This is a genomic window from Methylobacterium gnaphalii (assembly GCF_007992215.1).
In the GTDB taxonomy this organism is placed as follows: domain Bacteria; phylum Pseudomonadota; class Alphaproteobacteria; order Rhizobiales; family Beijerinckiaceae; genus Methylobacterium; species Methylobacterium gnaphalii.
Window position 1 is genome coordinate 1 of record NZ_BJZV01000016.1, and the last position, 112,879, is coordinate 112,879.

The 112,879-nt window shown below is 65.3% G+C and carries 112 protein-coding genes, 1 tRNA gene and 1 pseudogene (1 of these 114 cut by a window edge); 64 read left to right on the forward strand and 50 right to left on the reverse strand.

The genetic code is table 11. The annotated features are described in order from the left end of the window. Positions 1-253 precede the first annotated feature (253 nt). The gene (locus MGN01_RS14710; protein WP_147047580.1) at positions 254-811 is read right to left on the reverse strand and encodes a dihydrofolate reductase family protein; all 558 of its coding nucleotides are present in this window, start codon (positions 809-811) and stop codon (positions 254-256) included. Between the two features lie 1,091 nt (positions 812-1,902). Between MGN01_RS14710 and MGN01_RS14715 the strand changes: the two genes are divergently transcribed. The 4 genes from MGN01_RS14715 (at position 1,903) to MGN01_RS14735 (ending at position 6,718) form a co-directional block, all read left to right on the forward strand. Then, the gene (locus tag MGN01_RS14715) at positions 1,903-2,367 is read left to right on the forward strand and encodes a low affinity iron permease family protein (protein ID WP_147047581.1); all 465 of its coding nucleotides are present in this window, start codon (positions 1,903-1,905) and stop codon (positions 2,365-2,367) included. 383 nt (positions 2,368-2,750) lie between these two features. Next, on the forward strand, positions 2,751-2,978 hold the full coding sequence (locus MGN01_RS14720) for a hypothetical protein (protein ID WP_147047582.1): 228 nt from the start codon (positions 2,751-2,753) through the stop codon (positions 2,976-2,978). A 600-nt stretch (positions 2,979-3,578) separates the two neighbouring features. Beyond that, positions 3,579-4,139: an SRPBCC domain-containing protein gene (locus MGN01_RS14730; RefSeq protein ID WP_147047584.1), complete on the forward strand. Its 561-nt coding sequence runs from the start codon at positions 3,579-3,581 to the stop codon at positions 4,137-4,139. Positions 4,140-5,026: 887 nt separating this feature from the next. Next, complete coding sequence (locus tag MGN01_RS14735; protein ID WP_147047585.1) at positions 5,027-6,718, forward strand: methyl-accepting chemotaxis protein; 1,692 nt, start codon at positions 5,027-5,029, stop codon at positions 6,716-6,718. A gap of 454 nt (positions 6,719-7,172) precedes the next feature. Here MGN01_RS14735 and MGN01_RS14740 read toward each other — a convergent pair whose 3' ends face one another. The 6 genes from MGN01_RS14740 to MGN01_RS14765 form a co-directional block, all read right to left on the reverse strand. Beyond that, positions 7,173-7,580 carry an SDR family NAD(P)-dependent oxidoreductase gene (locus MGN01_RS14740; protein ID WP_147047586.1) on the reverse strand — a complete coding sequence of 136 codons (408 nt, stop codon included), beginning with the start codon at positions 7,578-7,580 and terminating at the stop codon, positions 7,173-7,175. Between the two features lie 495 nt (positions 7,581-8,075). Continuing rightward, a complete protein-coding gene (gene hpxZ / locus MGN01_RS14745; RefSeq protein ID WP_147047587.1) occupies positions 8,076-8,459 on the reverse strand; it encodes an oxalurate catabolism protein HpxZ in 384 nt (127 codons plus the stop codon). A gap of 13 nt (positions 8,460-8,472) precedes the next feature. After that, positions 8,473-9,870: an AtzE family amidohydrolase gene (locus MGN01_RS14750; RefSeq protein ID WP_373319220.1), complete on the reverse strand. Its 1,398-nt coding sequence runs from the start codon at positions 9,868-9,870 to the stop codon at positions 8,473-8,475. 5 nt (positions 9,871-9,875) lie between these two features. Then, positions 9,876-10,031: a DUF4089 domain-containing protein gene (locus MGN01_RS14755; protein ID WP_306437193.1), complete on the reverse strand. Its 156-nt coding sequence runs from the start codon at positions 10,029-10,031 to the stop codon at positions 9,876-9,878. 150 nt (positions 10,032-10,181) lie between these two features. Beyond that, complete coding sequence (locus tag MGN01_RS14760) at positions 10,182-10,850, reverse strand: cysteine hydrolase family protein (RefSeq protein WP_147047590.1); 669 nt, start codon at positions 10,848-10,850, stop codon at positions 10,182-10,184. A 129-nt stretch (positions 10,851-10,979) separates the two neighbouring features. Then, positions 10,980-11,717 carry a GntR family transcriptional regulator gene (locus tag MGN01_RS14765; protein WP_238258510.1) on the reverse strand — a complete coding sequence of 246 codons (738 nt, stop codon included), beginning with the start codon at positions 11,715-11,717 and terminating at the stop codon, positions 10,980-10,982. Positions 11,718-12,183: 466 nt separating this feature from the next. Here MGN01_RS14765 and MGN01_RS14770 point away from each other — a divergent pair, with 466 nt between their 5' ends. The 6 genes from MGN01_RS14770 (at position 12,184) to MGN01_RS14795 (ending at position 19,457) form a co-directional block, all read left to right on the forward strand. Further along, a complete protein-coding gene (locus MGN01_RS14770) occupies positions 12,184-13,182 on the forward strand; it encodes a hypothetical protein (RefSeq protein ID WP_147047591.1) in 999 nt (332 codons plus the stop codon). A gap of 75 nt (positions 13,183-13,257) precedes the next feature. Beyond that, the gene (locus MGN01_RS14775; protein ID WP_147047592.1) at positions 13,258-14,622 is read left to right on the forward strand and encodes an 8-oxoguanine deaminase; all 1,365 of its coding nucleotides are present in this window, start codon (positions 13,258-13,260) and stop codon (positions 14,620-14,622) included. Next, positions 14,623-16,245, forward strand: a complete 1,623-nt coding sequence (locus tag MGN01_RS14780; RefSeq protein ID WP_147047593.1) for an ABC transporter ATP-binding protein — start codon at positions 14,623-14,625, stop codon at positions 16,243-16,245. It begins immediately after the preceding gene. A gap of 12 nt (positions 16,246-16,257) precedes the next feature. After that, positions 16,258-17,349 carry an ABC transporter permease gene (locus tag MGN01_RS14785; protein WP_147047594.1) on the forward strand — a complete coding sequence of 364 codons (1,092 nt, stop codon included), beginning with the start codon at positions 16,258-16,260 and terminating at the stop codon, positions 17,347-17,349. A 36-nt stretch (positions 17,350-17,385) separates the two neighbouring features. Continuing rightward, the gene (locus MGN01_RS14790; RefSeq protein ID WP_147047595.1) at positions 17,386-18,312 is read left to right on the forward strand and encodes an ABC transporter permease; all 927 of its coding nucleotides are present in this window, start codon (positions 17,386-17,388) and stop codon (positions 18,310-18,312) included. A gap of 59 nt (positions 18,313-18,371) precedes the next feature. Further along, positions 18,372-19,457, forward strand: a complete 1,086-nt coding sequence (locus tag MGN01_RS14795; RefSeq protein ID WP_147047596.1) for a BMP family ABC transporter substrate-binding protein — start codon at positions 18,372-18,374, stop codon at positions 19,455-19,457. Between the two features lie 744 nt (positions 19,458-20,201). On the opposite strand, the gene uraD is transcribed toward MGN01_RS14795, so the two are convergent. Then, positions 20,202-21,086 carry a 2-oxo-4-hydroxy-4-carboxy-5-ureidoimidazoline decarboxylase gene (gene uraD / locus MGN01_RS14810; protein WP_147047599.1) on the reverse strand — a complete coding sequence of 295 codons (885 nt, stop codon included), beginning with the start codon at positions 21,084-21,086 and terminating at the stop codon, positions 20,202-20,204. A gap of 321 nt (positions 21,087-21,407) precedes the next feature. Between uraD and MGN01_RS14815 the strand changes: the two genes are divergently transcribed. The 14 genes from MGN01_RS14815 (at position 21,408) to atzF (ending at position 37,175) form a co-directional block, all read left to right on the forward strand. Continuing rightward, on the forward strand, positions 21,408-22,823 hold the full coding sequence (locus tag MGN01_RS14815; protein ID WP_147047600.1) for a nucleobase:cation symporter-2 family protein: 1,416 nt from the start codon (positions 21,408-21,410) through the stop codon (positions 22,821-22,823). A gap of 60 nt (positions 22,824-22,883) precedes the next feature. Then, positions 22,884-23,723: a factor-independent urate hydroxylase gene (gene pucL / locus MGN01_RS14820; RefSeq protein WP_147047601.1), complete on the forward strand. Its 840-nt coding sequence runs from the start codon at positions 22,884-22,886 to the stop codon at positions 23,721-23,723. 194 nt (positions 23,724-23,917) lie between these two features. After that, positions 23,918-24,832 (forward strand): LysR family transcriptional regulator, encoded by a 915-nt coding sequence (locus tag MGN01_RS14825; protein WP_238258509.1) that lies wholly within the window; start codon positions 23,918-23,920, stop codon positions 24,830-24,832. A gap of 62 nt (positions 24,833-24,894) precedes the next feature. Then, positions 24,895-26,259 (forward strand): cytosine deaminase, encoded by a 1,365-nt coding sequence (locus MGN01_RS14830; RefSeq protein ID WP_147047603.1) that lies wholly within the window; start codon positions 24,895-24,897, stop codon positions 26,257-26,259. A 281-nt stretch (positions 26,260-26,540) separates the two neighbouring features. Continuing rightward, positions 26,541-26,801 carry a hypothetical protein gene (locus MGN01_RS14835; RefSeq protein ID WP_147047604.1) on the forward strand — a complete coding sequence of 87 codons (261 nt, stop codon included), beginning with the start codon at positions 26,541-26,543 and terminating at the stop codon, positions 26,799-26,801. 340 nt (positions 26,802-27,141) lie between these two features. After that, entirely contained in the window at positions 27,142-28,248 is a 1,107-nt protein-coding gene (locus tag MGN01_RS14840) for a BMP family ABC transporter substrate-binding protein (protein ID WP_147047605.1), read from the forward strand. Positions 28,249-28,315: 67 nt separating this feature from the next. Beyond that, entirely contained in the window at positions 28,316-29,479 is a 1,164-nt protein-coding gene (locus MGN01_RS14845) for an ABC transporter permease (protein WP_147047606.1), read from the forward strand. Then, positions 29,476-30,399 carry an ABC transporter permease gene (locus MGN01_RS14850; RefSeq protein ID WP_147047607.1) on the forward strand — a complete coding sequence of 308 codons (924 nt, stop codon included), beginning with the start codon at positions 29,476-29,478 and terminating at the stop codon, positions 30,397-30,399. Before MGN01_RS14845 ends, MGN01_RS14850 begins: the two co-directional genes overlap by 4 nt. 10 nt (positions 30,400-30,409) lie before the next feature. Next, the gene (locus MGN01_RS14855) at positions 30,410-31,438 is read left to right on the forward strand and encodes a formamidase (protein ID WP_147047608.1); all 1,029 of its coding nucleotides are present in this window, start codon (positions 30,410-30,412) and stop codon (positions 31,436-31,438) included. Then, positions 31,435-32,151 (forward strand): biuret amidohydrolase, encoded by a 717-nt coding sequence (biuH, locus tag MGN01_RS14860; protein WP_170245996.1) that lies wholly within the window; start codon positions 31,435-31,437, stop codon positions 32,149-32,151. The genes MGN01_RS14855 and biuH overlap by 4 nt, the downstream gene beginning before the upstream one ends. A gap of 67 nt (positions 32,152-32,218) precedes the next feature. After that, entirely contained in the window at positions 32,219-33,712 is a 1,494-nt protein-coding gene (locus tag MGN01_RS14865) for an ABC transporter ATP-binding protein (RefSeq protein WP_147047691.1), read from the forward strand. A gap of 162 nt (positions 33,713-33,874) precedes the next feature. Further along, positions 33,875-34,093, forward strand: coding sequence for a hypothetical protein (locus MGN01_RS14870; protein WP_147047609.1), 219 nt, complete (start codon positions 33,875-33,877; stop codon positions 34,091-34,093). 136 nt (positions 34,094-34,229) lie between these two features. Further along, positions 34,230-35,198, forward strand: a complete 969-nt coding sequence (locus MGN01_RS14875; RefSeq protein WP_147047610.1) for a LysR family transcriptional regulator — start codon at positions 34,230-34,232, stop codon at positions 35,196-35,198. A 174-nt stretch (positions 35,199-35,372) separates the two neighbouring features. Then, complete coding sequence (gene atzF / locus MGN01_RS14880) at positions 35,373-37,175, forward strand: allophanate hydrolase (protein ID WP_147047611.1); 1,803 nt, start codon at positions 35,373-35,375, stop codon at positions 37,173-37,175. A gap of 34 nt (positions 37,176-37,209) precedes the next feature. Here the strand turns inward: atzF and MGN01_RS14885 are convergent, their stop codons facing one another. Next, positions 37,210-39,018 (reverse strand): adenine deaminase, encoded by a 1,809-nt coding sequence (locus tag MGN01_RS14885; RefSeq protein WP_147047612.1) that lies wholly within the window; start codon positions 39,016-39,018, stop codon positions 37,210-37,212. A gap of 110 nt (positions 39,019-39,128) precedes the next feature. On the opposite strand from MGN01_RS14885, the gene MGN01_RS14890 reads away from it, so the two are divergent. The 8 genes from MGN01_RS14890 (at position 39,129) to MGN01_RS14925 (ending at position 48,318) form a co-directional block, all read left to right on the forward strand. After that, the gene (locus tag MGN01_RS14890; RefSeq protein ID WP_147047613.1) at positions 39,129-39,854 is read left to right on the forward strand and encodes an aspartate/glutamate racemase family protein; all 726 of its coding nucleotides are present in this window, start codon (positions 39,129-39,131) and stop codon (positions 39,852-39,854) included. A 173-nt stretch (positions 39,855-40,027) separates the two neighbouring features. After that, entirely contained in the window at positions 40,028-41,143 is a 1,116-nt protein-coding gene (gene atzD / locus MGN01_RS14895; RefSeq protein WP_147047614.1) for a cyanuric acid amidohydrolase, read from the forward strand. A gap of 7 nt (positions 41,144-41,150) precedes the next feature. Further along, on the forward strand, positions 41,151-42,578 hold the full coding sequence (gene hydA, locus MGN01_RS14900) for a dihydropyrimidinase (RefSeq protein ID WP_147047615.1): 1,428 nt from the start codon (positions 41,151-41,153) through the stop codon (positions 42,576-42,578). A 49-nt stretch (positions 42,579-42,627) separates the two neighbouring features. After that, the gene (locus MGN01_RS14905; protein WP_147047616.1) at positions 42,628-43,614 is read left to right on the forward strand and encodes an ABC transporter ATP-binding protein; all 987 of its coding nucleotides are present in this window, start codon (positions 42,628-42,630) and stop codon (positions 43,612-43,614) included. 41 nt (positions 43,615-43,655) lie between these two features. Further along, complete coding sequence (locus tag MGN01_RS14910; RefSeq protein WP_147047617.1) at positions 43,656-44,930, forward strand: ABC transporter substrate-binding protein; 1,275 nt, start codon at positions 43,656-43,658, stop codon at positions 44,928-44,930. Between the two features lie 16 nt (positions 44,931-44,946). Continuing rightward, positions 44,947-45,891 carry an ABC transporter permease gene (locus MGN01_RS14915; RefSeq protein WP_238258215.1) on the forward strand — a complete coding sequence of 315 codons (945 nt, stop codon included), beginning with the start codon at positions 44,947-44,949 and terminating at the stop codon, positions 45,889-45,891. 1 nt (position 45,892) lies between these two features. Beyond that, entirely contained in the window at positions 45,893-46,780 is an 888-nt protein-coding gene (locus MGN01_RS14920; protein WP_147047618.1) for an ABC transporter permease, read from the forward strand. A 95-nt stretch (positions 46,781-46,875) separates the two neighbouring features. After that, positions 46,876-48,318: an acetamidase/formamidase family protein gene (locus MGN01_RS14925; protein WP_147047619.1), complete on the forward strand. Its 1,443-nt coding sequence runs from the start codon at positions 46,876-46,878 to the stop codon at positions 48,316-48,318. 26 nt (positions 48,319-48,344) lie between these two features. Here MGN01_RS14925 and MGN01_RS14930 read toward each other — a convergent pair whose 3' ends face one another. From MGN01_RS14930 to MGN01_RS14955, 6 genes are all read right to left on the reverse strand, one after another. Next, the gene (locus tag MGN01_RS14930; protein WP_147047620.1) at positions 48,345-51,104 is read right to left on the reverse strand and encodes a molybdopterin-dependent oxidoreductase; all 2,760 of its coding nucleotides are present in this window, start codon (positions 51,102-51,104) and stop codon (positions 48,345-48,347) included. Continuing rightward, on the reverse strand, positions 51,101-51,928 hold the full coding sequence (locus tag MGN01_RS14935; protein ID WP_147047621.1) for an FAD binding domain-containing protein: 828 nt from the start codon (positions 51,926-51,928) through the stop codon (positions 51,101-51,103). The genes MGN01_RS14930 and MGN01_RS14935 overlap by 4 nt, the downstream gene beginning before the upstream one ends. Before the next feature lie 116 nt (positions 51,929-52,044). Then, positions 52,045-52,962, reverse strand: a complete 918-nt coding sequence (locus MGN01_RS14940; RefSeq protein WP_147047622.1) for an ABC transporter permease — start codon at positions 52,960-52,962, stop codon at positions 52,045-52,047. 7 nt (positions 52,963-52,969) lie between these two features. Then, complete coding sequence (locus MGN01_RS14945; RefSeq protein WP_147047623.1) at positions 52,970-54,049, reverse strand: ABC transporter permease; 1,080 nt, start codon at positions 54,047-54,049, stop codon at positions 52,970-52,972. Further along, on the reverse strand, positions 54,046-55,668 hold the full coding sequence (locus tag MGN01_RS14950; protein ID WP_147047624.1) for an ABC transporter ATP-binding protein: 1,623 nt from the start codon (positions 55,666-55,668) through the stop codon (positions 54,046-54,048). Before MGN01_RS14950 ends, MGN01_RS14945 begins: the two co-directional genes overlap by 4 nt. Next, the gene (locus MGN01_RS14955; RefSeq protein WP_147047625.1) at positions 55,665-56,660 is read right to left on the reverse strand and encodes a BMP family protein; all 996 of its coding nucleotides are present in this window, start codon (positions 56,658-56,660) and stop codon (positions 55,665-55,667) included. The genes MGN01_RS14950 and MGN01_RS14955 overlap by 4 nt, the downstream gene beginning before the upstream one ends. Before the next feature lie 256 nt (positions 56,661-56,916). Here MGN01_RS14955 and MGN01_RS14960 point away from each other — a divergent pair, with 256 nt between their 5' ends. From MGN01_RS14960 to MGN01_RS23610, 8 genes are all read left to right on the forward strand, one after another. Then, a complete protein-coding gene (locus MGN01_RS14960) occupies positions 56,917-57,723 on the forward strand; it encodes a cysteine hydrolase family protein (protein ID WP_147047626.1) in 807 nt (268 codons plus the stop codon). Next, the gene (locus tag MGN01_RS14965; RefSeq protein ID WP_147047627.1) at positions 57,720-58,976 is read left to right on the forward strand and encodes an amidase; all 1,257 of its coding nucleotides are present in this window, start codon (positions 57,720-57,722) and stop codon (positions 58,974-58,976) included. The genes MGN01_RS14960 and MGN01_RS14965 overlap by 4 nt, the downstream gene beginning before the upstream one ends. Next, positions 58,973-59,800 (forward strand): bifunctional allantoicase/(S)-ureidoglycine aminohydrolase, encoded by an 828-nt coding sequence (locus MGN01_RS14970; RefSeq protein WP_147047628.1) that lies wholly within the window; start codon positions 58,973-58,975, stop codon positions 59,798-59,800. Before MGN01_RS14965 ends, MGN01_RS14970 begins: the two co-directional genes overlap by 4 nt. Before the next feature lie 4 nt (positions 59,801-59,804). After that, positions 59,805-60,311, forward strand: a complete 507-nt coding sequence (locus tag MGN01_RS14975) for an ureidoglycolate lyase (protein WP_147047693.1) — start codon at positions 59,805-59,807, stop codon at positions 60,309-60,311. Between the two features lie 300 nt (positions 60,312-60,611). Further along, complete coding sequence (locus MGN01_RS14980; RefSeq protein ID WP_147047629.1) at positions 60,612-61,073, forward strand: nucleoside deaminase; 462 nt, start codon at positions 60,612-60,614, stop codon at positions 61,071-61,073. Positions 61,074-61,774: 701 nt separating this feature from the next. Further along, positions 61,775-61,987: a hypervirulence associated TUDOR domain-containing protein gene (locus MGN01_RS14985; protein ID WP_147047630.1), complete on the forward strand. Its 213-nt coding sequence runs from the start codon at positions 61,775-61,777 to the stop codon at positions 61,985-61,987. A gap of 63 nt (positions 61,988-62,050) precedes the next feature. Then, the gene (locus MGN01_RS14990) at positions 62,051-62,380 is read left to right on the forward strand and encodes a CsbD family protein (RefSeq protein ID WP_147047631.1); all 330 of its coding nucleotides are present in this window, start codon (positions 62,051-62,053) and stop codon (positions 62,378-62,380) included. A gap of 226 nt (positions 62,381-62,606) precedes the next feature. Further along, positions 62,607-62,771 (forward strand): hypothetical protein, encoded by a 165-nt coding sequence (locus tag MGN01_RS23610; protein WP_170245998.1) that lies wholly within the window; start codon positions 62,607-62,609, stop codon positions 62,769-62,771. Between the two features lie 53 nt (positions 62,772-62,824). Here the strand turns inward: MGN01_RS23610 and MGN01_RS14995 are convergent, their stop codons facing one another. Together MGN01_RS14995 and MGN01_RS24150 are read right to left on the reverse strand one after the other, a co-directional pair. Beyond that, the gene (locus MGN01_RS14995) at positions 62,825-64,795 is read right to left on the reverse strand and encodes a hybrid sensor histidine kinase/response regulator (protein ID WP_147047632.1); all 1,971 of its coding nucleotides are present in this window, start codon (positions 64,793-64,795) and stop codon (positions 62,825-62,827) included. A gap of 544 nt (positions 64,796-65,339) precedes the next feature. Continuing rightward, positions 65,340-65,639 (reverse strand): hypothetical protein, encoded by a 300-nt coding sequence (locus tag MGN01_RS24150; protein WP_147047633.1) that lies wholly within the window; start codon positions 65,637-65,639, stop codon positions 65,340-65,342. A 123-nt stretch (positions 65,640-65,762) separates the two neighbouring features. On the opposite strand from MGN01_RS24150, the gene MGN01_RS15005 reads away from it, so the two are divergent. Together MGN01_RS15005 and MGN01_RS15010 are read left to right on the forward strand one after the other, a co-directional pair. Then, complete coding sequence (locus tag MGN01_RS15005) at positions 65,763-66,122, forward strand: Ros/MucR family transcriptional regulator (protein ID WP_238258221.1); 360 nt, start codon at positions 65,763-65,765, stop codon at positions 66,120-66,122. Positions 66,123-66,408: 286 nt separating this feature from the next. Then, positions 66,409-66,681, forward strand: coding sequence for a hypothetical protein (locus MGN01_RS15010; protein WP_147047635.1), 273 nt, complete (start codon positions 66,409-66,411; stop codon positions 66,679-66,681). Positions 66,682-66,750: 69 nt separating this feature from the next. Here MGN01_RS15010 and MGN01_RS15015 read toward each other — a convergent pair whose 3' ends face one another. Together MGN01_RS15015 and MGN01_RS23615 are read right to left on the reverse strand one after the other, a co-directional pair. Continuing rightward, on the reverse strand, positions 66,751-67,044 hold the full coding sequence (locus MGN01_RS15015; protein ID WP_147047636.1) for a hypothetical protein: 294 nt from the start codon (positions 67,042-67,044) through the stop codon (positions 66,751-66,753). A gap of 162 nt (positions 67,045-67,206) precedes the next feature. After that, a complete protein-coding gene (locus tag MGN01_RS23615; RefSeq protein WP_170246000.1) occupies positions 67,207-67,344 on the reverse strand; it encodes a hypothetical protein in 138 nt (45 codons plus the stop codon). A gap of 382 nt (positions 67,345-67,726) precedes the next feature. Between MGN01_RS23615 and MGN01_RS15020 the strand changes: the two genes are divergently transcribed. Next, positions 67,727-68,098 (forward strand): helix-turn-helix domain-containing protein, encoded by a 372-nt coding sequence (locus MGN01_RS15020; RefSeq protein WP_147047637.1) that lies wholly within the window; start codon positions 67,727-67,729, stop codon positions 68,096-68,098. Positions 68,099-68,759: 661 nt separating this feature from the next. On the opposite strand, the gene MGN01_RS24405 is transcribed toward MGN01_RS15020, so the two are convergent. Next, positions 68,760-68,885 carry a hypothetical protein gene (locus tag MGN01_RS24405; RefSeq protein ID WP_280178546.1) on the reverse strand — a complete coding sequence of 42 codons (126 nt, stop codon included), beginning with the start codon at positions 68,883-68,885 and terminating at the stop codon, positions 68,760-68,762. Positions 68,886-69,104: 219 nt separating this feature from the next. On the opposite strand from MGN01_RS24405, the gene MGN01_RS15025 reads away from it, so the two are divergent. Both MGN01_RS15025 and MGN01_RS15030 read left to right on the forward strand, forming a co-directional pair. Then, on the forward strand, positions 69,105-69,635 hold the full coding sequence (locus MGN01_RS15025; protein WP_147047638.1) for a DNA-binding protein: 531 nt from the start codon (positions 69,105-69,107) through the stop codon (positions 69,633-69,635). A 183-nt stretch (positions 69,636-69,818) separates the two neighbouring features. Beyond that, positions 69,819-70,073 (forward strand): hypothetical protein, encoded by a 255-nt coding sequence (locus MGN01_RS15030; protein WP_147047639.1) that lies wholly within the window; start codon positions 69,819-69,821, stop codon positions 70,071-70,073. Between the two features lie 258 nt (positions 70,074-70,331). Here MGN01_RS15030 and MGN01_RS15035 read toward each other — a convergent pair whose 3' ends face one another. The 7 genes from MGN01_RS15035 to MGN01_RS15065 all read right to left on the reverse strand — a co-directional run bounded on the left by MGN01_RS15035 (position 70,332) and on the right by MGN01_RS15065 (position 75,818). After that, entirely contained in the window at positions 70,332-70,601 is a 270-nt protein-coding gene (locus MGN01_RS15035) for a hypothetical protein (protein ID WP_147047640.1), read from the reverse strand. A 255-nt stretch (positions 70,602-70,856) separates the two neighbouring features. Beyond that, a tRNA-Leu gene (locus MGN01_RS15040) sits at positions 70,857-70,943 on the reverse strand. A 48-nt stretch (positions 70,944-70,991) separates the two neighbouring features. Further along, a complete protein-coding gene (locus tag MGN01_RS15045) occupies positions 70,992-72,182 on the reverse strand; it encodes an FAD-dependent oxidoreductase (RefSeq protein WP_147047641.1) in 1,191 nt (396 codons plus the stop codon). A gap of 13 nt (positions 72,183-72,195) precedes the next feature. Further along, positions 72,196-72,465 (reverse strand): zinc-finger domain-containing protein, encoded by a 270-nt coding sequence (locus MGN01_RS15050; protein WP_147047642.1) that lies wholly within the window; start codon positions 72,463-72,465, stop codon positions 72,196-72,198. 102 nt (positions 72,466-72,567) lie between these two features. Beyond that, complete coding sequence (locus MGN01_RS15055; RefSeq protein ID WP_147047643.1) at positions 72,568-73,170, reverse strand: hypothetical protein; 603 nt, start codon at positions 73,168-73,170, stop codon at positions 72,568-72,570. Between the two features lie 158 nt (positions 73,171-73,328). Next, complete coding sequence (locus MGN01_RS15060; protein WP_147047644.1) at positions 73,329-74,489, reverse strand: dimethylmenaquinone methyltransferase; 1,161 nt, start codon at positions 74,487-74,489, stop codon at positions 73,329-73,331. A gap of 270 nt (positions 74,490-74,759) precedes the next feature. Next, positions 74,760-75,818: a GlxA family transcriptional regulator gene (locus MGN01_RS15065; protein ID WP_147047645.1), complete on the reverse strand. Its 1,059-nt coding sequence runs from the start codon at positions 75,816-75,818 to the stop codon at positions 74,760-74,762. Positions 75,819-75,868: 50 nt separating this feature from the next. Here MGN01_RS15065 and MGN01_RS15070 point away from each other — a divergent pair, with 50 nt between their 5' ends. Beyond that, positions 75,869-76,591 carry a DJ-1/PfpI family protein gene (locus tag MGN01_RS15070; RefSeq protein ID WP_147047646.1) on the forward strand — a complete coding sequence of 241 codons (723 nt, stop codon included), beginning with the start codon at positions 75,869-75,871 and terminating at the stop codon, positions 76,589-76,591. A 79-nt stretch (positions 76,592-76,670) separates the two neighbouring features. On the opposite strand, the gene MGN01_RS15075 is transcribed toward MGN01_RS15070, so the two are convergent. The 11 genes from MGN01_RS15075 to mdcA form a co-directional block, all read right to left on the reverse strand. Next, positions 76,671-78,239, reverse strand: a complete 1,569-nt coding sequence (locus tag MGN01_RS15075) for a sodium:solute symporter family transporter (RefSeq protein WP_147047647.1) — start codon at positions 78,237-78,239, stop codon at positions 76,671-76,673. A 10-nt stretch (positions 78,240-78,249) separates the two neighbouring features. Further along, positions 78,250-78,546: a DUF485 domain-containing protein gene (locus tag MGN01_RS15080; protein WP_147047648.1), complete on the reverse strand. Its 297-nt coding sequence runs from the start codon at positions 78,544-78,546 to the stop codon at positions 78,250-78,252. A 48-nt stretch (positions 78,547-78,594) separates the two neighbouring features. Continuing rightward, positions 78,595-79,674 (reverse strand): carbon-nitrogen hydrolase family protein, encoded by a 1,080-nt coding sequence (locus tag MGN01_RS15085; RefSeq protein ID WP_147047649.1) that lies wholly within the window; start codon positions 79,672-79,674, stop codon positions 78,595-78,597. Between the two features lie 101 nt (positions 79,675-79,775). After that, on the reverse strand, positions 79,776-80,693 hold the full coding sequence (locus MGN01_RS15090; protein ID WP_147047650.1) for a LysR family transcriptional regulator: 918 nt from the start codon (positions 80,691-80,693) through the stop codon (positions 79,776-79,778). A 214-nt stretch (positions 80,694-80,907) separates the two neighbouring features. Beyond that, positions 80,908-81,780, reverse strand: a complete 873-nt coding sequence (locus tag MGN01_RS15095; RefSeq protein WP_147047651.1) for an ACP S-malonyltransferase — start codon at positions 81,778-81,780, stop codon at positions 80,908-80,910. Between the two features lie 38 nt (positions 81,781-81,818). Then, positions 81,819-82,736, reverse strand: a complete 918-nt coding sequence (gene mdcB, locus MGN01_RS15100; RefSeq protein ID WP_147047652.1) for a triphosphoribosyl-dephospho-CoA synthase MdcB — start codon at positions 82,734-82,736, stop codon at positions 81,819-81,821. Then, positions 82,733-83,410, reverse strand: coding sequence for a malonate decarboxylase holo-[acyl-carrier-protein] synthase (gene mdcG, locus MGN01_RS15105; RefSeq protein WP_147047653.1), 678 nt, complete (start codon positions 83,408-83,410; stop codon positions 82,733-82,735). The genes mdcB and mdcG overlap by 4 nt, the downstream gene beginning before the upstream one ends. Position 83,411: 1 nt before the next feature. Then, on the reverse strand, positions 83,412-84,128 hold the full coding sequence (mdcE, locus tag MGN01_RS15110; RefSeq protein ID WP_147047654.1) for a biotin-independent malonate decarboxylase subunit gamma: 717 nt from the start codon (positions 84,126-84,128) through the stop codon (positions 83,412-83,414). Then, positions 84,115-85,032 carry a biotin-independent malonate decarboxylase subunit beta gene (locus MGN01_RS15115; protein WP_147047655.1) on the reverse strand — a complete coding sequence of 306 codons (918 nt, stop codon included), beginning with the start codon at positions 85,030-85,032 and terminating at the stop codon, positions 84,115-84,117. Before MGN01_RS15115 ends, mdcE begins: the two co-directional genes overlap by 14 nt. Then, entirely contained in the window at positions 85,029-85,343 is a 315-nt protein-coding gene (gene mdcC / locus MGN01_RS15120) for a malonate decarboxylase acyl carrier protein (RefSeq protein ID WP_147047656.1), read from the reverse strand. The genes MGN01_RS15115 and mdcC overlap by 4 nt, the downstream gene beginning before the upstream one ends. A gap of 90 nt (positions 85,344-85,433) precedes the next feature. Continuing rightward, positions 85,434-87,080: a malonate decarboxylase subunit alpha gene (mdcA, locus tag MGN01_RS15125; RefSeq protein WP_147047657.1), complete on the reverse strand. Its 1,647-nt coding sequence runs from the start codon at positions 87,078-87,080 to the stop codon at positions 85,434-85,436. Between the two features lie 229 nt (positions 87,081-87,309). Here mdcA and madL point away from each other — a divergent pair, with 229 nt between their 5' ends. The 3 genes from madL (at position 87,310) to MGN01_RS15140 (ending at position 89,399) form a co-directional block, all read left to right on the forward strand. Beyond that, positions 87,310-87,786, forward strand: coding sequence for a malonate transporter subunit MadL (madL, locus tag MGN01_RS15130; RefSeq protein WP_147047658.1), 477 nt, complete (start codon positions 87,310-87,312; stop codon positions 87,784-87,786). 5 nt (positions 87,787-87,791) lie between these two features. Beyond that, on the forward strand, positions 87,792-88,559 hold the full coding sequence (madM, locus tag MGN01_RS15135) for a malonate transporter subunit MadM (RefSeq protein WP_147047659.1): 768 nt from the start codon (positions 87,792-87,794) through the stop codon (positions 88,557-88,559). A 582-nt stretch (positions 88,560-89,141) separates the two neighbouring features. Further along, the gene (locus MGN01_RS15140) at positions 89,142-89,399 is read left to right on the forward strand and encodes a hypothetical protein (RefSeq protein ID WP_238258223.1); all 258 of its coding nucleotides are present in this window, start codon (positions 89,142-89,144) and stop codon (positions 89,397-89,399) included. Between the two features lie 145 nt (positions 89,400-89,544). Here the strand turns inward: MGN01_RS15140 and MGN01_RS15145 are convergent, their stop codons facing one another. From MGN01_RS15145 to MGN01_RS15190, 10 genes and pseudogenes are all read right to left on the reverse strand, one after another. Then, positions 89,545-90,108 carry a HupE/UreJ family protein gene (locus tag MGN01_RS15145; protein ID WP_147047661.1) on the reverse strand — a complete coding sequence of 188 codons (564 nt, stop codon included), beginning with the start codon at positions 90,106-90,108 and terminating at the stop codon, positions 89,545-89,547. Between the two features lie 65 nt (positions 90,109-90,173). Further along, the gene (gene ureG / locus MGN01_RS15150) at positions 90,174-90,788 is read right to left on the reverse strand and encodes an urease accessory protein UreG (RefSeq protein ID WP_147047662.1); all 615 of its coding nucleotides are present in this window, start codon (positions 90,786-90,788) and stop codon (positions 90,174-90,176) included. Positions 90,789-90,796: 8 nt separating this feature from the next. After that, entirely contained in the window at positions 90,797-91,465 is a 669-nt protein-coding gene (locus tag MGN01_RS15155; RefSeq protein WP_238258225.1) for an urease accessory protein UreF, read from the reverse strand. After that, a complete protein-coding gene (locus MGN01_RS15160) occupies positions 91,458-91,958 on the reverse strand; it encodes an urease accessory protein UreE (protein ID WP_147047664.1) in 501 nt (166 codons plus the stop codon). The genes MGN01_RS15155 and MGN01_RS15160 overlap by 8 nt, the downstream gene beginning before the upstream one ends. Further along, positions 91,958-93,685, reverse strand: a complete 1,728-nt coding sequence (gene ureC / locus MGN01_RS15165; RefSeq protein ID WP_147047665.1) for an urease subunit alpha — start codon at positions 93,683-93,685, stop codon at positions 91,958-91,960. The genes MGN01_RS15160 and ureC overlap by 1 nt, the downstream gene beginning before the upstream one ends. A 2-nt stretch (positions 93,686-93,687) precedes the next feature. Beyond that, positions 93,688-94,308, reverse strand: coding sequence for an urease subunit gamma (locus tag MGN01_RS15170; RefSeq protein WP_147047666.1), 621 nt, complete (start codon positions 94,306-94,308; stop codon positions 93,688-93,690). A 72-nt stretch (positions 94,309-94,380) separates the two neighbouring features. Next, the gene (locus tag MGN01_RS15175; protein WP_147047667.1) at positions 94,381-95,226 is read right to left on the reverse strand and encodes an urease accessory protein UreD; all 846 of its coding nucleotides are present in this window, start codon (positions 95,224-95,226) and stop codon (positions 94,381-94,383) included. A 10-nt stretch (positions 95,227-95,236) separates the two neighbouring features. Next, positions 95,237-95,596: pseudogene (locus MGN01_RS15180) on the reverse strand (arginase family protein); the annotation flags it as partial. Between the two features lie 304 nt (positions 95,597-95,900). Then, complete coding sequence (locus MGN01_RS15185; RefSeq protein ID WP_147047669.1) at positions 95,901-96,275, reverse strand: VOC family protein; 375 nt, start codon at positions 96,273-96,275, stop codon at positions 95,901-95,903. 65 nt (positions 96,276-96,340) lie between these two features. Beyond that, positions 96,341-96,553 carry a dodecin gene (locus MGN01_RS15190; RefSeq protein WP_147047670.1) on the reverse strand — a complete coding sequence of 71 codons (213 nt, stop codon included), beginning with the start codon at positions 96,551-96,553 and terminating at the stop codon, positions 96,341-96,343. A 928-nt stretch (positions 96,554-97,481) separates the two neighbouring features. Here MGN01_RS15190 and MGN01_RS15195 point away from each other — a divergent pair. The 13 genes from MGN01_RS15195 (at position 97,482) to MGN01_RS15255 (ending at position 110,381) form a co-directional block, all read left to right on the forward strand. Continuing rightward, on the forward strand, positions 97,482-99,134 hold the full coding sequence (locus MGN01_RS15195) for an HlyD family secretion protein (protein ID WP_238258227.1): 1,653 nt from the start codon (positions 97,482-97,484) through the stop codon (positions 99,132-99,134). 8 nt (positions 99,135-99,142) lie between these two features. Continuing rightward, positions 99,143-100,348, forward strand: coding sequence for a hypothetical protein (locus MGN01_RS15200; RefSeq protein WP_147047672.1), 1,206 nt, complete (start codon positions 99,143-99,145; stop codon positions 100,346-100,348). Continuing rightward, positions 100,345-102,300 (forward strand): glycosyltransferase family 2 protein, encoded by a 1,956-nt coding sequence (locus tag MGN01_RS15205; RefSeq protein WP_147047673.1) that lies wholly within the window; start codon positions 100,345-100,347, stop codon positions 102,298-102,300. The genes MGN01_RS15200 and MGN01_RS15205 overlap by 4 nt, the downstream gene beginning before the upstream one ends. Before the next feature lie 817 nt (positions 102,301-103,117). Beyond that, on the forward strand, positions 103,118-103,378 hold the full coding sequence (locus tag MGN01_RS15210; RefSeq protein WP_147047674.1) for a GlsB/YeaQ/YmgE family stress response membrane protein: 261 nt from the start codon (positions 103,118-103,120) through the stop codon (positions 103,376-103,378). 47 nt (positions 103,379-103,425) lie between these two features. Further along, positions 103,426-104,412, forward strand: coding sequence for a PhnA-like protein (locus MGN01_RS15215; RefSeq protein WP_147047675.1), 987 nt, complete (start codon positions 103,426-103,428; stop codon positions 104,410-104,412). A gap of 95 nt (positions 104,413-104,507) precedes the next feature. After that, positions 104,508-105,089 (forward strand): hypothetical protein, encoded by a 582-nt coding sequence (locus tag MGN01_RS15220; protein WP_147047676.1) that lies wholly within the window; start codon positions 104,508-104,510, stop codon positions 105,087-105,089. A gap of 73 nt (positions 105,090-105,162) precedes the next feature. Continuing rightward, positions 105,163-106,134 (forward strand): alpha/beta fold hydrolase, encoded by a 972-nt coding sequence (locus tag MGN01_RS15225; RefSeq protein ID WP_147047677.1) that lies wholly within the window; start codon positions 105,163-105,165, stop codon positions 106,132-106,134. A gap of 11 nt (positions 106,135-106,145) precedes the next feature. After that, on the forward strand, positions 106,146-106,820 hold the full coding sequence (locus MGN01_RS15230; RefSeq protein ID WP_147047678.1) for an HAD family hydrolase: 675 nt from the start codon (positions 106,146-106,148) through the stop codon (positions 106,818-106,820). Between the two features lie 47 nt (positions 106,821-106,867). After that, complete coding sequence (locus tag MGN01_RS15235) at positions 106,868-107,917, forward strand: fatty acid desaturase (RefSeq protein WP_147047694.1); 1,050 nt, start codon at positions 106,868-106,870, stop codon at positions 107,915-107,917. 64 nt (positions 107,918-107,981) lie between these two features. Continuing rightward, a complete protein-coding gene (locus tag MGN01_RS24585) occupies positions 107,982-108,128 on the forward strand; it encodes a hypothetical protein (protein ID WP_373319198.1) in 147 nt (48 codons plus the stop codon). A 245-nt stretch (positions 108,129-108,373) separates the two neighbouring features. Further along, positions 108,374-109,072 carry a YoaK family protein gene (locus MGN01_RS15240; RefSeq protein ID WP_147047679.1) on the forward strand — a complete coding sequence of 233 codons (699 nt, stop codon included), beginning with the start codon at positions 108,374-108,376 and terminating at the stop codon, positions 109,070-109,072. Positions 109,073-109,558: 486 nt separating this feature from the next. Next, a complete protein-coding gene (locus tag MGN01_RS15245; protein WP_147047680.1) occupies positions 109,559-109,762 on the forward strand; it encodes a hypothetical protein in 204 nt (67 codons plus the stop codon). A gap of 424 nt (positions 109,763-110,186) precedes the next feature. Continuing rightward, positions 110,187-110,381, forward strand: coding sequence for a CsbD family protein (locus tag MGN01_RS15255; protein WP_147047682.1), 195 nt, complete (start codon positions 110,187-110,189; stop codon positions 110,379-110,381). A gap of 101 nt (positions 110,382-110,482) precedes the next feature. Here MGN01_RS15255 and MGN01_RS15260 read toward each other — a convergent pair whose 3' ends face one another. Then, complete coding sequence (locus MGN01_RS15260; RefSeq protein WP_147047683.1) at positions 110,483-110,872, reverse strand: hypothetical protein; 390 nt, start codon at positions 110,870-110,872, stop codon at positions 110,483-110,485. Between the two features lie 271 nt (positions 110,873-111,143). On the opposite strand from MGN01_RS15260, the gene MGN01_RS15265 reads away from it, so the two are divergent. Beyond that, positions 111,144-111,494: a transposase gene (locus MGN01_RS15265; protein ID WP_147047684.1), complete on the forward strand. Its 351-nt coding sequence runs from the start codon at positions 111,144-111,146 to the stop codon at positions 111,492-111,494. Next, positions 111,494-112,291, forward strand: a complete 798-nt coding sequence (locus tag MGN01_RS15270) for an IS3 family transposase (RefSeq protein ID WP_147047685.1) — start codon at positions 111,494-111,496, stop codon at positions 112,289-112,291. Before MGN01_RS15265 ends, MGN01_RS15270 begins: the two co-directional genes overlap by 1 nt. Before the next feature lie 184 nt (positions 112,292-112,475). Here MGN01_RS15270 and MGN01_RS15275 read toward each other — a convergent pair whose 3' ends face one another. Then, on the reverse strand, positions 112,476-112,879 hold the 3' portion of the coding sequence (locus MGN01_RS15275; RefSeq protein ID WP_170246004.1) for a site-specific integrase. The gene runs 742 nt beyond the window's last position; 404 of the gene's 1,146 nt are visible here — the last part of the coding sequence; its start codon lies off the right edge, out of view; it ends in the stop codon at positions 112,476-112,478.

Sequence of the window (112,879 nt, forward strand, 5' to 3'; positions counted from 1 at the left end):
TGAGGAAAAGTGGCGGGGCAACGAGCAGCGCTTCAACGATATGCAGCGCCAGGTCGACGATCAGAAGCGGGCGTTCGGCGACACCTTCAGCCTGCGCGATGCCCTTCAGCAGATGCAGAAGCGGATCGACGCCCTGGAGGGAAATCGTCCGGGACGATAGCGCCGACTGGACCATGAGAGCCCCTGCGTGGCGGCGATAAGGCTTCCTATCGGCGTGGAAGCGCTCGAGGTGAGCCTAAGAGGCCGCTCTGGATTAGCGGGCGCGCCGGTAATGCATGGCGACGGCGCCGTTGTGGAGCGGCGATGCCGAGATCAGCTCGAGCCGTCGCGTGCTGGGCAGGCCGCCTTGGTAGAGGGTTGGCCCGTGGCCGGCGATCCTGGGGTGGACGAGGAATTTGTACTCGTCGATCAGATCAAGCCGGTCCAGCTCGGTCGCGAGTTTGCCGCTACCCAAAAGCACGCCGTCCGGGGTTGCGTCCTTGAGCCTCTGCACACCTGTGCGCAGGTCGCCGGCAATGTGGTGGCTGTTGCTCCACGGGAAGGCCTTCCGCGTCAACGACACCACGTACTTCGGCTTGGCCTCCAGCTTGACCGCCCACTCGTGAATCGCAGGCGGCGCCTCCTCGTCGCCGCGGGCGACCGCCGGCCAGTGGTTCTCCATCATTTCGTAGGTGACGCGACCCCACAGCATCGCCCCGCTCTCGTCCATAAGGCGGGTGAAGAAGGCGTGCGTCTCGTCGTCGGCAATTCCCTCCTGGTGGTCGGCGCAGCCGTCCAGGGTCACGTTGATGCTAAAGGTCAATAATCCCATGCAGCGAGGCTAAACCATCCAACGGAGAACAGGTAGGCCAATTGCTCGCCGTTTCTTTTGAACTTCCGCAATGGCTCGCTACCAGACGGTACGAAGCGTCAGATTTTGCCTCCTAGCGCGGCTGAAGAAGCGCACGGTGCCGGCGCTGTCGACGATCGTCCTGAGCGACCGGCCAGAGATCCCGCACGCCATCCTCAAGGCGGGTCCGCGGGGGGCTGGCAGCCGCCGGCATCCTCATCGCCCTGGTGCTCGGTTTCGTCATCGACCAGTTCACCGAGGCTGGCGTGTTCACGGGGACGTTCGGCTGATGCGGTGTTTCATTCTGCTTCTCGCGATTCAGGGTGGCGAGAGCTGCCCGATCGTGGCCAACCGCGATCTGATGGCAACCGTGAGCCCGCGCGTCGGCGAGAGCTGCCCCAGGGCGAGGTCCCTCATCATCTTCAATGGTTCGACGCCGGGTCGCTGTGTGGTCGAGACGCTCGCCGAGGTCATGAGCAAGCCGTGCATTGCTGGAGGTAACCGACCCGACTAACGCCACAAAGACCGATTTCATTGAGGGCGCGGCTTGTGCCGCCCTCCCTAAGCACTTGGCCCGCCCGGCGCGAACCGGAGCGGGTTTTTTCGTGACGTGCTGCGCCGAAGCGACACCGGCCTCTTTCTGCCGCTGCTACGGATCCGGCGCGGCGAAGCCTCAACCCGATCGGCCTAGCCGCGAGCCCTAAACTCAGCCCGCCCGGTTCGCCGCGGCGGGCTTTTTCGTGCGCCTGCGCCGTTGGAACGCTTCTTTGCGGCAAGATGTTACGTGCCGCACCTAGGAGATCACTATGCTCACCGGCACTGCTCTATGGCTCATCGGGATTCCGATCCCGGTCATTCTTCTGATTTGGTTCTTTTTCCTTAGAGGACGATGATGCACCGAAGCCCAACCGGTTCGCCTGGCGGGCTTTTTCGGTAAACAGCCAGCCCACGTCTGCCGCTCCGGCATCGCTGGCAGGATAGCGCCGTTCCGGCTAAGCCGCCATCTCGATCAATCCGCAGGCCGCTTAGGGGGAGCGGTGCAGCCTCATTCTGGTTGCCGAGGTTTTCTCAGCATGCCCTCCAGCAAAGTCTTTACCGCGTTTGCCTCCGGCGTAGCGCGCGCCGCCGGCAAACCCAGCGCGTTCGCGCTGTGTATCATTATCGTTGCCATCTGGGCGGCGAGCGGACCGCTGTTCCACTACTCGGATACCTGGCAGTTGATCATCAATACCGGCACGACGATCGTGACGTTCCTGATGGTGTTCCTGATTCAAAATACGCAGAACCGGGATGGCGCCGCGATCCAGGCTAAGCTCGACGAGCTAATCCGCACGAGTGCCGCGCAGAACCGCTACATTGGCATCGAGGGCCTAACCGAAGAGGAACTGGACGACCTGCGCTCAGGCTGCGCTAAACGAGCCGCATCTGGCATCATCGATGAGGCCCGTGAGGCTGCCGATCGCGCGTTGGACGAGGCCGGCGACAAGGCGCGGGCGGCCGCCAAGCGCGCAGCCGGACTAGCGAGCTACCCCAGCTAATCGTGTCAGTGCAGCGGCGGCACGATCTGCTCCGCGTCTCTTTTCCAAGCCAGGACCTGATTGCCGACGCGGAGAGCGGCTTCGTGGGTTGGCTCGATCGGCCGGGAGGCGTCCACGCGTGCACCTTCCTCGCAATAGACGGCCTAGGACTAGGGATGCGGTGCTTGGTGAGCCGTTTAACGGTGTCCGATTCGCCCGATCAGCGACGAGCGGTTGATTTTCTGGAATGGTTCCCTGCGCGCGTTCGTTCTGGCGCCCTATCCCAAGGTTCTCGTAGACGAAAGAGGCCGCCGAGACTGAACGGTTTCGGCGGTCGTTGCGTTAGGTGCCCCCGGGGCGATCTCGACGCGCCTGTTGGCCATTAGCGAAGAGGAGACAGGAGCATGTCGAGCTTGCTCGAGTACGAGGAGGGAGACAGCGATCGTGCCGAGTTCCGTCGCGGTTTCGCGCATGGTGCCCAGGCTTTGTTCGATGTCGTCGGCAGTCAGTTGTCGCAGGGTGACGCGGATACGCTCCGTCGTTGGCTAAACAGGGACATACGAGAATGGACCCTCACCGGCGAGGAGCTGGGAAGGCCACCGCAGGCCCCTGAACTCCTGCCGCCGTCATGAGGGGCCGCGTCCGAGCAGATGGGGGGCTGGCCACCGAGGCGCAACGCAAGGCATGCGCGCGCGCGGCTCGAAAGCAACTCGAGAGGGCTCTGAGCCGCCGCTGCGCCGAAGAGCGCGCAGCTTTTTGGAAGGCTGTTGGGATCCACCACACCTCGCAGCTGGCACACCCGAAAGTCCTGGCTAAGCAACGAACGCGGGTCCCGTCACTGGGCCAGGTCGTGTGCTCTTGAAATCGCATAAAGTCGGACCTTACCAAAATCTAGGAACCGTTTTTCTCCGCTTCGACGATCGTCGTTTAATTAAATGGCGAAGAATTACGATGACCAGAAGCGCTTCAGTCAAAGTCGTCCATGGTCGATATGGCCCATCTTTTGGGTTCGCGCTTTCACGTTTTATTGTCTTTAGTTATTACAGGTTCGTTCCTGGCATCTTTTGTATTAGTTACATGATCAGTTCCGACCGCGACCAGCTTTGCGAAGGCGAGTTTTAGAGCCGCTGCCGATCATCCCGGATCATATGCATCGCATCCAGCGGCGGTGAGATTGTTGCGACGTTCGTCAGGGGAGTCCTCGCGTTCGGCCTTCCCCGCCTGCAAGGTCCATGGTGGTAGGAAAGCAAAAGCAGAAGGGGCAAAATCGTGGAGCACGACAGGAGGGGCATGACTTACGGGTGGATTGTGCCATCCGGCAGATCGCAGCGCCTAGCGAAGTGGTCTACAGGGCCCTGACCACGCGAAATGCTGTGCAGAGTTGGCTGCCTCCAGCGGGAGCATGCGGCGTGATCCATGATTTCGAACCGCATCCCAACGGACTGTTTCGGATGACGCTCATATTCGAAACTCCTGATGAGAACGGCGCGCGAAAGTCGTCATCAAATACTGATGTCATCAACGGCGAGTTTCTAGAGCTTGTACCGAACGAGGTCGTGCGGCAGCGCTGCACATTCGTGTCCGACGATCCTGCTTTTGCCGGAGCAATGGTGATGACTTGGCATCTGACATCCATCGGCGGAGAGACAGAGGTGCGCGTTTCTGCTGAGAACGTTCCACCTGGGATCGACCATCGTAACCATCAACGCGGAATGAATTCTTCGCTGGCAAACCTCGCAAGCTATGTCGAACAGCGGGGTTCACTTCAGGTCGCGGCTGGCGCAGATATCTAATGCTCCGCGCTTAGGTGTCATGGCCGTGCTCATCTTGCATACTTAGAAGACTGATCACGGTCTTGATTTATGACTTCATGCAGATCTATTGCGATTGGTCTGCAACAGGTTAGGTCGGTGCGGTTGGCCCGGCCCCGTGCGGGCGGGTCCTTCCGGCCTCAGAGCCTGCCCTCGTCCGCCAGCGGGGCGGGCTCTGTTGCGTCCGGAGCGCCCGGTGCGCCGGTGCACGGATTGACCGCCTCTGCCATTTCTCTCGCGGTTGCGACACTAGCCGCGCCGCGCTCGTCCCTACGGAGTTGCAGCAAGATCATGTCGAGAAGCACCCGCGCTTCCAAAGACCCTCCCGAGCCGATGGCCTCTCGGGCGCGTTCGCAATGTTGCAGAGCCTCGACGATCTGAGTTCTGTCTTGGGGAATGAACTTGGACACTTGCGGCGCTCAGGTTCCGCGCACTCTACGCGCTGCCGGTTCGTACAATCCACGGGTCGCATAAAAAGAGCCACGTATGCTGCAGATTGTAGAAAGATTGGTGAAGCGTATCTTTCCGTGAAGTCACAGCCGCGTGGTCGACTAGCCGCAAGCCGTCCCGCGCCTCTTCTATTTTCGCTCGCTGATCATCTCCGTCGCCAGCACAGACTGCTAGCCCGCCCGGCGAAAGCTCGTGGATCTCCACCCGACGAAGGCGCCATCCTATCCGCGAGGAGCGTTTCGAACTGAGACTGGGCAAAGCAGCGAGCCGGAGAATGGTGTCGCAATGTCCAGCTCGCCGGCCTCATCGCAAAAATATTCGCGGTTAACGGGATTAAAATGAGGGTTGCATAGGGGTGCCGCTTCGGCTCCGAGCTTCACCCGGCATGTGCCTGCTCGGTCTCAACCAAGAGCACGAGCATGCGACTGCACCTCTCCATCAAAACCGTTCTGGCTTCCGCGTTTTCCCTTCTTGCCGTCGTCAGTGCCGGGCAAGGAGCACTCTCGGTCGCGAAGGTGAGCGCTATTCGGCAGGGCGTGAACGAGATCGACACCAACTGGCTGCCCTCGGTCGTTGCCATCAATAATATCAAGTCTGCGGCGGAAGAGGTGCGCATCAAGCAGTTGCACCTCGTAGCATTCTCGAATTCGCCTACCCAACGTGCCGAGAACGAGGCCCAATTCGCGACTGCTTTGGGCTCGATCGCAAAGGCGCGCAAAGTCTACGAGCCGATGATCGCCAATTCTGAGGAACGGGCCCTCTACGACGAATTCAAGACGCTATGGACACGCTTCGAGGAAATCGCGCGTAAAGCTTCGCAGTTGGTCGCCTCCAGCCGACAGGCCGACGCGTTAACGCTGATGAGCAACTCGACCAACGCAAACCTCTATGACGAAGTACGGCGGTCTCTCATCCGGGATGCCGACTTCAACGAGCGCAGCGCCAAGATGGAGGTTGCTGCGGCCGGGATGGCCGCCGACTCTGCGGTACTGGCCGCTTACGTGTCAGTAGCGATCGCGGTGCTAATGGCGCTGGCGGCCATGGTCTTCAGTTGGCTTCGGGTGACCCGACCGATCCAAGAGATGACCAGCGCTATGAAGACGTTGGCCGGCGGTGATGCCACTGCGGAGATTCCTGGTACGGAGCGGGATGACGAGATCGGCTCCATGGCATCAGCTGTGCAGGTCTTTAAAGAGAATCTCCTACGGACTCGCGCTTTGGAGGACGAAACGGCGCAGGCTCGGTTGGCTGCCGAAGAGCAGAGAAAAGCAGGCATGCGCCAAATGGCGAGCAGCTTCGAAAGCGCTGTAGGCAGAATCATCGGGCTTGTCTCTTCTTCGGCCACCGAGTTGCAGGCCACGGCGCAGACGATGACCGCGACCGCGAGCCAGACGGCGAGCCAGTCCAGCTCAGTCGCGGCTGCCGCCGAGGAAGCTGCCTCCAACGTCAACACCGTCGCGGCCGCTGCGGAAGAGCTAGGCGCCTCCGTCGGGGAGATCGGCCGTCAGGTCGGCGGCTCAGCCGATCTCGCCCGCTCGGCGGTGGCGGAGGCCAGTCAGACCAGTGCGCTCGTCAAGGAGCTAAGCTCGGCCGCCACGCGGATCGGCGATGTCGTGACCCTGATCAGCGGCATCGCCGGCCAGACCAATCTTCTGGCTCTGAATGCCACGATTGAGGCGGCCCGCGCCGGCGAGGCCGGCCGCGGCTTCGCGGTCGTCGCCTCCGAAGTGAAGGAGCTGGCGAGCCAGACCGCCCGCGCCACCGAAGAGATCAGCAGTCAGATTACCCAGATCCAGGGCTCGACCAACCAGGCCGTGACGGCGATCGGCTCGATATCCGCGCGGATCGAGGAGATCAGCGGCGTCGCCACCTCCATCGCCGCCGCCGTCGAAGAGCAGGGTGCGGCGACCCAGGAGATCGTCCGCAACGTCGCGCAGGCGGCGGCGGGAACCGGCGAGGTCACTGCGAACATCGTCGGTGTCGCTGGGGCTGCTGAGGAAACGGGAGCATCCGCCTCTCAGGTTCTCGGCGCAGCGTCCGAGTTATCGCAGCAGGCGGAACATCTCTCGGCTGAGGTCGATCGCTTCTTGGCTACGGTGCGCGCAGCTTGAGGCTGCGGCGACAGGTCATTGAAAGAACCGCCGCAAAGAACCTAAGCAGCCGCTCGCTGCTGGGTTCGTCGACACATGAGGAGAACGTCAGCCCGCCCGGTTCCCGCCGTCGACGACCCGCGATCAGTTTCCGCAGTGGTCCCGGCGTTAACGCCTACCCATGCGGGAACAGCGGCGCGGTTACCGAGCGCGAGGATCTCCCAATAAGGGCGCCTAGGGCACGCCGTTCCCCTGCAAACCGAAGCTGCGGACGAGGATAAGCGCAATCGGGTCCCATAACTTCGCCGCGATGGCGAGCCTGCATAATACCGAGCCGGGGCCGTATGCGGCCATTTGAGGCGAGCCGGCCCCTCCAAGCCCGAACTGGATCCGCAGCGATCAAGCCGTGCTCACGGCGGCGGGAACGGTTGCGCGGCTGCTCGCGCCGGCAACCACTCCACACCGATTAGCAAGATCAGTATTGCGAAACGCCCCCGTCGACATCCAACTCGACGCCGGTGATGTACGCGCTGTCATCCGATGCCAGGAAAACGGCGGCCCTGCCGAGATCTTCAGGCGAGCCGAGGCGGCTCAGGGGAATGGTGTCGATCAGCCCCACGCGCTCTTCCGGCGGAATCACGCTCGCCAGGCCGGGGGTCAGGGTATGTCCCGGGCTCAGCACGTTGATGCGGAAGCGCCGCTCCTTGGTGTCGAGCATCCAGCCGCGTGCGAGGTTCCGAACCGCAGCTTTGGTCGACGAGTAGACGGACATATTGGGGATGCCGATCGAGCCCGCGATCGAGCCGGTGAAGATGATGGACGCACCGTCGCGCAGAATGGGGAGCGCCTTCTGGAAGCCGAAAAGCAGCCCCTTCTTAACCACCCGTGTCTGGCCCTACCGGGATGCTTCGTCCGCTGATCCAGCAGCGCTCGAGCAGTTCGCTCAGCTCGAGGAATGCAAGTGGGCCCCCACGACGCTCTCGACTTTTGCCCAGCTTGACGGCCGCAGACAGCCTCCCGGCCAGCGCGCAAATGGTCCAACTAAACGTCCAACACTACGTCCAACATATTCTAGAGCGCCCGCAAAATAGCTTTGTGATATCAGAGTATTAGGATAGTTGTAGATTTCATCTGGCGGACACCCCTTCCGCCAGGCTCTAGGCAAGTTCTCGGGTTCGGCTAGCGCGATCACGCGCACCGCGTCATGCGGGGCCGGTCCTGGTTGTCGTCGGGCCTCCGTTGTCCGATCCGGTCACGGGCTCGGCCATCGACAGGAACCACGATGCGTTCAGGCCTTCCACCCGGAGGCAGCTGGCTTCGAGCCTCGAACCGCCTTCGTCGTGTCGGCAACTCGTACCATTTGAACCCCGGACGCTTCCTATTCGCCCTCGATCACGCTGACGTGGGCTGCGACGACCCGCCAGCCTTCGGGAAAGCGAACCCAGGTCTGGCTCTGGCGTCCCACTTTGCCAGGCGCATTGGTTCGCCGGAACAGGGTCATCGCGACGGCGTAGTCACGGCCGTAGGTCGTGATCACCGTGTCCGATAGGCTGCGATCGAGGCCTTGGGGCGAACGCGAGCGCCGAAAGGCGCGGATCGCGTCCATGCCGTAGAGGTTTTCACCCACGCCGTATCGGATCGTACGGGGATCGTCGTGAAAGAGCGCTTCGAGCGTCGCGACGTCGTTGCCGACGAGGGCCGCTTCGTAGCGCGCGAATGCCGCTTCGACCTCGGCTTTCGTCTCGGCATCGTCGATCTGCATCGGTTTCTTCCTCTCAGGCGAACGCCGCGACGGGCGCTCGCACGTGACCTTCCTTCTCGAGATATCGCGCGATGCGCAGCACCACATCCTCGCGCCAGGGCGCGCCGATGATCTGCACGCCGAGGGGAAGCCCATCGTCGAGCCATACGGGGACGGCGGCGACCGGCAAGCCGATAAACGAGATCGGCTGCGTGAAGACGCCGATATTCGCACGAACGGGCAGTTCCACGCCGTCGAGCACGAAGGTCTTTTGACCGAGCCTGGGCGCCCGGCACGGTGTGGATGGAGCAAGGATGACGTCGACGTCGCGGAACAGGTCGAGGACGGCCGTGCGGTAGTGACGGCGGAAGCGCTGCGCGCGCTCCAGGTAAGGCGCAGGGATCATCGCACCGGCGATGAGCCTGTCGCGGACGGCCGGATCGAAATCTTCGGCACGGCTGCGCAAGCGATCGAGGTGCAGGGTGGCGCCTTCCGCGGCCGTGATCAGGTAGGCCGCCGCACGGGCACGGGCGGCTTCCGGGATATCGACCGTTCGATCGCATCCGAGCGCGTGGCCGAGGTGCTGGACGGCAGCAAAAGCCTCTGCATCGCCGCCACGAGCGAAGTAGCCACCGGCAACGCCGACACGAAGATCCCCGATTCCTGCGTCGAGCGTTGGGCGCACGGCCTCGATCCCGCGATCGGTCTCCACGGGATCGGCTGGATCAGGCCCCTGCATCGCGTCGTAGGCAAGCGCGAGATCCGTGACCGAGCGGGCGATCGGGCCGAGATGGTCGAGGCTTCCGACGAAGGGGAAGCTGCCGGCCCTGCTGAGCCGGCCATAGGTCGGCTTCAGGCCGAAGCAGCCGCAGAAGGCCGATGGGACGCGGATCGAGCCGTTCGTATCGGAGCCGAGCGTCAGCGGGACGAGACCTGCCGCAACCGCGCCTCCCGAGCCGCCGGACGACCCGCCGGACATATGCTCAAGATCATGCGGGTTTCGTGTCGGCCCGTCGTGGATGTTCTCGCCGGTGAAGTCGTAGGCGAATTCGCCCATGTTCAGGGCGCCGACGAGGATCGCTCCCGCTGCTTCGAGCCGCGCGATCAAGGTCGCGTCGCGCTCGGCCGGGACTCGGTCGCGATTGATTTTCGCGCCAGCCCTGGTCGGCAACCCGGCGACGTCGAAGAGGTTCTTCACCGCGAAAGGTACACCGGCCAGGGGGCCGATGGCTTGGCCGCGCTGCCGAGCGGCATCGACGGCATCGGCGCGCGCGAGAGCGCGGTCTGACAGCACGTCGGTGAAGCTGTTCACGCGGCCGTCGATCCGCGCGATCCGTTCGAGCGTCGAGGCGACGACGCTGCGAGCACTGACGGACTTCGTCGAGACAGCGGATGCGATCTCTGCGGCGGAGGCTGTGCTCAGATCTTCCACGCGCGTCACGCCTCGAAAACCGGTGCAGCCTCGGCTTCGTCGGCCAGAAGGAAGCTGGCGACGAGCTCTGCCGCCGCGTGCAGGACTTTCAGGTTCGCAACGATTGCCGGCGCCCAGTCCGGATCGATCGCGAGATCGAGGATGCCCAGCCCTGCGCTCAAATAGGCATCCGGATCGAATGCCGGTTTCGTGTCGCGTGCCGCCATTGTCGCCCCGATCGATCCACTGGCTTGCGTGAGAGAACGGTGATGGCGTGGCCCCGTGCAACGGCCACGCCACACCCCGTTGGCGAGTGCGAGCGTCTCAGCGCGTCATGGGGTGGTCATCGACGCGATCGCGCGGCCGGAATCGGTTACCCATCCGAAGATGCCGCCTTGCGCCTTGATCATCGCGAGCCCGACGTCGTGGAATTCCGGGATGTACGAGCCGCAGGCATCCGAGACGACGACGCAGCGATAGCCACGGTCATTGGCCTCCCGCACCGTCGTATGCACACACACCTCGGTCGTGACGCCGCAGACGAACAGCGTCGTGATCCCGCGGGCCTGCAATGCGTCGCCGAGCCCGGTCGCGTAGAAGGCGCCCTTCCCCGGCTTGTCGATGACCAGCTCGCCCTCCCGCGGCTGCAGTCTGGGGATGATGTCGTGGCCTGGTTCCCCGCGGATCAGGATGCGCCCCATCGGGCCGGGCGCGCCGATGCGTGCAGTCGGCTCTCCGCGCTCGAGCTTGGCAGGGGGCGCATCGGAGAGATCGGGTTTGTGGCCCTCGCGGGTATGAATGACGAAAAGGCCTGAAGCGCGTGCCGCCTCGAGAAGATCCTGCGCTGGTCGGATGGCCTTGGCGAGCAGAGACACGTCGTTACCGAGCGTTTCGCCGAAGCCTCCCGGTTCGAGGAAGTCGCGCTGCATGTCGATGATGACGAGCGCAGTCGCCCCGATCTCGAAGGAGAGGAGTGACGGTTCAGCGTCGACGATGGGCATGATGATGAGCGCGAGACTGCATTTCCAGGCGCTCAATCATGTATGCACAACACGCCGTTGGCGTGCCCAAACCATACACATCGCTGCACGAATGTGCGGCGCTTGACGCTCCCCTATGCAAAAGCGGCCTCAGCGGCGGGAGCGGATCGGGTCGGCCGGCCGATCGGCGCGCCCATTCGAAGCGCGGCCAGTTGGAGCCTGGTTGCGCGCAGCCTTCCTTCCGACGGCGGCCTCGGCATCGACGGCCTCGAAGACGTCCTCGACGATGCTCATGTGAACGAGCATCGCCGCGTTGGCCGCGGCGGCGTCGCGGGCGAGGATCGCCCGGACGACGAGATCATGCTCCGAATGCGATCGCACAAGGCGGCCCGGCGCCAGAAACTGCATGCGCCTGTAGGGCGTGAGCCGTCGGCGGAGGTTTCGCGCGATCTCTTCGACGACGCTGTTATGGGAGCCTTCGTAGAGAAGGCTGTGAAATTCCTGGTTTCCGGCGATGTAGGTGTCCAGGTCGTCGGCTTTAGCCGCGTGTCCCATGCGCTCATGCAGATCGCGCAACCGGCCGCGTTCGGCCGGGCTCATGCTGAGCGTCGACAGGCGGGCGCAGGTCGCCTCGATCTCGCCCATGGCGATGAACAGCATGTCGAGTTCATCCGGCGTGATCATCCGGACGGTGGCACCATATCGCGGGCGCAGGTCGATCAGCCCAGTCCCGTTCAGGAGCCGCAACGCGTCGCGTACCGGTGTCCGCGATACGCCGAAACGCTTGGCGAGCAGTTCTTCTTCGAGATGGGTGCCGGGGGAGAGTTCACCCGACAGAATGGCGTTGGCGATCTCGTCAGAGAGGTTCTCGGCGCGAGTTTGAGACACGGATCCTCGGTCTTTTTCGAGTACGCTCGGAACGGGCGTTCTCTTTGGCGCGGGGCGATCGAAGGCGGCGGTTGTCGATGACGAGCAGCACATGCCACCTGCCATGCATACAGCAATCGCGGTGGCTCGGCACCGTGCAAACCGCCGGCCAAGCTTGAGCGCGCGATCTCATTTTTCAATCGCCACGGGCGATATTCGGCATCACAGCCACAGGAACAGCATGTCGATTGAATCCACGGCATAGTTGTGCCGAGTCTTCGGCGACGCCCTGTAGATCAAATCGGTAAGAGAGAAGAACGAAGCCCGTGCTTCGACCTCACCGTCTAGTGACCGCTTGACAGCAACTGGCGCGCCGACAGACCTGTTGCTGAATTGTTACGGCGGACGTTCCCGATTTGCACGGTCCGCGGCATGGCACATCGGTTGCTGCCCTCATCTCGTGTTTCGCGAATGAGGAGAACAGAAAATGTTCGCGCGGGGGCTTTGGGCGACGGTGCTGTCGCTCGGTATGGTTGGATACGGCGCAGCGGCGGATCTCGATATCAAAAAGGAAAGGGCGCCGGAGACGCGGGAGGTCAAGGAAACCCCGTTCTTCCTCTTTGCCGATACGCAGGTCAGCTTTCGCTACCAGTTTCCGGCTGCTGAGCCGGGCGTGCAGGTGTCGAAGCCCGATGGAAGCGTCGCGACCCGCGGCATTCCGAAATACATCACCAACATCTCGCATGCCGATGCCTGGGCCTACGGCACGAACTTCTTCTCGCTCGATATCCTGCGATCGGCCAACCAGGATCCGGCTGGTACGACGAACGCCCCCGGCGGGTTTGCCCAGTACGATTACGGTGCGACGGAAGCCTATGGCCTCTATCGCGGCACTTTGAGCCTGAACGCCCTGACGAATACCAAGGCCTTCACGATCCCGGGGATCGTGAAGGACGTTTCGCTCGCCTTCGGCTTCGATGCGAACTCGAAGAACACCGCCTTCGGCCCGAAGAAGCGCGACGTCGTCGGCGGCCTGACCTTCTCGGTCGACGTGCCGGCGGGCTTCCTGAACATCTCGACGCACGCCTACAAGGAGTGGAATCGCAACGGCTTCAACCTGCAGCCGAACCGCGATGTCAGCTTCGACACGGTTCCCGAATTCGAGATCGTCTATAACTTCCCGCTGAGCTTCTTCCCGAACGTCCCGCTCTCGATCGCCGGCTTCAACAACATCGTCCTGCCCAAGGGCCGCGGAGTCTCGGATCCCAGCGCCTTCGCCACCAATCCGAAGACCGGCCTCGAATTCCTGTCGCGCACCAACCTCGTGCTCGACGTGGGCAAGCTGGTCTGGAACCAGCCCAACAGGCTCGATGCCTTCATCGGCTTCCAGTACTGGCTGAACAAGTTCGGCAACCAGGAGACGCCAACCTTCAAAGGCACCGAGGAGAAGAGCTTTCTCGCCGGCTTCGCGGTCCACATCTTCTGAGCCGCGACGATCCTCGAATCCCAATACGATATGAGACCCGCGTTGTACCGGGCTGGACACGCGTCAGGAGATCGGATGAGCGAACACAACGCGAAGGGAAGCCGTCTCTGGATCAAGACGCCGCTGGCCATCCTCGCCGAGGGGGCCGGCGGCGGGGTCGTCGTCGAGGGAAGCCGCATCGTTGAACGCGTTGCGGCCAGCGCCAAGCCGTCCAGTTCGGTCGACGAGACCTTCGATGCCTCCCGTCACGTCGTCATCCCTGGTCTCGTCAACACCCATCACCACTTCTTCCAGACACTGACCCGCGCCCATCCGTTGGCGATCAACAAGCCGCTGTTTCCGTGGCTGAAATCCCTCTACTCGGTCTGGCATAGGTTGACCCCGGAGGCCTTCCGCCTCGCCTCACGGCTCGCCTATGCGGAGTTGCTGCTCTCGGGCTGCACCACGGCCGGAGACCATCACTACCTCTTCCCCAAGGGGCTCGAATCCTCGGTCGACATTCAGGTCGAGGAGGCCAAGGCCCTTGGAATCCGAGCCTTCGTGACCCGTGGCTCGATGAGCCTGTCCGAGCGCGATGGCGGCCTGCCGCCGGACACGCTGGTGCAGGACGACGACACCGTGTTGTCCGACAGCGAGCGTGTGCTCTCGCTGTTCCATGATCCCTCACCCGGCGCGATGGTTCAGATCGGGCTCGCGCCCTGCTCGCCGTTCAACGTCACCAAGCGGCTGATGCGGGAAAGCGCGGCATTGGCCGACCGCTACGATTGCCGCCTCCATACCCATCTCGGCGAGACGCTCGACGAGGACGCCTATTGCCTGGAAGCCTTCGGCCAGCGTCCGGTCGACTATCTCGAGGAAGTCGGCTGGATGAACGCGCGGGCCTGGCTCGCGCACGGCATTCACTTCAACGACGAGGAGGTGGTCCGGCTCGGCAAGGCGGGCGTGGGTGTCTGCCATTGCCCGACCTCGAACATGACGCTGGCCTCCGGCTGCTGCCGAACCTGCGAACTCGAAGCCGCCGGCTCGCCCGTGGGCCTCGGTGTCGACGGCTCGGCGTCGAACGACAACTCGAACCTGATGGAGGGCGTGCGCCACGCTCTGATGCTCAACCGGCTGACCTACGGCGCGGAGAAGGTCACGCATCTCGACGCCCTGCGCTGGGCGACGGAGGGGTCCGCCGCCTGCCTCGGCCGCTCCGATATCGGCCGGATCGAGGAGGGCCGCGAGGCGGATCTGGCGCTGTTCACGCTGGACGAGCTGCGTTTTTCTGGCGGGCACGACCCGCTCGCCACCCTGGTGCTTTGCGGTGCCTACCGGGCCGACCGAGTGATGGTCGCCGGGCAATGGCGGGTCATCGACGGGCATCCCATCGGACTGGACACTCGCCGGCTTCGCGAGGAGCATTCCCGGCTGGCGCTCAGCCTGTTCGGAACCTCCTGAATGGACGCTGCCCCGTCGCCCGCCATCGGGATCCCGCGGAACGAGGGGCCGACCCCGCTCTTCGGCGCCTACGGTATCGTCAAGCGCTTCGGCAGCTTCACGGCCAATGACGGCGTCGACCTGGAGATCCGCGCCGGCGAGATTCACGCGCTGCTGGGCGAGAACGGGGCTGGCAAGTCGACCCTGATGAAGATGCTCTACGGCCTGCTGGAGCCGACGGAGGGCGTCATCACCCACAAGGGCGACATCGTGCAGCTTCCGAACCCCGAGGCCGCCCGCCGGCTCGGGATCGGCATGGTGTTTCAGCATTTCTCGCTGTGCGAGAACCTGACCGTCGCCGAGAACATCGCGCTCGTCATGCCGAAGGCGCTCTCCGGCAAGGCGCTCGCGGCGCGGATCGCGAGGCTCGGCGCGGACTATGGACTGCATCTCGATCCGAGCCGGCCGGTCTGGTCGCTCTCGGCGGGCGAGCGCCAGCGCATCGAAATCGTGCGCTGCCTCCTCCAGGATCCGAGCCTCCTGATTCTCGACGAGCCGACCTCCGTCCTGACGCCCGGCGAGGCGGAGGTGCTGTTCACGGTGCTGGAGCGCCTCCGCGAGGAGGGCCGCGCGCTGCTCTACATCTCACACCGCCTCGACGAGGTCCGGCGGCTCTGTGCGCGCGCGACGATCCTGCGCGCCGGCAAGGTGGTGGGCGCCTGCAATCCGCGCGAGGAGACCGCCCGCTCGCTCGCCGCGATGATGGTTGGGACGGCGGTGCGGGAGGTGACGCACCGGAAGCGCGGTACGCCAGGCCGGGAGCGTCTGCGTGTCGATCGCCTCAGCCTCCCTGCCCCTGGTCTGCACGCGACCTCGCTGCGCGATGTGACGTTGAGCGTGGCGGGCGGCGAGATCCTCGGAATCGCCGGGATCGCCGGCAACGGGCAGGCCGAACTCTTCGCTGCCCTATCGGGCGAGATCCGCGCGCCGTCTCCTGAGGCCGTGCGGATCGATGGACAGCCAGTCGGCTCCCTCGGCATCAACGCACGGCGTAGGCTCGGAGCAGGCTTCGTCCCGGAGGAGCGCAACGGCCATGCCGCAGCGCCCCTGATGAGCCTCTCCGAGAACGTCCTTCTGTCGCGCTATGCAACGGTGCCGCTCACCCGGTTCGGCTGTCTCAAGCTCGGTTCCGCTCGCGATCTCGCCAGACGCGTGATCGACGCTTTCGACGTTCGCAAGGCCGGCCCCGACCCGGCGGCCGGCACGCTTTCGGGTGGCAACCTCCAAAAGTTCGTCGTCGGGCGCGAGATTCTGGCGGAGCCGGGTGTCCTGGTCATCAACCAGCCTAGCTGGGGCGTCGATGCGGCTGCCGCCGCGCATATTCGACAGGCAGTCATCGATCTCGCCGCACGTGGCGCCGCCATTCTCGTGATCAGCCAGGATCTCGTCGAGCTGTTCGAGATGGCCGGAAAGCTCTCGGTCCTGAACGATGGAACTCTCTCGCCGGCAGTGCCCTCGGCCGAGACCAGCCGGGAGGCGGTTGGCCTGCTGATGGGCGGTGCGAGCGATCACGGCTCGGCTGGGGGCAGCCTTCCGCCGGTCCATGAGATGGCACCGGTCCCCTTGCCGGCCCACGCGCACTGAGCGATCGCCACCATGCGCCTCGACCTCGTCCCCCGCACCCGCCGTTCCTCGCTCCTCAACCTTCTGTCTCCAGCCCTCGCCTTCGTTGCGGCCGTGCTGATCGGCGGCATCGCCGTGGCGGCGCTCGGCGTCTCGCCGGTGCAGGCCTTCGTCACCTACTTCGTCATGCCGCTGAGCGAGATCTGGTCTCTGCAGGAGATCGCCTTGAAGGCCGCTCCCCTCGCGCTGATCGCGACGGGGCTGGCCTTCTGCTACCGCGCCAATCTCTGGAATATCGGCGCCGAGGGCCAGTTCGTCGTTGGCGGCCTCGCGGGTGGCTGGGTCGGCATCGCCACGCATGGCGCGGAGGGGATGGCGATCTGGATCCTGCCCGTCATGCTGATCGCCGGCACAATGGCCGGCGCCGCCTACGCCCTGATCCCGGCGGTGCTGAAGGTGCGTTTGGGGGTCTCCGAGATCCTGACGAGTCTGATGCTGGTCTACGTTGCCCAGCTGCTGCTCGACTATATGGTCCGCGGCCCGTTGCGCGATCCGGCGGGCTTCAACTTCCCGCAAAGCGTCGGCTTCGATCCCGCTGCCCGCCTGCCCTACCTGATGGAGGGCGAAACGCTGCATATGGGCGTGTTGATCGCGCTGCTCGCCGTGGTGCTCGCGACGATCGTCCTGTCGCGCACCCTGTTCGGTTTCGAGGTGCGCCTCGTCGGCGCCAGCCCGCGCGCGGCCCGTTTCGCCGGCTTCTCCGATGCCCGGCTGACACTCGCGGCCTTCGCGATATCCGGTGGTGCGGCGGGTCTTGCCGGCATCGCCGAGGTCGCCGGCAGGATCGGTCAGCTCCAGCCCGAGATCTCGCCGGGCTACGGCTTCACGGCGATCATCGTGACCTTCCTCGGGCGGCTCTCGCCGCCGGGCATCCTGCTCGCGGCCATCGTCATCGCGCTGACGACAATCGGTGGCGAGGGCGCGCAGATCGATCTGCGGCTGCCGCTCGACCTGACCCGCGCCTTCCAGGGGCTCCTGCTCGGCCTGGTGCTCGGGGCCGACGTGATTGCCCGCTACCATGTGCGGATCGTACCGGGCGGTCCGTCGAGCCGTGCCGTTCCCTGAACGCGACCGCGTGAACAGCCCGCGCCGGAGCCCCTCATGACCCTCGACATCCTCCAGATGGTGCTCGTGACGGTGCTGGCGGCGGCAACGCCCCTGATCCTCGCCGGCATCGGCGAACTCTTGGTCGAGCGATCGGGCGTGCTGAATCTCGGTGTCGAGGGAATGATGATCTTCGGGGCGGCCGTCGGCTTTGCCGTGGCGATGCAGACCGGCTCGACCCTGCTCGGCGCCCTTGGCGGGGCGGGCGCCGGCCTGCTGCTCTCGGCTCTGTTCGGCATCCTGACGGTGGGGCTCGCCGCAAACCAGGTCGCCTCCGGCCTGTCGCTGACCATCCTCGGCCTCGGCCTCTCGGGGCTGGTCGGGGCGAGCTATGTCGGCATGAAGCGCGATCCGGCGCCCCACCTGTCCATTCCCGGGCTGACCGACCTGCCGGGAATCGGCAAGCTGCTCTTTGGCCAGGACGCCTTCGTCTACCTTGCCGTCGGTCTGGTTGCTGCAGTCTGGTGGTTTCTCTGGCGGACGCGAACCGGCCTGATCCTGCGCGCCATCGGTGACGACCACGTGGCGACGCACGCGCTCGGATTGCAGGTCCGCAAGGTCCGCTTCCTCTCCGTGCTGTTCGGCGGCGCCTGCGCTGGGCTCGGCGGTGCCTATCTCTCGCTCGCCTACACGCCGTTTTGGGCGCCCGGGATGACCGCGGGGCGCGGCTGGATTGCGCTGGCGCTCGTGGTCTTCGCGTCCTGGAAGCCGGTGCGGGTCGCGGCCGGCGCGCTGCTTTTTGGCGGCGCGACGGTGCTGCAACTCCACGCCCAGGCCGCGGGCCTCGGCCTGCCGGGTCAGCTCCTTTCGGCCGTGCCCTATCTGGCGACGATCCTGGCCCTCGTCTTGCTCTCCCTCGGGCAGCGCCACGGCGGCTCACTCGCCCCCGCTGCTCTCGGACGGGTGTTTACGCCGAGCCGATGAGCGCAGGCGGCCCGGCACGGGTGCCGCCGCGCGCATAAGGGATCGAAAAGGACATAACGATGCGGGGCAGTTTCAAGAAGTTCGGGGGCGCCCTGTTCGGCGCTGCCCTGGCAATCGGCCAGATGCCGATTACGCCGGCGATCGCGGCCGACAAGCTGAAGGTTGGCTTCGTCTATGTCGGGCCGGTGGCCGATTTCGGCTATTCCTACCAGCATGACCTCAGCCGCAAGGCGCTGCAGGAGGCGCTGCCCGGCCAGGTCGAGACCACCTTCCTCGAGAATGTGCCCGAGGCCGACAGCGAACGCTCCATCGAGAAACTCGCCCGCTCGGGCGCCGGCCTGATCTTCACCACTTCCTTCGGCTTCATGGAGCCGACCCTGAAGGTCGCCAAGAAATTCCCGAAGGTGAAGTTCGAGCACGCCACCGGCTACAAGCGCTCGGACAACGTTTCGACCTACTCGGCCCGCTTCTACGAAGGCCGCTATGTCTGCGGGAAGATCGCCGGCAAGCTCTCGAAGTCCGGCACGGTCGGCTATATCGCCTCCTTCCCGATCCCTGAAGTCGTGAGCGGCATCAACGCGTTCATGCTCGGGGCGCAGTCGGTCAACCCGAACATCAAGATCAAGGTCGTCTGGGTGAATACCTGGTTCGATCCGGGCAAGGAGGCCGAGGCCGCCAAGGCACTCCTGGCGCAGGGCGCCGATATCCTGACCCAGCACACCGACTCCGCGGCTCCGCTGCAGGAGGCCGAAAAGCAGGGCAAGCTCGCCTTCGGACAATCCTCCGACCAGTACCGCTTCGCGCCCAAGGCCCAGCTCACCTCGATCACGGACGACTGGAACGGCTACGTGATCTCCGAGGCCAAAGCCGTCCTCGACGGCACCTGGAAGAGCCATGACACCTGGGGCGGCATCAAGGATGGCATGGTCGTGCTGGCGCCCTTCACCAACATGCCCGACGATGTGAAGGCGATGGCCGAGGAGACCAAGAAGGCGATCGCCGATGGCAAGCTCCACCCCTTCCAGGGACCGGTCTACAAGCAGGACGGCTCGATTGCCGTGAAGGAGGGCGAGAACGCCTCCGATCCGATGATCCTCGGCATGAACTGGTACGTGAAGGGCATCGACGACAAGCTGACCCAATAGGCAGCAGGCCAGCCACCGATGAAAGGAAACCCCGCCGGATCGTCTCCGGCGGGGTTTTTCTTTCACGGTTGTTCGGGTGCCGTTCGATCAGGGGCGCGTGGCGGGCGGCTGGTCCGGCGCCGCGACCGTGCCGGCTGGAGACGGCGGCACGGGTTCGCCGACGCCGCGTGGGGCGGGAATGGCGTCACCGCTGCGGATCGCTTCACGCTCGTTACGCGCCCCGGCGATCCCTTCCGTTCCACCCGGGGCCGTTGCGGGCTCGCTGCCGGCAGGGGCACCGGTCGACTGGGCAAAGGCTGGCAAAGTCGAAGCCATCATCCCGCACGCAAGCATTGCGGCGGATATCATCCTACGCATGATCAAGAACCTTCCATGAGTGCCTAAAATACAGGCAAGTATCTGTGATACTTATGGAAAATCGATCAGCGCCCCGAAATGTTCCCTAATGGCGATGCCGCTTGTGCCGGCGCGCGGCGTGTCGGCGAAGGCCGCCGGGCGCTGTCACCCGGGGCTGTCCCGCAGGCGGAAGCAGGCTCGCCTGAGCCCGCGCGCCCGAGGTCGTGCCGAGCATGCCTCCGCTGAGGACGGCTGCAGCCAGCAACAAGGCCGCGAGCGGAAGGCCGAAGACGATCGACGGGCTTGGGATGCGCATAGGATGGACTTCTCTCTGCTGATCCAAAAAGGGCGCGAGGTTCGCCCCGCATCAGCAACCGCCGTGCCGTAGACGTCAGAACCTCAGGCGTCTCAACTTCCCCGATAGGTCTGGTAGCTCCACGGGGTTGCCACCAACGGCACGTGGAAGTGACCCTCAGGATCGCTGACGCCGAAGCGCAGGGGCACGACATCGAGGAAGGGCGGCTCCGGCAGATCGAGTCCCAGGCGGCGGTAGTGGTCGCCGAGCGCGAAACGCAGCTCGTAGGTCGCGATCGGAACAGGCCGGCCTCCGATCAGCGGCGCATCGGTGCGGCCATCGCTGTTCGTCACGGCTTTGGCGATCAGCATCGTCTCGGTCGGCGAGATGATCTCGTGCAGTTCCAATTCGACTCCGGCGGCAGGTTTTCCGCGGGTAGTGTCGAGGACATGCGTCGAGATCCGGCCGGTCGTCTTGAGGGAGCCCTCCCCTTCGACCAGCGCGTTCAGCCGGATCGCGGCGATCCGCATGACCTCCACCTCGGCCGCTCGCCGCTCGATCTCCGGAGACGAGGCCAGCCGCTTCTCGAAATTCCGGAGGAGCGATGCGCGGCCGTGTCGCTTCACGCAGAGGATGAAGGGGATGCGGAAGGTCTCGCGGTAGCGGGCGTTCATCGCCTCGAAGCGCGCATATTCGGCATCCGACAGCCGATCGAGGCCCGCTGAAGCCTGCTCCGCGACGGAATCGGCAGCGATGCGTCCGGCCCGCGCTGCACGGCCGGCGAGTTCGGGATGTCCGGTCAGGAGAGCGAGGCGGTGCGCCTCGTCGGCAGCCTCGACGGCGGCGCGCATGGCTGCGAACAGCGCCTCGACGCTCGCGAACGGACGGCGCTGCGCGGCGGCCTCCGCGACCCAGGGAGCATGCTCGAAGATCGCGCCGAGTGCCGCGACGAACTCCGAGTCCGATGCCTCGTTCAAGGCGGAGAGCGTCAGGGGCATGATGGGTCCAACGGCGTCCGGAGGCGAGGTTGCGCTGGCCGAGCCGTAGCAGACAACGGGCCAGCGAATGCACTCGAACTGCGGACTTTGACCCTCATCGACACGGTGCGCGGCGATTGAGCAAACGGGAGCGTAGCCGGCAGCATCCACGGCCTGCGCTCGCGGCGATGCCTGATTCAGAGCGGTCTGCGTTCGACGTTTGTGAGCGGACGGCCCGTCCTTGGCGGCATTGAGGGCCGATGGAGCGCTGGCATGTGCCTTGCGCGAGCCGATGCACCCGCCCGCGCCAGGGAGGGCTACGCTCGATAGGGCAACGACCACATGAGCAGTGCCAGCAACCTCGCGCTCGACGGCGGCCTTGCCGAAGGGCGCGACCCGGCTTCGTCGACCCCCACTGCTGCGGCACCCATCAGCCGGGTTCCTCCGGTCGCGCTGGGGCTGCTTGGGCTCCAGCACGTGCTCGTGATGTATGCCGGCGCCGTCGCCGTCCCGCTGATCGTCGGGCGAGCACTGAAGCTGCCTCCCGAACAGGTCGCGATGCTGGTGAGCGCCGACCTCTTCGCGGGAGGGCTTGCAACGCTCGTTCAAAGCTGGGGATTGCCGGGAATCGGAATCCGCATGCCGGTGATGATGGGCGTCACCTTCGCCGCCGTCACCCCGATGGTCGCGATGGGGACGAATCCGGAGATCGGGCTGACGGGCATCTACGGCGCGGTGATGGCGGCTGGTCTGTTCGCCTTTCTCGTCGCCCCGCTCGTCGGCCGCCTGCTTCCTCTGTTCCCGCCCGTGGTCACCGGCACCATCATCCTCGTGATCGGCATCTCGCTGATGCGTGTCGGCGTGAACTGGGCAGCGGGAGGCGTGGGGAATCCGAATTACGGCGCACTGATCTATCTTGGCATAGCAGCCTTCGTGCTCTGCCTGATCCTGGCGATCACGCGCTACACGACCGGCTTTATCAACTCAGCCTCCGTGCTGATCGGCATCGTTGTCGGAACGGTCTTGGCGGCACTGCTCGGTCTTGTCGATGCGAGCCATGTTGCGACGGCGGCCTGGTTCGACATCGTGCGCCCCTTCGCCTTCGGTTTTCCGACCTTCGATCTCGTCTCGATCGTCACGCTCTGCATCGTGATGATCGTGGTGATGATCGAATCGACCGGCATGTTCCTCGCTCTCGCGGAGATCTGCGCCGATCCGGTCGACGAGCAGCGATTGACCCGCGGTCTGCGCGGCGATGGGCTCGGCACCCTGATCGGAGGCCTGTTCAACACCTTCCCCTACACGTCGTTCTCGCAGAACGTCGGCCTCGTCGGCGTGACCGGAGTCAGGACGCGCTACGTCGCCGTGATCGGCGGCGTCATCATGCTGGGGCTGGGCCTCATCCCGAAGCTCGCAGCCCTGGTCGAAGCCGTTCCGCAATGCGTGCTCGGCGGAGCCGGGCTGGTGATGTTCGGCATGGTCGGCGCGACCGGGGCACGCATCCTCGGCTCGGTCGATTTTGCGAAAAACCGCAACAACCTGTTCATCGTGGCCGTCTCGGTGGGCTTCGGGATGATCCCGCTCGTCGCGCCTACCTTCTTCAAGCAGATGCCGCATGCGCTGCATCCGCTGCTCGAATCCGGCATCCTCCTGTGTGCGATCTCGGCCGTGGTGCTGAACCTGTTCTTCAATGGCCTCACAAGCAGCACGGATCCGCGCGAGGCCGCGAAGGTTCAGGCAGTCTCTTCCGGGCACTGACCCGACCAGCGCTTCATGGCCTCATCGCACTTTCGAACAATCCGACCATCGGAGCCGACAATGCCCCTCACCGCTTCGAGATACGGCAAGGGCCGCGTCCGCGTGATGCGGCTCACCCGCGATGGGAACCATCACACGCCCCGCGAGATGAATCTCTCAGTGCTGATGAAGGGCGCGTTCGACGAGGCCTGGACCAGCGCGAACAACAAGGCCTGCGTCGCCACTGACAGCGTGAAGAACATCTGCAACGTTGTCGCCGCCCAGAACCTCTCCCTCGACAAGGAGCAGTTCGCCGAAGCGATCGCCGAAACCTTTCTCAGGACCTATCCGCAGATCGAAGAGCTCGAGATCGAGGGAAAGGAGACCCGCTGGCTCAGGCAATCCATCGCGGGCAGCCCGCATGGACACGTCTTCACGCTCGACGGGAACGGCTTCGGCTACGTCAAGCTCGTCGCGAGCCGAGGGAGGGCCATCCTTCAATCGGGTCTGCGCGGCTTCACCTTCATGAAGACGACCCAATCCGGCTGGGTCGATTTCGTGGATGACCAGTATCGCACGCTGCCGGATGCGAGCGACCGGATCGCCGCGACGGCGATGGATGCGACCTGGACCTGGACGTCCTCTCCGGAGGACTACGCGGCAACCAACGAAAGCGTTCTGGGGACGCTGATCGAGGTGTTTGGAACGACGTATTCCTACAGCGTTCAGGACAGCATGTACCGGATGGGCGAGGCCGTGCTCGCGGCAATCCCCGAAATCGCCGACATCCGATTCGCGATGCCGAACAAGCATTACATTCCGATCAACCTGGCACCATTCGGCCTCGATAATCCGGGAACGGTGTTCCTGCCGACCGACGAGCCGCACGGCCAGATCGAAGCGACGATCTCGCGCGGCTGATCCGTTCCTCCTGATGCTGGCCTCTGAAGGGTCTGTCGGCGCGGTTGAGCGGGCCGATGAGACCTCCTGAGATCGTTCTCTCGCCGATACGGGCGGGAGCGCTTTCTGCTGGAGAAAAATCAGGCCCGGGCGGTCCCGGCACTGCAACTGGCAAGGTCCCTGCGTGTCTGTGTATACACCGGGGAAGCAGGCCGTTGGGTCCGACACTTCATCATCGTCTCCTGACCTATCTCGACGAGGTCGCGCGCAGCGGTTCGATCCGAAGCGCCGCGAGCCGCCTCAATGTCGCTTCGAGTGCGATCAACCGGCAGATCCTCGCCCTTGAGGAGCAGATGGGGACGCCGCTCTTCGAGCGGCTGCATCGGGGGCTGCGTCTGACCGCTGCCGGCGAGATCCTGATCCGGCACGTGCGCGACACGCTGAGAGAGCACGATCGCATGCTGGCGCAGGTCACCTCGCTCAAGGGCCTGTCCCGCGGCGAGGTGACGATCGCGACGATGGCGAGCCTCGCGGCCGGGGTGCTCGCCGGCGTGATCCGCGAGTTTCGTGAGACGAGCCCGGGGATCGTGGTGAAGGTTCGCGTCCTGCCGGGAAGCGACATCGTCGACGCGCTGCTCGCCGGCGAGGTGGATCTCGCGCTCGGCTACAAGCTGCCGGCAAACCCTCGCCTTCACTGCATCGCGGAATTCGAGCACCGGCTCGGAGCCGTCACCGCGCCCGATCATCCCCTGAGCGGCCGCTACCACGTGCGCCTGGGCGATTGCCTGTCCTATCCGCTCGTCGTCGCGGATCACTCGCTGACCCTGCGTGGCGTGATCGAATCGCTGACGCCCGACAGGATGAGCTTCGAGCCGGTCGTCGAGACCAATTCGATCGAGCTGATGAAACGGCTCGCCCAGACGCCGCCGCATGTGACGTTCCTGAACCTGGCGGATGTCGGCGAGGAGATGCGCCGCGGCGTTCTCGCCTTCACGCCGCTCTCCGATGCCCGCGCGATCACGCAGACGGCCTCGCTCGTCCAACGGTCGCGCACGGCGCTCGACGGCGCGGCGCATCTTCTCGCGACCCGCATCGAGGCGGCCTTCGAACGGCATAGCGCCGTCGATTGAGCGCGAGGCGGCCGCGCTGCTTCACGGCCCCCCCTTCCCGACCGACCTACCGAAAGTCGACCATGACCAAACCTGATATCACGCTGCCCGATACACGGGCTTTCGTCCTGCGCAACGCGCGTGTCCCGTCGGTCTTCCTGACGGATGGCGTGACGGCGGGAGCCACGCGCGATGCGGACGGTTCGCCGCTCCTCGACATCGTGGTGGAAGACGGCCGTTTCACCGGCTTGCGGCCGGCTGGCCAGGGCCCGTCCGAGCTTCCTGCCTTCGACCTCGCCGGGCGGCAGGCCTGGCCGCGCCTCGTCGATGTCCATGCCCATCTCGACAAGGGGCATACGGTCGCTCGTACGGCCAACCCGGATGGTGACTTCCTGGGCGCACGTGCGGCGACCACGGAAGACCGGCTGCGCTACTGGGACGGGGAGGATATTCGCCGGCGCCTGGCCTTCAGTCTGGCCTGCGCCGAGGCACATGGTGTCGGGGCGATCCGCACGCATCTCGACAGCCACGAGGAGACGGCTCAGCGCGATCAGGCCGCAACATCCTGGGCGGTCTTTCGCGAGATGCGCGATGCCTGGGCGGGGCGGGTCACGCTGCAGGGCGTGGGGCTGGTTGCCATCGAGGCCTATGGCGATGATTACGGGCGACGTCTCGCCGACATCGTCGCCGAATCTGGGGGCTTGCTCGGGGGCGGCCTGCGCCCGACGGCCATTCTGCAAGGCTCGGCCCTGTCCGAGATGAACGACCTTCTCGACCGCCTGTTCGGTCTCGCCAGGGAGCGCGACCTCGACGTCGACCTCCATGTCGACGAGATCGACGATCCCGTCGCGGCCTCGCTTGACGTGATTGCACGCGCCACGGTGCGGAACGGCTACGAGGGGCGCGTCACCTGCGGGCATTGCTGCAGCCTCGCCCTGCAACCGGCCGATCAGGCCGCGGCAACGATCGCGCGTGTCGCGAAGGCGGGCATCAGCATCGTCACGCTCCCCACGGTGAACATGTACCTCCAGGATCGCCAATGGGAGCGCACGCCGCGCTGGCGCGGTGTCGCGCCGGTCAAGGAGCTTGCGGCCGCCGGTGTCCCCTTCGCGATTGCCGGCGACAATTGCCGGGATGGCTTCTACGCCTATGGCGATCACGACATGCTCGACACCTTCCGGGCCGGCGTCCGCATCCTGCATCTCGACCATCCGTTGCAGCAGGCGCCGAGCCATGTCGGCCCGATCCCGGCTGCAATCATGGGGCTGGAGCATACGGGCCAGATCCGGGAAGGCGGATCGGCCGACCTGATCCTGCTGCCGGCCCGCAGCCTCAACGAGGTCGTCGCGCGCCCGCACGCCGACAGAATCGTGCTGAGGGCGGGCCGCCGGATCACGACAAAGGTGCCGCGTTACGAGGAGCTTACCGGGGAAATGTCGCCCTGGTAGCGCGCTGACGCGTGCGGAAGAGCACGCTTCGCGAAAGAAACGTGCCACGTGGCGTGCTTTGTCGAAAAACGCGCCACGATCTCATAACCCCTTGTTTCATTTCATGTATTGTTCGAGCATGCTGCAGCACTCGATCACGACGGCGCTCGCCTGCACGAAGTATGTGCATGGAAACAATGCAGTTTCTGTTGCTTAGAGTGGCACCGCTGCACAAATTTCGGGAACTCGGCCAACGTTAGCCGCTTTGTTGGTGGCTTCGATCCGGACCTGGAAAGACGATCATGACCACTCGCATTCTCGCTGGCGCCGTACTCGGCCTGCTCGTGTCCACCACGGCCTTCGCTCAGAGCTATACGGCGCCTGCCGGCATCCCTACCGCAACCGCCCCCGGCGGCCTCGAAGGTCGTGGCGGCAACTTCTACGCGACCGGTTCCAACTATGGCGTCCGCGGCGATGCCGCCCGCGGCTACTCGGCGGATGACGCACTTTCGACCGGCTCGATCCGCAACACCCGCGGCAGCCGTTCGGGCGCTTCGCGCTAAGCGATCCGATCACCGGTCCTGGCTGGATAAGAGGCCCGGAAGCTTCGGCTCCGGGCTTCTTTCATGTCCGCAGCTCCGGGGCTGTGCATACACGGATGTCGTTCGATCGCGCAGAATCACGATGCCCTGCCGCCTCTTCCTTTGGCGTCGAGCGCGCGGATGTGCTGCTGCTTCAGCGTGCATACACAGACGTATTTTTAGGCCGAACGGGCTGTACCCACAGGTCCACAGAGCGCAATTCGCCTGTGTCAAATGCCGAAATTCTCGGCTTCGTCGTGTGATAGGCCAAGCCTAGACTTCGCTCCCGTCAATCGATCGGGTTGAGACGGAGCATATCACAGTGGCGGATCGGTCGCTTTCGCGCAGACACCTCCTCGGAGGCGCAGCCGCACTTGCCGCGAGCGGGCTTCCGCTCCGCAGCGCCCGGGCAGCTGGATCGCTGACCGTGGGTGTCATCTATGTCGGCCCGAAGGACGACTACGGATACAACCAGGCGCATGCCGAGGCGGCCAAGGCCCTCAAGGCCATGAGCGGCGTCGAAGTCACCGAAGAAGAGCGTGTGCCCGAGACCAACGCCGTCGAGAAGACCATGGAGAGCATGATCAATCTCGACGGGGCGACGCTGCTGCTTCCGACGTCGTTCGGCTATTACAACCCCTACCTTCTGTCCGAGGCCAAGAAGAACCCGAAGATCCAGTTCCGCCATTGCGGTGGGTTGTGGACCGACAAGGACCCGAAGAACGCAGGTTCCTATTTCGGCTATATTGCCCAGGGTCAGTATCTGAACGGCATCACCGCCGCATATGCCTCGAAATCGAAAAAGATCGGCTTCGTCGCTGCTAAGCCGATCCCGCAGGTTCTCAACAACATCAACGCGTTCCTGCTTGGGGCGCAAAGTGTCGATCCGAACATCACCTGCCAGGTCATCTTCACGGGTGAATGGTCGCTGGCAGTGAAGGAGGCAGAGGCTACCAACGCGCTCATCGACGGCGGCGCCGATGTCGTGACCTGCCACGTCGACAGCCCGAAGGTCGTGGTCGAGACGGCAGCCCGTCGTGGCGCCTTCGTCTGCGGTTACCATGTCGATCAGTCGCCGCTGGCACCGCAGAAATATCTCACCGGCGCCGAATGGAACTGGCTGCCGATCTACAAGAGCTTTGCCGAGGCGATGCTGGCCGGCAAGGTTCCGGAGCACTTCGTACGTGGCGGCCTGTCGGACGGCTACGTCAAGATGAGCCCTTATGGACCCGGCGTCAGCGACGCTGCCCGCAAGAACGCCGACGCGGTGAAGGCCGAGATGCTCAAGGGCGGCTTCCAGATCATCAAGGGGCCGCTCAAGGACAATGCGGGCAAGGAGATCCTCCCCTCCGGAAAGGCCTATGCAGAGAAGGCGGTGGAACTCGAGAGCACGAATTACCTCGTCTCCGGTGTGAAGGGTTCGGTCTGAGAGAGGCGGTTGGCACAGTTTCTGCCGCCGATCCGAAATCGGACGTGAGCCCTGAAGGGAGATAGACGTGGTTGCCGATGCCGCTCCATCGCAGCTGGCTGCCGCACCGTCGCGCGCGCCGGTGGGCCTCCAGATTCGAGCCTGGCTGGCCCGCCGCGCGGAATCCATCGCGATTCCCGTCGCGGCGGCCTTAGCTGGCTTTGCGCTGTTCGGGCTATTCCTGGCCTGCCTCGGCAAGTCCCCGTTCCAGCTCATCGACATCGTCTATCGAGGCGGCTTCGGGTCGTCCTTTGCCCTGGGCAACAGTCTCCAGCGGGCTGCACCCCTGCTCTTCGCAGCGCTCTGCGTCGCGTTGCCGGCGAGGCTCGGTCTCGTCGTCATCGGTGGTGAGGGTGCGATCATTCTCGGGGGTATCGCTGCAGCCGCTGCAGCACAGCCCCTCGCCTCTCTGCCAGCCGCGCTCGCCATTCCCCTGATGGCCTGTGCGGCGGCGGTCGTCGGAGCCGTCTGGATCGGCGCCGTCGGCTGGCTCCAGGCCTATCGGGGCGTCAACGCGACGATCTCCAGCCTGCTTCTGTCCTACATCGCGATCGCCATCTCGAACCATCTGATCGAGGGGCCGCTGCGCGATCCGACCAGCCTCAACAAGCCCTCGACGCTGCCGATCGGCGATGCCTTCATGCTGTCGCCGATGCCCTGGATTGGTGTGCATTGGGGGCTCGGCTGCGGGGTCGTCGCCTGTATCGTCGCCTACGTGCTGATGGACCGCACGACGCTCGGCTTCGCCGCGCGGATCGCCGGCGGCAATGTGCGGGCCGCGCAGATTCAGGGATTGCCGGTCGGCCGTCTCATCGTCGGCTTCACGGCCCTGGGCGGGGCCTTCGCCGCGCTTGCCGGCTTCTTCGAGGTGGTTGCCGTACAGGGCACCGCCAACGGCACCCTGGCGGCCGGCTACGGCTATACCGGCATCCTCGTCGCGTTCCTGGGCCGCCAGAACCCCCTCGCGATCGTGCCCGTGGCCGTCCTCCTCGGCGGGATCGAGGCGAGCTCCGGCTTGATCCAACGACGGATGCAGCTGCCGGACGCGACGGTGCTGGTGTTCGAGGGCCTGCTCTTCCTCGTCGTGCTTCTGAGCGAGACGCTTTACGGCCGCTTCAAGATCTTCAGCCCGCATCTGTGGGCTGAGAAGCGCGAGACGGCATCCGCGTCTGCGGTATCGGTGGCGGCATGAGCGACGGTCTCGGTATCTGGACAGTGCTGCTCGCGGTGGTCGGCGGCGCGATCCGCGTTTCGACCCCCTTTCTCTTCGTCAGCCTGGGTGAGACCATCACCGAGCGATCGGGCCGGATCAACCTCGGGCTCGAAGGCACTCTCGTCTTCGGGGCGATGTCAGCCTATGCGACCGCCGTGATGTCGGGCTCGCCCTGGGCCGGCGTTGCGGTGGCCGGCCTTGCCGGTGGCGCCTTCGGTCTCCTGCACGGCTATGTCTGCCAGCTGCCCCGCGTGAACGACGTCGCCATCGGCATCGCGCTGATGCTGTTCGGTTCCGGCCTCGCCTTCTTCCTCGGCAAGCCCTTTATCCAGCCCTCGGCGCCCCCGCTCCCGGCGATCCCGTTCGGCTTCTGGTCGGATCTGCCGCAGGTCCAGGCCGCCCTTCGCGTCAACGTCCTGTTCCTCGTAGGCGCGGCGCTGTCTGTCTTCCTGTGGTGGGCATTCCGGAACACCAAGGCTGGTCTGATCGTCCGCGTCGCCGGCGACAGCGCGGATGCGGCCCGCGCCATGGGCTACGACGTCGACCGCATTCGCCTCTACGCCACGGGCGCCGGTGGTGTGCTCGCGGGGATCGGGGGCGCCTATCTCTCGCTCTACTATCCGGGCTCCTGGAACGAGGGCATCTCCTCTGGACAGGGCCTGATGGCGGTGGCGCTCGTGATCTTCGCCCGCTGGAACCCCCTCGCCTGCTTCGGCGCGGCTTTGCTCTTCGGCGGCGCCGGCGCCCTCGGGCCTGCGCTGCAATCGGTCGGCGTCTCGCAGGGGTACTACCTCTACTACGCGGCGCCCTACGTTCTCACCCTCGCCCTTCTGATCTTAACGTCGTCGCCCAATCGGGCGCTCGCCGGAGCGCCGGGCGAATTGTCCCTTTCGAAATGAGGAGCCCGGAATGAACGGCCTCGGAGGTCTCAACAAATCGCCGAACGGCGTCGTCATCGGCCTCGTTCAGCTGCAACTGCCGACCGTCGTGACGAAGGCCGATCTCGAGGCGCAGACGGCTCGGATCGTCTCGCTCGTGGCCAAGGCGCGCGCCAATCTCGGCACGATGGACCTCGTCGTCTTCCCCGAATACGCGCTGCACGGCCTGTCGATGGACACCAATCCGGAGATCATGTGCCGCCTCGATGGTCCCGAAGTCGCGGCGTTCAAGAAGGCCTGCATCGACAACAAGATCTGGGGCTGCTTCTCCATCATGGAGTACAATCCCAACGGCTATCCCTACAATTCCGGCATCATCATCGACGACCAGGGTGAGCTGAAGCTCTACTATCGCAAGATGCACCCCTGGGTGCCGGTCGAGCCATGGGAGCCCGGCAATCTCGGCATTCCGGTGATCGAGGGCCCGAAGGGGGCCAAGATCGCCCTCATCATCTGCCACGACGGCATGTTCCCGGAGATGGCGCGCGAATGCGCCTACAAGGGCGCCGAGATCATGATCCGCACGGCCGGATACACCGCGCCGATCCGCCAGTCCTGGCGCTTCACCAACCAGTCGAACGCCTTCTGCAACCTGATGGTGACCGCCAATGTCTGCATGTGCGGCTCGGACGGCAGCTTCGACTCCATGGGCGAAGGCATGATCGTCAACTTCGACGGCACGGTCACCGCCCATGGCACGACCGGACGCGTCGACGAGATCATCACCGCCGAGGTTCGGCCCGACCTCGTGCGCGAGGCGCGCATCCATTGGGGTGTCGAGAACAACATCTATCAGTTCGGCCACCGCGGCTACACGGCGGTGAAGGGCGGCGCCGGGGACTGCCCCTACACCTACATGCAGGATCTCGCGGCCGGCCAATACAAGCTGCCCTGGGAAGCCGAGGTGAAGGTCGTCGACGGCACGAGCTGCGGCTTTCCCGCGCCGACGCGCTCCTTCGGTGAAGCCAAGGCGGCGGATACGCGCGAGGCTGCAGAGTGAGCCTCGCGGCCTTCCCCGAGGCCGTGCCGGCGAGCGGTACCTTCGCCGAGGCACAGCCCTATCCCTGGCCCTATGACGGTGACTTGCGCCCCGACAACACGGCTCTGGTCATCATCGACATGCAGACCGATTTCTGCGGCGTCGGCGGTTATGTCGACGCCATGGGCTACGACATTGCCCTGACACGGGCGCCGATCGGACCGATCGGCCAGCTGCTCGCGGCGGCACGCAAGCACGGCTACCACGTCATCCATACCCGTGAGGGCCACCGCCCCGATCTCGCCGACCTTCCCGCCAACAAGCAGTGGCGCTCGCGCCGGATCGGCGCTGGCATCGGTGATCCCGGCCCCTGCGGACGCGTTCTCGTGCGCGGCGAGCCGGGCTGGGAGATCATCCCGGAACTGGCGCCGCTGCCGGGCGAGCCGGTCATCGACAAGCCCGGCAAGGGCTCCTTCTGCGCGACCGATCTGGAGTTGATCCTGAACCAGCGGGGCATCCGCAACCTGATCCTCACGGGGATCACCACGGATGTCTGCGTTCACACCACGATGCGCGAGGCCAATGATCGCGGCTTCGAATGCGTGATCATCTCGGACGGTACGGCTGCGACCGATCCCGGCAACCACGAGGCCGCGCTCAAGATGGTGACGATGCAGGGCGGCGTCTTCGGGGCAGTCGCCTGCTCCGACGCGCTCCTTCGGGTCATGGAGTGAACTCGTGGTGTTGATCCCGGCGCCTCCGCAGATTCCCGACGGTGCCATCGGCGTCGAGACCATCGGCATGACCAAGCGCTTCGGCGCTTTCACGGCGCTCGAAGACGTTTCCATGACGATCGCCGCGGGTGGATTTCACGCGCTGCTCGGCGAGAACGGCGCGGGCAAGTCCACGCTGGTGAAATGCGTGATGGGCTTCTACGCGCCGACGTCTGGCCATGTGCTGGTCGGTGGCCGTGAAGCCGAGATCACCAATCCGAAGGGCGCGCAGGCGCGTGGGCTCGGCATGGTCTACCAGCATTTCACGCTGGTGCCGTCGCTGACGGGAGCCGAGAACCTCGTCATCGCCCGTTCCGACGCGCCGGCGGTGATCAACTGGGCCTCCGAACGCGCCGCGCTGTCGGATTTCATGAGCGGCATGCCGTTCAAGCTGAACCTCGACCGGCCGGTCGCGGAACTCGCTGCGGGCGAGAAGCAGAAGCTCGAAATCGTCAAGCAGCTCTACCTGAAGGCGCGCTTCCTTATTCTCGACGAGCCCACCTCCGTGCTGACGCCAGCCGAGGCCGAGGAGGTGCTCGGGCTGCTGCGCGCCATGACCGATCGTGGCGACCTCACCGTGCTGATGATCAGTCACAAGTTTCGCGAGGTCGAAGCCTTCGCCCGCACGTTGAGCGTTCTGCGGCGGGGCAGGCTCGTCGGTGGCGGTGCCGTGGGTGAGCTCTCGCGCGACGATATGGCGTCCATGATGATCGGCGAACGCGCGATCCGCACGGTTGCCGCCCGCATCGGCGAACCGGATCCATCGAACGAGATCCTCAGGATCGAGGGCGTCACCGCGCGGGACGTTTCGGGTCTGCGCGAGATCGCGATCGAGGATCTGCGCGTGCGCGCCCGGGAGATCGTCGGGATCGCCGGTGTTTCGGGCAACGGCCAGAAGGAGCTCGCCGACGTGCTCGGCGGCCAGATCCGGGCCACAGGCGGCCGCGTGATCGTCGAGGGCGAGGTCTATTCGGGCAAGCGTGCCGAAAGCCGAGCCCACCGCGTGCGCTTCATCCCCGAGGAGCCTCTGCGCAACGCGTGTGCGCCGCGCATGTCGGTTGCCGAGAATCTCGCCTTCCGCGCCTTCGACAGGCGCGGCGACGATCCGGACAAGCCGCCAACACTCTGGCTGAACAAGGGTGCGATGGGCCGCCGCGCCAAGGATCTGATCGCGCGGTTCAAGGTGAAGACCGCCTCGTCCGAGGCTCCGATCGCGACCCTGTCCGGCGGCAATGTCCAGCGGGCCGTGCTGGCGCGCGAGCTCACTGATCCGGTCGACCTGCTGATCGTGGTCAATCCTTGCTTTGGGCTCGACTTTGCTGCGGTTTCGGAGATCCGAAACCGGATCGTCGCCGCGAGGAATGCTGGCGCCGCCGTTCTGCTGATCAGCGAAGATCTCGACGAGATCCTGGAGCTCTCGGATCGGATCGTGGTGATGTCGGAGGGGCGTCTCGTCTACGAGACGCCAGGAGCATCTGCCGAAGTTGGTGTCATCGGACAACACATGGCAGGGCATCACTAGAGCCGGTACCTGCGTCTCTCCTGTCGGACGGGCGCCAGCTTTTCGAGTTTCTCGAACGATTCCTTCGATCTTATTCGGGTTTTCGCGAGGGCCGATCGGGACGATCTTAGCTTCATCAGATGGCGGCAACGGGCCGTCACCACCGTTCCGATGGAGCCGATCATGTCCCGCCTTCTTGCCGCTTCCGCTCTCGTCTTGACCCTCGCTGCCGGTTCGGCCCAGGCGCAGAGCTACACCGCTCCGGCCGGCATCCCCGCTGCCGCGGCTCCGGGCAATTCCGACGCCGTCCGTGGCTGGAGCCGCAACGCGTCCGGCACCTTCGACGGCCTGACCACGGGCTCGGTCTCGCAGCAGCGTCAGGGCCGGTCCTCGAACCGTTGATCCCAGCCGATCATTGCAGACCGTTTCAGAGCCGGCCCCGAAACTGGGGCCGGCTTCGTTGTGTCAGGCCACCGGCTTCAGCCTTGCTTCCAGATTCCTCGACGTGCTCTGCCGCGCGTCGTTCGAGGAATTCGGCATGCAGGGCCCCGGGACACCGACATTCGATCAGTTGCGCGTCTTCCTGACCGTCGTCGAAACCGGGAGCTTTGCCGCAGCCGGTCGCCGTCTCAACCGCGCGACCTCGGTGATCAGCTATGCGATCGCGAATCTCGAGCTTCAGCTCGGCCTTCCGTTGTTCGATCGGAACTCGACGAGAAAACCGCAACTGACGGAAGCCGGGCGAGCCGTTCTCGGAGAAGCGCGAACGGTGGCACACAGCCTCGATGCGCTGCGCGCCAAGGTCGGCGGGATGCTGGGAGGCCTCGAATCCGAAGTCAGCCTCGTCGTCAGCGTCCTGCTGTCCGGCGCCAGGCTCGTCGACGTGCTGACCGCCTTCGAGCATGAATTCCCCAGCGTCGCGCTGCGGTTGAACGTCGAAGCCTTGGGCGCCATCCAGCAACACGTGGTCAGCAAGGCTGCGATGATCGGGATCAGCGTCGAACTCTGGGACGACGGCAGCAGCCCGCTCGAACATACCGCTATCGGGCATGTCGAGATGCTGCCTGTTGCGGCCCCCTCGCATCCCCTCGCCTCCGCCTCCGGGGTCAAGCCGGGCCTGGCCAGGGAGCATATCCAGCTCGTCATCGCGGATCGCTCGCCGCTGTCGAAGGGCCAGGAGTTCGGCGTGGTCGCCACGCGAACCTGGCGCCTTTCGGATCTCAGCTCGAAGCACACGCTGCTTCTCGCGGGAATCGGGTGGGGCAGCATGCCTGCGCACATGGTCGAGGCCGATCTCGCTGCCGGCCGCCTCGTCGAACTGCATGTTCCCGAAGCTACGCATCGCACGCTCCCACTCACGGCGATCTACCGAACCGACACGCCGCCCGGCCCGGCCGGACGTTGGCTGATCAACCGCTTCGTCGAACAGGTGGACGGGGGCAGTCTCGGCCAGACCATCGACGGAGCGAAGCCTTCGAGACGGCCTGCAGTGGCTGTAGCTGGATGATCGAGCGAGGCCGGTGTCTCTTCTCGTGACGCCGATGGAGATGGTCACCGTTCACGCTGGCAGCCCGCTTGCTCTGAAACAGGTGGAACATGCAGCCAGCCGGAAAGCTGCCGGTTCAGAGTGCCATTCGTGTATACAAAACGGGCACATCTGTCTCTCGAGGAGCACAACGCTTTGCGTGATACGTTACCTGCAGTCCTGACGCTCGCGAGTCTGCGAGAGGCTTACAGGGCTGGAACTCTGACGCCTGTCGACGTGATGGCGATCGTCGCCGATCGCATGGCGACATCGCAGGATCCGGCGATTTTCATCACCAGCGTTGCTCGGGACGAGTTGATCGCGGCCGCGCGCAGCCTGATGGAGAGGCATCCCCAGCCGAACTCGCTCCCGCTCTGGGGCGTGCCCTTCGCCGTGAAGGACAACATCGACGTTGCTGGCTTGCCGACCACGGCAGCCTGTCCCGCCTTTGCATACACAGCGTCCATCAATGCTCATGTCGTGGCCAAGCTCAAGGCAGCCGGCGCGCTGGTGACGGGGAAGACCAATCTCGATCAGTTCGCGACCGGCCTGAACGGGACGCGTTCGCCCTATGGTGAGCCGCGCAGCGTCTTCGATGCGGTCTACATTTCCGGAGGGTCCAGCTCGGGATCGGCCGTTGCCGTCGGTGCCGGGCTCGCGGCCTTCGCCCTCGGTACCGACACCGCCGGTTCGGGCCGGGTGCCGGCAGCCTTCAACAATCTCGTCGGCATCAAGCCGACACCGGGATTGCTCAGCACCAGCGGTCTGGTTCCGGCCTGCCGCAGCGTGGATTGCATCACCGTCTTCGCGACCAGCGTTGCGGACGGACTCGCCGTCCGCCATGTCGCGGAAGGGTTCGATGCGGCCGATGGCTATTCCAGACGGATCGGCAGCGTCCCGCTCCCGGCCAAGCCGCGCTTCGGCATTCTCTCCTCGGCCGACCGCGAGTTCTTCGGTGATGATGAAACCGAGCGCCTCTACGATGCCGCTGTCGCGCGGCTGGAGGCACTGGGGGCGCAACCGGTCGTCTTCGACTACGCGCCGTTCCGTGAGATCGCGGAGCTGCTCTACGGAGGTCCTTGGGTTGCCGAACGCCGCGCGGCCGTCGGATCGTTCATCGACACGAATGCCGACGATTTCGATCCGAGCGTGCGCGGCATCATTGAATCCGCGAGCCGGTTCAGCGCGGTCGATGCCTTCAACGGACAATACGCCTTCGAGGCGCTGAAGCGCCGCACGGAGGCCACCTGGGCCAACGTCGATCTTCTGCTGCTCCCGACCGCGCCAACGACCTATACCGTCGCGCAGATGAAGGCCGATCCGATCACGCTGAACAGCCGGCTCGGCCTCTATACCAACTTCACGAACCTGCTCGGCCTGGCGGCCATCGCCGTTCCGGCCGGTTTCCGCACCGACGGGCTGCCGGCGGGTGTGACGCTGATCGGCCCGGGCGGCAGCGACGATGCGCTGGCGCCGCTCGCGGACGCCTTACATCGCGGCGCGGAGTGCGGGATGGGCGTGGCGCGCACCGCCAGACTTCCCGAGGGGCCGCTTGCCGGCCCGGATTCCGGGGATCGGATCCCGGTGGCGGTGGTTGGAGCGCATCTATCCGGCTTTCCCTTGAACGGTCAGCTCCTCGATCTCGGAGGGCAGCTGATGCGATCCACCCGTACGGCGGCTGAGTACCGGCTCTACGTTCTGCCGGATACCGATCCTGCAAAGCCGGGCCTGCAGCGTGATCCAGGCTTTTCGGGACCTGGTATCGAAGTCGAGATCTGGTCTTTGCCCACGGCCGCATTCGGGCGTTTCGTCGCCGGCATTCCCGCCCCGCTCGGCATCGGTCGCGTCCGGCTCGCGGACGGAACCGATGTGGCGGGCTTCCTCGGCGAGGCCTACGCGCTGGCCGGTGCGGAAGAGATCACGCAGCACGGCGGCTGGCGGAGCTATTGCGCTGCCTAGCCGTGCACTGCCTCCTCACGTTGCGCTCCATTCATCACGCGGCCTCGAACAAGGGCACCTGTCGCATCTCCGGAACGAGCACCAAGCCCTTGTCGGTGATGCGAATTTGCGGGATGACCGAGAGCGGAATCAGGTTGAAGCCCATATAGGGGATCGCGCAGCCGGCGCGCTCCCAGGCGGCCTTGAGCGCTCTCACCTCCGTGGAAACCTCTCCGACCCGCTTGTCCGAGATCAGCCCAGCCACGGGGAGCGGAACCAGGGCGACCACCTTCCCGTCCTCGACGACGCTGACACCCCCTTGCGTCTCGGCGACGGCCTCGAGGGCCAGCCGCATGTCGGCCTCCGTCAGGCCGGCGACGATGACATTGTGGGAGTCATGCCCGACGCTGCTCGCCACCGCCCCCCGCTTGAGCCCGAAAGCGCTCAGGAGACCATGGGCGACGCGGCCACCGAGTACGTGGCGTTCGATCACGGCTACATGGCAGAGACCGTGCGCCGCGAGCGTTCCAGCCCAATCGGCGCCAGGAACGAGCGCGATGCGCTCATGGGTGAGCTCAATGCCGGGCAGCGTGGTGCGGATCGCGTTGACCGTGCACGCCTTCGCCGGCAGCGGTGGGATCAGCGCCGGCAGCGGATCCGGCAGATGCATCGTCTGGTAGGCGGCCTGCGGATAGCGGTAGGGCCGCGACAGCGCCTGTTCGAGCCTCGCTGTCGGCTTGCGGTCCTCAACGACCAGCTCGCCCCCGTACCAAGTCGACTGAGGAACGAGGTCGTCGTCGAGCAGAACGAGATCTGCCCGCCTCCCTCCCCCGAGGCCGCCGATCTCGGCGTCGAGCCCGAAGCGAGTCGCTGGATGCAGCGATCCCATCGACCAGGCCGCCGGTTTCGGAATGCCCATGCGGACGGCTTCGCGTACGACCCAGTCGAGCCCGAAATTCAGCAGGTCGTCGGCGTCGCGGTCGTCGGTGCAGACGCAGATGCGTTTCCACACGGCCTCGTAATCGATCACCGTGCCGATGGCCTTGGGCAGCGAGTGCCACGGCGTCGTCGGTGGTCCGCCGCGCAGAAAGATCCAGACGCCGGCCTCCAGCAGGTCGTCGGCAATATCAGCGTCGATGGCTTCGTGGGTGTCCGTGATGCCGCTTGCGGCATAGGGCGCCACGAATTCGCGGCCGTAGATATGGCCCGAGACTGGGCGGCCACGCTCGAGGGACGCGGCGATGATCGCATGCGCCCGCCGGTCGCCCATCGCGACGGCAACGAAGTCCATTTTCTCCCCGAGCCCGAGGGCCTCGGGCCAGGCGTCGAACAGAGCGGCAATCTTCTCAGGCGTGAGATCGCCGCCGGCCGTCTCGATATCGGGCGTCGTCGCCGGCACGGTGCTCGGCACGGTCAGATAGATGTTGAGCGGCGCAGCACGCGCATCCTCCAGCATCCATTCGACGCCGTTCCGGTCGAGCACATTGGCGATCTCGTGGCTGTCGCACATGATCGTCGTCGTGCCGTTGACGAGGGCAGCCTCGGCATAGGCGCAGGCCGTGATCATGCTGCTCTCGATGTGGAGATGCGGATCGACGAGTCCCGGTGCGATCAGCCCCCCTCTCGCATCGTATCGAAGGGCTACGCCCTTGTAGGACCCCGCTGGCTTGACCGCGGCGATCCTCCCGCCGGTCACCCAGACCTCGCGATCGGCGAGAATGCGCTCGGAATAGGTCGAGAGCACCCGCGCTCCGGTGATGACCAGGTCGGCATCCGCCCTGCCGCCAGCGACGTCGGCCAGGCGGCGCGTCATGCGGCTCAGGGGCTCGACGGAAAAGCGGTTCAGGGGCGTTTGATCGGTCATCGGACTCTGCTGTCGACGTGGCGGGGGATGCGGGCACGCATCATGCCACGGCGACGGTCGATCCGGCTTTCACATCGTATCGATGCGGGTGCCGATGCACGAAGGGGTCCATGCGCATTCTCCTGATCAACCCGAATACGAGCCACGGCGTGACCGATCTGCTGGCGGGCCAAGTCCGGCGGATCGCGGGATCTGCGGTCGACATCGTGCCGGTGACGGCGCGCTTTGGTGCGCGCTACATCGCCGGCCGAGCCGCCCTCGCCATCGCCGGTCACGCGGCGCTGGATGCCCTGGCCGAGCACGTCCAGGGCTGCGACGCGGTCTACCTCGCCTGTTTCGGTGATCCGGGCCTCGCCGCACTGCAGGACGTGTCGCCCGTGCCGGTGGTCGGCATGGCCGAAGCCGCGTGCCGAAGCGCTGCGGACAAGGGCCGCTTCGGCATCGTCACCGGTGGTGCGGTCTGGGAGCCGATCCTGCGAGAGTTCGTCACGACGCTGGGCCTCGCCAATAGTCTGGGGGGCATTCGCACCATCGACCGGACGGGCGGCGAGATCGCCTCCGATCCGCAGGGTTCGCTTGACGCGATCGTTTCGGCCTGCTGCGCCTGCGCCGGCGACGATGGCGCCGGGACCGTCATCCTCGGAGGGGCCGCCTTGGCGGGGATCTCCAGCCGCATTCAATCGCGTGTCCCGGTTCCGCTGCTCTGCTCAGTCGAGGCGGGAATGCAGGCAACCTTGGTTGCTGCGGTGGCTGGCAGGCTGTCCTCCGCGAGAGCGCCGATGTCCGAAACGGTCGGCCTCTCCACTGCTCTTGCGAGGCTGCTTGCTCATGAATGAGGCAGCCGATGCATGGGGGTTTTGTGACGCGCTGACGCCCAGGTCATCCGGTGACGCCAAGGCATCGCAGCGCTCGAAAACGAGTACTCGCCGCGCTCGCAGGAGCGGCCTAATCCACTCCCGTCGCCGCACGTCATTCGCGCGGCGCCAGCATCCGAACAGTCGAGCGGCCCATGCCTGAATGCCTCGTTTTCCGCATCCCGACACGCCACCCGGCGGATGTCTCCGGCCTCGTAGAGCTGATCGATTCCGGAAAGGTGAAGGCCGACGAGATCGTGGCTGTGTTCGGCAAGACCGAGGGCAATGGCTGCGTCAACGACTTCTCCCGTCCTCTGGCGGTGATGGCGCTGGAGACCCTGTTGGCAGCGCGCCTCGGCTGCACGCCGCATGAGATCGGTACCCGCGTCGCCCTCGTCATGTCCGGCGGTACCGAAGGCGGCCTCTCGCCCCACTTCCTCGTCGTCGCCCGCCGCGAGACGGACGAGGGATCGGTCCACAAGGGTCCCGGTTCGCTTGCCGTCGGCACGGCCTTCACCGCGCCGTTCCGGCCGGAGGAGATCGGCCGGATGGCACAGGTGCGCGCGACGGCATCCGCGGTCCGGCAGGCCATGGAGGTAGCCGGCATCACCGATCCCGCCGATGTCCACTTTGCCCAGGTGAAGTGTCCGCTCCTGATCAGCGAGCGGATTGCGGATGCGGAAGCGCGCGGACAGACGGTGGTCACCCACGACACCTATGCCTCGATGGGCTTTTCCAGAGGGGCATCCGCCCTCGGGATCGGGCTCGCGCTCGGCGAATTGACCGAGGACCAGCTCTCCGACGCCGTGATCTGCCGGCAGTCGGAGCTGTTCTCGGGGCGCGCTAGCACCTCGGCGGGGATCGAGCTCATGCGCAACGAGGTGATCGTGCTCGGCAATGCGCCGAGCTGGCACGGGCCGCTGCGCATCGCCCATCGCGTCATGCGCGACGGGATCGACCTCGATGCGATCCGCGGCGCGCTCGGCGACCTCGGCCTCAGCGCCGCGGGGCAGCTCGCGCCGAGCCAGGCGGAGCGCGTTGTGGCCCTGCTCGCGAAGGCCGAACCTTCCGGCAATGGGTTGATCCGCGGCAGGCGTCACATCATGAACGATGACAGCGACATCAACGCCACGCGTCACGCCCGTGCCCTGGTCGGCGGCGTTGCGGCCGCTGCGATCGGCCGAACCGACCTCTTCGTGTCGGGCGGTGCCGAACACCAGGGGCCCGATGGCGGTGGTCCAGTCGCGATCATTGCGGACATGAGAGCGTAGCCCTCGAATGCCAGAGTACGATCTCGCAATCCGTGGCGGCACGGTCGTCACGGCAACCGACACCATCCGAGCCGATATCGGCGTTCGCGACGGTCGCATCGCAGCAGTCGCCGATCGGCTCGCCGATGCCGCGCGCACCATCGATGCCAGCGGCCTGCTGGTGCTTCCCGGCGGCATCGACAGTCACGTTCATATCGCCCAGCCATCCGGCCCCGGCATCGTGATGGCGGACGATTTCGCCTCAGCGACGCGGGCCGCGGCCGCGGGCGGAAATACCTGCGTGATGCCCTTCGCACTGCAGCCACGTGGTCAATCGCTGCGGGAGACGGCCCTCGCCTATCGCGCCCTCGCGGAGGGGCAGTGCCACATCGACGTGGCGATCCATCTGATCGTCAGCGACCCCACGCCGGCCGTTCTCGGCCAGGAGCTCCCGGCGATGATCGGCGCGGGCTTCACCTCGTTCAAGGTCTTCATGACCTACGACGATCTGGTCCTGAACGACCGCCAGATCCTTGACGTGTTCGACGTCGCCCGCCGCGAGGGCGCCCGCGTGATGGTCCATGCCGAGGGCTATGACGCGATCCGCTACATGACCGAGCGCATGGAGCGCTCGGGCCAGACAGGGCCCTATGGCCACGCCTTGTCCCGTCCGCAGACGGTCGAACGGGAGGCTGCGCATCGCGCGATCAGCCATGCCGAGCTCGTCGACCTGCCGATCGTGATCGTACACGTCTCCGGTGGCGAGGCGATGGAGCAGATCGCCTGGGCGCAGGAGCGCGGCATGAAAATCCATGCCGAGACCTGCCCCCAATACCTCACGCTGACCGCCGAAGACATGAAGGGGCTCGGGCAGGACGACCCGCTGGCAGGCTCGAAATACGTCTGCTCGCCGCCCGTCCGCGACACCGCAAGCCAGGAGCAGATCTGGTCGGGCATCCAGCGCGGCGTTTTCGATGTGGTCTCCTCGGATCATTGCCCGTTCCGCTACGACGAGACCGGAAAGCGCAATCCCAAGGGGCGAACCTCGTTCCGCTGGATTCCGAACGGCATCCCCGGCATCGAGACGCGCCTGCCGATCCTGTTCTCCGAGGGTGTCTCGAAGGGGCGGATCTCCTTGAACCGGTTCGTGGCGTTGAGTGCGACGAACCACGCGAAGCTCTACGGGCTCTATCCGCGCAAGGGCTCGATCGGGCCGGGTTTCGACGCGGACCTGACCTTGTGGGACCCGAACCGGCGCGAGGTCATCCGCCAGGAGATCCTGCACCACGGCGCCGATTATACGCCCTGGGAGGGTTTCGCGGTGACAGGCTGGCCCGTCATGACGATCGCAGGCGGGTCCGTGATCGTCGAGGATGGGCGCATTCTCGAGGAGCCGGGGCGCGGCCGCGTACTCGACCGCGAGATCGACCGCACGAAGCTGAGCCCGCGCCTCTAGAACGCAGCTTGTGTATACAACATGGCCCGCCGCTTGCAGGTGGCGGGACATGAATGTCGAGCTGATCCGCCTGACCAAACGCTACGGCGAAACCACCGCCGTCGATGCCATCGATCTGAAAGTGCCCTCGGGTGCCTATTGCTGCCTGCTAGGGCCCTCGGGCTGCGGCAAGACCACGACCCTGCGCATGATCGGCGGGCACGAGACCGTGACCGGCGGCGAAGTGGTGATCGGCCCGCGGGCAGTCGGCAACGCGCCGCCGGCGGCCCGCGGCACCGCCATGATGTTCCAGAGCTATGCGCTCTTTCCCCACCTCAATTGCCGCGACAACGTCGCCTTCAGTCTGAAGATGCGCGGCCTGCCGAAAGCCGAGCGCCACGCCAGGGCGTCGCAGATGCTCGACCTCGTCCAGATGGGGCACCTCGCCGAGCGCCTGCCGGCCCAGCTCTCCGGCGGCCAGCAGCAACGCGTGGCGCTCGCCCGCGCCCTCGTGACTGGCCCGAAGGTCCTGCTGCTCGACGAGCCGCTCTCGGCGCTGGACCCGTTCCTCCGGGTCAAGGTGCGGGCCGAGCTGAAGCGCATCCAGGCCGAGCTCGGCCTCACCTTCATCCACGTCACCCACAGCCAGGAGGAGGCCATGGCGCTCTCCGATTTGGTGGTGGTGATGAACGGGGGGCGCATCGAGCAGGCGGCCGATCCACGAAGCGTCTTCGAGAAGCCCGCCACCGGCTTCGTCGCCCGCTTCATCGGCGGCCACAACGTCATCCGGCTGCCGGGATCCGAGATCGCCGTGCGGGCGGACCGGATGCGGCTCGGCTCGGAGGCCGGTCCCGAGGCCGTGCCCGCTCGCGTCGTTTCGGTCGAGTACCAGGGCACGAGCGTTCATGTCGGCCTTGCCCCCGAACGAACCGATGACGGCGCCGGCCCGCTCACGGCGATCATCGCCGACGAGGCCTTTGCGCTGAGGCCGCTCGCTTTGGGCGATGCCATCGCGGTGGGCTGGGATGCCACCGCCGCACACCGTCTGCACGGCTGATAGCCGGACAGCTCTTCGTACTTCCCATGAGGACGACAACGATGACCGATTTCCACAAGCCGACTCGGCGTGCCCTGTTGAAAGGCGCAGGTGCCGCGGGTTTCGCCCTTGGATCTGGCGCGGTCACCGGCTTCCCCGCCGTGATCTCGGCCGAGCCCGTCACTCTTCGCTATCTCGGCACGGCGGTGAACCAGTCGGCCGACATCGTGAAGAAAGTGAAGGAAGATCTCGGCATCAACCTCGAATACATCCCCGTGATCACGGACGAGGTGACGAAGCGCGTCGTTACGCAGCCGAATTCCTTCGACATCCTCGATACCGAGTTCTTTAGCCTGAAGAAGATCATTCCCTCGGGCAACATCGTCGGCATGGATGCCAAACGCATCAAGAACGCCGATAAGATCACCAGCGTTTTCACGAAGGGCGAAGTCGACGGCAAGAAGATCGGCGATCAGGGCACTGCGCCGAAGAAGGTGTTTTATCTCGAAGGGCAGTCGAGCAAGAGCTTCGCCAGCTCGCCGACCGAGTGGATCACGCTGATCCCCGTGACCTACAACGCCGATACGCTCGGCATCCGTCCGGACCTGATCAAGCGGCCGATCTCAAGCTGGAAGGAGCTCCTGAACTCCGAGTTCAAGGGCAAGGCCTCGATCCTGAACATCCCCTCGATCGGCATCATGGATGCGGCAATGGTGGTGGAGTCGATGGGTGACTACACCTACGGCGACAAGGGCAACATGACGAAGGCCGAGATCGACCGCACCATCAAGGTCCTGATCGAGGCTAAGCGCGCCGGTCAGTTCCGCGCCTTCTGGCAGGACTTCAACGAATCCGTGAACCTGATGGCCTCGGGCGAGACGGTAATCCAGTCGATGTGGTCGCCCGCCGTCACCAAGGTCCGCACGCAGGGCGTGGCTTGCGTTTACCAGCCCCTCAAGGAGGGCTACCGTGCCTGGGCGACGGGCTTCGGCCTGCCGAAGACGCTCACCGGCAAGAAGCTCGACGCGACCTACGACTTCATCAACTGGTTCCTGTCCGGCTGGGCCGGCGCCTATCTCAACCGCCAGGGTTACTATTCGGCCGTGCTGGACACCGCCAAGACCCACATGGAGCCCTACGAGTGGGCCTACTGGATGGAGGGTAAGGCTGCCGAGAAGGACATCCGCGGCCCCGATGGATCCGTGCTGGAGAAGGCCGGGACCGTGCGTGACGGCGGCTCGTTCGAGGCCCGCATGGGCTCCGTCGCCTGCTGGAACGCGGTGATGGACGAGAACACCTATATGGTCCGCAAGTGGAACGAGTTCATCGCGGCGTGAGCCTGGAGCCTCGCTCGTGACAGAACTCGTGTTACCGACATCCGCGGCGGCCTCGAACGAGGCCGCCGAAAAGAAGCCGGCAACGGCTTCCCGTCGCCGCAACGGCCTCGCCTATTGGCAGGCGGCGCCGATGGCCTTCGTCTTCCTGGTCTTCCTCGTCGTGCCGCTCGTGCTGACCGTCGTCGTCAGCTTCTGGCAGTACAATGAATACGAAATCATCCCGGCTTTCACGCTGCAGAATTATGCGGATGTCTTCGAGGGCTGCCTCTCACTCAGCGAGCCCTGCACCACGGTGCGGACCTATCTCTCGACACTGAAGTTCTGCCTGCTCGCCTGGCTCTTCACCCTCGGAATCGGCTTCACGGTGGCCTATTTCCTGGCCTTCCAGATCCGCAGCCGAACCACGCAGATGGTGCTGTTCCTGATCTGCACGATCCCGTTCTGGACCTCGAACGTGATCCGCATGATCTCGTGGATGCCCCTGCTCGGACGCAACGGCCTCGTCAACGAGACCCTGCAGCGGATGGGACTGATCTCGAAGCCGATCGAGGGTCTGCTCTATTCGGACTTCTCGGTCGTTCTCGCCTGCGTGCATCTCTACACGGTCTTTATGATCGTCCCGATCTTCAACAGCATGGCACGCATCGACCGTTCGCTGATCGAGGCAGCCTACGATGCCGGGGCGACGGGATGGCAGACCTTGCGCAACGTCGTCATCCCGCTCTGCAAGCCCGGCATCGCCATCGGCTCTATCTTCGTGATCACGCTGGTGATGGGCGATTTCGTTACCGTCGGCGTGATGGGAGGCCAGCAGATCGCCTCCGTCGGCAAGGTCATCCAGGTGCAGATGTCCTACCTGCAATTCCCGATGGCGGCGGCGAACGCCGTCGTGCTGCTCGGCGCCGTGATGCTGATGATCCTCGCTCTCGGCCGGGTCATCGATCTCAGGAAGGAACTGTGAGGTGAGCGACCGTCCGCGCGGCATCGGCTTCTATGGCCTGGCCCTGTTCTTCGCCCTGTTCGTCCTGTTCCTCTACGGGCCGACCCTGACGATCCTCGTGCTCAGTTTCCAGGGGCCGGAGGGCGGTCTCACCTTTCCGATGAACGGCGTCTCGACGCATTGGTTCGCCAAGCTCTGGGAAGGCGCCGGGGTCGTCGACATCTGGGCGGCTCTGGCGCGTTCGCTGCGCCTCGGGCTCGCGGTGATGCTGCTCACCGTCGTGATCGCGTTCTTCGCCGGGCTTGCATTCCGCAAGCATTTCCGTGGCGAGGGTGGGCTGTTCGTGCTCGCGATCGCGAGCCTGATTGTGCCATCGATCGTGGTGTCGCTCGGGATCGGACTGGAATTCCGGCTGATCGATGAGGCAATCAATGCCATGGCTTCGGCGACCGGCTGGGAATGGCTGCAGGACCACGGCACGCTGATGGGGCTATCGACCTCGGCACTCGGTGCACATCTGACGTGGACGCTTCCCTTCGGCCTCCTGATCATGTTCGCGGTCTTCAACCGCTTCGATCCGGCCTACGAGGAGGCCGCCCGCGATCTCGGCGCGAGCGGCGCCCAGACGCTCCGCCATGCCGTGGTGCCGATCCTGGCGCCCTCGCTGGTTGGCGTCGCCCTTTTCGGCTTTACTCTGTCCTTCGACGAGCTGGCGCGAACCAGCCAGGCCATCGGTGGCCGTAACACCCTGCCGCTCGAACTCCAGGGCCTGACCACCACGGTGACGACGCCCGAGATCTACGCGCTGGGCACGCTCACCACCGGGATGTCGCTGGTTGTGATCGCCTCGGCCCTGTGCGCCGTCCTCTGGCTTCAGCGCCGGCGTGCCCGGAGAGGATTGCTCGCCTGACCGGCGGGCTGGCGCGATGTCACCGCACACACGGCCCAAGCTTGGCCGTTAGATTGCATACTTGATCTGGTCAGCCTCAACTCCGGAGCGATCAGATGTGTCTTGGTGACGACCCGACCTGTGCCGCCTTCGCGGAGCATCGCCTCCGATATCGTCGTGACATGGAGCCGGAGCGCCGGGCGTTCCTGAAGAGCAGCTTCGTCGCCACGGGCGGCATGGCCGCCATGGCGGCCGGCGGTCTCTCGCTGGTCAGCCCGGCTTTGGCCGAGGCAAGCCATTCGAAGCTCAAGCACACCGCTCACTACCATCTGCCCGCCAATGCGGAGACCGTGCACTGGGGCTATTTCTCCAAGAGCCTCAAGCCACAGGTCGAGATTGCCTCCGGCGATTTCGTGACCATCGAGACCCTGACCCATCAGGCGAGCGACGATGCCGAACGCATGATCGACGGCGACCCCGGTGCAGAGAGCGTCTATCTCTGGACGAAGGACAAGATGGGCGTGAGCCCGCGCGGCGCAGGCCCGATGGATGCCAAGCTTGGCCCCGGCGGTGGCCTCGGCGTGCATATCTGCACGGGGCCGGTGGCCATTCGCGGGGCCGAGCCAGGTGACGTGCTCGAGGTGCGCATCCTCGACGTGGCGCCACGCCCCAGCGCGAACCCGAAATTCAAGGGCCTCGCCTTCGGCAGCAACGCGGCGGCCTGGTGGGGCTACCACTACAAGGACCTCATCACCGGCGACAAACCGCGCGAGGTGGTGACCATCTACGAGGTCGATGCCACCGGTAACCGCGACTGGGCCCGCGCCGTCTACAGCTTTCGCTGGCCCGGCGTGACCGATCCGTTCGGCGTCTCGCATCCGACGATCGACTATCCTGGCTTGCCGGTCGACCACTCGAAGACGAAGCGCAATTTCGAGGTCCTGAAGGGCATCCGCGTGCCGATCCGCCCGCATTTCGGCACGATGGGCCTCGCGCCGGCCGAGTCCGACAAAGTGAACTCGATCCCGCCCAGCTATACCGGCGGCAACATCGACAACTGGCGCATCGGCAAGGGCGCGACGATGTACTATCCGGTGGCGGTGCCGGGCGCGATGTTCTCGGTGGGCGATCCTCATGCGAGCCAGGGTGATTCCGAACTCTGCGGTACGGCGATCGAGTGCTCGCTCACCGGCACCTTCCAGTTCATCCTCCACAAGAAGGCCGATCTCGCCGGCACCTCGCTGGAGGCGCTCGACTTCCCGATGATCGAGACCAGCGAGGACTGGGTGCTGTCGGGCTTCAGCTACCCCAACTACCTCAAGGATCTCGGCCCCGAGGCGCAGAGTGCGATCTTCGAGAAATCCTCCATCGACCTCGCCATGCGCGACGCCTTCCGCAAGATGCGCCAGTTCCTGATGCACGCGAAGGGACTGACGGAGGACGAGGCGATCTCGCTGATGTCGATCGCCGTCGACTTCGGCATCACCCAGGTCGTCGACGGCAACTGGGGCGTCCACGCCATCGTCAAGAAGGCGATCTTCGCCGAACGGCCGGTGTGATCGTCCTTCGGCTGCAGGGCGCCCCCTCAGCGCTCTGCGGCCGCTGCCATCATCGCCTTGTAGATCCGATCGGGCGCGAAGGGCGTCGATGTCAGCCGTGCGCCCGTCGCGTCGCGGATCGCGTTGCCGAGCGCGGCGGCGACGGGGTTATAGGGCGCCTCGCTCATCGACTTCGCCCCAAGCGGACCCACGCTGTCATAGGTGTCGGCGAACAGTACCTCGGTGCGCGGGACATCGGCGCAGGTCGGGATGTGATAGCTGCGGAACGTCCGGGTGGTGGCGCGGCCCTCGTCGTCGAAACGATAATCCTCGTAGAGGGCCGCCCCCAACGCCTGTGCGATACCGCCCTCCACCTGCCCTCGGCACTGCATCGGGTTGATGACGACGCCGGCATCGGCGGCCTGCACGCTCTTGAGGATACGCAGCTGTCCGGTTTCCGGGTGAACGGCGACGCGGAACGCCTGGACGTTGAAGGCCACCGAGCGCGGGCTGCCATCCGATTCTGCTTTTACCTCGAGCAGCGGGCCGTCCGCGAGCGCGGTCAGCGGAATCGCTCCCCGCGGCGTCTCGACGGCCTGGCGTGTCAATCGGCATTCGGATGGCTCGACGCCCATGCGTGATGCGGCTGTCGAGCGGATCGCCTCTGCCAGGGCCAGCGACGCGCGCAGATTGGCCTGGCCCGCCACGACGGTGCCGGTGCTGCCATAGGCGCCCGTGTCATGCGCCACGGCATCGGTGTCGGCCTGCCGCAACCGGATGCGGTCAGGCGTCGTACCCAGCACCTGGGCCGCGATCTGGGTATGAACGGTGCTGGTGCCGTTGCCGAATTCCGCCGTCCCGATCGCGAGCCCGTAACCGCCATCCAGTTCGAGCCGGATCGCGGCATGCGCGAAGTGACCGCGCGGTGGGATCGTATCGATCATGGCCAGCGCCATCCCAGAGCCGATCAACCATTCGGGTCCGGGCGGTGGCGAGCCGGGATCGTCCGCGAGCGCGGCCTGGGCGAGGCCGAGGCACTGGTCGAGCCCATAGGAGCCGTAGAGGACGTCGTGCGGCTCCAGGCTGGTAGAAACCATCGGATTGCCGGGTCTGACCGCATTGAGCCTGCGAAACGCGAAAGGATCGATCCCGAGCATCCGGCTCAACTCATCCATCGCAGATTCGATGGCGAAGATCGTCTGGCTGAGCCCGTATCCGCGGAACGCGCCGGCGGGCAGCGTATGCGTGTAGACCGCATAGCCTTCGACCCGCTTGTTCGGGACGTTGTAGACGGAGAGGCACTCGTTGCAGCCGTGGTGCAGGACGCCGCCGGCATGGTTGCCGTAGGCCCCGGTATTGGAGACCACCTTCAGCGAGATTGCCGTCAGCCGGCCATCGGCGGTGGCGCCGAGCTTCACGCGGACCTGCATCGGATGGCGTGTCGTGGCAGCGGTGAATTGCTCCTCCCGCGTCATCTCGTATTTGACCGGCCGCCCTGTCTTGAGGACGGCGAGGGCGACGATGTCTTCGGTGAGCATCTCCTGCTTGCCGCCGAAGCCGCCGCCGACCCGCGCGCAATGAACGCGCACCTTCTCGCGTTCGAGCCCGAACAGCCTGCAGAGCGCATCCCGCGTCAGGAACGGCACCTGCGAGGAGGTCCGCAGGACGAGCCGCCCGTCCTCATCGAGCCAACCGAGCGCGCCATGCGTTTCCAGATGCGCGTGCTGGACACGCTGGGACACGAAGTCCTGCTCGTAGACTGCCGCCGCTTCCGCAAAGCCGGCCTCGACATCGCCAATGGCGCCATGCGCCTCCGCGGCAAGATTGGGGTGGGCCAGTAGCGGCGGCGCGTCCTCGCCGGGCTCGGGCGGTGTCCGATCGGCCGGATCGTGGACGAGTGGCGCGTCGGTGCGCATCGCCACTTGCGGGTCGAACACGGCCGGACGCGTCTCGTAGGTGACCCGAAGCGCCCGCAGCCCAGCCTCGGCCGCAGCCTCACTCTCGGCGACGACCGCCGCGACGCGCTGGCCGACGAAGCGCAGGATCGGATCGAGCAGCAGGGTATCGGCCGCGTCGTCTCGGGGATTTTCGTGCCGGCCCGTCGAGAACCGGCGTCCGGGCGCATCCTCATGGGTCAGCACCGCGACGACGCCGGGCAGCGCCAAGGCCGCCCCGCGCTCAATGCCCACGATCCGCGCATGCGCGTAAGGAGAGCGCAGCACCTTCATGTGCAGGGTGCCGGGCATGGCAAGATCGAAGGTATAGGGCGTCCGGCCGGAGACCACGCCGGTGCTGGCAGGCGCCGGCAGGTTGCTGCCGACCGGGCCTTTGCCGTTGCCTCCCGACACCTCGACATGACCGATTCCGGCCACGGCATCCCAGATCGCGCGGTACCCGGTGCATCGGCAGAGGTTGCCCTTGAGCGCCGTGCCGAGATCCTGCCGCTGCGCCTGGTTCAGTGCCGCCGCCGTCATGATCATGCCGGGCGTGCAGAAGCCGCATTGAAAGCCCTGCGCGGCAAGGAAGGCCTCCTGCATCGGGTGGAACTGCTCGGGTGGCCCCGACGATATCTCGCAAGGACCGGCAAGACCTTCGATCGTGGTGACGATCCGACCCTCCGCCTTGAAAGCAGGCAGCAGGCAGGAATGGATCGGCTCCCCGTCGAGATGCACGGTGCAGGCGCCGCAATCGCCGGCATCGCAGCCCTTCTTGACTCCGAACCAGCCGAGGTCCCGCAGCAGCGTGCGAAGGCACTGGCCCGGGGCATGATGCGCCTCCTGGAGCTGACCATTGACGGTGAGCTTCATCGGGCGGTCCCTTCCTCGAATTCCCGGCGGATTTCCTCCGCGAGCAGCCCCGTCACGTGCTGGCGCCAATCCGGCGAGCCATGGGGATCGTCGTACCAGCCGACCCCTTGGGTTCCGTCTGCAATGGCCTGCCGGAGCGCGGCCGCATCCGGCAGGCCGGGGAAGGACAGCCGAACGGGGCGCGGCGTCGATGCCGTGACGATCAGCGTGAACCCGCCGGATGGGCCCAAGCTTCCGACGAGAAGTGCGCCTGACCGGCCGTTCGGGGACAGCGAGATCTGCCGGAAAGCTGTGCGGCGTCGTAGAGCCTCGGTCGGCACGTCGATGCTGCGCAGCAGCTCGCCAGCTCTCAGCGCCGTCTTCTGCGGCCCCAGCACGAACTCCATCACCGGAAGATGACGCGTGCTGCCATCGACCGCGAGGAGCGTGCAGACGCCGTCGAGAGCTGCCGTCAGAGCGATCATCGGCCCCGCCGGAAGCGCCATGCAGAGATTGCCGCCCACGGTGGCGCGGTTCCAAATCTTGAACGAGCCGAGCAAGGCACGGCAGCATTGGTTGATGAGCGGTGCTGCGAGCCAATCCGTGGGGAGCTCCAGCCGGTTGAGTTCGGCGATGGTGCAGGTCGCAGCAATGCCGAGGCCGTCGGGGCGGATCGTGCTCGGCTGCCAATGAAAGCTCGAAAGGTCGATGAGCCGGGTCAGGCTCGGCTGCGGTTCCGAGAACAGCCACGTGCCACCCGCGAGCCACGCATCGCCGGCCTCCCAGGAGGGAAGCTCGTCGAGCCCGCGGGGCGTCAGAACGCTGCTGATGGTCGTGAGATCCATGATCGCGCCGCTTGCAAGAGTCCGTCCAAAGCAAAGCTCGCCAAAACAAAGTTCGCATCGTCATCGCCCGGATGATCGCTAAGCGCGCGTCCCGGCCCTCAAATGTACTGCGGATGTCAGCGGCGAAACGGGGTCGCCAGTGCGCGCGGCGCTGTCTGGCGCCCGACGAGGCCGGCGACCGCGAGGAACGCCAGGAGATACGGCATCATGATCAGGAGCGCATTCGGCACGTCTAATCCGATGGCCGGCAGCTGGAACTGGAGGGCCGTAGCCGCCCCGAACACGAAACAGGCGACCACCGTGCGGCCCACCGTCCAGTTGCCGAAGATCACGGCGGCGATCGCAAGATACCCGGCGCCGTTGGTCATCCCTTCCGTGAAGGTGTGGATGTCGCCGATGGACAGGAAGGTGCCGGCGAGCGCCGCGAGCATGCCGGTCATCAGGATGGCGCCGAAGCGCAGGGCCTCGACCGACAGCCCGGCGCGTTCGAGGGTGCGCGGATCGTCGCCTGCCGCCGTCAGCGCGATCCCGATCGCGGTCTGGCGGAGCACGAAGGCCGCCAAGATGACGACCACGATGGCTGCATAGACGAGCCAGACCTGCCGGAAGACCGCCTCTCCAAAGACTGGGATGTCGCCGAGAAGTGGCGGTGTCCAGGCGGGGAAGCCGGGGATGGTCTCGCGCGAGCGCGCGCCGAAGATCTCGCGATAGGCAAGCGTCGTTGCGCCAAGGACCAGGATGTTGAGGCCGAGGCCGGTGACGATCTGGTTCGCGCGTAGGACGACGGTGAGAAACGCCTGGATCAGTGCCACGGGCAGCGCCGCCAGGAGGCCGACAAGAAGCCCGAGCGAGGGAGATCCCGTGGCCCAGGCCCCGACGGCGCCTCCGAAGGCGCCCGCGAGCATCATGCCCTCGATGCTCATGTTGAGGACCCCTGCCCGCTCGCTGATCAGCTCGCCGATGGCGGCCAAGAGCAGCGGCATAGCGAGGCGGATCGAGGAGCCGATGAAGACGGCGAGAAGTGCGGCGGTCATCCTCGTTTCAATGCCCGGCGTCGCGCCGGTCGAGCCAATAGGCCGCTCCGGCGACGGTGAGGATGATGAGCCCCTGCATGACCTGAATCAGTGCCGTGGGGATGCTTGCCCCCATCTCCATGCTGATCCCAGCCGAACGGAGGAAGCCGAACAGCAGTGAGGCCGCGATGACACCGAGGACCGATCCTCGCGAGAGCAATCCGACGACGAGTCCATCGTAGCCGTAGCCCGAGGAGAAGCCGGCCCGTAGCGAGTATTGTTCTCCGAGCAGCATCAGGCCGCCGGCAAGGCCGCCGAAGGCGCCGGCGATCGCGAGCGCCGTCACGACCGTCGTGGCGTAGGAGAAGCCGGCGCGGGTCGCGGCGGTCGGATTGAGCCCGACTGCGTGGAGCTGGAAGCCGAAGCGCGAGCGTGTCAGGACGAGAGCGACCACCACGGCGAGGACGATCGCGGCCAAGAGTCCGGCCGTCACGGGTGCGGCGGCATCACCGGTCAGGAGCGGGATCTGGGTCGCCTCGGGAACCGGCAGCGATTCCGGAAGGGTCGCGGCGCTCGTCATGGGCTGGCGCAGCAGCGCCGTCGACTGGACGCACCAATAGACCAGCCAGACTGCAATGAAGGAGAGCAGCAGCGTGCTGATGACCTCGTTGGTGCCGATCCGCGCCTTCAGGACTCCTGCCAAGGCACCCCAGGCGGTCCCCGCCAAGGTCGCACCGAGAAGGGGAACGAGGAAAGCCAACCCGAAGGGCAGCGCGCCGACCCCGTGCTGCAGGGCAAGAGCCGTCGCAGCAATCCCGCCCACGGCGATCTGGCCCTCGCCTCCGACATTGGTCAGCCCAGCACGGTTCGCCAGGATGAAGCCGAGCCCGATCAGCGCGTAGACGACCGATCGATTGAGCGAAACCGAGATCGCATAGGGCGATCCGATCGTGCCGTCGACAAAGCTCTCGAGGGCATCGCGGAAAGGCACGCCGAGCATCGCAATCAGGGCGATGCCGGCCAAGGCTGCTGTGAGCACCGCGAGGACAGGAACCAGGAGCCCCAGCGGCGCACGGCCAGTGCCGAGCAAAGTCGAGCTCGCGCTCATGCGGCCTTCTCCGAAATCGCGGGCTCTTCGGGAGCAGCCTGGCCGGCCATCATCGCGCCGATGGCGTTGCGGTGACGAGGATCGGACGGTCGCTCGCCGACGATGCGGCCGCGATAGATCACCGCGATCCGATGGGCGACGGTCAGGACCTCGTCGAGTTCGGACGAGATCAGCAGCACTGCGACGCCACGGGAAGCCGCCTCCCGGATCAGCGCATAGACCGCCTCGACCGCGCCGACATCGAGCCCGCGGGTTGGCTGGGCGGCCAACAGGAACCGCAGGCCAGGCGCGGTTAGCTCACGAGCGAGCACCGCCTTCTGCTGGTTGCCGCCTGAGAGACGGCCGAAGCGTGCATCGGGTCCGGTCGCGCGCACGTCGAAGCGCTGCATCATTTCGGCCGCGGCGTCGTACATTGCCTGACGCCGCAGCAGGCCGAAACGCGTGAAATCGCCGGTGCGGTTGAGAAAGATGTTCTCGGCGACGCTCATGTCGACGATCGCACCGACACGGTGTCGATCCTCAGGAACGATACCGATTCCGGCTTGCGTGAAGGCGGTCGGCTTGCGTCCCGTCAGATCCTGCTCGCCGAGAAAGAGTCGGCCGCTATCGGGAGCGCGCAGGCCCGCCAGAATGAGCCCTAGCTCGCTCTGCCCATTGCCCTCAACGCCGGCGAGCCCGACGATCTCGCCGGCGCGCAGGGTCAGCGTAACGCCGTTGAGCCGCGTGGCGCCATCCGCGTCACGCTGCGAGATGTTGTCGATCTGGAGGACATCCGGGCCGGCTGGAATCTCGGCGGGCTTCGGTTTGTCCGGCTTCTCCGCAGGGCCTGCCTCGGCAACACCGAGTGTGGCGGCCATTGCCGAATCCAGAGTGTCGAGGTCGCGACGGATCATGGCGCGCACCAGCCGCTCGATCTCGCGGGCCGGTGCCTCCGATGTCGCCGCGACCTGCCCCTGGCGAAGAACGGTCGCGCGATCGGCCGCCTCCCGGATCTCGGCGAGCTTGTGGGTTACGAGCAGGACCGCCGCGCCCTCCTCCGCGACCCGGCGGCAGACGCCGAGCAGGCTGCGGATCTCGTCGGGCAGCAGCACCGCCGTCGGCTCGTCGAGGATGAGCAGGCGCGGCTCCAGCATCAGGCACTTGACGATCTCGACCCGCTGGCGCTCGCCGATCGAGAGATCGCCGACACGTGCGAAAGGCGCGAGCGCGAGGCCGTATCGCTCCGCGAGCCCATCGAGGCGCCTGGCCCAGCCGCGCCGGTCGAGGATGCCCCGGACGCGGCCGAGCATCAGGTTATCGACGACGCTCATCTCGTCGACGAGACTGAAATGCTGATGAACCATCGCGATCCCGGCCGCGAGGGCGTCCCGCGGCCCAACCGGACGATAGGGCTTACCCTCGACGCGCATCTCGCCCTCGCTCGGCGGATGCATGCCGAAGACGAGATTGCAGAGCGTCGATTTCCCAGCGCCGTTCTCGCCGAGCAGGCAATGGACTTCGCCCGCCCGGATCGTCAGGTCGACGGCCGACAGCGCGGTGAACGCGCCGAATCGACGGGTCAGCCCGTCGAGTTCGAGCAGGGCGCCGGAGGATTTCGCGTCCGTGACGGGAGCGTTCACCCCTCCAGGACCTTGATCTTGCCAGCGAGAATGTCTGCCTTGATCGCGTCGAGCTTGGCCTTCATCTCCGGCGTCGCGCCGCAGATGATCATGTCCGAAGCTTCGGGGCCCATAGCGAGGCCGAACGGCTTGTAACCGGCGGCCCAGCTGCCACCGACGAACTGGTCTAAGGCGTAGCGAACCTGATAGCCGACGCCAGTGATCGAGTAGGCGACGTAGAGCGGATCGGAGCCGCAATAGTTCGCGTAGCTCCCGATAATGTGGGTGCTTTTCTCCTTGGCTGCCTGTTCCAGGCCACGCAGGCCGAGGTTGAGGATGTGGTAGTGTACGTCCGCGCCCTGGGCGATCGCGGCGAGCGTTGCTTCCTTGGCCTTGGCGACGTTGTCGAAATCGCCCGTGTAGTTCTCGAAGAACTTGATGTTCGGGTTGATGCTCTTCGCGCCCATGCCGAACTCCTTGCCGGCATTGACGATCGAGGGCAGCTCCATGCCGCCGACATAGCTGACGGCACCGGTCTTCGAGAGCATGGCCGCTGCCGCTCCGGCGACATAGGCGATCTCGGCCTGCTTCACGTCGTAGCCGGCGACGTTCGGGGCGGATTCACCCGCATTGCCGCCGACAATCGAGAACTTCACCTTCGGGAAGCGCTTGGCGATCTTATAGACGGCGGCCTGTGTCTGCCCGCCGACGCCGATGACGAGGCCGTTCTTGGAGGCAAGCTGCGTCAGCGCCTGCTCCATGTCGGCGTAGTTGATGTTCTCGATCATCTGCACCTTGATCGCATCGCCGTGCTGCTTCTGCGCAGCGACGAGGCCGTCATAGCCGGACTCCATCCAGCCCTTGTCCGACTTCGAGCCCGGGATCAGGATCCCGATGCGCGCCGGATCGGCGGCGACGGCACGTTGCGGCAGCACGGCAAATCCCAGGGCAACGGACAGGCTGCCCACGGCAACTGCGAGCAGGCGACGTCGGCTCGGTCGAGAAATCGGCATGGAAAGGTCTCGGCGCGCTTTTAATGGCGGGGTGGAGAAATTCGGACGATCGTGATCGGCCGGGAGTTCGGAGCCTTCGTTCGCAACGGCCGTGCCAAGGCTACGCTTGCCGGCGCCTGAAACGCCGCTTCACCTCATTCGCATGAGCCCAGCTTCCAGTCGGTCAGCACGGATGCCCGGATGTGTGGCTCCAGGGCCGCTCGACTGGCGAGTGAATTGCCTCTCCAGCCCGCGCTGAAGCGAACTGGAGAACACGATGACGTCGGTGCCCGGAAAGGCGGACGAGGAAGCAGAAGGTCGCCTCGGGGTCGGCTCGATCTTTCATTGGCGCGCGAGCGCCGGAATGGTCGACATGGCAATGCCGCAGCCCGCCCCAGTTCGGTTGGTCCTCCCGACTGCGCCGCAGGCGGTGACGATCGACCTGCTGCGTACGGCCATCGTCGTCATCGACATGCAGAACGACTTCTGTGCCAACGGCGGCTGGGTCGATCATCTCGGCTTCGACTACACACCGGATCGCGCTCCGATCGCCCCGCTTCAGCGCCTGTTGCCGCGCCTGCGGCAGGCTGGCGTTCCGGTCATCTGGGTGAACTGGGGCAACCGTCCCGATCTCGCGAACATGCCCCCGAACCAGATCCACCTCTACAAGCCGACCGGCGCCGGGATCGGTCTCGGAGATCCGCTGCCGGGCAGCGGTGCGCCGGTCTTGCAGAAGGATTCCTGGGCCGCCGCCATCGTCGATGAGCTTGCGCCCGAGCCGCAGGACATTCTGGTCGACAAGTACCGGATCAGCGGGTTCTGGGACACGCCGCTCGACTCGATCCTGCGCAACCTCGGGATCAGGACGGTTCTGTTCGCAGGCGTGAACACGGACCAATGCGTTCTGCACTCGCTGACCGACGCGAACTTCCTCGGCTATGGCTGTATCCTCGTGGAGGATTGTTGTGCCACGACCTCCCCTGACTTCTGTACCCAGGCGACCGTCTGGAACGTGAAGAAGTGCTTCGGATTCGTCACGGGATCCGAGACGATCCTGGAAGCGCTCGACGGCCTGTCCCCGTGAGCCGCCAGAAGCCGCGAGCCGATGCCTTTCTTCCCGGACCACGACGCAGGTTGCCGCCGACCGGCGCAGGTCGGCTCGACGGGCTGACCTTCGCCGTCAAGGATCTCATCGACGTCGAAGGGTGCGTGACCGGCGGCGGCAATCCGGATTGGCGTGCGGCCGCGAGGCCGGCCGCGACATCCTCGCCCGCAGTCGCAGCTCTGCGCACCGCTGGAGCGAACTTCGTCGGCCAGACCGTTACGGACGAACTCGCCTTCAGCCTGGAAGGTGTGAACGTCCATGATGGCACGCCACCGAACCCGGCGGCGCCGGATCGGCTGCCGGGCGGCTCGTCGAGCGGCTCCGCCTCGGCCGTTGCCGCCGGGCTCGCGGATTTCGCGCTCGGGACCGATACCGGCGGCTCGGTGCGGATCCCAGGCTCGTTCTGCGGTCTCTTCGCCTTCCGCCCCACGCATGGGCGCATCACCCTCGATGGCGTGATCCCCTTCGCTCCGAGCTACGACACGCTGGGATGGTTCGCTCGCGATACGCAGGTCTTGGCCCGTGTCGGTGATGTTCTTCTGAGTGAACGGGTTTCGACGCCGATCACGCAGTTCGTCCTCGTCGAGGATGCCTTCGCGCTCGCCGATCCCGAGGTTGCTGCTACACTGCTCGCCGCCCTTCCCCCGGCATTGTCATCAGCCCCGACCATCCGCCTGTTCGACAAAGGCAGTGCTGCCTGGCGGGAGGCCTACCGGGTCCTGCAAGGCGCAGAGATTTGGGGGAACCTCGGGCCTTGGATCACCGAGCGGCAGCCGCTTTTCGGACCAGCGATCGCCGAGCGCTTCGCCGACGCTGCCACGATCGGAGCGGCCGAAGTCGCACAGTGGCAACCCGTCCGCGACGCGATCCGCTCGCGGGTCCGGGCATATTGCCCGCCCGGAACCGCACTCGTACTTCCCACCTCGCCGACAACCGCGCTTCCCCGTAACGCCAAGAGCATCGCCATTGGCGACTTCTACGCCCGTGCCTTGCCAATGACAGCGATCGCGGGACATGGCGGCCTACCCCAGGTGACCATTCCCTTAGTGCAGATCGCGGGGGCTCCGGTGGGTCTGTCGCTGATTGCGTCTGCCGGCGCAGACGAGGCACTGCTCGTGACCGTGGCGCGGATGTTCGAAAGCCTTCGCGCCGCACCCCGCTTCCGAGACTCCGAAGGTATTCAGAGAAGCGTCTCTGCCACCCCTCAAGACAGGAGCAGCCGTACCTCATGACAAAGCTCTACCATGGGCCGGCTGGTGGTTTGCCGGGGCAATCCGAGTTGCATACTGGGCGCGCTGTCTTCACCGAGGCCTATGCGGTCATTCCGAAGGCCGTCATGAGCGACATCGTGACGAGCGCCCTTCCCTTCTGGGACAAGACACGCGCCTGGATCCTTGCAAAGCCGATGACAGGCTTTGCCGAGACGTTCGCACAGTACCTGATGGAAACCGCCCCCCAGGGCGGGAGTGACCGTCCGGAACCCGATCGGAACGTGCAGGGCGTTCTGTTCGTCGTCGAGGGTGAAATAACCGTGACCCTCGACAATCATCAGCATCGCCTGGAGGCCGGCGGTTACGCCTACCTCCCTCCCGGCTCGGCCTGGACTGTCCGGAACGAAGGATCGGTGATCGCCCGCTATCACTGGATCAGGAAGCGTTATGCCTATGTCGAGGGCATCGAGGTACCGACATCAATCTTCACCTCGGATGATGCCGTCGAGCCCATCGCCATGCCTGGCACCGAGGGCCGTTGGGCTACGACGCGTTTCGTCGACCCCAATGACCTTCGCCACGACATGCATGTGAATATCGTTACGCTGGCCCCTGGGGCCGTCATCCCGTTCGAGGAGACGCATGTCATGGAGCATGGACTCTTCGTACTCGAGGGAAAGGGCGTCTACCGCCTCAACCGCGACTGGATCGAGGTTGAGGCCGGCGACTTCATGTGGCTTCGCGCCTTCTGCCCGCAGGCCTGCTACGCGGGGGGCTCGAGACCATTCCGATATCTGCTCTACAAGGACGTCAACCGGCATGTCGCCTTCGGCAAAGCAGGTTGAGGCGATGGCGATCAGAAACAGGTTGACGCCGCGACCGCTAACGCGGGCGACATTCGCGCCTTTCGGGGATGTGATCGACGTCTGCGGAGATCCGCCCAGGCCGATGAACGGCGAGAAAGCGTTGCGCTACCATGCGCTCGCCGAGGCTTATGCCCATGGGAGCGATGCCCGTATCGTCGTTAGTATTGCTGTGTCTCAGCCAGTTTCAGGCCTCGTCGACGTCTCGATGGTGGAGCGCCATCCGTTGGGATCGCAGACATTCATGCCTCTCGGTGGCGGCAGTTCCCTGATCGTGGTTTGCCACGATGAACAGGGCCGCCCTGGAGCGCCACAAGCATTTATCGCCGCAAATGGTCAGGGAGTGAATTACCGCGCAAACACATGGCATGGCATATTATCGCCTATAGATCGCAGGCAGAGTTTTTTAGTTGTAGATCGAGATGGGTCTGGAAATAATGTTGAAGAATTTTTTTTCGACGAACCCTGGATTGTCGATTTGGATATTTCATAGAGAGTTAGTGCGTCGCTATATCGGGATGTTGGGAAATTGAATTTTGAGTTGCTATTGCGAAAACGATTTATCCGAATGGCTTGCTCATAACTCAGTAAGCGTTGCCCTTATCGAGAGGTCGCTCTGAATCGCCATCATGCGCCCTCAATCGGCCTGCTGTTGCCGGGCTTGGGAAGTCAGCATCTTTGACGTGATAAGTGCGCCAAGAAGCGCGCTGCCTTGTAGCGCTTCTGGCAGAGAAGTTGCCTTACCGTACGGCGCGAGAGACGCAGTCTGACAGTGTTGTTAGCGGACGACAGTATGGACGATCACGAAATCTATCTGCGCGAGGCCATCGCAATCGGGCGCGCGAATATCGACGCCGGTGGGACGCCCTACGGAGCTGTCATCGTGCAAAACGGCAGAGTCATCGCGCGCGCTGCCAATCAGGTCCACGCAACACATGATCCGACCGCCCATGCCGAGGCGCTGGCCCTGCGCGAGGCCGGGCGTTTGCTGGGCCGTGCCAAGCTCGACGACTGCATCGTCTATGCAAGCGGTCGTCCCTGCCCGATGTGCCACGCGGCGATGCGCCTTGCTGGCATCGGCAAGGCCTATTTCGCCTTCACCGCGGAACAGGCCGCCCAGCATGGAGCTGCGAATGCGGCGCTCTATACCGAGCTCGCCCGCCCCCTTGATGAGCAACCGATGCGAGTCCAGCACCTCTTCATCGCTGATGAACCGCCACCTTACGCGGAATGGGTCGAGCGCAAGCGGGGATGAGATGGGTCGTCCTTGCATCTAAGCCGCGGGACGATCTGAACTGAATGTTGTTTGCGTAGAATGGCCCGTAGTCGGTTTGCGGCTTGACCGCTTGAAACAGCCCGGCGAGCGCGGCGGCAGTATTAGCATCGTTTGCCCGGGCTCTCTGTTGCAACGAAGCCAGCGGCGGGTTCGAGATGATCGCGTGTGCTGGGCAAAGAAACTTTGACACTGAAGTCCATGCCTGAAGAACCGCTTGCGCGTGATGAAGCGTAGGCCGCCGTTGGCGCGTCATCACGACGTAGAGCTGGTGTCGGTTCTCCTCAATCTCTGCACAAGTACCGGCGCGCCTCTGTTTCTTCGCCGTTCGCAGAAAAGATCGCCGTGACATTAGGTCGGGCGGCCAAAGATCGTTCTGCGGTTGGCGCTTGAACGGCGGCCGGGGGCTTGGCGCGCAGATGTTGCATCTTCAAGCCTCCATCCGATGCATCGGTCATGTTGCGATCCTGTCGCACCGGCAAGGCGCGGGACAGCGTGTGCGGAGCGAATGGAAAGGGGCTGTCCGGAGCCTTCGCCAGTGGATGCCAGCCCCGGTGTTCCGACCCGGCGCAAGCGGCAATGCCAACGCGGGAATCTTCGATGCCGCCTTGTGCAGATTGGCGCTCACGTCGGGAACGTGGGCGAGGCGCGGCTGTTGCCCAGCGACGAGACGGAGTTCGGCGATGGCAGGCAAGACACTCAAGGCCGGCGATAAGGTGAAATGGGACAGTGCCGGTGGCACCGCCCAAGGCACCGTCGTCAAGAAGGAGACCGGCACGACGAAGGTGAAGGGTCACACGGCCAAGGCATCCTCGTCCGACCCTCAGTACAGGGTGAAGAGCGCCAAGTCGGGCAAGGAAGCGGTCCACAAGGCGGACGAACTGCGAAAGACCTGACTTGCCCTCGACAAACTTAAATCGGGGCCGCCGGCTTACTTGGGCGAAAGAGAAAGGGAGTACATGGTCGTTGCAGACAGGGTCGGAGGTGCCGCGAGGCAGCTCGGTGGGAAGGTACAGGACGCGGCCGGCGGTTTCGCAGGCTCGGACCGCACCTCGGTCGAGGGCCGCCTGCGTGAGGCGCACGGTACCGCGGAGCACCTCTACGGCCAGGCCAAGGATGCCGTGCGGCACGTGGCCGAAGAAGTGTCGGACCAGGTCGAGGATGCCTACGATCAGGGGCGCCGCTACGCGTGGGAAGGTCACCAGCGGTCCGTCGCGTGGCCGCATGCTTCCTTACTCGTCGCTGGCCTCCTGGGCTTCGGTCTTGGCCTGTTGGTCAGCAGGCTCTGAGCCCCAGCTTCGCCCACCAGCACGAACCCCGTGCTAGGGAGCCCCGGTGTAACGCGTGAGCCTGAAAGCCGCCCCCCATCCCGGAGAGGACCAGTCGTGGCCGAAGCTTTCCGCGAGAGCTCCTCGCCGGCAGTGAATGCGGGCGGCAGATCGCGTCGCGCAATTGATCGGGCGTCAGCCTCGGGCCCATCGAGACGTGGCCCCGTGCCTTCGCACGATGACGGCGATGCTGCTGCGCTCTCCCATGCCGATGGTGATGCCGTGGGGAGAGGATGGTGTCATGCTCTACAACGACGCCTCCTCCGTCCTCACGGCCAACCTGCCGCGGCTTACGAAGCCCTTCCGTAAGGACGAACTCGTGACAGCCCTCGCCCAAATGACGAACGGCTGATCGGAGGATGACTGTTCCTTGGGAAAGGACCCGAAGCTCTCGACAGGCCGTCCTCATGGCAGCTTGGGGCGGACGGGCAGGGCGAAGCCCTCAGGGCGCAAACTCGTTACGAGAGCCAGTGCGAGCTCGGACTGCCCGAACGGCTTTGTCAGGCGCGTGACCGGGATGAGCGTGTCTTCGGGTAGCTCGGTGTAGCCGCTCGCCAGGATGGCGACCATGTCAGGATGCTCGGTCCGGATCGCCTCGACGAGCTGAGTGCCGGTCATGCCGGGCATCATCTGGTCGGTAATCACCAGGTCGATGGTGCCCTTGGAGCGGCGCAGGATCCGCAGGGCTTGCTCGCCGGAGGTCGCCTCGACCACCGTGTGCCCAAGATCCTCGAGCATTGCCGTCGTGTTCATGAGCACGAGCGCGTCATCGTCCACGACCAGTGCGGTGACCGGATCGAGCCTGGGAAGTTCGTCCTCGGGCTGCTGCTCCGTTTGAGGGGCGTTGCCCAGATCCGCCTCAGGCAGCCAGAGCTCGGCCGTCGTGCCCTGGCCCTTGGTGCTCTTCAGGATCAGGCGCCCGCCTGATTGCTCGGCAAAGCCGTGGACCATCGAGAGTCCAAGCCCAGTGCCCTTGCCGACGCCCTTGGTGGTGAAGAACGGCTCGGCCGCCTTCGCTAGGGTCTCCGCGTCCATGCCTTCCCCGGTGTCGATGACGGACAGGCAGACGTAGTTTCCCGGCTTCAATCCGCGGACGTCTTCGGCCGTTATGAACGCCTCACGGGCGACCAGCGTGATCGTGCCTCCGGCCGGGGTGGCGTCGCGCGCGTTCACACAGAGGTTGAGCACGACGAGTTCAAGCTGGTTGGCGTCGGCGAGAACGCGCGGAAGCTTCAACGGAAAGTGCATGCCGACTGGAATGTTGGCGCCTATCGAGCGCTGCAGCAGATCCGACATGCCGCGGATGAGGTCCGGCACGTCGACGGGAGTCGTGGACAGTTCCTGCCGGCGTGCGAAGGCAAGCATGCGCTTTGTCAGGGTGGCGCCGCGGTCAGCGGCCTGGATCGAATTGTCGATCAGTTGCCGAAGCTTGGGATCAGGCGGCAGACGTTTGAGGGCGAGGTTTAGGTTTCCGAGAATGACGGCGAGCAGGTTGTTGAAATCATGCGCAACACCCCCGGTGAGCTGCCCGATCGCCTCCATCTTCTGGGACTGGATGAAGCGGGCCCGAGTCTCTTCCAGGGCCAGCTGAGCGTCGCGTCGCTCGGTGATGTCGCGCGTGATCTTCGCGAAGCCGACAAGTTCGCCGTGCTCGCCCCGGATGGGATCGATCACGACGTTGGCCCAGAAGCGCGAACCATCCTTACGGACACGCCAGCCCTCGGCCTCGAAGCGGCCGGCCTGGGCCGCGGTCCGCAGAGCTGTGGCCGGGCGCTCGGAGAGGCGGTCTTCGTCGGTATAGAACCGCGAGAAGTGCTCGCCGATAATCTCTTCGTCGGAATAGCCCTTGAACCGCTGAGCGCCCTTGTTCCAGCTGGTCACCTGCCCATTCGGATCGAGCATGTAGATGGCGTAGTCCTGCACGCCCTGTACCAGCAGGCGAAAGCGCTGCTCGCTCTGGCGCAAGGCCTCTTTGGTGGCCTGCTGCTCGCTGAGATCACGAGTCACCTTGGCGAAGCCGAGCAGCGTGCCGTCCTCGCTCCGGATCGGATCAATGAGCACGTGCGCCCACATCAGGGAGCCGTCCTTGCGGACGCGCCAGCCCTCCTGCTCGAAGCGGCCCTCGGTCTCAGCAATCGCCAATGCACGCGCCGGAAGGCCAGTCGTCCGATCTTCGTAGGTGTAGAACCGGGAAAAATGCTCGCCGATGATCTCGTAGTCGGCGTAGCCCTTGATGCGTTGAGCGCCCCGGTTCCAGCTCGTCACGACGCCCGTGGGGTCGAGCATGTAGATGGCGTAGTCGACGATGCCCTCAACGAGGAGCTGGTAGCGGTCCTGGAGTGTGTACTGCGGTGCGGCGGGCTTCTCGATGTCCATGAATCATTCCAGAGCCCGAGCGTTGCAGGCTAGGGTGCCGCTGAAGCGGAACGTGTGAAGGAACGCGTTGGGATCAGCTGTGCGGACGATGGCAGTCGTCGATGGCACCTAGCACGCCCGGATCGGACTGTCGTTTTTTTCTGTGGTGACGAACGATTTCCGCAAGCCATGCGACTGCCGGAGCACCGACCCTCATGCTCCGCCAACCTGCTGCATTCGCGGATGTTCGATTTTCCAATTTTCTGACCGGAAGCGGACAGTCACTGATCGGCTTTTGGTGCACAGGCTGATTGGCGTTCCGCCGAAATTACGGTCGGCACCCAGTATACTGGCCTTTGAACCTGAATCTGGGTCCATCGACGAAGGGATCGACACCGTGGCGGAGCTCGCCTCGTCGGAGGCAAGGAACAGTACTGCCTTGTCGATCCCCTCCCCTGACCAATAGTTTTGGCCTGGATCGGTCCGGCGACGTCGCGCTTGGAGCCCTCCAACTGCTCGCCGACGCCGAACGGCTCATTTGGAAGGCTCGTATAACTCGGCGTCGTTATTTACGATTCGTGAGTCTTGCCCACCCGCGTTCGATCGCTTGCGCAACAGCCTCCATGGGGACTTTGAGACCTGGCACATCTTGCGCAAGGAGGGCCAAGCCGAGGGGCAGCATCCAAAGGCCAAGAACCGGCAAGATCGAAAAGGTGCCACCAAGGATGAGCAGTAGAGACGCAAAGATTCTGATCCAGAAGCGGGAAGGATCACGCAGCCATGCTAGGATTCGCTGCCCACGTGGTGGTAGCTTTTCAGAGTAGCGTGAGACCCGCACGTCCCACTGCTCGGCACTGGGCTTCATGTATGTCTTGCCAGGTTCAGCATCGTTAGCCGCCAATCTGGAGCCTCAAGGCACTCCGGCCTCGTGTGATGTAGCTTCGGATGGGCGTGGATCGGTCCCTCCAGCAAGGTGAACGAGTCGGGCTTGGCTTTGTTCGAGCGCTCGGTCCGGGACTTAGCCTCGCTGCTCCTAAGTGTGCACTGGGTTTTTGCCGGACTGACGAACGGCACGGCGTCCGTCCCCGAGAATTGGGAGGAGATCGAGAACCCGTCTTCAGCTCAGGTCTGCAAGTCGATCACGCCCGACGCGATCATCAGCTTCATCGACGGCAAGGCCTACAAGACCATGAAGCGCCATCTCGGCACGCATGGCCTCGATCCGCATTCCTACCGCCAGTGCTACGGCCTGCCGAGCGACTATCCGATGGTGGCCCCGAACTACGCCGCACAGCGCTCCGCGCTCGCCAAGTCGATCGGCCTCGGCCGTCCAGGCAGCAGAGCATGACCGAGGCGACCAAGGAAAGCGTGGCTCCAGCCCTTGAATCGCGCGCCTGCAAGGCTGCTTGACGCGGGTTCAATTCCATCGGCAGTTCCGTTCTGTTGAGACTGTCCGCCTATAGGTCCGACGCGGCATCGACAGCCGCTCATCCAGACTCATTGCCTGTCAAGGACGAAAGCTATTCGCGACGTGCGCTTCGAACGCTCCAGCCGGCGTTACGGACAAGCTGCCATAGATTGCTCAAACCAAACGGCCATCTCTTCCGCCAATCGCGAGAGACAAGGACGGCACGGTGGACAAGCAAACGACGACAGCAGCGGTTTTGACGTTCCCTGCGCGGATCGTACCAGTCGAAGCCGATGAGAACGTCGCTTCGGTGATCCAGGTCCTACAGGATCAGCTACAGCTCGCCCGCGAGGGTAAGCTGCGCTCGGTCGCTGTCGTCACCGTCTCGAACGACGGCGATGCCATTGGCACGGAATGGTCCTGTACCAACGGCGATGTCACCAGCCTCATTGGCAAACTCGCCGTACTCTCCCACGATCTGATAGCGGCCCGTAACTAGCTCTGAATGTACGTCAGAGCCCCACCGCGCCGGTTCCGACGGATCCCGCGCCGCCATCCCGCCTGTGATCTAGCGCCGGGATGCGACCAACTCGTCGTGTCGTGTGGCCGAGCCGCTGCGCTCCGAGATTTGCCCGCTGCGGCCGCCTTGGACGCGACGATCGGCGCCCGTCGTAGTTGCATTGCCGCCGAACGAGAGCGCCTCGACGGCGAGGCCGCCCTGCCTAACCGTGTCCGGGATATCGGAATGATCGTAGTAGCCGGCCGCATGGGCCATAGCGTCGAGCGCCTGGATCTCGCTCGTCGCCGAGCCCGTCCAGAGGATGGCTCCAGTTGCGCCTTGTCGAACCTGAAAAACGGGCATGGCGGTCTCCAATGAACGCTTAACGCAATAAGCGGGATGGAGACGGTAGCGTTCCGCTGGATTCCGCTTCCGCGGGCAGGAGCGACTGCGTGCCGCCGGTCCGTCCGAGGCTGCCAACGCGTGGCGATGCTTGGAAACGCCATTTGACCGGGCGGATACGCTTCAGGCGGGCTCGATCCACCGCAGCACGGCGACGAGACGCTCGGCCTGCGACCGGGTCAGGCCCGTGGACACCGCATCCCCGTTGCGGAAGATCGTGCAGGTACCGTCTTCGGCCACGCGGATCTTGATAGAGGCCATGGAACCCGTTTTCCCCCGCCGCTTTGCGGCCCTTGGACGGAAGCTTAACCGTTTCTGAATAGGAGACCAGCCCAAGCGTGGCCGTTTCTGCGATTGCGCCGGGGATTTTTGCAGGCGGATGGGTCCACATATGCATCGTCCGGCCTCGACCCTTGCCTCTGCTCGGCAAGACGTTGCAGGTGTCACCTTGGCTACGTCATAATGATCTCATTGGGCGAAAGCCTACGACCAACAGCCTTTCTCGGATATCGACTAAGGTTTTTCAGTCTTTAACGAAGGTGGCTTGACAACAGGTCGGCTGCAAATCCAAGAAAGAACTGCTCACGGAAACTTGAGAATCCAAGGAGACGTGAATGCGTGCGCGGCCTGGGATCGTAGAGCCATGAAGCAGGTCACCGAAACCGACCGGTTGATCGGCGAGCGGATCACAGCGGCCCGGAAGCTCGCGGGCATCTCGCAGACGACGCTCGCGACTGCGATCGGTGTCACCTTCCAGCAGGTCCAAAAATACGAGAAGGGCCTCAATCGCATCTCCGCCGGCAAGATTGTGGAAATCGCCCGGCTGCTTGGGGTCGGCCATGCCGAGCTGCTCGGATCGACGGACGACGTGTCGGGTCTACCCTCTCTGTCGCGGGCGGCGATCTCCCTCGCCCAGGCCTTCGACCGGCTGCCGGAGAGTGCAAGCAAGGCTCAGTTGCGGCGCCTTGTGCTCGCACTCGCCGAAGACGTCCAAGCAGACCGGGACGAGCCGTAGAGGCTCGCCTCGGTCCTCGCCTGGGGAGCCCTGGCCTTCCGGTGACATAATGGCGTCCGGTGAGGCGCTGCCGCTCATTTGGAAGCAAGCTTCGACCGCTCGCGTCTGCGGCGGCTGGTCCATCCAGCTGCAGCGATCTGAACACCGGAGCGCTATAGGCCGGCAGCTATTGGGCGGCGATAAACGAGCATTATTTCCATTCGTATGCTTTTAGAATAATAATATTTTATAGTGATCAAAACAATTATACCACACAATAACATTGATTTTCAAAATATATTTCTATATAAACTCCTATTTAGTTGGTGTATTTATCCGGTGCGGCAAATCGACACCACAATCAAAAGACGGCATCCCGTCGATAATCTGGTCATCGACGACAATGAGAGGATATTTTATCAGAAGCATCGAAATGACGATCCTTCATCGTCATTCTCTTGCTGAGTTTTTTAAGTCACGAGGAGGATTGGCCCATGTCCAACGAACCACTCGTCACGCAAACTGCGCTGTCGGCGACGTGTCTTGACGTGGGTGTTGCTGCCGCGTCGTGGCGCGAGACCGGCTGCCTCGCATGAGCACGCATTGGCCCAACTCATGGGAGTCGGAGTGCGAGAAGCCGCGAGAGGAGCCGATCCTACGCTTGGTCGAACATGCCATCGGTCTATGGCGGGCGGCTCAGGACATGCGGGACCCTGTCCTTCTCGAAGCTCTCAGGCCCTTCGTGGTCCATGTCGCCCATGCGCTCGTTCGTGGCGCCCTGGAAGAGGTCGAGGATAAGAGAGCGCATTGATCGGCCGTTGCCGAAGACGTCGCGTACGGAACGGCGCGGTCAGCATGTCTCGAACGCGATTGTGGTCTTGGAAACGCGCTTCGTCACTATCATCTGCATAGCACTGAGGCTGGAAACTCAATCGCAACCGTTTCTGGACAAAGTGTCGTGGAACGGTCATGTGGCTGTTCAGCGCGCGAACCGGCGCTCAATGATCTCAATGACATCAGGAAAAGCATGACTCGCAATCGCGGGCGGCGGTCATTTACCGTCGCAGCCAAGTCGAGCGGCCAAAGCGGCTTCGTCACCATACCTGTCAAGGCGCCGCGGGTGCCGCAGGCGGCCCGCCAAGCAGCAGCGCCGGCCACGAGCGCAGTATTCTCTGAGCCGGTGTCGGCAACCGCTCCGCCGGCCGACGTCACGCCGCGTCGCATCCTGCCGAGCCTGATCGCCTGGGAGGCTCCGGCCCCCGAGCCTGAGGCCGTATTCACGCCTGAGCCGCCGCTGCCGCGTGTCCGACGCGTCACGCCGCAGGGCGCACTCGACGATGCACCGCGCCGGCGAGGCCGGCCGCGCAAGCGTCCTTTGCCCGTCGACATGGCGCCTACTGTCATGCACGAGCCAGAGCCCGCGCCTGCCGCTCCCGTAGTAAGCCCAGTGGCGCAGCCCACGCCGGCCACGGCCGCTCGGCGTAGAGATCAGCCGGATGGCACGCGGCTACGGCTCGGCGAGCGCTGGAAGCGCCGCCTTCCGCGCGCCTGCTGGTAGTCTTTGGGAACGCCATCGGATCCGGCGGCGCTGACGACCCGAACTAAGTACTTTGCCTGGCATGGGCTGGTCGGCCATCGTGCGCCGAAGCTTGACTGCATGCCAGCAAAGGACAGAAGTCCTTGCGCTGCCCGTGATGAAAGTTCGGACGTTCCGGGCATACGTGCAGTCTTGAGGAACACCGTGTCCAAGCTTCCTGTGATTGCTTTCGTCGGATTGACCGCCTTTGTGAGCGGGGCCGCCGCCCAGACTGGCGACATGAGCTGCGCCGATTACCTTAAGGTTGAAGCCCAGGCCCAGGCCAGCCTCTCGGCCCAGGACAAGGCCATGCTTCAGGCCGACCCTCAAGCCGCCGCGATCGATGCCAAGGTCAAGGCCTATTGCCGGGCCAACCCCAAGGTGTTGTCGAGCGAGGCCGTCATGAAGGCGATGCAGTAGGCCGGTCGCGGACGAGTAGGCTCACTCTGCATCATTGCTGAGCGAGCCGACAGCCAAGGTCTTGGGTTCGGACTACTCGCACTGATGGGCAAGGCGACCCAGCCGGCCGATCGGGTGGTCTCAAAGAGACGGCAGGCCCAGTAATGGCGATGCAGCACACCTCGACGGGTTCGAGATCCTCATAGCTCGACTGGAGGGTGAAGATTGCCAGAAGCGAACAGCCGTCCAATGCCGGACGGCCATCCGCTCGAAGCAAGTCTACGAAAAGCCTCTTCCACCCTTCGACTGGAAGGTGCCCTTTCGCGAATGCGCGAGCACCTCAGCCTTCACCCCGGACAGATAGCTCGTCAGCACCGTCTGAACGGCCTTGTCTTCGCACTCGACCCAGAAGATCGCCGGCCTGACATCCGCACCGAGCGCCCGCAGGATCTCTTCGGCAGGCTGGGCCACGTTCCGGTCGCTCTCGCCAACGAGGCGATGCCGTCCTTTCGGTGTGGCGATCATGATGGTGACGGGCGCAGCGGGCATGATGCGAGCCTTACGTACTGGATTGATCGCCGCTGGAGCCGGCGACGTGCCCCAACCGGGAGTTAACGGCCACGTCTCTCAGCCGTTCCTCGGCCACTGCAATCCACCGCGCAGGTCGGTGCTTGCACCTCTCGCGAGCCCATTGCGAGCGCTCCACCGCCGAAGCGGAGGAGCCAGGTCGCAGGCCCAAAAAATTGTCGTCTAAGAAGGCCGTTACTAACGGGGTTTGACTTATCGCAAGGTGGGCGGACGCCTTGGTGCGGACGGCGGGACTCGAACCCGCACGGCCTTGCGGCCGCAAGATTTTAAGTCTCGTGCGTCTACCGGTTCCGCCACGTCCGCATAGGATGAGCGGTAACGGCGGACCGGCGTCAGATCAAGCGGGACCCCTCACACCGTGTCTGGCGTCCAGCCGTAGAGCCAGGCGTAGCGCCGGCTCATTCCGGCCGGGCCGAGGCGGCGCATCACCGCGTTGCGGGCGAGCCCAACCAGGGGGCCGGCATGGTAGGCGCGGCCGTTGGATCGGGCCGCCTTCCATACCCTGCGCACCCGCTCGCCGCGCGCCTCCGCAAAGGCGGTCAGCGCGTCCGGCACCCCTACGCCGCTGCTAAGGCAGCGCGTGAGCACGGCCGCGTCCTCGATCGCCATGGCGGCGCCCTGCGCGAGGAACGGCAGCACGGGATGCGCGGCATCGCCGATCAGCGCGACCCGGCCCGAGGCCATCGGAGCCGTCGCTGGGCGATCGACCAGTGACCAGACCATCCAGGTGTCGGGAACGGCAAGCAGCGAGCCAAGCGGCTCCGCGGCGTTTCGGAAATGGTCGCGCAGCACGGCCGGATCGCCGAGGCGTCCCCAATCGTCGTCGCCTACGCGCTCGGGTACCACCGCGACGACGTTGAGCCGCTGCCCGGCCGCGATTGGGTAGTGCACCACGTGGCGCCCGTGGCCGAGCCAGAGCCCGGTCTCGTCGCCCTGGAGCTCGGCCGGCGCCGCCTCGCGGGGGATCGTCGCGCGCCAGGCTGCCTGCCGGTGCGCACGCAGGGGACGGGCGTCGAACCGAGCGCGCAGGCCCGAGCGCACGCCATCAGCGCCAACCGCCAGATCTGCCTCGATGGTGTCGCCGCGCCCGCCCGCGACGCTCTCCAGCGTCAGGCTGACCCCCGTGGGGGTCTCGTCGACCGCCACAACCTCGCGGCCGACGAGCAGCCGAATGCCAGAGCGCCCGCGCACGGCATCGAGCAGAAGCGTCTGCAGATCGGCCCTGTGGATGACGTAGTAGGGCGCGCCGTGGCGCTCGCGGATCGAAGGCCCGAGTTCGATGCCGCCGAGCGCCCGCCCATTGGCGAGATCCCGGATCGCCACGCCTGGAGGCTCGTTGGCAGCCCGCCGCAGGGCCGAACCGAGGCCGAGCTCAATCAGAATCCGGCTCGCATTCGGTGAGATCTGAAGGCCGGCGCCCACTTCCGAGAAGCCGGTGCGGCGCTCAATTAGCGTGACCGAGTGTCCTGCCCCGCTCAGGGCCAAAGCGGCCGTGAGGCCGCCGATTCCGGCCCCGACGACGGCGATCGAGAGCGGACTCACGACGCGCGCGGCCTCACTCGGCCGCGGCCCTCGTCCGCGGTGCGTCGTCCTGCCAGACGCTGGCGGCGGGCTCGGCCCCATCCGGCTTCAGCCGCGCGTCATAGACGAACAGCGTGGAGCAGTACTGGCAGATGATCTCGTCGCCGCCGCTGCCCATGTCGAGAAAGACATGCGGATGGTCGAAGGGCGGCAATGCACCGATGCACATGAACTCGCGCGCGCCGACGCGGACCCGCGGCACCCCGTCCTGATTGTGAAAATGAGGGACTGCCTTGTCCGCCATCGCCCTGCCCTGCTCTCGGGCGGAACCCCGCACCTGCCGCGCGCCGTTCCGCGAACCGTTGGAATGAAGCTGCACGGGTCTAGCCCGTCGCCGGTCGCGCGCCTAGAGCGGGCTGCGAAAAAGTGGCAATGGTGTTCTGCCAGAATCCATCCATAACTCATTGAACAAAAATATTTTTTGCGTTTTGCCCGGTTCAAGCGAAACGCAACACGATTGAGTGGCGCCGGTATCCTCAGACATGAAGAAGCCCCCGGGGCGGCTTGCAACCTTCGGATCGGCGACCAAGGCGTAACTTTGGATGTCCTGGTCGAGGGTGCCTGCGACCACAGCGCTAGCTACCGGCGGCGGCATCTTCGGAGTTCGTTGCAGGCCACTGCACGGCTCGCCCCATTCTCGCCGCGACAAAACGCGGATCCGCTCAGAATTCGTCAACCTAATGCCGTCAAAGGATCGGCATGAACGAGTGACGGCACAGTCTTCACCAAGACGGTGCCGTCCCGATCCGGGCGGATGCTGAATCGTCGGCCGTTTCGCCATCTCGTCGCTCGAGGTGTTTTCGTGAGTTTTACCGTCACTGCGCGCCATAACGCCCGCGACGTCAGCTTTCAGCGCGGCTCGATGCTCGCGGCGCTTGAACAGGCCCTCACTCTCGCGAGCGCCGGAATGGAAAGTGTGCTCGTCCGCGACGTCAGCGGCCGCAGCCATACGCCGGCTGAGTTGACCTGCGCCCTTCTCGCATCCGGCCCAGGCCGGGACAAAGCAGCGCCCCGACCACACGCTGCCTAAGCGCGTTACGCACGCTACGCTCGGCACAGGCATGCGGCCGGCATCGGCCAATTCGAGGTGGGCCTAGGAGAGCAGTCTCAGCTCTTCCAGTTCTTCAAAGCAGCGAACGGACTGTCCGCTTCTTTCGGGGCTGGTGGGCAAAGGATCGGTTCGATCTGCGCTGCTGCGTCGGCCAGCGAGAAGGCCGAACCATTCGGCAGTTTTCCGCCGGCGGAGTCGGCATGGCCGCCTCCACGAAACTTTCTGGCAGCTTCAAGAGCGGTGCCGTTTCGGGAACGAAACGACATGCCGCCGCCCCGAGCTGCATTGATGATGCGGTCGGTGTCACCGCGCTCCATGATGTGATCCGAAACGGCCTGGAAGACGCCGCCATCAAGACCGAATGACAGCTTGGTCCCATCGGACAGGGTGCGGAACAGGGCTGGAGCTCGGGATAAAGCTGCGTAAAGCCGTGCCCGCATCGTGAGAGATCGATCATCGTCGGGTTCGTCGGACAGGAGCGCGTCGACGATGCTCTTACGAAGCTCGGGCACCTTCAGTTCGATCTCGGACGGAGATGCTCCGGTCTGAAGCTCGGCTGCGATCGCCATCAGAAGATCGCCGATGAAGCGATCGTGCCATGGGTGGCCTGGCGGGACGTATGCGGACGCGCTCTCCCATAGGACTTCGTTGACGAGCACACCCTGCCGGAACGACGGATCTGCCTTCCTCCACATGTCGTAGGCGTCGATCGCTCTCACGAGCGCTCCAAGACGCTCTTCGAGGACAGGTTCAAGGGTGCGATCGGCGAACAGCTGACGGCTCTCGAAAAGCAACCGGGTCGCACTGCGATCGATGCCGATAGAGAGATGAACGTGAGGATCACCGATGTCGTAGACCGACGACGCGGCTTCGGCGGACGCGAGCGGCTCCAGCCCTTTGGCTGCCAGATGTTCCTTGGAGGAGACGTGATGGTCGAGGACGACGAGGCGGTGACGCCGTTCTTCCGGGCGCTTGAGATTGGCTGCGGCGAAACTCCTGATGAACTGGACAGCGTCGGCCTCAAGGCTGAGATCGGTGACAAGCAGGAGCTCGGGAACGGCCGCTTTCGCCAGCCGATCATACTCCGTTTGCAATACCGCGCCGACATCCGAGTAGCGTGGGACGTGAACGACCCGCTTCACATCGGCGATGTACCCGGCGACGACGCAGGCGCCATAGCCGTCGAGGTCGTGATGGCTGATCTGTGTGACGTCCAACGAAGGGTTTCCCGGTCATGCCTTTGCGGATCGGGGTGATAGGCAAGCGGCGAGCTTCTTGTCGAGGACCATTGACCCCCGGTCGGCCGTAGCGTGCGCGATGCCGCCGCCCTACTCCAGACCATAGCTGGCCCCGACACGCGCGACATGACCTTGTCGAAGTTGTGAGGGCTTCGTTGCGCGTCGTCTCAAGCGTCCGCTTGTTCTCAATGAATAGCCTTGAGCCTGGCCATTCGAGACTATGATGCGAGAGGCGCTGGAGGCCTCGCACTATTCTGTTCGAGATGCGGCTTCCGAACGAGCAGTGACGCGGCGAACAGTACCGGCCGTTTGCGAAGCGGCAGCGAAGCGAGAGCGATAATCCTGAGGCGAGCTCGCCAAGAGTCGCAGAAAGCTGCGGCGCATTGTTTCCTCGGAACCGAAGCCGCAGCGCTGCCCGATCCGTTTCACGGGCTGGCGGGTATCGGTCAGCATTTGTCGGGCGGCCTCGACCCGTAGTCGCTCGACGGCGCGAGCGGGCGTAATGCCGGTCACTTCGCGGTAGCGCCGGCTGAAGTTGCGCTCGCTCATGCCTGCCTGTGTGGCCAGGACTGAGAGGGACAGATCCGAGCCGAGGTTCGCCTGCATCCAGCGGTGCAGGGCATCGAAGCGATCCCCGGCCGTCTGCAACGATAGCGCTGCACTGAACTGGGCCTGTCCACCGGGTCGCTTGAGGAAGACGACGAGGTAACGCGCGACGGCCAAGGCGATCTCGCCGCCGAGATCCTCCTCCACAAGAGCGAGCGCCAGATCGATGCCGGCGGTCACGCCCGCCGAGGTCCAGACCGGTCCGTCGCGGAGGAAAATCGGATCGGGTTCAACCCGCACGGCCGGAAAGCGCCGGGCAAAAGCATCGCAGAACGACCAATGGGTCACGGCTCTCCTGCCGTCCAGAATGCCCGATGCTGCCGCGAGGAAGGCACCGGTACAAACGGACGCGACCCGTCGCGCACGACTTGACCGGTTACGCAGCCAGTCGATCAACTCCGTGTCCACCGTGGCCGCCTCGACACCGGGGCCGCCGGCGACGACGAGCGTATCGATCTCTTCTTCGGCCGCGGGCAGACGCTCGGTCGCGAGTGTCAAGCTGGATGAGGTCAGGGCTGCACCGCCACCCTTGGTAACGACGCGCAGCCGATAGGCTGGCTCCTGCTGCGCCTTAGCGAGATGTTCATTGGCGGAGGCGAAGACTTGAAGCGGTCCCGTGACGTCGAGCACCTGCACGCCCTCAAAGGCGAGCACCTCGATCATGCGAACGGAATTTGGCGATAAACGAGGGGTATTTGGCATTCGCGCCAAACCTTGCCGCCATAGTGTCCGGCTGTCCATTGGAGGCCGTGATGATTTCGCCCGACACCCACCTTGAAATCGGATCCCTGCTCTTCGAGGGCATCGACCAGATCGACCTCACCGGGCCTTTCGAGGTCCTCTCGCGCATCCCGAACGCGACCTGTCGGATCTACGGAAAGACAGCCGAGCCCGTCCGCGATGTGAAAGGCCTCATCCTGACGCCGGATGCCGCCATTGCAGACGCACCGCAGCTCGACATCCTGCACGTTCCCGGCGGCTTCGGACAGGAGAGCCTGATGGAGGACGAGGCTGTGCTCGCATGGCTTCGCAGTCAGGCGGCCGGCGCGAGAAGCGTATTTTCCGTCTGCACGGGTGCCCTCATCTGCGGCGCGGCCGGCCTTCTGAAGGGACGGCGCGCAACGACCCATTGGGCCTCATTCGACCTGTTGCCCTTCTTCGGCGCGATCCCCGTCGACGAGCGGGTCGTCCTCGATGGAAGCTGGGTGTTCGCGGCCGGGGTCACGGCCGGGATCGACGGTGCACTTCGCCTCGCTGCAGAGCTGCGCGGCGAGGAGGTGGCGAAGGCGATCCAGCTCTATATGGCCTACGCCCCGGAGCCGCCCTTCGATGCCGGCACGCCGGAGCGGGCTCCTGCGGCCGTGCTGGAACAGGCCCGTGCCTCCGTCGCCGCGATCACGGAACGGCGCACGGCGACTGCACGGCGTGTTGCGGCCAAGCTCGGCCTGACCGTCGAGGCCATGTCACAGCCGTGAGGGTTAGTCTGGCCGCTGCAAATGAAAACGGGGCGCCTCTCGGCACCCCGTCTCCTCGATCACATCGATGCTCCTCGCATCATTCGGCGGCGACAGCCTCCCGTGAGGCGCCGAACATGATCCGCCGACGCATCTCCCGGAAGCTGCTCTCCGCGCCGTCCTCCTCGGTCGCCAGTGAAACTGCGACCGCGACGAGGAAGGATAGCGGCATGCAGATCAGCGCCGGATTCTTCATCGGGACGAACCACCAGGCCTGAGAGACTTCTGCGAGGCTCCTGCCCATGACGTCGACCTGCACGGTGGGCGACAGGCAGATCAGCAAGAGCGAGGAGATGGTCCCGACGAGGATGCTGGCGACGGCGCCCGAGGTGGTGAAGCGCTTCCAGGTGATCGACAGCAGCAGGGCCGGGAAGTTGGCCGCAGCGGCCACGGCAAAGGCGAGGCCAGCCATGAAGGCGACGTTCTGCCCCTCGAACACGATGCCGAGGAAGACCGCCAGTGCCGCGATGGCGACCGTCGCGATCCGCGCCACAGTGAGCTGCTCGCGCTCCGGGGCCTCACCGCTGCGCACCACGTTGACCCACAGGTCGTGGCAGACGGTGACCACGCCCGATAGAGTCAGCCCTGCGACGACTGCGAGCATCGTTGCGAAGGCGACGGCGCAGATGAAGCCGAAGAACCCGTTGCCGCCGACAGTGAGGGCGAGCAGCGGAGCCGCCATGTTGCCGCCGCCACCGGCCTTGGTCACCGCTTCCGGGCCTACGAGAACCATCGCTCCGAAGCCGATCACGAAGACGAGCAGGTGGAAGGAGCCGATGATGCCAGTAGCGTAGAGGATCGACATGCGCGCCTCCTTGACGTCCGGCACCGTGAAGGCCCGCATCAGGATGTGAGGTAGCGCCGCCGTCCCGAACATCAGCCCGACACCGAGTGAGATCGCGTCCCAGCCGCTTCCCGCGACTTTTGCGCCCGGCTGCAGGACCCGCGTTCCGTACTTCTCGGCGGCAGCCGAGAAGAGGTTCAAGGGATTCATCTCGAAATGCATGAGCACGAGCAGCGCCAGCACGAGGCCGCCGAGCGAGAGCAGCACGGCCTTGATCACCTGGACCCAGGTCGTCGCCAACATGCCGCCAAAGATCACGTAGGTGAGCATCGCGGTTCCGACCACGACGACCGAGGCGACGTAGGGCAGGCCGAACAGCAGTTTGATCAGCGAACCGGTCGCGACCATCTGGGCGATCAGGTAGAGCAGGATGACGGTGAGCGTGCCGATCGCGGCTGCCATGCGCACGGGCCGCTGCCGCAAGCGGTAGGCGACGACGTCGGCGAAGGTGAACTTGCCGAGGTTGCGCAGCGGCTCGACGATCAGGAACGAGATGATCGGCCAGCCGACGAGGAAGCCGATCGAGTAGATCAGCCCGTCGAAGCCGTTCGAGGTGATGATGCCGGCGATGCCGAGCAGGGCCGCCGCGCTGAGGAAGTCTCCGGCCAGCGCCCAGCCGTTCTGCCAAGCCGTGATCTGGCCTCCGGCCGCGAAAAACTGTTCCGTGGTGCGTGTGCGCCTCGCCGCCCAGTAGGTGATGCCGAGCGTCAACGCCATGAAGATAAAGAAGAAGGTGATGGCGAGTGGGTTGTTCGCGGCCTGCATGGCTGTCTCCTCAGCTCATGATGCGGCGCACGGCCGGATCGTAGAAACGGTTCGCCCAGACGACGTAGACGAGGCAGAGAACGAAGGATCCGACGATGACTCCGGCCCCCAGCAGGATGCAGAGGGAAAGGCCGGGAGCGAGGATCATACCCATCGTCGGCTTGGCGAAGGCGAACATCGTCATGAAGCCGAAGTACATCGCGATCATCACGATGCTCAGCGCGACGGCGACACGCGATCGGGTTCGGGAAAGCCTGCCGAAGTCATCGTCCTCCCCCGGAGGGACGACCTTGTCTGGTGAAAGCATGCTGCATCTCCTTCTATCGGCTTGAGGCTCGGCTCCTCCCGAGCCGGATCAGGCGCTTATGCGGCGAAGGGGCTGGATCGGCTCGCGAAGGTCGGGATCGACGCCGCCGAGATCGGAGCCGTCGACCCCATTGGTCGGATGCGCCGCCGACGAGTCGAAGGTGATCGGGTCCCGCGGCGAGCGATCGACGTTGAGCCGGAAGATGTCGAAGCGGTTGTAGTAGCCGACGACGTCGTGAAACTGCTTGGGCTCGACGCAGGCCGAAACGTCGATGTCGGCATAGAGGATGGTTTCGTCGCCCTGATGCGCCTCGACGACATGCGAGCCCGTGGGGTCGAGCACCATGGAGACGCCCGCGGGCGTACGCTCGACGATGTCGGCCAAGCCGTCGTCGCCTTCGCACAGGATCGCCCGGGCGGCCCGGTCGAGAACCGCCGAGCAGACGATGTTGAACACCTTCGCCTCGAAGGCATGTGCGCCGGCCCGAATCTCGATGGCCCGCCGCAGATCGTAGGCGGCGCTCTCGCCGGGGGGCCGGGTCGGCCAAGCCGGTGGATAGGTCGAGATGTGGACCTGCTCGCCCTGCGCCATCAGCGCGTAGCGGGCGAGCGGGTTGGTATTCTCGCCGCAGATCAGCATGCCGACCCGACCGATCTCGGTGGGCACCACGCGCAAGCCCCTCGCATCGCCGTTCGCCCAGATGAGCTTCTCGTAGAAGGTCGGCACCAGCTTGCGATGGTGGTTGAGGACGGCTCCGTCCCGTCCGATCAGGACGTTGGAGTTCCATAGGCAGCCGACGCTCGCTTCGGTGCTCTCGCTGAAGCCCAGGGAAACGAGCACGCCGTGTCGACGCGCGGCGGCGCGCACCGCGCCGATCTCCGGCCCGTCGAGGCGCACGGATTCGGCTGCGAGTCGCTTGAACAGGTCGTGATTGCGGATCGGGGCACGCAGAGCCGCCCAGAGCGGGAAGCCCGGCATGTAGCCTTCGGGGAAGATCACGAGATCGGCTCCCGAGCGGGCAGCCTCGCCGATCAGGGCAACCGCCTTCTCGGCCGAGGCCGCGCTGTCAAGATAAACCGGCGCCACGTGGCAGGCGGCCGCCTTGAATTGCGGGTACTGGACGGACATCGGAGCGGCTCCTGAATTGGCTAGCCGCATTAGCATCAGAGGTTATCGGCGCCGCGAACCCGGAAAATCTGCAATCGCCGCTGCAATCATGCCGGGGGTGCCTAAAATCGGTTCAAATACTCTGCCTCTTCCGTGAACAGGTTGGCGAGGAACCGGGTCACGGCCCGGACCCGGCCGACATGCTCGATGTCTTCGTGGACGCTGAGATAAAGTTCGCGGCGCACGACGACGTCTTCAGCCAGGACGGGCACGAGAGCCGGATTGGTTTTTGCCGAGAACAGCGGCAACAGCGCGATTCCCGCGCCCGATGCGACGGCGGTCTGCTGTGCGGCCATGCTGGTTGAGCGGAAGACCACAGTCGCAGGCGTGAGCACTTCAAGCAGCCAGTGCACCGGCTCGATGGCGATGAGGTCGTCGATGTAGTCAACGAAATCGTGGTCCAGCAGTTCGGCCCGCGTCGTTGGCCGGCCTCGCCGTGCGAGGTAGGCTTCCGACGCGTAGAGGGCGAGGCGGAACTCACCGACACGCCGGACATGCAGACGCGGTCCGTTCGGCGGCACGAAAGACACCGAGATGTCGGCCTCACGTTTGGTCAGGTTGATCAAGTGCCGCTCGGTGACCAGCTCGACGACAATGCCGGGCGTGACTGCAGAAAATTCGGCGAACTTGGCCGACAGATAGAAGGCCGCGATGCCCTCCATGCTTGCGACCCTGACGAGGCCAGTTGGTAGGGATGTGTTCTGCAGGCCGAGAGCTTCGGGTACCGAGAGCGTCTTCTGCTCAATGGCTTCCGCGATGACGAAGAGCTTATGGCCGGCTTCGGTGAGCTGGAAGCCATCGGAGCCGCGCTGGAATAGTTTTGCCTCGAGACTGCGCTCCAACTCGGCGATGCGGCGGCTGACCGTGGTGGTGTCGACCTTGAGCCGGCGTGCAGCCGGCGTTAGCCGCCCGTGCCGGGCGAGTTCGAGGAAGAAGGTGAGGTCGTTCCAATCGAACGTGGGAGCTTTGGCGCAAAGCACGGTCAGAACCTATCGCCCTGGTTTCCAGGCTGGAAGCTTTGGCCTTGTGCCAGGGTTATCAGCTTCCTCCCGCTTGCTTTTTACAATGGCGCTCGTGCTGCGAAACCTCAGTCCATCGGCCTTCGGTCGGTTCAGAATTGGTTCGGCCGAGCCGGATGATATTTGAGTGAGACGTGAACCAGGCCCTGCGCTGCGCACGCCGTCAGCGACCTGATCACCTCTCGATCCAAGCCGTCACTCCTTCGATTGAGCGAAAGTCCTCAAGCGCGTGGACACGCGTTCCAGGAAGGGCGTCGCGAGCCATCGTTGCGAGGCTGTGGCCCGGTCCGAGTTCCAGCGTGGACGTGGCGCCGAATTCGCGACAGGCCTGTAGGCAGGCCGCCCAGTCGATTGTCTCAGAAATCTGACGCGCGAGCTTGTCGAGGCCGGTAGCTGGGTCAAATACCGTTGTTCCATCAATCCCTTGGATGAGCCGCGGCGCGCCTGGGGGAGGCCGTCGCAGTTTTTCTTGAGCAAGAGCCTGAGCGAAGCTTCGGCTTGCGGCGGCAAGCAGCGGTGTGTGCGAAGGGGTGTGAACCGGAAGCACGATGGCGCGTTGGGCGCCGGAGGCAGCGGCTTCAGTGCAGAGCGCTTTGAGGGCTGTGCGCAAGCCGCCGGTGACGGCGCTGTCGGGGCCGTTACGGATGGCGAGATGGCAGCCGTGGCGTTCAGCTAGTTTCGTAACCAAATCAAGGGTTAAGCCGCGGATTCCAGCGAGAGCGTAGCCCTCGCCTGAAGCGGCGTCCATAGCTTCAGCTCGGGTGGCGGCGAGGCGCAGTATGGCGGCCGGATCGAGGCGGCCGGCGCAGCCCCAGGCGGCGAGATCGCCGATGCTGTAGCCGGCGACGATCATTCGTGAAAGCTTTAATCTTTCGATGATTTTCCAGGCTGCCAGTGCGGCTGTGCAGCACAGGATCTGGCCCGTACGGTTCGCGTGGAGATCGGCATCGGGCCGTTCGACGAACGCACGGGGGTCGGCGCCGAGCAGTGGCGCGGCGGCTTCGAAAATGGGCTGCGCTTCGGGCAAGCCTTTCGTGAGATTGAACATTCTGGGGTGCTGCGCCCCCTGCCCCGTGCACAGCAGCGCTAGCATGACGCGGGGATCTCGAATGGACTGCTCCCGGCAGACCCCTCAGGCAACGAGTGAGTGTGACCGGCATGCTCCTGGCATGCCGTGAACAAGGTCATGGCCAGCAGGTCGGCCGCGCCGCCCGGGCTGAGTCGCCGTGCCATGAAATCGCGATGGATCGACTCGGCAGCCTGCCGCCAGTTCGGTTGCCCGACTCCGCCGTGGGCCAGAAACTCAGTGGCGGCGCGACGGGCAAATGCGAGGCCGTCCGGCCCGCCTCGGTGAAGCAGGTTAGTGTCCTCGGTGGCGGCGATCAGCGCGAAGCAGGCTTCGACGCGGGCGGCTTCCGGGTCGTCGGGCCGGAGGGCCATGCCGCGCCGCAGGGCTGGCAGGCCGATTCGGTAGACGGTTGGGAATCCGGCGGCGGCTTCGGCTGGGGCTCCGCCAACGCCGTGGCGGCGGCGAGCGCGGGCACCGGGGGCGTGGAGCAGAACCGGACCCTTCAGGATGCCTTGGGCGTGCCTGCGTGCGACATGGGCACCGAGGGCGCCGGAGCGGATCGGTGTGACGCCGCCGCAGGCGCCCGCGGCGGAGGCGAGCAGGCCGAGACCGAAGATCGCGCCGCGATGGGTGTTCACCCCGCCGGTGGCCGCGAGCATGGCGGCTTCGGCCTCAATGCCGATGCGACGCAGGCCGTCCATGGCAGTGCCCCGGTTGCCAGCTTCAGCGAACGCGCGAAAAAATGGTTCGAGAGCGGCAGCACTAGCCTCGAAGGTGGCGGCATCCATGTCGTCATGGCTGCCGCTGTCGACGAGGCTGACGAGGCCGGGCTTGGGATAGGTCTCGAGTTCAAGCCACAGGGCCTCCACCGCGCAGCGGCCGATGACGGCGGCGTCACATATGGGCTGGAGGGCGAAGGCGGCGACAGTGCTCATGGGGAGCCCCTGCCCTTCAACATTGCGACGGACCGCATCTCCAGGCGGTCGAGATGCTTAGCGAGCACTTCGCCCGACTCGGAGGCTTCCAGCACTTCGCGCCAATGCAGGCCAGCGCCGTCGGGCAGGAGGAGTTCGCCGTCGAGGCGCATTGGGGCGGCCTCGGCAATGCGGGCGAGCGCGGCGAGGAGGCCGGCTGGTATGGTCTGCGTCGGCAGCGGCCAGAGGACGTCGAGGTCGGAGGCAGCGGCGAGATAGGTCAGGCCGGTGGCGACCTGCCAGAGTAGGCTGCCGAAGGGACGCGGTGTCAGACCATGCTCGGCGCCGAGGGCGATTAGTGCGTCGAGGGTGCTGTGCCAGGTCCCGGGAGCGGCAGGACGGGTGTCGGCGAGCGCGAGTGGCGGATGTGGCGACAGGTCTTCGGGCGAGAACGCGAATGAGATTCGTCGCTTGCCGTCGGCAGGCGGCAGCGGCAGACCGAGGGGGATGCTGTCGCGGGGCTCGCCCGGAAAAAAGCGGCGGATGATCAGCAGGCGGCCGGCCTCGGCCCATCCGGCGAGATGCGGCACGCCGTCGAGGTCGGGGCGCTGGCGCAGCTTGACCGCCCAGGCGGCGGGGTCGACGCGGACGAGGTCGTGGCGATGCGGCTGAGGGGAGAGGGTATCCCCGCCCATCTCAGCCTCCTTGCGCCTGCCGCTGCACGCGTTCGGCGATCTCGCGGGCCACCGGCCGGCCGCCGCGTTCTTCGCCGAGCCGGTCGCGCTCGTCGCCTGTCGGCAGGGAGGCGATCAATCCGCGGATCTGGGCGTCGAGCGGCTGACCTGGATCGAGGACCACCTGCACCGCGCCGGTGGCGACCATGTTGTCGAGCCCTGGCGCGAAGACCGGTGTCGACTTCGCCATCTCCTGCAGCTTCTCCACGGGAAGCTTGGTGACGCGGGCGACCGAGGGCAGGTCCATCACGCTGGGGTTGGCTCCGGGCAGCGCCGCGAGTACCCGCGTCGCCAGGGCCGTGGCAATGAATGCGCCAGCCGCGGAGTGGCCGTAGATCAGGCCGACGGTCGGATGGCCGAGACGGTCTGCCAGTAGCAGCGCCTTGGCGAGATGCGCGAGGCACTCGTTGAGACCGAGCAGCTCGTCACGCCGGCTCATGCGCTGGCTATCGGAGTCGATCGCGACGAGGATCGGAGACCGATCGCCGGCCCGCACCACATCGAGCACAGAGGCCGCCAGCGCCAGCGCACCCTCGACACCAAGCGGTGTGTCGCCATCGACGCCGACGACATGCAGCGGCTTGCCGTCGAGCGCCCCCTGCCCCGTGACGAGGCCGTCCGCAACGGTGACCGCATGCCCCTGCGGGAAGAGCGAGGAGAGGATCTCAGCGAGCGTCATGGGACGCCTCCGTCACGCTGGATGCGGTCTTCGCGAAGGCCGCGTCCGTCATGGCGGGCACCGCGTCCGGGTCGTTGACACCGAGCCGCGCCCAGATTTCGGTGGCATCGCGGCAATCACCGAAGCGCTTCACGCGGGCCTCCAGCCGCGCCTGCTCGGCCTCCAGCGTGGCGAGGTCGAAGGCCGGTGCGGTGCCAACCAGCGTTATTGCTGCCTCGCGGAAGGCGGCGACAGTATCGGCGCAATAGGCGTCGGCGGCGCCGGTAAGCCGGCGATGCTTGCCGCCCATGGTGCGCCAGACCAGGGCACGATCGCGCGAATCGAATTCCTCCGCGCCCTTGTTGGTCTCGATCACCTCAGGACCGGAGACGGAAATGCGGCCCGATTCCGAGACTGCCAACCGTGAGCAGGTACCGGCAATGAGGCCGCCGCCGCCGTAACAGCCGGCGCGTCCGCCGATCAGGCCGATCACCGGAATGCCGGCGGCGCGGGCATCCACGATGGCGCGCATGGTTTCGGCGATGGCGGTCTCACCGGCATTGGCCTCCTGCAGGCGCACGCCGCCGGTATCGAACAGGATCAGCACGGCAGCCGGCTTGCTCGCGATGGCGGCACGCAGCAGTCCCACGAGCTTGGCGCCATGGATCTCGCCGAACGCGCCGCCCATGAACCGGCCTTCTTGCGCGGCGACGAGCACCGGCCGGCCATCGAGCTTCCCTCGCCCGACGACGATGCCGTCGTCGAAGGCGCGCGGCAGGTCGAAGAGCGGCAGGTGCGGACTCATCGCCCGCTCGGCCGGTCCCAAGAATTCCTCGAAGGTCCCTGCGTCCACGAGTGCCGCGATGCGCTGGCGGGCGCTGGCCTCGTACCAGCTCTGCGAGCCGGGATCGGTCACGATCCTCATGCCGAGGCCTCCATCAGCCGGGCGCCTTGAGCCAGGCGCAGGGAGACCGTATCGGGGCGCGCACCGCCATCGTTGATGCTGATGCGCAGGCCACCGGGCTGGGTCCGGGCGACGAAATCGGCCACCACTGCTTCCCAGACGTCGCCATAGCCGCCGACTGGCGTCTCGATCGCGACCTCGCAGGCATCGGGCGGGAGCACCCGTTCCAGCAGCACTTCGAGGTTTCCGGAGGCGACGACGCCGGTGATCGCCATTGGCTTGGAGCCTGAGGCGGCCTTCTGGGTCGAGTGGCGGAAGTGAAGGGTTTCCATGAGCGACGACTCCGTTCGGGCGTCTCGGGTTCAGATGGTCAGCCCGTCATTGCGAAAGTGAGCGAAGCAATCCAAGGCTAATGGGCTGGCTCACCAGTTCCGGAAGCGGGCCGGCGGCTCGTAGAGGCCGCCGGACCAGTGCACGAGATCCTTGATCGACTTGGCCGCGAGCAGCGAGCGGTCAGCGTCGAGCGGCTCGATGCCGAGGTCTTCCGGCCGTCTGATTACGCCGCGCTCGCGCAGGTGCTGCACCATGGCGCGGTCTCGCCCGCGGCCGACCTCGGTGTAGCCGGCAACGCCGCGGATCGCCTGCTCGCGCTCGTCGGCGTTGCGGCAGAGCAGGAGGTTGGCGATGCCCTCCTCCGTGACGATGTGAGTGACGTCATCGCCGTAGATCATCACCGGCGCCAGTTGGAGCCCGGTCTTCTTCGCCAGTTCCAGTGCATCGAGCTTCTCGACGAAGGTCGGCACGAGCTTGTCGCCGAACGTCTCGACGAGCTGCACCACAAGCTTGCGGCCGCGCATCAGGGCCGGGTCGCCGACGATTTCGGCCTCGTGTCCAGCCTTCATCCAGGCATCGGACGGGTGGCGGCGGCCATGGGGATCGGAGCCCATGTTCGGCGCGCCGCCGAAGCCTGCGACACGGTTCTGCGTCACCGTCGAGGAATGGCCGGCGAGATCGATCTGCAGAGTCGCGCCGATGAACATGTCGCAGGCATAGAGCCCGGCCGTCTGGCAGAAGGCGCGGTTCGAGCGCAGCGAACCATCGCCGCCCGTGAAGAACACGTCCGAGCGCTCGCGGATGTAGCGGTCCATGCCGACTTCCGAACCGAAGCAATGGACCTGCTTGACCCAACCCGACTCGATGGCCGGGATCAGGGTTGGGTGCGGGTTCAGCGCCCAATGCGTCGCGATCTTGCCCTTGAGCCCGAGCTTTTCCGCGTAGGTCGGCAGCAGCAATTCGATCGCCGCCGTGCCGAAGCCGATACCGTGGTTCAGCCGGCGCACGCCGTATTCGGCATAGATCCCCTTGATCGCCATCATCGCGATCAGGATCTGCGTCTCTGTCATCGCTGCGGGATCGCGGGTGAAGAGCGGCTCGACGTAGAACGGGGTATCGGCTTCGACGACGAAGTCGATCCGGTCGCCAGGGATATCGACGCGCGGCACCCGCTCGACGATCTCGTTGACCTGCGCGATCACCACGCCGTTCTTGAAGGCGGTGGCCTCGACCACTGTCGGCGTGTCCTCGGTGTTCGGTCCCGTGTAGAGGTTGCCGTCGCGGTCGGCCGAGACGCCCGCGATCAGCGCGACGTTCGGCGTGAGGTCGACGAAGTAGCGCGCGAAAAGCTCAAGATAGGTGTGAACCGCGCCGAGCTCGATCTGGCCGCCATAGAGCATCTTCGCGATGCGGCCGCCCTGCGGACCGGAATATGAATAGTCGAGGCGCTTGGCGATGCCCGTCTCGAACACGTCGAGATGCTCAGGCAACACGATGCCCGACTGCACCATGTGCAGGTCGTGGATTTTTGTCGGGTCGCAGGCGGCGAGACCGCGGGCGAGACAGTCAGCCTGCTTCTGGTTGTCGCCCTCAAGGCAGATGCGGTCGCCTGGCTTCAGCACGGCTTCGAGTAGATCGACAACCGCGTCGCCTCGCACCACTTTGCCCTGAGCATGGACACGGCCCGCCTCAATCCGAGCGTCCCGGGCCATCTTCTCGCTGCGCCAGTCAGTCATGCGCTGCCTCCGGGCTCTTGCGTACACCGAATGGATCGGCCCGCGCCTTCCGGCATTCGGATGCCGGCCTATGCGGCCATCAAGTATGCCAACTTGCGGAATTGTCAATATACTGCATACTAAAACGAATCAAAAATATGAGAACGAATACAGAAGGGAAACGCGTCATGGATTGCGCATACACATGGCCCAGCGGCTCACCTGACCGCAAGCGGGAGGTGCACCGCTCATGATTATTCTCGGTGTCGCTCTTCTTGCCGTGTGCACGCTGGTCGGCGTTTTCCTCGGTGATCTCCTCGGTGTTGCGCTCGGCGTGAAGGCCAATGTCGGCGGTGTCGGCATTGCCATGATTCTGCTGATTGCGGCGCGCGTCTGGCTGAAGAGCCATGGCCGGCTCGGCAAGGGCGTCGTCTTCGGCGTCGAGTTTTGGGCGGGCCTCTACATCCCAATCGTCGTTGCGATGGCAGCCCAACAGAATGTCGTTGCCGCGGCGAGCGGTGGCCCAATCGTGCTCATTGCCGCCACAGGATCGCTGGTGCTGTGCTTCGGCGCCGTCGCGCTGCTTAGCCGGCTGAGCCCAGGCGACGCGACGAGCGAGGCCTTCATGCATGGCGGCTCTGTTGTCGGCGGAGGAGCCAGTGACGAGCCGCAGGCGCGGCCCGCGCCGCCCTTTGCGATCCCTGCCGCCTCTGCCGCGAAGGAGTGAGCGCCATGCTGCACATGATCGAGCACGTCTTCCTCGAACAGAGCTTGGTGGCCGCGTTCGCCGTTGTCGGCGGGCTGATTCTCTTTTCGAACCTCATCGCGAGACACCTGACGGCCGGCCGGGTTCACGGCTCAGCCATCGCCATCGTGCTTGGGCTGGTGCTGGCCTACTTCGCGGGGCTCTATACGGGCGGCAAGAAAGGCGTCGCAGACGTGCCGGCCCTTGCCGGCATCGGCCTGATGGGCGGAGCAATGCTGCGCGACTTCGCTATCGTTGCCACGGCCTTCGAGGTGGATGTGGTCGAGGCCCGACGCGCCGGACTGCTCGGCGTGATCGCCCTGGCCTTGGGAACGATCCTTCCCTTCATTGTCGGCACGCTGACCGCGGTCGCCTTCGGCTACCACGATGCTGTTTCGATTACGACAATCGGCGCCGGCGCCATCACCTACATCGTCGGACCGGTGACCGGTGCCGCGATCGGCGCGGATTCGACCGTTATGGCGCTCTCCATTGCCACCGGCGTCACCAAGGCGGTGATGGTGATGGTCGGCACGCCGCTGGTTGCTCGTCTGATCGGCCTCAACAACCCGCGCTCGGCCATGGCCTATGGCGGTCTGATGGGAACGGTGAGCGGCGTCGCTGGCGGCCTCGCGGCCACGGACCCGCGCCTCGTGCCCTATGGCGCGCTCACGGCGACCTTCCACACGGGTATCGGCTGCCTGGTCGGGCCATCGATCCTCTTCCTGGCGGTGCGGGCGGTCGTTGGTGCTTGAGAGTCTGCGAACCGTTTCCGTGTATCCGTATCCGGTTCAAGGCATCGATGGATCCATTCGCCGCCCTCGCGATGCGCCGCGCGCTCGTGACCCAGCTCATGGAAGCAGCACAACTTCTCCGCGGCCATAGTGGTCGCCGTGCGCGGGACGAGCCGGGCGCAGTGGCTGATCGTGCTCCGCCTGAGCGAGAGGGAGGGGCGACCAGTTCCCGATCGACGATGCAGACTGGGCAACCCCGCCAGGAGCGGGTCCGCTCGTAGGATGCGGCCGAGTTTGGCTCAATAACAGCGTAGGGCACGAAGCGGCCGCTATGTTTGGCTGATAGCAGCAGATTTGTCGTGGCAGAGGTGAGGGAAGAGCAAACAATCCTTGGATCTAGCCAGCAGGCAAACACGCCCAAGGAGACGTGAAAGCTGCTACTAGGACACCATCGCTCAAACGCCCCAGCTTTGAAGGTGAAGTGCGGTTCAGATGGATGACGCCACCTGTCCAGAGGCTAAAACGACCCGCCATGGGCGCCATCTCTTGAGGGTTGGAAGCGCCGTCGGGCTCTCGCAGCACATCTTGCCGAGTGCCGCGACGATGATCGGAGTGTGCACCACCTTCATCGGGCTCGTGAAGATTGTAGAGGCCCGCACCGGTCCGAGCCACGTCGACGAGGGGGCCGCGTTGACCGCGCTCGTCTTCCTCGCGAGCGCAGGCTCGTCCTATCTCTCGATGCGTTGGCCTACCGAGGGCCGTCTCTCCACAAAACTCGAGGCGGCCGCGGATATCTGTTTCGTGCTCGGCTTGATCAGCTTGTCGGTGATCTCGGTTCTGTTCGCCTACGAGGTGCTGTGAAGGCGTGAAGTGGCCGCCCGGCTGCTCTCATGCCTCCGCTACAAGAAGGGCAACTACGGCGAGGCGGCTCACTACATCATCGAGACGGCTTTCGTCGAAAAGTCAGCGCGTAGCCTCCCTCCCCGTGCAGGGAGGGACCGAGGCCTCAGGCCGATCGCGCCGCAGAGGCTTCGTCCGATGCGCGCCGTGCGACCGTGCCAGCCGCAAGGATCCCGATCGCGATACCGATGGTGTGGAGGAATGCCGTCACAACGAGGAAGCCTAAGCCGTAGAGAGGCGCGGAGGCGCTCTCGGGCATCTCGGTGAAATGGGCATAGCCGTGGAAAACCGCGAAGGCGCCGATCAGCCCAGCCAGCGCCGCCGTCGGCAGGCGACGGCTGACAAGCGCGAGCAGGCCGAACACAATCACTGAGGCAAGGATAGCGGGCTCGGCATAGGGCAACTTCAGGCCGGCGAGTCCGAAGCCGGCCCCGGCCACCATCAGCGTCAGGAAGGTCGCCGGCAGTGCCCAGACGGCGCGCCCACCACGCAGCGCCCCGATCAGGCCGACGGCGACCATCGCGAGCACGTGGTCGGCTCCGGTGACGGGATGAAGCATGCCGGCCGCAAGACTCTGAGTGCCGCCATGCCCCGGATGCGCCCACGCTCCGGTGGTCATGCCTGCGAGGAGAAGGCTGGCCACCGCTGACGATGCAAGAGAACGGAGCATGATAATTCCTGGCTGTGTGTTGGATTGATGCGAAGGCCCCAGCGAAGCGGGTGGCTGCGGGAGGGTCAAGCGAGGCCTCCGGCCGTCTTGATGAACTGGGCGACCGCGTCGGCTCCCCGGCCCTCGCGCAACGACGAGAACACGTAGGGGCGCGTCCCCCGCACGCGCTTGGTATCGGCCTCCATCACGCCGAGATCGGCGCCGACGAGGGGAGCGAGGTCGGTCTTGTTGACGATGAGCAGGTCCGAGCGAGTGATGCCTGGACCGCCTTTGCGCGGGATCTTCTCGCCGCCAGCAACGTCGATCACGTAGAGCGTTATATCGGCGAGCTCCGGCGAGAAGGTCGCGGCGAGGTTGTCGCCGCCGGATTCAATTAGCACCACGTCGAGCCCCGGAAAGCGGCGACGCATCTCGGCCACGGCCGCGAGGTTGATCGAGGCGTCCTCGCGGATCGCGGTGTGTGGGCAGCCACCTGTCTCGACGCCCATGATGCGCTCCTCGGGCAGCGCCCCGGCCACGGTGAGGATGCGGGCATCCTCCTTCGTATAGATGTCGTTGGTGATCGCGCAGATGTCGTAGGCATCGCGCAGGCGTTTGCAGAGCTGCTCCATCAACGCGGTCTTGCCAGAGCCGACGGGGCCGCCGATGCCGACGCGGAGCGGGCCGTTCTGCGAGGTCATGTGGTTCCTCAGGAGCGGAAGATGCGAGAATACTGGGTCTCGTGCCGGAAGGAGCCGAGATCGACCCGCAGCGTCGCGGAGCCGAGACTGTCCAGGCCGAGATCCTCGACCTCGCCGGCCAGGGCCGCGACGCGGGGAACAAGTGCCGCGACGATCCGGGTACCGGCGCTCTGGCCGATCGGTGCCGAGCGCAAAGCTGCCGAGACGAGGTTCTGCACGAAGGCGAGCCCGTAGGCGGCAAGCATGTCGAGGCGCGTCATGCCGTGCGCCGCCGCCGCTGCCCCAACGGCTACGGGAAATGCGACCGCTGCCGGCAACGCCGCTCCAACCGCCGTCATCTCCTCGCAAGGCCATGCGGCCAGCGTGGCGTCGAGAAAGCTGCGGCCCTGCTGGCTCGTCTCCAGATGCAGCTCCCGAGAGGGTGCCAATGCGAGCGCCAGTTCGTTGACGGCGGCGAGCGCAGCCGGGTCGGCGGCCGCGCTGTGCGCATTGCCGGCCAGGATCATGTCGTTGCGGCCGGCGCCGAGCTCCAGCACGTCGACGAGCCATATCCGGAGACTCGCTTCGTCATGGATGGCGCCGATCTCCACCGCCCATTCCAGCCCGTGCGAATAGGCGAAGCCGCCGACTGGATAAGTCGGAGACAGCCACGCCATCAGCTGCAGGGTGTCAATCATGGGCGTGATCGTGGTGCGCGTGCCCGCGCGAATGCCCGCGGCTATGCCCATGCGAATGTCCGCCGGCATAGGCGCCGCCCTCCGGCCGGAACGGCCGCTCGACGGGCTCGGCCGTGCCGCCGAGGCCGCGCACCATCTCGGCCAACACGTGGTCATGTGCGATGTAGACCGCATCGGCCGCGATCTCGGCGGGGATGTGCCGGTTGCCGATATGCCAGATCAACCGCTTGAGGGCGTGGTCCGAGGCGGCGCGGATTTCGAGCAATCGCTCCGGCGCGGCCTCGACCCAGACCAGTCGTCCGTCGTCGAGCACCAGCGCATCGCCGTCGTCGAGCACCGTTGCCTCGTGCAGGTCGAGCAGGAAGGCGAGACCCCCGACGCCCTGCATCGCCATGCGGCGGCGGTGGCGATCGCCATGGTCCAGCACGATCCGGTCGACGATCTCACCGCTCTCGAGCTGGTCTCGGCGGATGACATGAGTGGCGCGCATCATCAGAACAGGAAGTAGCGCTGGGCCATGGGCAGGACCTCGGCCGGCTCGCAGACAAGCAATTCGCCGTCGGCACGCACGTCGTAGGTCTCGGGGTCGACCTCGATGACCGGTGTCGCGTCGTTGAGGATCATGCTCTTCTTCGAGATGCCACCGCGCACGTTCTCAACCGCCACGAGTTCCTTCTGAACGCCGAGCCGCTCGCGCAGGCCGCTCTCCACCGCTGTCCTGGAGACGAAGGTCAGCGCCGTGGCAAAGGGGGACCGGCCGAAGGCACCGAACATCGGCCGGTAATGCACCGGCTGCGGCGTCGGGATCGAGGCATTGGGGTCGCCCATCGGCGCGGTGGCGATCATGCCGCCCTTCAGTACCAGATCTGGCTTCACGCCGAAGAAGGCCGGCGACCACAACACGAGATCGGCGAGTTTCCCCGGCTCCACCGAGCCGATATGGCGCGAGACGCCATGCGCGATGGCCGGGTTGATCGTGTATTTCGCCACATAGCGGCGAGCGCGCAGGTTGTCGTTGCCGGAGGCGTCCCCCGGCAGGCTGCCGCGCTGGCGCTTCATCTTATCAGCGGTCTGCCAAGTGCGGATGACGACCTCGCCGACCCGGCCCATGGCCTGGCTGTCGGACGACATCATCGAGAGCGCGCCGATGTCGTGCAGGATGTCCTCGGCCGCGATGGTCTCCTTGCGGATGCGGCTTTCGGCGAAGGCGAGGTCTTCGGGAATCGACGGGTCGAGGTGATGGCACACCATCAGCATGTCGAGATGCTCGTCGATGGTGTTCTTCGTGAACGGTCGTGTCGGGTTCGTCGACGACGGGAGCACGTTGGCGAGCCCAGCGACCTTGATGATGTCCGGCGCGTGGCCGCCGCCCGCCCCCTCCGTGTGGAAGGCGTGGATGGTGCGGCCCTTGAAGGCCGCGATGGTATCCTCGACGAAGCCCGACTCGTTGAGGGTGTCGGTATGAATCATCACCTGGATGTCGTGGGCATCGGCCACCGACAGGCAGGTGTCGATCGCGGCCGGCGTCGTGCCCCAGTCCTCGTGGAGCTTCAGCGCGCAGACGCCGGCCCGGATCATCTCTTCGAGCGATCCGGGCAGTGAGGCGTTGCCCTTGCCGGCGAAGGCGAGGTTCATCGGGAAGGAATCCGCCGCCTCGATCATCCGGGCGATGTGCCAGGGGCCCGGCGTGCAGGTGGTGGCGAAGGTGCCATGCGCCGGCCCGGTGCCGCCGCCGAGCATCGTGGTGATGCCCGAGCACAAAGCCTCCTCGATCTGCTGCGGGCAGATGAAGTGGATGTGGCTGTCGAAGCCGCCGGCTGTGAGGATCTTGCCCTCGCCCGCGATCACCTCGGTGCCGGGACCGACGACGATGTCGACACCGGACTGCACGTCCGGGTTGCCGGCCTTGCCGAGCCGGGCGATGCGGCCCTTCACGATGCCGACATCGCACTTCACCACGCCCCAGTGGTCGAGGACCACGGCGTTGGTGATGACGGTGTCGACGGCGCCGTCCTTGTTGGTGGCCTGGGACTGGCCCATGCCGTCGCGGATGACCTTGCCGCCTCCGAACTTCACCTCCTCGCCATAGGTGGTGAGATCGCGCTCCACCTCGATTTCGAGACTGGTATCGGCGAGCCGGATGCGGTCGCCCGTGGTCGGGCCGAACATGTCGGCATAAGCGGCACGCGGCAGCGAGGCGGGCTTCGGGGAGTTTGCCATCGTCAGAGGCCGCCCATTACCGCGCCACGGAATCCGTAGACCGCGCGGGCGCCCGAGAGCGGTACCAGCACCACCTCCCGCGTCGAGCCGGGCTCGAAGCGCACCGCTGTGCCCGGGGCGATGTCGAGGCGCTTGCCGCGAGCCTGCTCACGGTCGAAGACGAGGCCCGAATTGACCTCGTAGAAATGGTAGTGTGAGCCGACCTGGATCGGGCGGTCACCGCTATTGGCGACCTCGATCACGGTGCGTTCGGCGCCCACGTTGAAGACGATCTCGCCAGGCTTCGTCGTGACGGTGCCGGGTACGTCGTCCGAGGCAGCGCCGCGGATTGGGTGGTGCACCGTGACGAGCTTGGTGCCGTCGGGAAACGTCGCCTCGACCTGGATGTCGTGGATCATCTCGGGGATGCCCGGCATTACCTGCTCTGCCGTGAGCACGGTGGCGCCGGCTTGCATCAACTCGGCCACCGAGCGCCCATCCCGCGCGCCCTCGACGACGAAATCGGTGATCAGCGCCACCGCCTCGGGATGGTTGAGCTTCACGCCGCGCGCTAGACGATTGCGCGCTACCTGCGCGGCCATGGCGATCAGCAGCTTGTCCTTTTCGCGGGGGGTCAGAAGCACAAGGGCGGTCCTGTTCTGGATCAGATCCTCACGAGCAAGAATCATGCGCACTAAAAGATCAACCGTGAGGGGTTAGGTCTGCCAAACTCGTGGCATCGGCGTTCCACGATAGGCGGCGAGGAAGCGGGCCACATGCACGCGCAACGACCCGATCGCTGGGCCGAGCAGGCGGATGGCGAGATGCCCGTTCCAGGCGCTCGCGCCGGCTTCGATTTCTTGGCCCGCCTCGCCGATCAGGGCGCGGGCCTCGTCGAGCCTGGATTCGGCGCCCGGCGAGAGGTCGATGATGGTGCCGAGCGCCCGCGCGCCACCGCAGATCGCGGAACGGGCCAGCATGGCTTCGATTGGGCCGTCGAAGCGAAGTGTGTCCGCATAGGTCAAATGGCCATCGCGGCGGATGCGCCAGACATCCTCGAACATTGCGTCGTTGAGCCTTTCGCCATGCGCGGTGCGCCCGAAAGCCACAAGTTCCACGACCAGCAGGCCAGCATCGCCGGCGAGGTCGGCCTCGAAACGGCGGCGCAGGCGCGAGCGGTCGAACAGGATGGTTTCTTGTGGGAGCCAGGCGAGGGTCGCACCGGCCGCTACGGTGGCTCTATTGACGATCGTGCTGGTCGGCCCGTCGGATTTGTAAATTTTTTCTGCCGCCGTGGTGGTCAGGACGAAGGCCGTCCCTGGGTGGAGATCGAGCACGGTCTCGAAATGATCGCCGCAGGCCACGCCGCCGGCCGTATTCACCTGAATGCCTTCGAGCGTGCCGTCCCCGACATTGGGGAAACGCAATCGCAAGGGGCCTGCTTCCGAGAGATCCCGGACGCGGCTGCGCCCCCCGAAATCGCCGATGGTCAGGCTGACGTTTCCCTGCGAACGCTGGCGGACGGGAGGAGCCGCCAAGGGGGCGGCAAGTGGAGCGTGAATGGAGCTGTCCTCAGTTCAGGCGGTCGGAATGCGGCACGGCGTCGATGATCGGTCGATCCAGGATGCGGCGCCCGAGCAGACTTGCCACCAACTCGACCCGCACGCGAGCGCTGCGGCCACGCTCGCCGAGAAACAGATTGAGTTCGACGACGTCAAGCGAACCGACCAGCCTGGAATCGTGCAACCTCTCCATGATGAGATGCGCCTCGCGGAAGGTATCGCCGCCAGGCACCGCGGTGCCGACGGCCGGGGCAGTGCCAGGATCGAGGACGTCGATGTCGAAGCTCGCGTGAAGATGGCCGCCCTCGGCCCCAACGCGGGCGCGCACCTCGCGCAGGGGTGCAACCACATTGAACTCGTCGAGCGACTGCGCAATCGTTGGCGCCGACGAACAGGGTTTCGAGCTAACGGGAATCGGCGAGGCGAAAGCGTTATCGATCTAAACGTTGCTCGAAGCCGCCAACAAGCAGGGGGGCCGGCGGGCCGCACGCGCATCGTAATCGTGCGAGCGTATGACGAGACAGGACAGGCTATTTACGGCGAGGAGGTTGTTCTCCACGGCCCTGCCGTCTCCCCCGAAACGCGGCATCTCTGGCGAGCCATGGCAGCGATGAACACCTTAGATCGCGCCTTGGCCCGTAAGGCTGAATAGAGCGACTCCGGCCGCGGTTGTGTCAGTTTGCCGGCTTGGTCCGTGCCGTGAGCTTGTTTCCATCTGGATCGCGAAGGTAAGCGACAAAAGACCCGTTCGGGCGCTCTGCGGGCGGGCTCTCGATCGCGGTGCCGCCGTGCGTGGTTCCAGCCTCGTGCCAAGCGAGAACATGATCAGGGCTGGCAGCGCCGATCCCGATCGTTCCACCGTTAGCCGCGGTTGCTGGCTCGCCGTTGATCGGCTTCGTGATCATCAGCCGACCGCCGTCGTGGTCGTAGATCAGCCTGCCTCTCGCATCCATTTTGCCGGGCGTGCCGCCCAACGCAGCAAAGGTGGCGTCATAGAAGCGTTTGGCCTGCTCCAGATCGTTGCTGCCGATCATAACGTGGGTGAACATGCTTGATCTCCGGAAAGGGCCAACACCGTTAGCTAAGTCGAGGCCCCTACGGGTAGGCGACCGTCTCAGGTCCCTTCCATCGTGAACCCGACCTTGAGCGTCACCTGGTAGTGGTGAACCTTCCCATCCTCAATGTGGCCGCGCGTTTCGAGAACCTCAAACCATCGTAGGTTCCGGATCGTTTGGCCGGCGCGGCTTACCGCTCCCTGGATGGCATCCTCGATCGAGTTTGGAGACGACCCGACGAGTTCGACGACCTTGTAGACGTGCTCTGACATGGCGCTCTCCATGATCCTACGATCTAGAGAAACAGGCCTGAGACGCCAGCCGATCCATTGTACCTCGGCCTATCTCTTCCCGCTCTGAATGACTGCGGCTTCATCGGCGCTGCCGGCAAGTCCCGAGGTAGCGGCGCGGCACTCTCAAGATCGACGAAACAGATGCCCCGTCGCGGGGCGTATTTCGGCAGCCGCTTGGCGGCGCGCCCACGCTCTGGTTGTCTGCCACGCATGACGTTCTGCGAGGCCGTTCCTCTCCCCGATGGCCTCGGCCGCTCGCCTGCGGCGCTCAGGGAGTACAAGTCTTACCGGCGCTGCCCTTCGGATCCCGAGGCGAGGTACGCCAACACCCCACTTTCAAGCGAAAGATCCCAGTCTGGTCGACGATCTCCCGCTCGTTCCCAGAGCAGGTGATGCTGATGCGATAACGAGTTCTCAGTGTCAGTAGAGCGGATTGCACGATGACGAGCGAGACGTTTCGGCACTTCCTGGTCATCCGCTTCCCAGTGTCGTCTGCACTATCTAGCTCTGGCGTTTTCTCCTCAAAAAGCCCGCAAAAATGGCATCATGCCAAGTATATTGGCAATAGAGAGCAAAAATCCAGAATTTGCGCAAGCATATGTGAGCCTGGTAAGCTGTTGTCTAGAATATATATGTGTCAATTTTGCATCACTAACTTATATTTTAGCGACAAGGTGACGCATGAGCACCTGAGTATATTATGGCGAAAACGTGATCAGGTCGAATTTAAGAGAAAATTTCGCAACCCTTTTGGCGTCGCAGCAATTCAGTGGGCATCGCACAAGCCCGATCAGTGCGCCGCCGGCCCTAGCCCTGGGCTGGCACAGACCCGTCTTTTACGGAGATGGCCTTGTCTCAGCCTACCCTCTTGCCTGCGACTGCGCACCGTCATGGTCGGCTTGTCCGCGTGTCGAGCGTCGGCCTCGCTTCGGTACTCGCGCTCCTGATCGGCACATCGGTTCTGCCGCCCATCATTGCGGACCAATCCGACCGTGCTGTCGTCAATGCACCGGTGACGCTCCTCACTGCTCCGATTGCCGGTGATATCGCGGCGATCCCCGTCTCGGCTGGGGAGAGTGTCGAGCCTGGGTCGCTAGTAGCCCGGATTAGTAATGACCGCCTCGACCGCTCTACGGCGATCCAGCTCGCTGGGCGTGTATCCGAACTCCGCGAGCGCGCGCTCGCCGCCGAGAACAAGCGCCGTTCGAACGAAGCGTATCTCGCCGCCCTCGATCAGGCGATCCGCGAGCAATCCGCGCAGCTGTCGCAAGTGCTGCGTGCGCAAGTCGAGGAGTTGAGGGCCAAGATCGCCTCAGCCGTTGCCTCGGGAGAGGAGAAGAAGGTGCTGATGGATCGCCAGACTGGTATGGTCGCCCGCGACGTGGCGAGCCCCGACATGGTTAAGTCCACTACCCAGGCCTACAACGCCGCCCTGCAGGAGAAGCGGGCCGCCGAGGCCAAGCTCAGCCAAAAGACCGTTCAACTCGACGGCCTTGCACACGGACTCTACGCGGGCGACGAACTTCGCAACCTCGCTGACCTGTCGCAGAAGCGGCTTTCAATCACCTACGACACCCAGCGCCTCGCCATTGAGGAGAAGGAGCTGAAGGCCGCTATGGTCGACCAGCAGGCACTCCTCACACGCGAGGAGCAACGCCTCGATAAGCTCGCCGCTACCGAGATTAAGGCCGCCACCAAGGGCGTCGTCTTCAGCCTCAACGCCACGGGCGGGCGGCACGTCGGCGCCGGCGACAGCCTCGCTTCGGTGGTCGACTGCGAGCGTAGCTTCGTCGTCGCGATCTTCTCCTACCGCCAGGGCCAGAACCTGCAGGTGGGAAGCCCGGTGACGATCTCAGGCGAGCCAAGCGGCCCGCGCCCGGGGGTCGTCACCGAAATCCTACCCAAGACGAGCGACACGGTTGACGCGACTTACGCCGTGCCCTTTCCGCAGACCGAGCGGCGTGAACTCTACGTTCTGGTCAAGCCAAAGGCCCTCGCAATCCCTGCCGCTGACACTGGCGCGACCAAGAACGCAGCCAAGAACCTAGCGGAGGCAGCCTGCGGCGTTGGCCGCTGGGTAACCGTGACCCGCGAACCGGGCTGGGTGCCCTCGACCTCGGTCGTCTGGCACGAACTTCAGGATGGCGCGACAGGTCTCGTGTCGAGGGCAGCCTCGGCCGCGCCGGGCCTTGTCGAGGGTCTAGTGAGCCATGCGCAGACGGCGGTCGCCTCCGCCGCCGAGACTCTGAGGCAACTGGCTGCCTCCTCGGAAAGGAAGGTGGCCGAGCCCGATGCAAACCGCGCCTCGGCCGTTCCGCCGACGCGACCTGCGCCGGCAACGACCGCCGCGATCGATCCCCCGAAGGTCCCAGCGCTCGTATCCTCACCCGCGCCGGTTCAGGCAACACCTTCGTCTCCGGCGAGCGTCCCGGTGCCGGCCGCCGAAACTGCCCCGGGCCGGCGCATCGCAGCGCCACCCCTGCCACCGATGCGGCCCGACGCGCTGCGTGGCGAGGCCCCCGACCGGGCGCTTCGCCCTTCGGTCGAGGCAAGCAACTGAGGGCTGCCCTGGCGGCGCTCGCCCTCGGCCTCGGATTATCGGCGCCCGCGCACGCGGCCGACGATCTCGGGCTGAGCCTGTGCCGCGCCCTGTCTGCCGCTGTCGATAGGACAGCACCGGACGGGGGGCCAGTCTTCCTGGCGAGCTACGAGCCGGGGCCAAACGAGGGGCAAGTGCCCCAGCCCCTGCGCAACGCAGCCTTCGCCTACGACAATGCGCTTGCCGCGACCGCCCTACAGGCTTGCGGGGACCTGCCCCGCGCCCGTCAGATCGGCGAGGCATTCCTCGCCGCGATCGAAAGCGATCGGACCTTCAAGGACGGGCGGGTGCGCAACGCTTACCGCGCCGGCCCCCTGCGCACGCCGCCAGTGCTGCTTCCCGGCTGGTGGGACGAGGCAGCCAGCCTCTGGTCGGAGGATCGCTACCAAGTGAGCACCGCGACCGGCAACGTCGCCTGGGTCGGGCTCGCCCTCGTCAATCTCGGTGCAGCGACGCACGACGCGCGCTTCGCGGCCGGCGCCCAACGGCTGACCGACTGGATCCGGTCGCGCACGACCCGCCTAGATGCACCAGGCTTCACGGGCGGGCTCGACGGCTATGACCCGCAGCAGGGCTCAATCACCTGGGCCTCGACCGAGCACAACCTTGACATCGTCGCCCTGGGACGCCGCCTTGGTACGCCCGAGGGTCGGACGGTTGCGGCCTCGGGCCGCACGTTTCTCGACGCCGCCTTTGATGCGCGCACGGGCTGCTTTCGGATGGGGACCGATCCACAGGGGCGCATGCGTGGAATCGAGGCGCTGGCCCTCGACACGCAGCTCTGGCCGCTCCTTGGGGTCGCCGACCCGCCGCAGGCGTGGCGCCGCTCGCTCGCCTGCGCGAACGACCGCCTGAATGTGCCCGGCGGGTTCGACTTCAACAACGACCGCGACGGGCTGTGGATCGAGGGCACCGCGCAGGCGGCACTTGCCTTCCGCTGGGCAGGGGACGCTCCCCGGGCCGACGCGCTCCTTCGAACGCTTTCTGGCCAGCGCGCGCCCTCGGGCTGGCTCTACGCTACGCGCGAAGCAAGGCTGACGACCGGCCTGCAGATTGGGCCGGCGAGCACAAGCGACGACTTCTTCTACTTCCGCCGTCCGCATCTCGGTGCGACCGCCTGGGCCGCCCTCGCGGCGCTCGGTTTCAACCCCTTCGCCGGAAGCCCTCTGCGATGATGTTCCCAGCTCCCGGCGACGCGGTTTCCGTGCTCGCGCTCACTCTGTCGATTGCGCTCGGCTTCTTCGCGCTGTCGGGCATGCTGAGGCCGGAGCGCGCCCTTGACCGTTTCTTGTTCGGCGCCCTTACGGCCACGCTCATTACCACCTACACACGCTGGCGCTGGAACGACACCCTGCCGCCGCTCGCCTTCGAAGCCGGGGCGCTGTGGGCATACCTGTTCTTCGCCGCCGAGACGGTGGCCGTGGTCTACACATTGCTCTCGGTGGTCATCCTTCTGCGTTTCAAGGACCGCTCGGCAGAAGCGGACGCCGCCCAGGCCCGCCACGCAGCGAGCGAGCAATGGCCGGCCGTCGACGTCTTCATCTGCAGCTACAACGAGCCGCGCGAGGTCGTTGAGAAGTCGATCCTGCCCGCGCTCGCAATCGATTACGGCCCGAAGACCGTCTGGGTCTGCGACGACACTCGCCGCGACTGGCTGAAAGCCTTCTGCGAGGAAGTCGGCGCGCATTACATCACGCGCTCCGACAATAAGGGCGCCAAGGCCGGCAACCTCAATAATGCATTGGCGCATACCGCGCAGCGCACCAACGCGTCCCTAATCCTCGTGCTCGACGCGGATTTCGCGCCTCAGCCAAATATCCTCAGGCGCATGGTCGGGCTGTTCGACGACCCGAAGGCAGCGGTGGTGCAGTCGCCGCAGTTCTTCTTCAACGCCGACCCGATCCAGCACAACCTTGCGGCTTCCGAGAGTTGGGTCGACGACCAGCGAATCTTCTTTGACGTTTTCCAGCCCGCAAAGGACGCCTGGAACGCTGCCTTCTGCGTCGGCACCTCGTTCATCGTGCGCCGCGATCGGCTCACGGAGATCGGCGGATTTCCCGACGCGGCGATCTGCGAGGATCTCAACCTGTCGCTCGGTATGGCGCGCCGGGGCTACGCCACGCATTGGCTGAACGAGCGCTTGAGCATGGGCCTCTCGGCGGAGGGACTGCCGGAATACATCACGCAACGCACCCGCTGGTGTCTCGGCACGATCCAGATTGCGCTCCTGCGCGACGGCCCCCTGCGCGGGCCAGGCTATAGCCTCGTCCAGCGTGTCCACTTTCTGCACGGCGTTCTGAACTGGGCCTGCAAGCCCTACATCGTGCTGATGCTGCTGGCGCCTGCCATCTACTGGATCGCCGGCCTGCCGGCTTTTGAGGCGGACGTGATGTCCTTCCTGCGCTACGGCGCGCCGCCGCTCTTCGCTTTGTGGGCGTATAGTGGCTGGGTCTCCCGCTCACGCACCCTGCCAATCTTCATGGAGGTGACGCACGCAATCAGTGCGCTCGCCGTAACCATGACCCTGATTCAGGCGACGTTCCAGCCTTTCGGCCGGCCCTTCAAGGTCACCGAGAAGGGCGGCGACCGCTCGCAGATGCGTGTTCGCTGGCGGATGGCAGCCGCATTCGGTGGCCTTGCCCTCCTCTCGGCCTTCAGCATCGTCTGGGCGTTCATCAATCCAAGCGCGCCGTCTGAGATCTCGGACATTGACTACTTCAACCTCGTCTGGGCCGGGGTGGCGATGGTCCTGACCTTCATCTGCTTCCTCGTCTGCTTCGAACATCCGCGCGAGGACCTTGCCTTCCGCTACGAGGCCGACGCGATGCTTGAGAGCGGGAAGGTCATGCGACCCTGTCGCATTGCGACCCTTTCGCCAACCCGAGCGACAATCGTCGGAGCGTGCGAGCCGGCTGTAACAGGCGCGCCGCTCATCCTGCACCTGCCCGGGATCGGTTCCGTGCGAGCCGTCGTCGACGCGGCCAGCCTCGCACTCGATCCTACGCCTCAGCAGTACCGCGCCTTGATCGTCGCTCTCTACGCGACGCCGCGCGACACCATCGCCCGCACCGCCCGCTTCGGACCAGCAGTCGGTGGCCTCGTCCGCCGTGGCCTTGGCCTAAGGTGAAACGGCGCGTGCGGGACGACCGATGCAGGCTCGGCACATGGAGGCGCTTGGACTGAATCTGGCAGAGAAAAATAATTCGATCGGGCCGAAATCCATCCCGGCACTTCAAGAACACCCCGATCCGAATTGTTCTCTCACCGCATGGTTCAGACGAAAAATCCCGCGATATATGAACGTTGTCCTAGCACTATGCCGCATTGACCTCGCAGGTCGATGACCTGCCATCGTGCCGTTTCAGCGAAATCCGCCGATCGCGGCGCAAGCAACCGCGCTGCAGCAGAAAGCGTTCCGAGAAGATTTTCGAAGTTTTTCCGGTACGCCCCGTGCGTGGACGGCTCTCGCCGCGCGCACACCGGCTGACCGCCGGCTTGACCCGCGTCGGCGCGCCGGTGGGCACTCTCGACGGAAACTGCGCCTGCACAATCAGCAAAATCACTCGAAAATTTGATAAATGCGAATCTCTTTGCCGAGAGGGGTATCGCTGTAAATATTCGGAACAAGTCACAGCTGGCATCGCTTTGTATAGGTAACTCGCTCGTTCTAGCGCTGCCTCCACTGGTCGGCAGGGGCCAGGGCGAGGGTGCAGGCCGGGCGAGACAGACGAGTTTTCTCGGCCGATCCTGATCCACCCGCATTCGGAACCGGTCGAGGCGCAGGCGCGACCGAGATCGGCCCATCGAAGGAACGTGAAAAGCAGCCCGCAACCCGCCTCGACGGCGCTGCGGCCCGATCACGCTCGCCCCGCACAGGACTGCATCGGTGCTGCCCGCCGGCCTGTGGCCCATGGGATGTGGCACATGCATCAGGAGCCAAGACGATGTCCTTGCTAACCTGCATCGTGCTCGGCCTGATTGCCGGCTTCAACGCGACCGGGCTCGCCGATCGCATCGGCCAGGGTCTCGTCGTCGATATCCTGCTCGGCGTCGTGGGTGCCGTCGTCGGCGGCGTCCTGTTCGACGAGTTCGGGCAGCCCGGCACGTCCGGGGTCAAGCTCGACGGCCTGCTCCTCGCCGTCATCGGCGCGATCGTCGTGTCGCCGCTCTCCCACGCCCTGGTGGGGCGCCGCCGCGTCGTCTGAGCCGCTCCCGCCTTTCCCACGCTCGATCCGCAATCCAGGAGCCTTCCATGGCCGTCGGCACTCAAAGCACGCCCAGCACCACGCCTTCAGGTCCCGGCCGCCCGCCGGGCGACCGCGACCTGCCGCAGGCCAGTAGGATCACTCCGGCCGAGGACATGCGCACCATTGCCCTCCATCAGGTCTCCTGGGGGGCCGTCTTCGCCGGCGCCACCGCGGCGCTGGTGTTGCAGGTCATCCTGAACATGCTCGGCCTCGGCGTCGGCCTCTCGACGGTCGATCCGGCGGGGGACGGCACGCCGGGGGCCAGCTCGCTCGGGCTGGGCGCCGGCCTGTGGTGGGTCGTCTCCGGCATCCTCGCCTCGGCGGCCGGCGGCTATCTCGCCGGGCGGCTGTCGGGCAAGCCGTCGCCCACCACCGCCGGCTACCACGGCCTGATCTCCTGGGCGGTGGCGACCCTGGTGATCTTCTATATGCTGTCCTCGGCCGTGAGCGGCCTCGTCGGCGGGGTCTTCAACACCGCCTCCGGCGCGGCTGGTGGGCTCGGCAGGGCGGCCGGCGGCTCGATCCAAACCGTAGCGCAGACCGCGGCCCCGTCGCTGAGCAAGATCTCCGACCCCTTCTCCGGTATCGAGAACCGAGTCCGCAGCGGCGCCAACGGCCAGGATCCGGCCGCGCTCAAGGACGCCGCCGTCAGCGCCATGCGCGCCGCTGTGACGGGCGACGACGCCCAGCAGTCCGAGGCGACCGAGAGGGCTGCGCAGGCGCTCGCCAAGGCGCAGAACATCCCGGTCGAGCAGGCCCGGACCCAGGTCCAGCAGTACAGCCAGCAGTTCAAGGACGCGGCGGCCAAGGCCAAGGAGCAGGCCAAGCAGGCCGCCGACGCCACCGCCCGCGCGGCCTCGCAAGCCGCGCTCTACGGCGCCCTGGCGCTGATCCTCGGCGGGCTGGCCGCCTACTTCGGCGGCCGCGGCGCGGCCGTCGATCCGACCGTCACGCGCACCACCGGCACGACGGCCGCACAGCGCCGCGCCTGATCGCGTCCCGCGACCGACGCCCCCCGCTTCGGCACGACGAAGCGGGGGGGGGGCGTGGGCAGGCGCCCGTTTCGTCTACTGCCTGGAGATCGACCATGCCGATCGTGAGAAGACTGATCCTGGCCGTGCCGGTCTGCCTGCTCGCCCAGGCCGCTCCAATTCATGCACAGGGGGCCGGCGGCCCGGAGACGGGCCGACCGGCGAACCTCTGCCAGGAACTCGTCGCCTTCGTGCGTCAGCCGGAGGCGGGTGCGAAGGCAGCCGAGACCCCACCGAGCCTGGCAACCGCCGTGTCGGCCAAGAACAGCGGCGACCCGTCGGCGAAGCCCGCCGCGGAGAACACGCCGCAGGCCAGTTCCGGGCAGAGCGGCCAGATCACGGCCTCGGGGCCCGGTGCCGCCGGTCCGCAGGGTCGGGCGCAGAACCAGTCGGCGCCCGCAGGCTCTACCGCGACCGCATTGGGGCCGGAGCGGAGCGGGTCGTCCACGCACCCGGATCCATCGAAGCCTTCCGCCGAGAACGTGACCCGGATCGAGGCCGCCGCTCGAACCAACGATCTCACCGGCTGCCGGGCGATCGCGCAGACCATGCGCCGTGCCGGCATCGTCATGCCGGCCCCCCTCCTTGCCCTCGCGGCGATGGCACCGCGGCTCATGGAACGCGCCTCTCCACCGTAGCAGACCCATGGCTCCGTCACGGTCCGCTCGCAGGGCCCGGAAGCCTCTTACCCGTCGCACAGGATCACCGCTCATGACGCGCCGCCCGACCTCACCCTGGCTGCTTCCGGCCCTCCTTGGCTCCGCTGCCGCCCTGGGCGCATCCGCCCTCTACGCCGCCTCCATGACACGAGAGGCCGAGCGACGGACGCCACCGATCGGCGCGTTCATCACCGTGGACGGTGTGCGCTTGCATTACGTCGAGCGCGGGCGTGGCGAGGCGCTGGTGCTCATCCACGGCAACGGCACCATGATCCAGGATTTCCTGAGCAGCAGCATCGTCGATGATCTCGCAGAGCGCTTCCGCGTGATCGTCCTCGACCGCCCCGGTTACGGATACAGCGACCGGCCTCGGGGTGTCTGGACGCCGCGCGCGCACGCGACGCTCTACCAGAAAGCTCTTCGGCAGCTCGGAGTCAGGCAGGCGGTGGTGCTGGGACATTCCTGGGGAGCACTGGTCGCCGTCGCTCTCGCGTTGCAGGCCCCGCACCTCGTGCGAAGCCTCGTGCTGGCCTCGGGCTACTACTACCCGACGCTGCGGGCCGACGCGGCCCTCGCCTCCCCCGCGGCGATCCCGATCATCGGCGATGTCCTGCGCCGCACCGTCTCGCCGATAATCGGACGCGCGCTCCTTCCGGCGATGATCAAGGGCATGTTCGCGCCGGCCGCCATTCCCGAGCGCTTCGATCGGGAGTTTCCGACCGACATGATGCTGCGCCCGCTGCAACTGCGCGCCTCCGCCGAGGATGCGGCGATGATGACGCCGGTCACGGTGGAGCTTCAGCAGCACTATCGCGAGTTGGAGCTTCCTGTTGCGATCATCGCCGGCGGCGGCGACCAGATCGCCGACGTCGGACGACAGTCGCAGCGGCTGCACGATGAATTGCCGAACAGCACGCTCATCGTGGTTCCCGGCCTGGGGCACATGATCCATCATCTCGCGCCCGAACGGGTCGTCGAGGCTGTGGAGCTGGCCTCGAAGCAATCACGGGCCGCGGCCGCATGAAGGAGGCGGCGATGCGCGTCGAGACCTGCTTCCTGTTCGATCTGGATGGCACGCTGGTCGACAGCGTGTACCAACACGTTCTCGCCTGGAGCCAGGCGCTGGACGAGGAGGGAATCGCCCTGTCTGTCTGGCGGATCCACCGCAAGATCGGCATGAGCGGCGGCCTCTTCACGAACCAGCTCCTGCGGGAAACGGGTCAGGACATCAGCGAGGACCGCATCGCGCGCCTCGGCCGCCTCCACGCCGAGGCGTACGGACGGTTGTCGGCGCAGGTCCGTCCGCTGCCCGGGGCAAGCGCCCTTCTGGCTAACCTCACCGAGGCCGGTATCCCATGGGCCATCGCCACCAGTGGGCGAATGGAGACGGCTCGCGTGAACCTGCGCGCCCTCGACGTCGATCCCGAGCGCGTGCCGGTGGTGACGCGCGACATGGTCAAGTATGCCAAGCCCGATCCCGATCTCTTCCTGGCCGCCGCCGAGAAGCTGGGCAAGGGCATCGAGACGGCCGTGATCGTGGGCGACTCGATCTGGGACATGCTAGCGGCGCGGCGCTGTCGTGGCCTTGGGGTCGGCTTGCTGTCGGGTGGCTACGGCGCCGACGAACTGGAGCGGGCTGGGGCTGTGCGGGTCTACGAGGACCCGGCCGATCTGCTCACGCATCTCGACGAGGTGGGAGGACGACGCTGATTTCAAGGATGCGGGTCGTGACACAACCGGTTCAGGAAACCGAGCCGATGGATCGCGCGCACAGCACCGGGCCCGACGGCGTGAGCGCCGCCGCCCTCGCGCGGGACCTGGCTCGCCACTGCGTGGCCTATCGCGAGCCCGTCCCAAGGCTTGCCGGTCGGCAGTTGGCCAATACCGTGCTGCCCTATCTCGCCCTCTGCGCGCTCATGCTCTGGGCAGCGGCTAACGGCTACGGGCCTCTCGCCCTGGTTCTCGCCGTGCCGGCAGGCGGCCTTCTGGTTAGGCTCTTCATCATCCAGCACGATTGCGGGCACGGCTCTTTCCTGCCCTCCCGCACGGCAAACGACCGGCTCGGCCGCGCCCTGAGTCTGCTCACGGTGACGCCCTACGACAGCTGGAAGCGGGCGCACGCCCTGCACCATGCCTCCACGGGTGATTTGAGCCGCCGAGGAACGGGCGACGTCCTCACCCTGACCGTGCGCGAGTACCTTGCCAGGCCGCGCTTGAGCCGGCTGCGCTATCGCCTGTATCGCAACCCACTCGTCCTGATCGTGCTGGGGTCTCCGCTCAACTTCCTCGTCCTGCAGCGGTTTCCCTCCGGGATGGGCTTGCCGTGGCGGGCGGCGTGGCGGGACGTGCTGTCGCTTGATATCGGCCTCGTCGCCCTCGTGACGGGACTCGCCGTCCTGGCCGGCGGGATCGGGCCGGTGCTCTGGGTCCTGCTTCCGGTCGTCTGTGTCGCGGCCTGGATCGGGGGCTGGCTGTTCTACGTCCAGCATCAGTACGAGGAGACGGTCTGGGAGAGCGCCGAGACTTGGGACTTCCACCGCGCCGCGCTCGGCGGCAGCTCGTACTATGTTCTTCCTTCGGTGCTGCAATGGTTCACCGGCAATGTCGGCCTGCACCACGTCCACCACCTGAACAGTCGCATCCCGAACTACCGGCTTCAAGAGTGCCTGGACGGCCACGAGACGCTCGGACGGGTAGGCCGATTGACGCTGCGCGACAGCTTGGATTGCCTCGGGCTGGCCTTGTGGGACGAGAAGACACGCAGGCTAGTCGGCTTCTCGCACCTGCGGACGCTCCCGGCATTCTGAGAAGGGCGGCGAAACACCCAATCCTTGCTTCGCAACGCCAGCGTCTCGCCCAGCAGCCACGCACATTCGCCTCGATGATGGTGTTGCCGAGCGCATCGATGCGCTGCTGGAGCCGAAACAGTCTCGCGCCGATTTTATCCGCAAAGCCGTCCGGGAAGCGGTGGAGCGAGAGGAGGCCGAGCGCCAGAAGGTCTCTTCTCAGGGCGGTTAGTCGCGCAGTCGGCGTCGCGAGATATCGGGCCGCCCCTGAAGAACAGCTCAGAGCAAGGCTGATTTGCCGCTCGGCAGATCGTCGGCAGCGAGTTCTCGATGGCCGCAAAGCTTGTCACGTTGGTCCTAGCATCGAGCCTTGCCTGTAGACGTTCGCCTAACGCAATCTGGGAGCCCGGCTGCCGGAGCGGAAAGCGGCGCCTCGAACCCTGATCCGGGACCATTGCACTTCAGATTAGGCCAGCCATGCTGAGCCGCGAGGGCGAAGCTCGCACCCAAGAGGTTGATGAGCGTCTGGCCTGGACCCTGGCCGCCATCGCAGGAGCCCTCAACGCGGCGGGCTTCTACGCCTTCGGCTTCTACTCATCGAACATGACCGGCAACGTTTCGGCGCTGGCGGACCACCTCGGGCTGGGCGACGTGCTGATGGCAGCCCAAGTTCTTGCCCTCGTAGCGGCCTTCGTGACAGGCGCGATGGCAGCCACCCTCCTCATCGACACGGGCCGCCAGCGGCGCCTCCGCGGGGTCTATGCCTACAGCATCCTGACGGAGGCAGTCCTGCTAGGCGCTCTCGGGTGCGCCGAGCCATGGCTTCCGGCGGTAGCCCGCGGGCCGGTCCTGGCGCTTTCTCTGAGCTTCTTGCTGGGCCTCCAGAACGCCACGGTCACTCAGATTACCAACGCACGGGTCCGCACCACACACGTGACAGGGATGGTAACGGATATCGGGATCGGCTTGGCGAGCCTCCTTGGCGAACGCCCCGGGCTCGACCGGAGCAAGCTGCGGCTGCACAGCATTACCGTCGCGGCTTTCCTGTCTGGAGGCATCCTTGGCGTCTTGGCGTACCGCGCAATGGGCATGCAGCTGCTCTTCCCTGTTGCTGTGCTGCTGGCATTGCTCGCGCTACCGGGGATGAGGTCGGCGCGGCGGCTGGGAACGGCGTAGCACTCGGTGTTCTGAGGCACTGAAACTTGCGCCGCTGCCAGCAGTTGAGTCTTGGCGAACTCCGCTCCCAAGATTGGCCGAGCGTTTCGCCTGCGGGGGGATGACACCCATGCCCAAGATCAGCATACGCGAGGATAGGCCGGGGACCCGGGGGGTCTACAGCGGCTCAACGATCCTCATAGGCGGCCTCGCAGAAGACGACGCTCAGAACTTCGCCGCCTTCGTTCGCGCATCAGACCGCTTGCGGGCTAATAGAGCGCGGAGCATTGAGGCGAGAGGCCAGCGGGGCTTGTAGAAAGCTGTGACTGCCTAGCCAGCACTGCCCGCTCCAGTCCAAAGCCGGGGGCGCTGTTCGTTTTCAGACCAAGCGCATCGGCTACCTTTCTAGATAGGGCTCGCGGCCTATTGTTCTTTTGCTGACTGCGCCAAGCATATCCGCTCAGTGCGGTGTCGGCATCTCTAGGCGTAACGAAGGGTGCCCGGCCCATGACAACACGGCTCAGCAATACGTCGCCAACACGGTATCGCCTGACAGCTTTGACCTCGGATGGGCACGTACTCGACACGATCAAGCTCAACGCATCCGACGATGCCGCTGCCCTGTCCCTCGCTCGGGTCCTGGCGGAGAAGCACGCGGTCGAGCTTTGGGACGGCCTGAGGTTCATCCAGCACATCAAGCCGACCGGCTGAGCCCATTCTGGGAATGATGGGGGCGACCTTCGCGCCAGCAACCCAGACCTTCCTGGGCCTGCTTCTCGCGGCTAGCTTCCGAGGATGACAGACCCCGCCAAAGTCCTGATCATCATCGGCACGCCATACGGTCTCCGCCACTTGGCTAGCTCATCCGAGCGCAAAGCGGCATGGCCCGCGGAGGCGGTCCTCAAGAGTCTGGGCAGGGACGTGAGGTCTGCGAGCCTATGGGTCCTGTGTGAGGACCCCGGGGTTGCTCAGCGCCTCACCAGCTACCTCCAGAGCGTCAAGGCCGAGGTGGTGGCGGAGGCTGAGGCAGGGGTTAGGCTGGGCTAGGGCTGAGACCCGTAGGCAACTGGAACGGCCGGAGGCGCCAGTCCGTTTCTAGCGTCAGTGAGCATGAAGCTCAGCACTGGAGATAGACATGGCGAATGAGAACGAAGGGCCGGACCCGGATCGCACAGAGGGCTCGGCCAAGCGTGTGGTCGGCAAGGTCAAGGAAGGCATCGGCAACCTAGTCGGCGACGAGAAGACGAAGCACGAGGGCAAGTCTGAGCAGGTCGAAGGCAAGGTGCAGAACACCATCGGCAGCATCAAGGATACCCTCAAGGGCAAGTAACTTGCGCGGCGGTCCAAATACCGCACAACGAAAACCCCCCGGTTGCGCAAGGCAATCGAGGGGTCCGCAATGATTGTTACTCTCGGGTTAGGCTGGCTGCCTCAGTAGCCGTAACCGTAGTAGCTGCCGCAGTAGGGCGAACCGTAGGCCCCATAGCCATACCCATAGCCGTAGCCGCAGCTGTCGCCGTAATAGCCGGCGAGACCGTAGCCGACGCCCAGACCCAGCCCGACGCCAGCCAGACCGTATCCCAGACCACGGCCGTAGTAGCCGCGACCGCGACCATAGCCGCCAGCAAACCCGCGACCGGCGAAACCTCTACCGGCAAAGCCCGCGCCGCCGAAGCCGCGACCTCCGCCGAAGCCGCCCCCGTGAAAGCCGCCACCACCATGGAAGCCGCCGCCACCACCGAAGCCACGAGCATCAGCCGAGGCAGGGAGGAATGCGAGGGCGCCGACAAGTGCCGTTGCGGCAACTGCAAATTTCTTCATGTCATGAACCTTCTGGCCAAAACCGGCCGCTGTCTGAGATGAAGGTTCAACTGAAGCGCATGGGCTTTGTTCACCCGACTAAGTGCGCAAATGCACATGGTTACGTAACGTATTGTTGCTGATAGCTTGATGTCTGAATTCGTACCGTCAAACTGATCTTTAGGGCACCTTTGGGTTTAGGGCCCGATGCACGCTGGAGTGGGCCCCTGCCGGTGGACGGTTTGAGGAAGGCTGATTGACCGGTCTGCCGGGTCTTCGGAGGATGAAGACCATGGCACGGCACCGTTCCCACAGCGTGGCGTTCAAGCGTCAGGTGGCGCAAGAGTATCTGTCGGGCGAGACGCTGCACGGTCTGGCCAAGCGCCACGATCTCTCGCGCAATCTCGTGCGCGTCTGGGTGCAGAAGTACGAGATCGGCGTGCTCGACGAGGATGCCGCGGTCGCCGACACGATCCAGGCCTACGAGGCGCGTATCGCAGCCCTCGAACGGCTCGTCGGCCGGCAGGCGCTTGAGCTTGAGTTTTTAAAGGGGGCGTTGCGCAACGGACCCCTGCCGAGAAGCAGGCCTACGTCCGTGATCACTGGCCCTGTGGCCTCAGCCTCGCCGCGGGATGCCGGCTGATGGGTCTGGCGCGCTCCACCTTCTACGATGCCCCGGCCCGGGCCGTGGACGACACCGCCCTCGCCGAGGCCATGGTCGCGATCTGCGACGCGTTCGAGGCCTATGGCTGGCGCCGCGTTCAGGCGGCTTTGCGCCACCAGGGCTTTGTGGTGAACCACAAGAAGGTCCGCCGCCTCATGCGCGCGCACGACCTGCAGCCGCGCGTCCGACGCCGCTACGTCGCCACCACCGACAGCGATCACGGCGGCCCGATCTTCCCCAACCTTGCCAAGGACATCGTGCCGGACGGCCCGAACCAGCTCTGGGTGGCGGACCTGACCTACGTCGCGGTGACGGGCGGCTTCGTCTACGTCGCGATCATCCTGGATGCCTGGTCGCGCCGCGTGGTGGGCTACGCGCTCGGCCGCTCGATCGACGCCCGCCTGACCGTCGCGGCTCTGCGCGCGGCGATCGCGCAGCGTCGGCCGCCGTCGGGGCTGATCCACCACACGGATCGTGGCAGCCAGTACGCGGCCGAGGCGTACCGTGCGGTGCTGGCCGAGCATGGCTTCGCCGGCTCGATGGGCCGGCGAGGCAATCCCTACAACAACGCCAAAGCCGAGAGCTTCATGAAGACGCTCAAGGTCGAGGCCGTGTACCCAATGGCGTTCGAGAGCTTCGCCGAGGTCGCAGCCGAGTGGCCGCGCTTCATCGAGGAAGTCTACAACACACGCCGACTGCATTCGGCACTCGGTTATCTCAGCCCCGCTCAATCCGAGGAGCACCACGCCCGGCAGACGGTCAAATCCGCCGCCTGAGCCTATCCACCGGCAGGGGCCCACTCCAGTGCAAGACCACCTCTCGCGCCTCATTGCTCTTCACGGTGCCGGCCTCGGGCGTGATATTGATGAGCCAGTGGTCCCCCTCGCGGCGGAGGTCCTGCTTGCAGAGCTGCGCCAGCTCGCCGACCCGGGCACCTGTGTAGCACTGGAGCCAGGGGGCTCAGCGCTTGGCCGCGGTGGTCTGAGGTCGCTCGGTGCCTCCCTGATAGGCCGAAGCCGCCTCAAGGATCGCCCTCGCCTCTTCGTCAGTAAAACCCTTGGAGCGCAGCTTCTTGGGCTTCCCGAGCTTGAGGGTCACCTCCTTGACCGGGTTGCTCGCCATCCTCTGGTTCGCCACCGCCCATGCGAAGATCGTCCGCAGACCCGCGATGTCGTTCTCTTTGACCGTCTTGGCGGAGATCGGCTTGCCCGAGCGGGGATTGATGGTGGCGAGGCGGTGGTCCTTGAAGGCGATGACGTTGGCCGCCGTCACCCGAGCCGCATCGTCGTGCTTCAGGAAGGCCACGAAGTTGGCCATCGTGTTCCAGTAGCTTTCGTGGGTGCTCGGCTTGAGGCCAGCGGCTT

Excerpts from the sequence above, each read along its gene's own strand:
- MGN01_RS14710 (WP_147047580.1), bottom strand. The coding sequence starts at position 811 with ATGGGATTATTGACCTTTAGCATCAACGTGACCCTGGACGGCTGCGCC.
- MGN01_RS14715 (WP_147047581.1), top strand. The coding sequence starts at position 1,903 with ATGCCCTCCAGCAAAGTCTTTACCGCGTTTGCCTCCGGCGTAGCGCGC.
- MGN01_RS14720 (WP_147047582.1), top strand. The coding sequence starts at position 2,751 with ATGTCGAGCTTGCTCGAGTACGAGGAGGGAGACAGCGATCGTGCCGAG.
- MGN01_RS14730 (WP_147047584.1), top strand. The coding sequence starts at position 3,579 with ATGGTGGTAGGAAAGCAAAAGCAGAAGGGGCAAAATCGTGGAGCACGA.
- MGN01_RS14735 (WP_147047585.1), top strand. The coding sequence starts at position 5,027 with ATGCGACTGCACCTCTCCATCAAAACCGTTCTGGCTTCCGCGTTTTCC.
- hpxZ (WP_147047587.1), bottom strand. The coding sequence starts at position 8,459 with ATGCAGATCGACGATGCCGAGACGAAAGCCGAGGTCGAAGCGGCATTC.
- MGN01_RS14760 (WP_147047590.1), bottom strand. The coding sequence starts at position 10,850 with ATGCCCATCGTCGACGCTGAACCGTCACTCCTCTCCTTCGAGATCGGG.
- MGN01_RS14770 (WP_147047591.1), top strand. The coding sequence starts at position 12,184 with ATGTTCGCGCGGGGGCTTTGGGCGACGGTGCTGTCGCTCGGTATGGTT.
- MGN01_RS14775 (WP_147047592.1), top strand. The coding sequence starts at position 13,258 with ATGAGCGAACACAACGCGAAGGGAAGCCGTCTCTGGATCAAGACGCCG.
- MGN01_RS14780 (WP_147047593.1), top strand. The coding sequence starts at position 14,623 with ATGGACGCTGCCCCGTCGCCCGCCATCGGGATCCCGCGGAACGAGGGG.
- MGN01_RS14785 (WP_147047594.1), top strand. The coding sequence starts at position 16,258 with ATGCGCCTCGACCTCGTCCCCCGCACCCGCCGTTCCTCGCTCCTCAAC.
- MGN01_RS14790 (WP_147047595.1), top strand. The coding sequence starts at position 17,386 with ATGACCCTCGACATCCTCCAGATGGTGCTCGTGACGGTGCTGGCGGCG.
- MGN01_RS14795 (WP_147047596.1), top strand. The coding sequence starts at position 18,372 with ATGCGGGGCAGTTTCAAGAAGTTCGGGGGCGCCCTGTTCGGCGCTGCC.
- uraD (WP_147047599.1), bottom strand. The coding sequence starts at position 21,086 with ATGCCCCTGACGCTCTCCGCCTTGAACGAGGCATCGGACTCGGAGTTC.
- MGN01_RS14815 (WP_147047600.1), top strand. The coding sequence starts at position 21,408 with ATGAGCAGTGCCAGCAACCTCGCGCTCGACGGCGGCCTTGCCGAAGGG.
- pucL (WP_147047601.1), top strand. The coding sequence starts at position 22,884 with ATGCCCCTCACCGCTTCGAGATACGGCAAGGGCCGCGTCCGCGTGATG.
- MGN01_RS14830 (WP_147047603.1), top strand. The coding sequence starts at position 24,895 with ATGACCAAACCTGATATCACGCTGCCCGATACACGGGCTTTCGTCCTG.
- MGN01_RS14835 (WP_147047604.1), top strand. The coding sequence starts at position 26,541 with ATGACCACTCGCATTCTCGCTGGCGCCGTACTCGGCCTGCTCGTGTCC.
- MGN01_RS14850 (WP_147047607.1), top strand. The coding sequence starts at position 29,476 with ATGAGCGACGGTCTCGGTATCTGGACAGTGCTGCTCGCGGTGGTCGGC.
- MGN01_RS14855 (WP_147047608.1), top strand. The coding sequence starts at position 30,410 with ATGAACGGCCTCGGAGGTCTCAACAAATCGCCGAACGGCGTCGTCATC.
- MGN01_RS14865 (WP_147047691.1), top strand. The coding sequence starts at position 32,219 with ATGACCAAGCGCTTCGGCGCTTTCACGGCGCTCGAAGACGTTTCCATG.
- MGN01_RS14870 (WP_147047609.1), top strand. The coding sequence starts at position 33,875 with ATGTCCCGCCTTCTTGCCGCTTCCGCTCTCGTCTTGACCCTCGCTGCC.
- MGN01_RS14875 (WP_147047610.1), top strand. The coding sequence starts at position 34,230 with ATGCAGGGCCCCGGGACACCGACATTCGATCAGTTGCGCGTCTTCCTG.
- MGN01_RS14885 (WP_147047612.1), bottom strand. The coding sequence starts at position 39,018 with ATGACCGATCAAACGCCCCTGAACCGCTTTTCCGTCGAGCCCCTGAGC.
- MGN01_RS14890 (WP_147047613.1), top strand. The coding sequence starts at position 39,129 with ATGCGCATTCTCCTGATCAACCCGAATACGAGCCACGGCGTGACCGAT.
- atzD (WP_147047614.1), top strand. The coding sequence starts at position 40,028 with ATGCCTGAATGCCTCGTTTTCCGCATCCCGACACGCCACCCGGCGGAT.
- hydA (WP_147047615.1), top strand. The coding sequence starts at position 41,151 with ATGCCAGAGTACGATCTCGCAATCCGTGGCGGCACGGTCGTCACGGCA.
- MGN01_RS14905 (WP_147047616.1), top strand. The coding sequence starts at position 42,628 with ATGAATGTCGAGCTGATCCGCCTGACCAAACGCTACGGCGAAACCACC.
- MGN01_RS14910 (WP_147047617.1), top strand. The coding sequence starts at position 43,656 with ATGACCGATTTCCACAAGCCGACTCGGCGTGCCCTGTTGAAAGGCGCA.
- MGN01_RS14925 (WP_147047619.1), top strand. The coding sequence starts at position 46,876 with ATGTGTCTTGGTGACGACCCGACCTGTGCCGCCTTCGCGGAGCATCGC.
- MGN01_RS14930 (WP_147047620.1), bottom strand. The coding sequence starts at position 51,104 with ATGAAGCTCACCGTCAATGGTCAGCTCCAGGAGGCGCATCATGCCCCG.
- MGN01_RS14935 (WP_147047621.1), bottom strand. The coding sequence starts at position 51,928 with ATGGATCTCACGACCATCAGCAGCGTTCTGACGCCCCGCGGGCTCGAC.
- MGN01_RS14940 (WP_147047622.1), bottom strand. The coding sequence starts at position 52,962 with ATGACCGCCGCACTTCTCGCCGTCTTCATCGGCTCCTCGATCCGCCTC.
- MGN01_RS14945 (WP_147047623.1), bottom strand. The coding sequence starts at position 54,049 with ATGAGCGCGAGCTCGACTTTGCTCGGCACTGGCCGTGCGCCGCTGGGG.
- MGN01_RS14955 (WP_147047625.1), bottom strand. The coding sequence starts at position 56,660 with ATGCCGATTTCTCGACCGAGCCGACGTCGCCTGCTCGCAGTTGCCGTG.
- MGN01_RS14960 (WP_147047626.1), top strand. The coding sequence starts at position 56,917 with ATGACGTCGGTGCCCGGAAAGGCGGACGAGGAAGCAGAAGGTCGCCTC.
- MGN01_RS14970 (WP_147047628.1), top strand. The coding sequence starts at position 58,973 with ATGACAAAGCTCTACCATGGGCCGGCTGGTGGTTTGCCGGGGCAATCC.
- MGN01_RS14975 (WP_147047693.1), top strand. The coding sequence starts at position 59,805 with ATGGCGATCAGAAACAGGTTGACGCCGCGACCGCTAACGCGGGCGACA.
- MGN01_RS14980 (WP_147047629.1), top strand. The coding sequence starts at position 60,612 with ATGGACGATCACGAAATCTATCTGCGCGAGGCCATCGCAATCGGGCGC.
- MGN01_RS14985 (WP_147047630.1), top strand. The coding sequence starts at position 61,775 with ATGGCAGGCAAGACACTCAAGGCCGGCGATAAGGTGAAATGGGACAGT.
- MGN01_RS14990 (WP_147047631.1), top strand. The coding sequence starts at position 62,051 with ATGGTCGTTGCAGACAGGGTCGGAGGTGCCGCGAGGCAGCTCGGTGGG.
- MGN01_RS23610 (WP_170245998.1), top strand. The coding sequence starts at position 62,607 with ATGCTGCTGCGCTCTCCCATGCCGATGGTGATGCCGTGGGGAGAGGAT.
- MGN01_RS14995 (WP_147047632.1), bottom strand. The coding sequence starts at position 64,795 with ATGGACATCGAGAAGCCCGCCGCACCGCAGTACACACTCCAGGACCGC.
- MGN01_RS24150 (WP_147047633.1), bottom strand. The coding sequence starts at position 65,639 with ATGAAGCCCAGTGCCGAGCAGTGGGACGTGCGGGTCTCACGCTACTCT.
- MGN01_RS15015 (WP_147047636.1), bottom strand. The coding sequence starts at position 67,044 with ATGCCCGTTTTTCAGGTTCGACAAGGCGCAACTGGAGCCATCCTCTGG.
- MGN01_RS23615 (WP_170246000.1), bottom strand. The coding sequence starts at position 67,344 with ATGGCCTCTATCAAGATCCGCGTGGCCGAAGACGGTACCTGCACGATC.
- MGN01_RS15020 (WP_147047637.1), top strand. The coding sequence starts at position 67,727 with ATGAAGCAGGTCACCGAAACCGACCGGTTGATCGGCGAGCGGATCACA.
- MGN01_RS24405 (WP_280178546.1), bottom strand. The coding sequence starts at position 68,885 with ATGCGCTCTCTTATCCTCGACCTCTTCCAGGGCGCCACGAACGAGCGC.
- MGN01_RS15025 (WP_147047638.1), top strand. The coding sequence starts at position 69,105 with ATGACTCGCAATCGCGGGCGGCGGTCATTTACCGTCGCAGCCAAGTCG.
- MGN01_RS15035 (WP_147047640.1), bottom strand. The coding sequence starts at position 70,601 with ATGCCCGCTGCGCCCGTCACCATCATGATCGCCACACCGAAAGGACGG.
- MGN01_RS15050 (WP_147047642.1), bottom strand. The coding sequence starts at position 72,465 with ATGGCGGACAAGGCAGTCCCTCATTTTCACAATCAGGACGGGGTGCCG.
- MGN01_RS15055 (WP_147047643.1), bottom strand. The coding sequence starts at position 73,170 with ATGGCTGCGGCCGCTGACGTCGCGGACGAGCACACTTTCCATTCCGGC.
- MGN01_RS15065 (WP_147047645.1), bottom strand. The coding sequence starts at position 75,818 with ATGCCAAATACCCCTCGTTTATCGCCAAATTCCGTTCGCATGATCGAG.
- MGN01_RS15070 (WP_147047646.1), top strand. The coding sequence starts at position 75,869 with ATGATTTCGCCCGACACCCACCTTGAAATCGGATCCCTGCTCTTCGAG.
- MGN01_RS15075 (WP_147047647.1), bottom strand. The coding sequence starts at position 78,239 with ATGCAGGCCGCGAACAACCCACTCGCCATCACCTTCTTCTTTATCTTC.
- MGN01_RS15080 (WP_147047648.1), bottom strand. The coding sequence starts at position 78,546 with ATGCTTTCACCAGACAAGGTCGTCCCTCCGGGGGAGGACGATGACTTC.
- MGN01_RS15085 (WP_147047649.1), bottom strand. The coding sequence starts at position 79,674 with ATGTCCGTCCAGTACCCGCAATTCAAGGCGGCCGCCTGCCACGTGGCG.
- MGN01_RS15095 (WP_147047651.1), bottom strand. The coding sequence starts at position 81,780 with ATGTTCAATCTCACGAAAGGCTTGCCCGAAGCGCAGCCCATTTTCGAA.
- mdcB (WP_147047652.1), bottom strand. The coding sequence starts at position 82,736 with ATGAGCACTGTCGCCGCCTTCGCCCTCCAGCCCATATGTGACGCCGCC.
- mdcG (WP_147047653.1), bottom strand. The coding sequence starts at position 83,410 with ATGGGCGGGGATACCCTCTCCCCTCAGCCGCATCGCCACGACCTCGTC.
- mdcE (WP_147047654.1), bottom strand. The coding sequence starts at position 84,128 with ATGACGCTCGCTGAGATCCTCTCCTCGCTCTTCCCGCAGGGGCATGCG.
- MGN01_RS15115 (WP_147047655.1), bottom strand. The coding sequence starts at position 85,032 with ATGAGGATCGTGACCGATCCCGGCTCGCAGAGCTGGTACGAGGCCAGC.
- mdcC (WP_147047656.1), bottom strand. The coding sequence starts at position 85,343 with ATGGAAACCCTTCACTTCCGCCACTCGACCCAGAAGGCCGCCTCAGGC.
- mdcA (WP_147047657.1), bottom strand. The coding sequence starts at position 87,080 with ATGACTGACTGGCGCAGCGAGAAGATGGCCCGGGACGCTCGGATTGAG.
- madL (WP_147047658.1), top strand. The coding sequence starts at position 87,310 with ATGATTATTCTCGGTGTCGCTCTTCTTGCCGTGTGCACGCTGGTCGGC.
- madM (WP_147047659.1), top strand. The coding sequence starts at position 87,792 with ATGCTGCACATGATCGAGCACGTCTTCCTCGAACAGAGCTTGGTGGCC.
- MGN01_RS15140 (WP_238258223.1), top strand. The coding sequence starts at position 89,142 with ATGATCGGAGTGTGCACCACCTTCATCGGGCTCGTGAAGATTGTAGAG.
- MGN01_RS15145 (WP_147047661.1), bottom strand. The coding sequence starts at position 90,108 with ATGCTCCGTTCTCTTGCATCGTCAGCGGTGGCCAGCCTTCTCCTCGCA.
- ureG (WP_147047662.1), bottom strand. The coding sequence starts at position 90,788 with ATGACCTCGCAGAACGGCCCGCTCCGCGTCGGCATCGGCGGCCCCGTC.
- MGN01_RS15155 (WP_238258225.1), bottom strand. The coding sequence starts at position 91,465 with ATGATTGACACCCTGCAGCTGATGGCGTGGCTGTCTCCGACTTATCCA.
- MGN01_RS15160 (WP_147047664.1), bottom strand. The coding sequence starts at position 91,958 with ATGATGCGCGCCACTCATGTCATCCGCCGAGACCAGCTCGAGAGCGGT.
- ureC (WP_147047665.1), bottom strand. The coding sequence starts at position 93,685 with ATGGCAAACTCCCCGAAGCCCGCCTCGCTGCCGCGTGCCGCTTATGCC.
- MGN01_RS15185 (WP_147047669.1), bottom strand. The coding sequence starts at position 96,275 with ATGTTCACCCACGTTATGATCGGCAGCAACGATCTGGAGCAGGCCAAA.
- MGN01_RS15190 (WP_147047670.1), bottom strand. The coding sequence starts at position 96,553 with ATGTCAGAGCACGTCTACAAGGTCGTCGAACTCGTCGGGTCGTCTCCA.
- MGN01_RS15205 (WP_147047673.1), top strand. The coding sequence starts at position 100,345 with ATGATGTTCCCAGCTCCCGGCGACGCGGTTTCCGTGCTCGCGCTCACT.
- MGN01_RS15210 (WP_147047674.1), top strand. The coding sequence starts at position 103,118 with ATGTCCTTGCTAACCTGCATCGTGCTCGGCCTGATTGCCGGCTTCAAC.
- MGN01_RS15215 (WP_147047675.1), top strand. The coding sequence starts at position 103,426 with ATGGCCGTCGGCACTCAAAGCACGCCCAGCACCACGCCTTCAGGTCCC.
- MGN01_RS15220 (WP_147047676.1), top strand. The coding sequence starts at position 104,508 with ATGCCGATCGTGAGAAGACTGATCCTGGCCGTGCCGGTCTGCCTGCTC.
- MGN01_RS15225 (WP_147047677.1), top strand. The coding sequence starts at position 105,163 with ATGACGCGCCGCCCGACCTCACCCTGGCTGCTTCCGGCCCTCCTTGGC.
- MGN01_RS15230 (WP_147047678.1), top strand. The coding sequence starts at position 106,146 with ATGCGCGTCGAGACCTGCTTCCTGTTCGATCTGGATGGCACGCTGGTC.
- MGN01_RS15235 (WP_147047694.1), top strand. The coding sequence starts at position 106,868 with ATGGATCGCGCGCACAGCACCGGGCCCGACGGCGTGAGCGCCGCCGCC.
- MGN01_RS15240 (WP_147047679.1), top strand. The coding sequence starts at position 108,374 with ATGCTGAGCCGCGAGGGCGAAGCTCGCACCCAAGAGGTTGATGAGCGT.
- MGN01_RS15245 (WP_147047680.1), top strand. The coding sequence starts at position 109,559 with ATGACAACACGGCTCAGCAATACGTCGCCAACACGGTATCGCCTGACA.
- MGN01_RS15255 (WP_147047682.1), top strand. The coding sequence starts at position 110,187 with ATGGCGAATGAGAACGAAGGGCCGGACCCGGATCGCACAGAGGGCTCG.
- MGN01_RS15260 (WP_147047683.1), bottom strand. The coding sequence starts at position 110,872 with ATGAAGAAATTTGCAGTTGCCGCAACGGCACTTGTCGGCGCCCTCGCA.
- MGN01_RS15265 (WP_147047684.1), top strand. The coding sequence starts at position 111,144 with ATGGCACGGCACCGTTCCCACAGCGTGGCGTTCAAGCGTCAGGTGGCG.
- MGN01_RS15270 (WP_147047685.1), top strand. The coding sequence starts at position 111,494 with ATGGGTCTGGCGCGCTCCACCTTCTACGATGCCCCGGCCCGGGCCGTG.